Raw genomic sequence first — 111787 nt, forward strand, 5'->3', positions numbered from 1 at the left:
CTGGAAAACACCAGCACAGGCCCTCGCCGAGGAACTCGAAAAAACAACAACAACCGTTGCACTTGGAACTTGAGTTAACCAATCGTGAACGCCCGCGCCTAACCCCTTGGAATCCCTTGGCAGGACCAAAGCGCCGCGCGTGGCGCAGCCCAAGCGTTTGACCGCACCGCGCCCCCCCGCTACCATCGCATCCCATGAAACCGACCCCGAAACAGGCCCTGCGTGAGACCGGCGTGCGCGTGACCCGCCAGCGCGAGGCGCTGCTCAAGGTCCTGACCGAGGCCTCCGACCACCCCGACGCGGCCGAGCTTCACCGCCGCGCCCGCACCCTCGACGACAGCCTGTCCTTGGCCACCGTCTATCGCACCCTCTCGGTCCTGGAGCGGGAAGGGGTGGTGCTGCGGCTCGCCCTCGAAAACGGCGGCGCGCGGTATGAGGTGGCGGACACCCCCCACCACGACCACATCATCGACCTCGACACCGGAGAGATCACCGAATTCCGGTCGGAGAAGATCGAGGACCTCCAGCGCCAGATCGCCGCCGAGCTGGGCTACGAGATCGTCCACCACCGGATGGAACTCTACTGCCGCAAGCGGACCTAGACCGTCCGCACCAGCCGCAGCGCATCGTAGATCGCCGCATGGGTGTTCCGCGCCTCGACTGCGTCGCCGATCCGGTAGAGCTGGAACCCGTCCACGGCAGGCTGCGGTCGCCCGTCGATGAGCGCGTCATAGTCCACCGCCCCCCTGTTCCCCGCGGCTGGCTTCAGGTCGAAATAGAGGTCGGCGAGAGGCTGCGTCCCGCCGTTGACGACCACCTGGTCATGGACCTGCGTCCTGTTCAGCTTCATGTAATCCGACCCGATCACCGCCAGAAGCTGGTTCCCCGCCCGGCGCACGGCGTCCAGTCTGTAAGTCACCGTGAAGGTCACATCCTTGTCCTGCAAGGCCCGCATGTAGGGCACGAGGTTCATCCCCATCACTTCCGGCGAGAAGGTCCGGTCGCGCGTCATCACCTCGACCCGGCCCCCGGCCTCGGCGATCAGCTGTGCTGCCTGCAACGCGGCGTGGTCGCCCGCCTCGTCGTAGATCAGCACGTTCGTCCCCGGCTTCGCGTCGCCCGACAGGATGTCCCAGGAGGTGACGACCAGATCGTTCCCCTCGGCCAGCAGGCTCGTCGTGGGCATCCCGCCCGTGGCGATCACCACCACGTCGGGGCTTTCGGCCAGCACGTCCTCCGCCTCGGCCCAGGCGTTGAAGCGGAACTCCACCCCAAGGCGGGTGCACTGGGCCATGCGCCAGTCGATGATCCCGATCATCTCGGCCCGCCGCTTCGACTGCGCGGTCAGCCGGACCTGTCCGCCCGCCTGTCCGGCCGCCTCGAAGACCACCACCGAATGCCCGCGTTCGCCAGCCACCCGGGCGGCCTCCAGACCCGCGGGGCCGGCCCCCACGACGACGACCTTCTTCCGCACCGGAGCCTTCCCGATCTGATGCGGCTGGGTCGCCTCGCGGCCCGTCGAGGGGTTGTGGATGCACAGCGCCATCCCGCCCTGATAGATCCGGTCCAGACAATAGGTCGCGCCGACGCAGGGCCGGATGTCGTCCTCGCGCCCCTCGATGATCTTGCGCACGATATGCGGGTCGGCAATGTGCGCCCGCGTCATCCCCACCATGTCGACCTGACCGGTCGCCACCGCGTGCCGGGCCGTCGCCACGTCCGGGATGCGCGAGGCGTGCAGCACCGGCATCCCGACCTCGGCCCGGATCCGGCCCGCGAAGTCCAGATGCGGGGCGGATCGCATGCCCTGCACCGGGATCATGTCGGTCATCGCCGGGTCGGTGTGGATGCGGCTGCGGTTGACGTTCAGATAGTCCACCATCCCGCTGTCGCGGAACATCCGGCCAAGCGCCACGCCCTCCTCGATGTCGATCCCGCCCGGCTCCATCTCGTCCACACCGTAGCGAAGCCCGAGGATGATTTCGGGCCCCACCCGTGCCCGGACGGCCGCCAGCATCTCGAGCGTCAGCCGCGCGCGGTTCTCCAGGCTGCCGCCATAGGGCGGGGGCAGGATGTTCGTCAGCGGCGACATGAACTGGTCCAGCAGATGGCCGTGGCACAGGAACTCGATCCCGTCCACCCCGGCCTCCTTCATCCGTTCGGCGGCATCGGCATAGTCGCGCAGGATGCGGGCGATGTCCCAGTCCTCGGCCGGCTTTGGCGTCGCCCGGTGCGCCGGTTCGCGTTCGTGGGTCGAGGAGACGACGGGCAGCCAGTCGCCCTTGTCCCAGCGCGTGCGGCGCCCGAGATGGGAAAGCTGGATCATCACCGCAGCCCCGGCCGCGTGGCAGTCATCCACCAGCCGCCTCATCCAGGGCACGATCTCGTCCTTCCAGACCAGAAGGTTGGAAAACACCGGCGGGCTGTCGCGGCTGACGCTGGCCGAGCCCGCCGTCATCACCATCGCCACCCCGGCCTTCGCGCGTTCCAGATGATACAGCCGGTAGCGATCCTTGGGCATCCCGTCCTCGCCGTAGGCGGGCTCGTGGCTGGTGGTCATGATCCGGTTGCGCAGCTTCAGGTGCTTCAGGCGGTAGGGCTGGAGAAGGGGATCGTTCGACATGGAAAAGGCCCGCTGACAAGGATGCGGCGATGCTAGATTGCTGCCCGGCCGCGCGCAATCGGAAACCCGACACTTATGTCGAGTTTGCCGGTCTTGTCTTGGCGGTGCCCTGCGGCCTAGGGTGGGGCATGACGATGGAAAGACCGGAACGCGGCTGGCGGGGGACGCCGGACATCTGGCTGGACGCGGCCTATGACCTTCTGGTCGAGGGCGGCGTCGATGCGGTCAAGGTGATGCCGCTGGCCGAACGCCTCGGTCTGTCCCGCACCTCGTTCTACTGGCATTTCCCCGATCGTGAGGCGCTTCTGTCGGGACTGGTGGACAGGTGGCGCAGCCGCAACACCGCCAATCTGGTCGCGCGCTGCGAGGCCCCGGCAGCCACCATCACCGAGGCGCTGTTGAACCTGTTCGACTGCTGGTACGACAGCGACCTGTTCGACAGCCGGCTGGAGTTCGCGATGCGGACCTGGTCGCTGACCGATGCCGGCGTCGCGGCTGCGATGTCGGAGGCGGATGAAATCAGGGTTGCGGCGATCACCGGGCTGTTCCGGCGTTTTGGCTATGCTGCAACCGAAGCGGATACAAGGGCGCGGACGCTTTATCTGACCCAGGTCGGCTATATCGCGCTGCGATCAGAGGAAAGCCTTCAGGTCCGCATGGACCGGGTGCCGCCCTATGTGCTGACTTTCTGCGGTGTCGCCCCCAGCGCGGCCGAAATCGCGGCCTTCCGCAAGCGGCACGGAGCCGATTGACCCCGTGCCCTTGCCGGTCTACTCGGCCGCATGTGGCTTTGGCACGTTGCGCACCAGAGCCGCCTCAAGCACCGAAATCCGGTTCTGCAAGACCGCCACATCCACCTGATTGCGCGCCAGGGCATCGGCGATGGCCAGCGGATCGGGGGCCTCGCGTTCCACCTCCTTCTTGCCGATGAACCGGCCCAGGATCCAAGAGAAGAAGCGCGACAGGTCGTCCATCGCCAGATACATCGACGGGACGACCACAAGGCTCAGGACCGTCGAGACGATGATCCCGCCCATCACCGCGATCGCCATGGGCGACCGGAAGGCCCCGCCTTCGCCAACGCCCAAGGCCGAGGGCAGCATCCCCGCCGACATCGCGATTGAGGTCATCACGATGGGCTGGGCGCGCTTGTGCCCGGCCTCGATCACCGCCTCGATCCGCTTCATGCCGCGGACCCGCATCTCGATGGCGAAGTCGATGAGAAGGATGGCGTTCTTCGCCACGATCCCCATCAGCATCAGGATGCCGATCAGCACGGGCATCGACAGCGGGTTCTGCGTCACGATCAGCGCCGTCGCCACCCCGCCGACCGAGAGGAGCAACGACAGGATGATGGTCAGCGGTTGCAGAAGCGAGTGGAACAGCAGGATCAGCACGAACATCATCAGAAGGACGCCCATCACCATCGCGTTGACGAAGCTGCCCACCAGTTCCGCCTGGATCTCGGCATCCCCTGAGGGCGTGACCTTGACCGTCGCGGGCAGGCCGAGGGTCGGCAGGATCTGGTTGAATCGTTCGGTGGCCTGGTCGAGGACGTAACCCGGCGCAATGTCGGCCCCGAGCGTGGCGACGCGCAGCCGGTTCAGCCGTTTGACGACCGAGGGGCCCTCGGCGACCTCGACGGTGGCGACGGCGGACAGGGGCACGGGCCCGGCCGAGGTCATCACCTTCAACGCGGAAATCCTGGCCAGATTTTCGCGTGAGGCATCGTCCAGCCGGACCCGGATCGGCACCAGGCGGTTGTCGATCGACAGCTTGCCAAGCGCGGCCGAGACATCGCCGATGGTGGCGACGCGGACCACCGAGGCGATCTGCTGGACGGTGACACCCAGCCGCGCGGCCTCATCCGCCTTCGGCGTGATCTGGATTTCCGGGCGGGGCAGGGCGGCCTCGGTCGAGGGGCTGAGGAACATCGGTTCGTCGCGCAGCGCCTCTTCGATCTTGCGGACCGCCTCGTCCAGGTCGTTCTCGTCCGTCGACAGGATGTCGAAGGCAAAGGGCCGCGAGCCGCCGCCGGGGCCGCCGATCTTGAAGGCGCGGACGTCGGGGACGGCTTTCAGCGCCTCGAAGACCTCGGTCTCGATCTCGTGCTGCGGGCGCAGACGGCCTTCGGAGGGGATTTCGGGGATCAGGCTGCCGATGACGGGCAGGGCGCGGCCCAGGTCGATCAGCTTGCGTTCCAGCCCGTTGTCGAGGCGGTCGAGGATGATGGTGAAGGTGGCGCGGCGGATGTCGCGGTCGCCAAGCGGGGTCGATCCGCCGATCACCAGGACGGATTTCACCCCGTCGATCTTCCTGACAACGTCGCGCATGACGTCCGTGGTGGCCGCCGTGTCGTCCAAGGTCGAGCCGGGCGGCAGTTCGACCGAGACCACGATCCGGCTTTCGTCTTCCGGCGGGAACAGGCTGCCGGGGACCTGAAGCATCGCGAAGACCGAGAAGATCACCACGATCACGGCCACGACGACCGTGATGTAATAGGTCGGCAGCGCAAGCCAGGGCCAGCGTTTGGACCGGCGCACCTTGGTCGTGCTGCGCACCAGCCACAGATAGCCGCGCATGAAGCGACCATCCTTGTGACCCTCGGCATGACCCACCGCGTCCTTCGATCGCATCAGATAGGCGGCCATCATCGGCGTGATGAGCCGTGCCACGGCCAGCGAGAACAGGACGGCAATGGCGACGGTCAGCCCGAACTGGCGGAAATACTGTCCCGGAATGCCGGGCATGAAGCTGACCGGCACGAAGACCGCGACGATGGTCGCGCTGGTGGCGATGACGGCAAGGCCGATCTCGTCGGCGGCGTCGATGGCGGCGCGGTAGGGCGTCTTGCCCATGCGCATGTGCCGGGCGATGTTCTCGATCTCGACGATGGCGTCATCGACCAGGATGCCGGTGGCCAGCGTCAGCGCCAGGAAGCTGACCAGGTTCAGCGAGAAGCCCAGGAGGTCCATCAGCCAGAAGGTCGGCACCGCCGACAGCGGCAGGGCGATGGCGGCGATCAGCGTCGCGCGCCAGTTGCGCAGGAAGGCCAGCACCACGATGACGGCCAGAAGCGCGCCTTCCAGCAGGGTGTTGATCGCCGATTCGTAGTTGCCATAGGTGTAGAAGACGGAATCGTCGACCATGGTGATGGCCACGTTCGGGTTCTGGCGGCGCAGGTCCTCGACCACCTTGTTGGTGATCTCGGCCACGCTGACTTCGGACGCGCCCTTGGACCGGAAGACCAGGAAGGTGACCCCTGTCTCGCCGTCGATCCGCGAGAAGCTCTTCATCTCCTCGTAGCTGTCGATGATCCGGCCCAGGTCGGACAGCTTGACGAACCGTCCCGACGGCAGGGCGATGGTCGTCTCGGCCAGGCTTTCCACCGTGCCTCTGTCGCCGAGAGCGCGGATGACCTGCTCGCCATTGCCAAGCTGAAGTTTGCCCGCGCCAAGGTTCACGTTGGTTGCAGCAATCTGGGCACTGATGGCCTGGGCGGTGACGCCATAGCTGGCCAGCCGGACCGGATCGAGCTCGACGCGGATTTCCCGGTCCGCCCCGCCGATGCGGGTGACGCGGCCGATGCCCGGCTTGCCCTGAAGCGCGCGCGTCACCGTGTCATCGACGAACCAGCTGATCTCTTCCATCGTCATGTCGGGCGAGGTGACCGCGAAGGTCATGATCGCCTGGCCCTCGACGTCGATGCGGGTGACGATAGGGTCCTCGATCCCGCCCGGCAGGTCGCCACGGATCTGGTCCACGGCATCCTTGACATCCTGCACCGCCTTTTCCGTCGGCACTTCCATGCGGAATTCCACGACCGTCGTGGACACGCCGTCGGTCACCGTGGAGGTCACGCGCTTGGCCCCGGTCAATCCGGCGACGGCGTCCTCGATCTCCTTGGTGATCTGGCTTTCCATCTCGGAGGGCGCCGCACCCGACTGCGCGACGGTGACGGCAACCAGCGGCACGTCGATGTTCGGGAAACGGGTGATCGGCAGGCTGTTGAAGCTTTGCCAGCCCAGCACCATGAACAGGAAGAACGCCAGCAGAGGGGCGACGGGATTGCGGATCGACCAGGCGGAAAAGTTCATCACGCGCTCCCCTCAGTTCGTGGGTGCCGGTGCGACCACCGGGTTGATGCGGTCGCCCGCGCGGACAAAGGCGCCTGCCTTCAACACGACCAGATCGCCAGCCGCGAGACTGCCGATAACCTCGACCATGCCGCCGTCGCGGATGCCCGTGGTGACGGGGACCCTCTCCACCACGCCGTTCCGGACACGCATCACCGAGCTTCCCTCGGGGCCGGAACCGATCGCCGTGACCGGAACCGCCAGGGTCTCGCGCTCGGCGGCCAGGATTTCGGCCTCGACGAACATGCCGGAGCGCAAGTCGCCCGCCCGGTCAACCTGGATCCGTGCCCGCCCCAGTCGGGTCAGCGGGTCGATGGTCGGCTCGACCAGGCGGACGGTGCCCTCCAGCGTTTCGGTCATGCCGATGGCGCGCAGCCTTGCCTTCTGGCCGGGGGCCAGCCGCATCAGGTCGGCTTCCGCGACATCGGCCCGCAACTCCAGCGCGGCGTCGCGGGCGATGACGAACATCGGCTGACCTGCCGCCGTGGCAATGGCGCCGATCCTGGCGTTGCGCGCGATGACCTTGCCCGCGACCGGGGCCTTCACCTCGGTCCTCGACAGCATAAGTTCGACGTTCTTCAGCCGGGCTTCGGTCAGCGCCAGCTGCGCGCGGGCCGATTCCAGACCCTGCCTGGCCACCATCACGCGCGCATGCGCGGCGGTCTGGTTGGCGCTTACCGTGTCCAGCGTCGCCTGCGGCACCGTGCCGCTTTCCCGCAGCTTTGCGGTGCGCGCGGCCACGCGGTCGGCTTCGGCCGCCGCGGACTGCGCCTCGACCAGCTGCGCCTCGGCCTGAGCGATCGTCGCCCGGGCGGCGGCCAGCGAGGCCTCGGCCTCGGATTTCTGCAACTCCAGCGTCGTCCGGGACAGGACAGCAAGGACCTGACCTTCCGTCACCATGTCCCCCACATCGACGCGCAGGCTCTCCAGCGGCTGACCTTCGATCAGGGGCGCGACCTGCACCTCTTCGACCGCCGCAATCAGGCCCGAGGCGATGATCCGGTCGGACAGGCGCATCGAGGCAACCTCTGTGACCGAGATCGCGGGCAGGGCAGGGGTCGTCGCCCCGGCGGCTGCGGCTTCCTCGGCTGCGGCGGGAAGCGCAGGGCTTCCAAAGGCAAGAACGGCGACAAGGATCAGGGTCGGGCGCATGGGGTCAGCCTTCTGCACGGTCACTGGAGACATCAAGGAGGATTCGGTCGATCACGGCCACCACCTGCGCTGCAAGCGCGGGGCTGGCCGGACCGCATTGGGCGGTTCGGGTCGCCATTGCCTTCACCAGCATCACCAGCATCTGGCACTGACCCTCATAGCGCTTTCGGGCGTCCTCGATCGTGCGTCGGGTCACATGAGCAAAGACAGTTGTCAGCATCGAAACGATTGTCTCTTCCATCTGCCGGGCCGCTTCGCCGATCTCGGGCTTGCGGATCGCGGCAGCGGTGATTTCGGCCCAAAGCTGGCCGTCCTTCGTCGACTCTTCGGAAAAGTGTTTGAGGATACGCTCGCGCAGGCAGGCCATGGGTCTGTCCGACGTCTGGATCTGGGCGAACTCGCTCTGGATTTCGGACAGGTCATAGCCGCACATGGCCTCGACGATGGCGGCCTTGGACGGGAAATAGCGGTAGAAATTTCCAACGCTCATTCCCGCGGCACGCGCAAGGTCCTGCATCGAGGCTCCGTCAAAGCCCTTTTCGGCAAAGGCCTGCCGGATCGAGGCGAGGATCTCGTGGCTGCGCTCTTCGGCGGCGGGGGCTAGGACGGATGACATGGCGGATGGATCGGCTGGGAATGAACGTTCATTCACGCTAGGTAGCTACCGTTACGGAAACGTCAAGAAGAAATACGCGGGCGGGGCGCAATCGGATGTGTTCCGCTTCACTTTTCGGAGGATTTCGCTCAAACGGGCGGAAGAAGAGGGGGAGTGTGCATGGCCACGGGCTTTGGATTCACTGTTGCGGCGACCGACGGCGCGGCCCGGACCGGGGTCATCCGCACGCCTCGGGGCGAGATCCGGACCCCGGCCTTCATGCCGGTGGGGACGGCCGCGACCGTCAAGGCGATGCTGCCGGAAAGCGTGGCCGCCACGGGCGCCGACATCCTTCTTGGCAACACCTACCATCTGATGCTGCGCCCCACGGCCGAACGGATCGCGGCGCTGGGCGGTCTGCATCGCTTCATGAACTGGCACAGGCCGATCCTGACCGACAGTGGCGGGTTTCAGGTCATGTCCCTGGGGCCGCTGCGAAAACTGACCGAGGAAGGGGTGCGCTTCTCGTCCCATCTCGACGGGTCCAGGCACATGCTGACCCCGGAACGCAGCATGGAGATCCAGCGCCTCTTGGGGTCCGACATCGTGATGTGCTTCGACGAATGCCCGGCGTTGCCTGCGACCGAAGCCGAGGTCGCCCGGGCGATGCGTCTGTCGATGCGCTGGGCGCAGCGGTCGCGCGACGCCTTCGGCGACCGTCCCGGGCATGCGCTGTTCGGCATCATGCAGGGCGGTGTGACGCGCGAGTTGCGCGAGGAATCGGCCGAGGCGCTGAAGTCCATCGGTTTCGACGGCTATGCCGTGGGGGGGCTGGCGGTGGGCGAGGGGCAGGAGGCGATGTTCGGTGTCCTCGACTATGCGCCGGGGTTCCTGCCCGCCGACAAGCCGCGCTATCTGATGGGGGTGGGCAAGCCCGACGACATCGTGGGCGCGGTGGAACGCGGTATCGACATGATGGACTGCGTGCTGCCCTCGCGGTCGGGACGCACGGGTCAGGCCTGGACGGCCCGGGGCCAGGTGAACCTGCGCAACGCCCGCCACAAGGACGACCCGCGCCCGCTGGAGGACGGCTGCCAGTGCCCCGCCTGCCGCGGCTATTCGCGCGCCTATCTGCATCATGTGGTCAAGGCGGACGAGATCATCGGGTCGATGCTTCTGACCTGGCACAACCTGCATTATTATCAGGTCCTGATGCAGGGGTTGCGCAATGCGATCGCGGCGGGGTCTCTGGCCGCGTTCGTGGCCGGCTTTCACGCGCTGCGCGCCGAGGGGGATGTCGAGCCGCTTTGAAAAGGGCCCTTCATTCCCGCCTTGCACCTCTTCACGCAGAGGTTCATTCTGGCGAACCAAGCGGGAACTTGAAACCCTTCGCCGGGGACCACAAGTTAACGCATCTGACAGGCGGAGCGGGCAGGGTTGCCGATGGTCGGGACCCCGTAGCGCTGCCGCGAGTGAAGGTAGACACATGAGCACCCAAAGCTATCCGGTCCTGCCCCTGCGCGACATCGTGGTGTTTCCCCACATGATCGTGCCCCTGTTCGTGGGCCGCGAGAAATCGGTCCGCGCTCTGGAAGAGGTAATGCAGGACGACAAGCAGATCCTTCTGTCCTCGCAGAAGGACCCGACTGCGGACGATCCGCAGACCGATGGCATTTTCCGCGTGGGCGTGCTGGCCAATGTGCTGCAACTCCTGAAATTGCCCGACGGCACCGTGAAGGTGCTGGTCGAGGGCAAGTCGCGCGTGAAGATCACCGGATTTGTCGAGAACCCGGCCTTCTTCGAAGCCACGGCCGAGATGCTGGTCGAGACCGAGGGCGATCCTACGGCCGTCGAGGCGCTGGTCCGCGCGGTCAGCGAGGAATTCGAGCGGTATTCCAAGGTCAAGAAGAACATCCCCGAAGAGGCGGTGGCCGCCGTGTCCGACACGCGCGACCCCGCGCGGCTGGCGGATCTCGTGGCCGGCCATCTGGGCGTGGATGTCGCGCAGAAACAGGCGATCCTGGAAACGCTGGACATCGCCGAGCGGCTGGAAAAGGTCTACGGCCACATGCAGGGCGAGCTTTCCGTCCTTCAGGTGGAAAAGAAGATCAAGTCGCGGGTCAAAACCCAGATGGAGAAGACCCAGCGCGAGTACTATCTGAATGAGCAGATGAAGGCCATTCAGCGCGAACTCGGCGACGGCGAGGACGGCCAGAACGAGATCAACGAACTGGAAGAGCGGATCAAGAAGACCGCCCTGTCCAAGGAGGCCAGGGAAAAGGCCGAGGCCGAGCTGAAGAAGCTGAAGTCGATGTCGCCGATGTCGGCCGAGGCGACGGTGGTGCGCAACTATCTGGACTGGCTTCTCGGGGTTCCGTGGGGCGTCAAGTCGCGCACCAAGAAGGACCTTGCTGCCGCGCAGAAGGTGCTGGACGCCGACCACTACGGGCTGGAAAAGGTCAAGGAGCGGATCGTCGAATATCTGGCGGTGCAGGCGCGCTCGACCAAGCTGAAGGGTCCGATCCTGTGCCTTGTCGGCCCTCCGGGCGTGGGCAAGACCTCGCTGGGCCGGTCGGTCGCCAAGGCCACGGGGCGCGAGTTCATCCGCATCAGCCTTGGCGGCGTGCGGGATGAAAGCGAAATCCGCGGGCACCGGCGGACCTATATCGGGTCCATGCCGGGCAAGATCATCCAGTCGCTGAAGAAGGCCAAGACCACCAACCCGCTGATCCTCTTGGATGAGATCGACAAGATGGGCCAGGATTTCCGGGGCGACCCGGCCTCGGCCCTGCTGGAGGTGCTGGACCCCGAACAGAACAACACCTTCATCGACCACTATCTGGAGGTTGAATACGACCTGTCCAACGTGATGTTCATCACCACGGCGAACTCCTACAACATGCCGGGCCCCTTGATGGACCGGATGGAGATCATCCCCCTGGCGGGCTACACCGAGGACGAAAAGCGCGAGATCGCCAGACATCACCTCCTGCCCAAGCAGATCAAGGCCAACGGTCTGAAGAAGGGCGAATTCAGCATCTCGGACGAGGCGCTGAATCATGTCATCCGCTACTACACCCGCGAGGCGGGCGTGCGGAACCTGGAGCGCGAGATCGCCAAGCTGGCCCGCAAGGCCGTGACCGACATCCTGAAGGGCAAGACCAAGCGCGTCGAGGTCGATCCCGCGAAGGTCGAGGAATATCTGGGCGTCCAGCGCTATCGCTATGGCCTGGCCGAGAAGGAGGATCAGGTCGGCGTGGTGACGGGTCTGGCCTGGACCTCTGTCGGCGGCGATCTTTTGCAGATCGAGGCGCTGAAGCTGCCGGGCAAGGGCCGGATGAAGACGACCGGGAAACTGGGCGATGTGATGAAGGAATCGATCGACGCGGCGGCAAGCTATGTCCGCTCGATCGCGCCCCAGATCGGGGTCAAGCCGCCGAAGTTCGACACGATCGACATCCACGTCCACGTCCCCGATGGCGCGACGCCCAAGGACGGACCCTCGGCCGGTCTGGCGATGGTGACCTCCATCGTCTCGGTGCTGACCGGCATCCCGGTGCGCAAGGATATCGCCATGACCGGCGAGGTCAGCTTGCGCGGCAATGCCATGCCGATCGGGGGCCTCAAGGAGAAGCTGCTCGCCGCGCTGCGCGGGGGAATCAAGACCGTCTTCATTCCCGAGGAGAACGCCAAGGACCTGGCGGAAATCCCCGAGAACGTGAAGCAGGGCCTGAAGATCATCCCCGTCAGCCATGTCCGCGAGGTCCTGGCCCAGGCGCTGGTGCGCCAGCCGGAGCCCGTGGAATGGGACGAGGCGGCAGAAGAGGCAGCGGCGGCGGCCAAGGCGGCGGCTGCGATGCCGCCCAGTCCGACTGCCCACTGACCCGACCGGCACGGAAGGCACCGGTGAAGGCGCGCGCGCAAGGGCGCGCCTTTGCCTTTGGCCAGTCGGGAATTGGCTGGCCCTGACCGGAAGGCCGATCTATCCTCTGTGTCCGAGCGAAACCGGAAGGATGAACAGGCAAATGGCTCCGCGCATGCCCAAGGACACCGAACAGAAGGCCGCCAAGGCTGCGAAACCCGTCGCCAGACCGAAAGCGGCGCCCGCCACGGCAAAGCCGGATCTGAAAGTCGTCGCCTCGCCCGCCACACCCGACCCGGCGGTCGGCGTGTTCAAGCTAAGGGACCTGATCGACAATGTGGCCACGGCAACCGGCGGCAAGAAGCCCGAAGTCAAAAGAGCGGTCGAAGCCACGCTCGCCGCGCTGGGTGAAGCCCTCGCCACGGGCAAGGCGCTGACGGTGCCGCCCTTGGGCAAGCTGCGCGTCGTCAAGAACAAGGGTCCGGCGCTGACTCTGAAGCTGCGTCTGGCGGATGGCGCGAAGGCTGCCGGATTGGCCCTTGCAGACGACCGAGAGGATGGCTAAAAGCCCCGTGACGAACAGGTTTCGGGCGATTAGCTCAGCGGTAGAGCGCTTCGTTCACATCGAAGATGTCAGCGGTTCAAATCCGTTATCGCCCACCATTTCCTGCAAGGCGCGCCCCACCCGGCGCGCCTTTTGCTTGGCCGAGGGGCTTGTCACGCCGGACCCCGCGCGGTAGGCACCGGGGCGGGGGCGGTTAGCTCAGTTGGTAGAGCGTCTCGTTTACACCGAGAATGTCGGGGGTTCGAGTCCCTCACCGCCCACCATTTTCGCATCACTTCAACGGCATCGTGACGGAAATTCGTCGCTGCGGCGTTAGATCAGACGGCAGCTGCCTTGCCGCTGTGCTAGCCTTGCGGACGCGGCAGGGGGGTCTTGGACGGGAGAACGGCTTGGCAGATGGTGGCGCAACGTCCGGGGCGGTCACGAAACCCGATCCGGCAGACGAGATGAAGCGCATCCTTGCGCGCAAGCGGCCGCGCCGTCGCTGGGTCTGGCTCCTGTCGATCATGGTGCTGCTGGCCGGGCTTGGTGCCTGGGTCTGGTTCGCTTGGGTGAGGCCCGCGGGGACGGTCCGCTACGAGACGGTCGAAGTGACGCGCGGCGACGTCGTGGTGACGGTGACGGCGACCGGATCGGTGCAGCCGACCACGCAGGTCGACGTCTCGTCGGAACTGTCGGGCGCTTTGGCCGAAGTTGCGGTCGACTTCAACGACCGGGTCGAGGTGGGGCAGGTGCTGGCCCGCCTGGATGACACCAAGCTGAACGATGTCCTCCAGACCAGTCGCGCCCAGTTGCAGGCCGCCGAGGCCAGCCTGAAACAGGCCGAAGCCGCCGCGCGCGAGGCCGAGGCCAACTACGAGTCGCAGGCCGAACTCGACAAGCGCGGGCAAAGCACCCGGTTGAAGATGATCGCCTCCGAGGTCGCCCGCGACCGGGCCCGGGCAATGGTCGATGGCGCCATGGCCGAGGTCGCTCTGGCCAGGGCCCGCGTCTCCGAGGCCGAGAACGAGTTGAAGAAGGCCACGATCCGTTCGCCCATCTCCGGTGTCGTGCTGAACCGCGCTGCCGAACCCGGCCAGATCGTCGCCGCCTCGCTGAATGCGCCGGTCCTCTTCACTCTGGCCGAGGATCTGGACCGGATGGAACTGCGCGTTGACGTGGACGAGGCCGATATCGGGCGTGTGGCGGTGGGAAACACGGCGCAATTCACCGTCGACGCCTTCCCCGACCGCAGCTTTCCCGCCACGATCACCACGGTCCGCTACGCCCCTGAAACCACCGATGGCGTCGTCACCTACAAGGCGATCCTGTCGGTGGACAACAGCGACGGCCTGCTCCGTCCCGGCATGACCGCAACGGCAACCATCGCGGTGACGGTGCAAAAGGATGCCCTTCGCGTCCCGAACGCCGCCCTGCGCTATGCTCCGCCGCAACAGGCCGAAGAGGACGGTGGCTCCGGTGGGCAGGGCCTGCTGGGAATGATCATGCCCAGACGATCATCGCCACCGCTGACCCTGGGCACCTCGACCACCCAGTCGGTCTGGGTGCTGCGCAACGACGTCCCGACCGAAGTGCCGGTGCAGCCCCTGGACACCGACGGCCGACTGACCGCGATCACCGCCGAAGGGCTGGCCGAGGGCGACAGGGTGATCGTCGACCAGCGCACGGTGAACTGACATGGTTGCGACCCCGGGTCCGTCCAGGCCGCCGTTGATCGAGCTTTCGGACGTCAGCCGCACCTATGGGTCCGGCGAAACCGAGGTCCGCGCCCTGGATCATACCGACCTCATCATCCGACAGGGCGAGTTCGTCGCCGTCATGGGGCCATCCGGGTCGGGGAAATCCACCACGATGAACATCATCGGACTGCTCGACCGCCCGACCTCTGGCCGCTACCTGTTCAACGGGGTCGAAGTGCAGGACCTTGACCGGGACCGCCGCGCGCTGCTGCGTCGCCATTTCCTGGGCTTCGTGTTCCAGGGCTTCAACCTCTTGCCCCGGACTTCGGCGCTGGAGAACGTCGAACTGCCGCTGATCTACAAGGGGATGCCCCGCGCCGAACGGATCGAGCGCGCGCGCGCAGCCTTGCACAAGGTGGGTCTCGACGGGCGCGAAGGCCACGACGCCTCGCAACTGTCCGGCGGCCAGCAGCAGCGCGTCGCCATCGCCCGCGCCCTGGTGGGGGAACCGATGGTCATCCTTGCGGATGAGCCGACCGGCAACCTCGACAGCCACCGCAGCCACGAAATCATGCGCCTTCTGCAACAGCTGAACCGCGAGGACGGGATCACCATCGTCATGGTCACCCATGAAGACGATATCGCGGCCTATGCCCGGCGGCTGGTCAGCTTTGCCGATGGCCGTATCCGCGCCGATGCGCCGGTGCCCGAGCGGACCCCGGCATGATCTGGGAAACCGTCCGCCTGGCCCTTCTGGCGCTGCGCCGCAACAAGCTGCGTTCGGCGTTGACCATGCTGGGGATCGTGATCGGCGTGGCGGCGGTGATCGCCATGGTCACGGTGGGGCAGGGCTCGTCGCGCTCGGTCGCGGCCAGCGTCGAAAGCCTTGGCACAAATGTCCTGTCCCTTCGACCAGGAAGCCGCGGGATGGGACCAGGGCCCGTCAGCACGCAATCCGCCCGTCCGTTCTCGCTGCGCGACGCCGAGGCTCTGGGCGAACTGTCCGTCGTCAAGGCGGTCTCGCCCACGGTCTCGTCGACCCAGACTGTCGTGGCGGGCAACGGGAACCTGACCACCAGCATCACCGGCGCGACCTCCGGCTATCTTGAGGTCGGGGGGTGGACCGTCTGGCACGGGCGGGGGTTCAACTCGGCCGAGGACCGGTCGGGCGCGTCGGTCTGCATCATCGGCGCGACCGTTCACAAGACGCTCTTCGGCACCGCAGACCCCCTGGGCCAGCAGCTGCGCGTCGGCAAGGTCAGTTGCGAGGTGATCGGCCTGCTTCAGGCCAAGGGGGCCGGGACCTTCGGGCAGGATCAGGACGAACTTGTGCTGATGCCGATCCGCACGGTCCAGCGGCGGCTGCTGGGCAACGACAACGTCACCTCGATTTCGGTCGCCCTGGCCCCGGAGGTCTCCTCGCAACGCGGCGCGCGCGAGATCGAGGCCCTGATGCGGGATCGCCGCCGGATTTCCGGCAATCAGGCGAACGATTTCTCCATCACCGATCGCGCCCAGATTGCCGAGGTCCTGTCCGGCATCAACTCGGTCCTGACCGGAATGCTGTCCTCGGTGGCTGCGGTCAGCCTTCTGGTCGGCGGCATCGGGATCATGAACATCATGCTGGTGTCGGTGACCGAACGCACGCGCGAGATCGGCATCCGGCTGGCGGTCGGGGCGGAAAGCCGTCAGGTTCTCACCCAGTTCCTGGTCGAGGCCGTGGTCCTGTCGCTGGTGGGGGGCATCATCGGGGTGATCGTCGGGCTGGCACTGGCCTTCGGGGCCTCGCTGTTCATGGCGATCCCCTTCGCGCCGCAGCTGGTGATCGTCCTGCTGGCCTTCGGCTTTTCGGCGCTGATCGGGGTGATCTTCGGCTTTTTCCCGGCCCGCAAGGCCGCAAGGCTGGACCCGATCGACGCCCTTCGCCACGAATAGCCCCGGCGTTGCGCCAGCGTGCTACCGCTTCAGGATCCGCAGCGCGACCAGGGCCTCCACGACAAGGGACTTGGCACCCCTCTTGCCCGTCTGGTCCGCACCGCCCGCCGGTGACGAAGCCGCAGGCGCGGGCCTGGTCCTTTGCGGCGGCGGCGCGACCAGGCTTTCCGGCAGCGGCCCGCCTTCCTCGCCGATCCGGATCCAGTCAAGCCAGTCGCCCGCCGACTGGATACGGTCGCGCGGCATCACCCGCACCGCCTTGTCGATGGCCTCGAGGAACCCGGGCGGGTAGCCGTCAAAGCGGCCGGCCAGAGGTTCGTATGGATCAGGCTCACCCTCGGCCACCCGTGCAAGTCGGCGCTGGCTTTCCGGCGGGGACTTGCCCGAGATGACATGGTGGAAGGTCGCGCCAAGCGAGTAAAGATCGCTGGCCGGGCTTTGTTCGGCCCCGGTCAGGTAGAATTCCTGCGGCGAATAGCCTTCCTTGATGACCCGCCGACCGGTCAGCACGCGGGTCGCGCGGACCACCTGCTCGCTGGCGGCGCCGAAGTCGATCAGGATCGGGTTGCCGGTCTTGTCGACCAGGATGTTGTCGGGGCTGATGTCGCGGTGCAGGATGCCAGCCTGGTGGATGAAGTCCACCGCGCTCAGCATCTTCTTCAGCATCGCGACCACCTGATCGGGGGTGAAGGCCTGATCGGTGGAATTCAGGATGTCATGCAGGTCACGCCCGTCGATGAAGTCGATCGCCATGTAGGCGGTGTCGTTGTCCTCGAAGACCTGATGCACGCCGACGATGTTGGGGTGCACGAGGCGTGCCAGGCTTTTCGCTTCGGCCACGAAACTTTCGACGAAGCTGCGATAGTCATTGTGATGCTTGCGTGAGCGGGCGCGGACGAGGCTGGTGCTGCGCCGGCAGAGTGCGTTCGGAAAGCATTCCTTGATGACCACCGTCCGGTCGAGGTTGTCCTTGGCGAGATAGGTGATGCCGAACCCGCCGCTGTTCAGGAATCCGACGATCGTATAGTGCCCGCCCAGAAGCTGGGTCCCCGGCTTCAGGTCATCCGCGAAGGATTCGGGGTCCACCCGGCCCAACTCGCTTTCGAGCTGATTGCTGATCTGCGTCGGGCCTTGCGTCACATCTACACCTGTCTGTCAGGTCGTTCACCAGATAAACACCGTGACAAGTGAACTGCCGCGTCGCGCCATATTCGCCTGTCGTCTCTTGCACGAAGGCAAATTCGCTGCGGCCCAGCTCCGCAACGACTGCATTTCGTCAGGACATAGTAGCCGCGCTGCCTGATCTGACGCAAATATCTGCAACCCGTGGGAAAAACGGCGGATCGACGCGCGCATCCTTTCCCGCGCCGCCTTATGGAACATCAATCAGAGCGCACGCCCGTAAATATTTGATTTACATGGAGTTTTGCATCAGGGATCGCTTGCGCGCGAAGATCTTTGCATTTTGCACAGTGTGGCAATTTCAGCAGTAATCCCAGTAGGATGCGCCGTTGTCTTGCCAAAATCCGACAGGACTTTCAACCCATGCGGGCAAATCTTTCGGTTTCAACCACTGAAAATTGCAAAGCCCTGAAGGCCCTATTACCGGGTCGCTGATTCGAAATCCTTAGCCCGGCACCCAGACTCTGGCTGCTCCGTCGGGTTTCAGGATCGTGAAACTGCCCGCGGGCAAGGTCTGCCACTTGCCCTCTGCGCCCCCCGGCCAGATCACCCGCACCTCGGCCGATTGCGCGGCGCCAAGGCCGAAATGCAGCCAGCCGACCGACCCCGAGACATGTCCGCCGCCCGAGGTGATCTCGTGCCGTTCGACCCTATCGCCGCGCCGGATCTCGATCACGGCACCGATGCCATCCCGGTTGGGCCCCTCCTGGGACAGGCGAACCTGCACCCAGCCGCCCAGGTCTTCGCTCGTCTGACGCCAGACTTCGGCTTTGGTCCAGCGGTTCACGACCACAAGGTCCAGCTTGCCGTCGAGGTTCAGGTCCACGACCTGCGCCCCCCGCGCGATGCCCATGCTTGCCACGCCCGCGCGGTCGCCGGCCTCGACGAAGGTGCCGTCGGGTTGACCCAGCAGCAGATTGTTCGGGTCGTTCATGGCAAAGTCCGGCATCCTGGCCACATTGCCCTTGGCCACGAACAGGTCCTGCACGCCGTCGTTGTTCACATCGGCGAACTGCGGATGCCAGGCGGTCGAGGGCTTCACGTCGCCCCCGGTATAGGGTTTGTGCGCTGTCGCGCCGGATTTGAAGGCGATGTCGGCAAAATCGGGTTTGCCCGAGGCGGGGTCCTTCAGCACCTGCAACTTGTTGTCGGCCATCGAGGTCAGGAAGTAGTCCGGATACCCGTCCAGGTTCACATCCGCGCTGGCGATTCCCATCCCCCAGATGCGCAGCCGCTTCCAGCCGTCTTCGGCCTCGGTGTAAAGCCGCGGCGGCTGGCCCGGCTCCAGATGCCACATCTGTTCCTGCCCGCCCTTGTAATATTCGCGGTCGTTCGAGACGCGCAGGGATGGGTGTCCCGAGCGGTTCCAGTCGGTGAACAGCATCGACAGGGCGCAGAAGGACGGGGTCAGCGGGATCGGCGCGGCGAAGCGGTTCCCCTCCGGTCGATGCAGCCAGTTGTCGGTGCAGGACCCCCAGGGAAAGGCCTCTTCCTTGCGGTCGATGTAGTTGCCGATGGCCAGCGTCGGCCAGGTCTGCCCCGTTTCCCAGATCGCGGCAAAGGCGGTGGACCAGGCATCGCCGCCGTCGAAACCCCAGGCTGCGTTCGCGGGCTCGAACCGGCAGTCGCCCAGCCCGCGCAGCAGCCGGTTCTCGCCCTGGCGCAGCAGCACAAGGTCCATCACCCCGTCGCTGTCGATGTCCAAAGGATAGGCGCCCAGCACGGCGTCCAGCGTTACCGCATCGGTCTTCTCGAAGGCCAGCGCACCGCCCCTGTGGCTGCGGTTGAGATAGAGCGCCGACGGCCCAGCCCCGCCAGACAGGAAGACCTCGGGAAAGCCGTCGCCGGAACAGTCGAAGGTCGCAACCCCGCCACCGACCATGTAGTCCCAGTCGCCCTGATAGACCGTGTCCAGCCCGGCAGTTGCGGTTTCCTCGGTAAAAACCGGGACCGCAGGTTCCGCCCATGCCGGGGTCAGGACGCAGAGCAGCGGGGCGGCAAGCCGCAAGGCGGCCCTCATGCGAAGGTCTTCAGCCGCGCGGCATGGGCACCGATGCAGCGGCCCTGCACCAGCCCCTGTTCGTTGCCGAACCGGTAGTGGATGCCGCCGTAAAGCCTTGAGATCGCGGCTTCCTCGGCCGCCTCATGGAAACTTGCGAACCGGCGCACGGCCAGACCGTCATCGGCATGGGTGGCGTCCTCGAAGGCGAAGTCCTCGCCGAAAAAGGCCGTCAGCGCCACTGCGGCTGCGCCGGACTGCACCGAGTGGCCCGAGGGATATTCCGGGAAGGGTGGGGTAATCAGCAGAGTCTCCCAGTTCGGGTCGATGTAGCGCTTGATGTAGGTGACGGGACGGACGAGGTTCCAGCGGTATTTCTCGGCCCAGCAGCCGATGAAGCCGTCGGCGATGGCCACGCCCAGCACCGCCAGCGCCGCCGCCGTGCGCTCGGCGGGCATCCGGTCGCGCTCGGCGATCTGCAGGACGATGCTGACCCAGTGGCCGGGCGGGGTGGGCGACAGCATCGGGTCGTCCGACCAGAAGCGCGCGATCTCGATCTGCTCGGCGGTCAGCGATTTCGAGACCTCGTAAACCTCCATCGCCGCCGCATGGAAGGCGCTGCCCGGCTCGGTCGAGAAGTCGGGATGCGCGGGAATGGTGCAGGCTGCGGTCGAGGGCATGGCGAAGGGCCTGTTGGCCCCCCAGTTCGGCAGCAACGGCGCCTGCTGGATGCGGATGTCGCTGGTGGGCACCCAGTCCTTCGGGTTTTCGCCGAAAGTGTAGTCATAGGGAAAGCCAAGGTTTTCCACCACGGCCCCGCCGTCGGACAGCGACCAGTTCCAGACGTGATCTGCGATGGCCACCCCATGCGCGCGGCTTTTGGCGGCAAGCTCGGGCGGCAAGTCCGCGTCGATCCGTTCGGCCAGCCTGCGCACCATCGCCTGCATGGCACCCTGGCCCGAGGGCCCGGTGTTGCCGAAGTAATCGGCCATCGCCTTGCCCAGAGCCGCATCCAGCACGGCGGCAGGGTCGAGCCCCGGCGCGGGGGCGGGCAGGGCGGTCAGGCCGTTCAGCTGTCCGGCCAGCGTGACGGGTCCGGGGATCAGCCCGACATGCGATTCATGCGCGATGATGCCGACATAGGCAAAGGCGCGGGCGGCCACCGGCGGAGAATAGGTCGCGGTGTGACGGACCAGTTCCAGCACCAGCCGATACCAGTCAAGCAGAGCGGTGCGGCACAGGTCGGCCCGGTCGGCGGCAAGCGCGGGTGTAGCCAGAAAGGCCCCGGTCAGGGCCAGGAAACCACGACGGTCAAGGGGCATCTGCTGTCCTCCTCCCAGAGCCGCATTGTTATGGCAAGGCCATTGCGCGCCGACAAGCGGCTTGCGCGGCTCAGCCCCGGCCCGTCAGCCAGTTTCCCAGTGCCGCCAGTTTCGATGGGCCCGCACCCGGCCGGTCCTCGCGCCGGTCGGCGGCGTTCAGAAGCGCATACATCCCGTGCACCCCCAGCCAGCGGAAGGGTTCCGGCTCCCAGTCACGGACCTTGCGGTTGACCCAGGGCAGATGCGTCAGATCGGTGTCGCGCCCAAGGGCGAGGTCGGCCAGCGTCCGCCCCGCCAGGTTCGAGGTCGAAACCCCCACCCCCACATAGCCCCCCGCCCAGCCCAGCCCCGTGACGGGATCGAGGCCCACCGTCGCGCACCAGTCGCGCGGCACGCCCAGGACGCCGCACCAGGCATGGTCGATCCGCGCCTCCCTTGCGGCGGGGAAATGCCGGTGCAGGATCGCCGTCAGCCGCCGGATCGTCTCGGGGTCGGGCGCGCCATTGGTGTCAAGGTTCGAGCCGAAACGGTAGGGTACCCCCCGCGCGCCCACGGTGATCCGGCCCTCGCGCGTGCGCTGGCAATAGCAGTAAGCGTTGGCGAAATCCCCCACGATTTCATGGCCCTGCCAGCCGATCTTCTCCCAGACTTCCGGCGGCAGCGGCTCGGTCGCGATCTGGGCCGAATTCATCGGCAGCCATTCCCGCCTGTGCCCCGGCAGGCCCGCGGTGAAGCCTTCGGTGCAGCGCAGGATGACAGGGGCCTCGACCCTGCCGCGGTCGGTCGTCACCAGCCCCGGCTCATAGCCCGTGACGGTGGTGCCCTCGACGATCCGCACTCCGGCGCGTTCGACCGCCCGTGCCAGGCCGCGCACCAGTTTCGCGGGCTGGACCCGGGCCACGTTCGTCACCACCATCGCCCCCAGCGCCCCGGGAATGCGGATGCGGGCCTCCAGGTCGCGGGCCGACATCTCGAACACCCGATCCTCTTCGCCCCAGTGCCGGCGATGCGCGATCTCGGCCCGCATCCGTCCGACCTGTGCCGGCTTTGTCGCCACCATCAGCTCGTCCGTACGCTGGAGGTCGGCGTCGATGCCTTCAGCTTCCGCCACCCGGATCACCTCGTCCACGGTGCCGTTCATCGCCTCGACCATCGCGCGCACAGCGTGTTCCGACGAGGTCTGAAGATACCTCGCATGGTTCCAGGCGAAGCCGCCCGTCAACCAGCCGCCGTTCCGGCCACTGGCGCCGAAGCCCGCGAATTCCTTCTCGATCACCAGGACATCCAGCGCGGGCTGCGCCTGCTTCAGATACCAGGCAGTCCAGAGCCCCGTATACCCCGCCCCGATGATCGCCACATCCGCCGTCGTGTCCCCCGCGAGCGGCGCGCGACGGTAGGGCAGGCCGATATCGGCATACCAGAAAGAGACATCGCCGATCCGCATGGTTACCCCTGTTTTCGGCCAAGGGGCCACAGGCCGGGGCGCATTTCAAGGCAAATGGCCGTTGCTTTCGGCCCTCTGCCCCCCGATGCTGCCCGAAAACCACGGGAAGGCACGGATGCAGGGCTTCTTCGTCCCCGGCCCCTACGACGACGGCGACCCCGTCACCGGGCATTATTACGAGACCGCCTCCGCCGACCCCGCGCGCCCTCAGGTCTGGGGCTACACCGCCGCGCTCTCCTATCGCCCGGGCCAGACGCTGCGCCTGCACGCCATGTCCTCCGCAGGGCAGGCGCGGCTCAGCATCGCCCGGGACGGGCGGACGCCCGTCACCGTCCTTGACACCACGATCCCGACGACCTTTGCCCCCACGCCCGCCGACTGCTCGGTCAAGGGCTGCGGCTGGCCAGTCGCCTTCGAACAGGCGATCCCGGACCACTGGCCCAGCGGGGTCTATACCGTGACGCTCGCGGTCGAGGGCCATGTCTCGCAAGGCATGTTCGTGCTGAAACCCGCCCGTCCCGCGGCGAAGCTCGCCCTCCTCCTCGCCACCGGCACCTGGTGCGCCTACAACGACTGGGGCGGGTCGAACCATTATCAGGGCCTCTGCGGCCCCGGCGGGGGCGATTTCGCGGCCGAGGTCAGCCTGCATCGCCCCTGGGCCACCGGCTTCGTCCGCTGGCCCAAGGACGCGCCGCGCATCCCGCACGCCTCGCCCTTGCTCTCGCGCCCCCGCTATCCGCACATGGACCATGCCCGGGCAAACGGCCTCTCGAAGAAATACGCCTCCTCCGGCTGGGCCGCCTTTGAACGCCCCTTCGCCCTTTGGGCCGAAGAGCAGGGCATCGCACTGGATTACCTGACCCAGCACGACTTCCACGCCGACCCCGACTTGCTGAAAGGCTATGGCCGGGCCGTGATCGTCGGCCACGACGAATACTGGACCTGGGAGATGCGCGACCACCTCGACGCCTGGATCGACGCGGGCGGCCAGCTGGCCCGCTTCGGCGGCAATTTCTTCTGGCAGACGCGGCTTTCGGCCGACCTTCTGACCCAGACCTGCCACAAGTCCCGCGCCGAGGCCGAGGACCCGCTTGCCGCCACGGACCGGATCACCAGCTACTGGGACCACCCCCGCACCCGCCGCCCGGCCGTGGCCACGATGGGCCTGACCGGCAGCATGGGCGTCTATGCCGGCTGGAGCCGCTGCGCCGCCCATGGCTCGGGCGGCTTCACGATCTATCGCCCCGACCACTGGTCGCTGGCGGGCACGGGCCTTGGCTACGGCGATGTCCTTGGCGCGGCGTCGAAAATCTTCGGCTACGAGGTGGACGGGATCGACTACGAGATCCGCAAGGGCCTGCCTTACCCCGCGCACGACACCGGGCTTGAGGGCGAGTTGACCATCGTTGCCCTGTCGCCTGCCACCACGCTTGCCCATCATACCGGGCGGCACGACATGGATCACTTCATCGGCACGCTCGACGCCGAGGAGGTCGCCCGGACGATCCACGGCGCGGTCACACCCGAAACCCTGGGCCTTGCCAGCCGGGGCAACGGCTGCATGGCGGAATACCGGCGGGGCGGGGGGGCGGTGTTCAACGCCGCCAGCTGCGAATGGGTCGCGGGCCTGATCGCACGGGAGCGGCCGGTCGAGGTGGTCACGCGCAACCTCCTTCTGGGCGACTGGGGGGGCAGTTGAGCAATCCCCTTTCCGCGAAGCGCATCATCGGCTAGGCCTTGCGCCATGTTGAGCCTGTCGAACCTTGCCGTTGCCCGAGGCGGCGTGACCGTCCTGCGCGGCCTGACGCTGACCGTGGCCCCCGGCGAGGCGCTGATCTTGCGCGGGCCGAACGGATCGGGCAAGACGACGCTGCTGCGCACGCTGGCCGGCCTGCAGCCGCCCGCCGAGGGGACTTGCGACCTGCCCGCAGACAGCGTGGCCTACGCCGCTCATGCCGACGGGCTGAAATCGACGCTGACGGTCAGCGAAAACCTGAGCTTCTGGTCGCGCATCTACGGCGGCCCCGCCATCGACCCTGCGCTTCGGGCGCTGGACCTGACGCCGCTGACCCGCCGCCGGGCCGGAGAGCTTTCTGCGGGCCAGAAACGCCGTCTCGGCCTTGCGCGCCTGCTGGTCACCGGCCGCCCGGTCTGGCTGCTGGACGAACCCACCGTCAGCCTCGACGTCGCCTCGGTTGCGATGTTCGCCGATGCCGTCCGTGGCCATCTTGCGACGGGAGGGCTGGCCGTCATCGCCACCCATGTCGACCTCGGCCTGCCCGAGGCGAGGGTTCTCGACCTCGGCCCCTACCGCGCGCGGGTGATCCAGAGCACCGGCTTCGACGAGGCTTTCACATGATGCGTCGCGCCCGGGCCAGCCGTCGGAGCCTCCGGCGGGAGTATTTCGGAAAAGGGCAAATGCGGGGGATGGCATGAAGGCGCTCCTCCTGCGCGATCTGAGGCTTGCCTTCCGCTCGGGCGGTGGCTTCGGGCTTGGGCTTGCCTTCTTCTTCCTTCTTTCCGTCCTTGTCCCCCTGGGCGTCGGGCCCGAGGGCGGCACACTTTCCCGCATCGCGCCCGGCATTCTCTGGGTGGGTGCCTTGCTCGCCTGCCTTCTCTCGCTCGACCGCATCTTCGCGCTGGACCATGAGGACGGCTCGCTGGACCTTCTGGCCACCGCGCCGATCCCGCTGGAGGCCGTGGTGGCGGTGAAGGCGCTGGCCCACTGGATCGTCACGGGCCTGCCTCTGACCCTGATCGCCCCCGGCCTCGCCATCTTCCTGAACCTGCCGCCTGCGGGCTACCCCTGGCTGGTCCTGAGCCTTCTCCTCGGCACTCCGGCGCTGTCGATCATCGGGGCCTTCGGGGCCGCCCTGACCGTGGGCCTGCGCCGGGGCGGTCTGCTTCTCAGCCTTCTGGTCCTGCCGCTTTATGTGCCGACCCTGATCTTCGGGGGAGAGGTCGTGCGTCGGGGGGCCGAGCACATGGCGCTGGCGACACCGCTTGCGCTGCTGGCCGCGATCAGCCTGGGCGCGGCGGCGCTGCTTCCCTTTGCGGCCGCCAGCGCGATCCGCGTCAATTTGCGCTGATGTCTCGCGCGATGGTGTGTTGAGCGGGACCCGCGAACAGGATAGGCAACGCCCCATGTCGATCTGGGAATATGCGAACCCGAAGAAGTTCATGGCACTCTCGGCCCGGGCCTTGCCCTGGGCGGTGGGGTTGACCCTGGTGCTGCTGGTCACGGGCCTGGTCTGGGGCTTCTTCTTCACGCCGGACGATTACAAGCAGGGCTCGACCGTCAAGATCATCTACCTGCATGTCCCCTCGGCCATGATGGCGATCAATGCCTGGGTGATGATGCTTGTGACCTCGCTGATCTGGATCGTCCGCCGTCACCATGTCAGCGCCCTGGCCGCCAAGGCCGCCGCCCCCGTGGGCCTCACCTTCACCCTGATCGCACTGGTGACGGGCGCGCTCTGGGGGCAGCCGATGTGGGGCACCTGGTGGGCCTGGGACCCGCGGCTGACCTCGTTCCTGATCCTGACCCTGTTCTATTTCGGCTACATGGCGCTCTGGGCCGCGATCGAGGACCCCGACACGGCGGCCGACCTCACCTCGATCCTGTGTCTGGTGGGCTCGGTCTTCGCGCTGCTCAGCCGCTATGCGGTCCTGTTCTGGAACCAGGGGCTGCACCAGGGGGCGTCGCTCAGCCTGGACAAGAAGGAGAACGTGTCGGACGTCTTCTGGCTGCCCCTGGTGATCTGCATCGCCGGCTTCGTCCTCTTGTTCGTGACGATGGTCCTGCTGCGCACCCGGACGGAAATCCGCGCGCGGCGGTTGAAGGCGCTTCTGGCGCGGGAGAGGGTGGCATGATGCCGGATCTCGGGAAATATGCGGTCGCGGTGCTGGGGTCCTACCTGGCGACGGCGCTGCTGATCGCGGCGCTGGTGGCGCTGACCCTGTGGCAGTCGGCCCGGATGAAGCGCGCCCTTTCCGAGGTCGAGGCGCGGCAGGGGAAGTCGGATGGCTAGATGGCTGATGGTGCTGCCCCCGGTCCTGTTCGCGGGGCTGGCGGGGCTGTTCTACGCGGGGATGTACCGCGACAATCCGGGAGAGCTGCAATCCGTCTTCGTCGGCAGGCAGGCCCCGGTGCTGCCCGCGACGGCGTTGCCCGGCATTCCCGGACTGACCGGGGCCGATCTGCGGACGGGCGAGGTGACGGTGGTCAACTTCTGGGCCACCTGGTGCCCGCCGTGCCGGGCCGAGCATCCCGTCCTGAAGGAAATGGCCGCACGCGGTATCCGCGTCGCCGGGGTCAACATCATGGACGACGACGCGAAGGCGGCGGCCTACCTTGCCGAGGAGGGCAACCCCTTCATCGGCGTCGCGACCGATCCGCAGGGACGCAACCGGGTGGAATGGGGGGTCACCGCCCCGCCCGAGACCTTCATCGTGGGCGGTGACGGGACCGTCCTGTTCCGCTTTGTCGGCCCCCTGGTCGGGACCGATTACGAGACCCGGTTCAAGCCGGAGCTGGAGAAGGCACTGAAGGCGGGCGGGTGAGCGCCCACTGACTGCCCACGCCGGGCAGATTTTCCGCGCCAATGAAATCAAGGGTTTGGCTGTGGGCGTTCGGGATCGGTTAACCTGAACCGGCTGTGGGCCAACCCCGCGCGAAGGGCGCGGGAACGGCCCACCCTACGGGCGTTGCCTCAGAGGAGAGCGAGTGCTGCAACCAGCGCCAGCGCGGCGAGGAGCGCGAGATCGACAGGGGCAGGGACCGGAAGGGATCGGGCCTCCTGACGGGTGAGCGCGGATTGCGGGCGCAGCGGCGGGAAACGGTCGGACATGATGCAAGCCTTCTGGCTGGTTGGATACCCGAAGGCTGCGCTGGAAATTGAGAACAAAAAGTGAAAGCCCGGGCGTTGCCCGGGCCTTCCCTGGAAACAATCCGTTTCCGAACTCAAGCCGCGGCGAGGTTCCGCAGCACATAGTGCAGCACGCCGCCGTTCTGGACGTATTCGATCTCGATGGCGGTATCGATCCGGCATTTCAGCTGGATCGTCTTCTCGGTCCCGTCGGCATAGCGGATGGTGCAGGGGACCAGCGACAGCGGCTTCAGGTCGCCCTCGAGCCCGCCGATGCTGACCACCTCATCCCCCGTCAGGCCCAGGGTCTTGCGGGTGTCGCCGTTGGTGAACTCGAACGGGATCACCCCCATGCCGACGAGGTTCGACCGGTGGATGCGCTCGAACGATTCGGCGATCACGGCCTTGACGCCCAGAAGCGCCGTGCCCTTCGCCGCCCAGTCGCGCGACGACCCCGCGCCGTATTCGATGCCGCCGAAGATCACCAGCGGCACGCCCTGCGCCTGATAGGCCATCGAGGCGTCGTAGATCGAGGTCTGCTGCCCGTCCGGTCCCTTGGTGTAGCCGCCTTCGACGCCATCCAGCATCTCGTTCCGGATGCGGATGTTGGCGAAGGTGCCGCGCATCATCACCTCATGATTGCCGCGCCGGGCGCCGTAGCTGTTGAACTCGGAAACCGGAACACCCCGTTCGGTCAGATACTTGCCGGCGGGAGTCGAGGCCTTGAAAGACCCTGCCGGGCTGATGTGGTCGGTGGTGATCATGTCGCCCAGAAGCGCAAGGATCCGCGCGCCGGTGATGTTGCGGATGACGCCGGGCCTGGGCGACATGCCCCGGAAATAGGGCGGGTTCTGGATGTAGGTCGAGCTCGGCGGCCAGTCGTAGGTTTCCGAATCCGTGACCTGCACGGCCTGCCATTTCGCATCGCCCTTGAACACATCGGCGTATTTCTTCTGGAAGGCCTCGCGCGTGACGACCGCATGGACGATGTCGGCGATTTCCTTGTTCGTCGGCCAGATGTCCTTCAGGTAGACCGGCTGGCCGTTCGACCCGGTGCCGAGCGGTTCGGTGGTCAGGTCGATGTTCATGTCGCCCGCCAGCGCGTAGGCCACGACCAGGGGCGGCGATGCCAGGTAGTTGGCGCGGACGTCCGGGGAAATCCGGCCCTCGAAGTTGCGGTTGCCCGAGAGGACGGCTGCGGCGACCAGGTCGCCCTCGGCGATGGCCTTGGAGATTTCCGGCTGCAACGGGCCGGAGTTGCCGATGCAGGTGGTGCAGCCGTAGCCGACCAGGTTGAAGCCCACGGCGTCGAGGTCTTCCTGCAACCCGGCGGCGTTCAGGTATTCGGACACGACCTGCGATCCGGGGGCAAGCGAGGTCTTGACCCAGGGCTTGCGGTTCAGACCCAGAGCACGGGCCTTCCGCGCCACGAGCCCCGCGCCGATCATCACATAGGGGTTCGAGGTGTTGGTGCAGGAGGTGATCGAGGCGATCACGACCTTGCCCGACGACAGCTTGTAATCCTGCCCCTCCACCGCAACCTCGACGCCCATCGGGCGCTTGAAGCTTGCCTCCATCTCCTTGGCAAAGCTGGCCTTGGCCTCGGTCAGCGGCAGATAGTCCTGCGGGCGTTTGGGGCCCGAGATGGCGGGGACGATCTCGCCCATGTCGAGGTGCAGGGTCGAGGTGTAGATCGGGTCGTAATCGGGCCCGCGCCACATGCCCTGCGCCTTGGCGTAAGCCTCGACCAGCGCGATGCGCCCCTCGTCCCGGCCGGTCATGTGCAGATAGCGCAGCGTTTCGTCGTCCACGGGGAAGAAGCCGCAGGTGGCACCATATTCGGGCGCCATGTTGGCGATGGTGGCGCGGTCGGCCAGCGGCAGATGGTCCAGCCCCTCGCCGTAGAATTCGACGAACTTGTTCACCACGCCATGCTTGCGCAGCATCTGCACGACCTTCAGCACCAGGTCCGTGGCCGTGGTGCCTTCGCGCATCTGGCCGGTCAGCTTGAAGCCGACGACCTCGGGGATCAGCATGGACACGGGCTGGCCCAGCATCGCCGCCTCGGCCTCGATCCCGCCGACGCCCCAGCCGAGGACCGCGAGGCCGTTGATCATGGTGGTGTGGCTGTCGGTGCCGACCAGCGTGTCGGGGTAGGCCACGGTCTCGCCGTTCTGGTCGGTGTCGGTCCAGACGGTCTGGGCAAGGTATTCCAGGTTGACCTGATGGCAGATGCCGGTGCCGGGCGGCACGACGCGGAAGTTGTTGAAGGCCTTCTGCCCCCATTTCAGGAAGACATACCGCTCCATGTTCCGCTCATACTCGCGGTCCACGTTCATCTGGAAGGCGCGGGGGTGGCCGAATTCGTCGATCATCACCGAGTGGTCGATGACAAGATCGACAGGGACCAGAGGGTTGATCTTCGCGGCCGAGCCCTTCAGGCCCTTGATCCCGTCGCGCATCGCGGCAAGGTCCACCACGGCCGGAACGCCGGTGAAATCCTGCATCAAGACGCGGGCGGGGCGATAGGCGATCTCGATCGGGTTCTGGCCGCCGTTCGCGCCCCAGGTGGAAAAGGCGCGGATGTCATCGACGGTGACGGTCTTGCCGTCCTCGAAGCGCAGCATGTTCTCCAGCACCACCTTCAGCGAGGCCGGAAGGCGCGAGAATTCGCCCAGACCCGCGGCCTCGGCCGCCGGGATCGAGTAGTAGTGGACCGTCTGGCCCCCTGCGGTCAGGGTCTTGCGGGTCTTCGAAAGGTCATGTCCAACGGTGACGGTCATCTCTGGCTCCCTGGGAAGGCGGTTGCTGATACTCAGTATACCATTGTATGCCGAATATCCAGCCCTGCGGTGTGGCTTTCCTACAGCAAATGTCAGGTCTCTCGCAAAACCTTGATTGGCTCGTGTCTGCGGGCCTCCCTATAACGCAGGGGGGACAAGGATCAGGATAGCCATCATGCGACATTTCGTCAGTGCTGCTTGCGGGCTCTGGCTTGCGGCCGCGGCGCCCTTGCAGGCCGAGCCGGTGGTCGTGGTCGAGTTGTACACCTCGCAAGGCTGTTCCTCCTGTCCGCCGGCAGACGAATTCGTGGCGATGCTGGCGTCGAACCCGCAGATCCTGCCCTTGGCGCTGCATGTCGACTATTGGGACTACATCGGCTGGGAGGACAAGTTCGCCCATGCCAAGTTCACCGACCGCCAGCGGGCCTATGCCCGCGCGATCGGGTCGCGGACGATCTACACGCCGCAGCTGATCATCGGCGGGGCGGACCGCATCGAGGGCTTCGCCCCGGAAGAGACCGCCGACCGGCTGCGTGCGCATCTTGCGGCGGGAACGCCGGTGCAACTGACGGTGACGCGCAAGGGCGACCGGGTGGTGATCCGGGCCGAGGCCGATCCTCCGCTGACCGAACCCGTCCGGGTGCAGCTGGTGCGCTACAAGCCGCGAGAGACGGTGACGATCGAGCGCGGCGAGAATGCCGGCAAGACGATCACCTACACCAACATCGTCACCTCGTGGGAAATGCTCGAGGACTGGTCCGGCCGGGAACCGCTGGAGGTTTCGGCCCCCTTCGCCGGGGATGAGCCGGGCGCGGTGATCGTGCAGGAGGACGGCCCGTCCGAAATCCTGGCGGCGGCCCGGGTGGACTGAGCGCGCGCCTGCGATCCCTGTTGCCGGGGATGTCGGGCAGGCTGGTCCCCGGACGGGCCGGGGGACGAGGTCCGGCAGGCCGAAGCGGCATCAGTGCGAGGCGGTCTTCCCGGCCTTGTTTCCCCCTTTCCAGCGCCGGTGAATCCAGAACCACTGGTCGATGTTCTGGCGCACCAGCGCTTCGAGGCTGTCATTCAGCGCCTGGGTCATCGCCTGGGGCGTGCCGTGCGGGATCGGCGGTTCGACGATGATACGGAAGGACAGCCCGTCCGGCTGGCGCACGGCATAGGTCGGCACCAGCAGAGCGTCGTATCTCAGCGCCAGTTCCGCCGCCGAAAGCGCGGTCAGCGCCGGATGGCCGAAGAAGTCCAGCGCCTCGCCATGCACCATGTGCTGGTCAACCAGCATCCCCAGCATCCCGCCCGAGCGCAGATGCCGCACCATGTCGGCCAGCCCGGCCCGGCCCCGCGGGAAGACCGGCGTGCCGATCCGCGAGATCGCCCGGACGTAGTGTTCGTTGAAATGCCGGTTCGTCATCGGCATGTACAGCGCGCCGACCCGATAGCCGCGCGAGATCAGCGCGGCGCGGCTGGCGTCGTAGTTGCCGAAATGGCCCGTGACCAGGATCACCGGCCGGCCGACCTTGTGGGCCTCTTCCAGCGCCGCCACGCCCTGGCCGGTCAACGGATGACTGGCGGCGCGGGCGATGAACTCGGGCCCGGAATAGATCTCGATCACGGTGCGGCCCACATTGTCGGGCACGGCGCGCGCGATCCGCTCCACCTCGGCCGGGGGCAGGTCGGGCAGGACGAGGGCGAGGTTGTCCCGGATGCGTTGCCGGTAGCCTGCCAAGGGGGCGATGATGCGGGACAGGACCCAGCCGCACAGCGGCACCCGCCAGCGATAGGGCAGGCGCAGAAGCAACCAGATCAGCCCACGCAGCGCGCGGTCCTGCAGCCAGTGGCGAAGGTGGAAATCGGGCGCTTTGGCCATGGATCAGGTGCCGTGTGTGCTGCTTTGCGAGGCAAGGCGGGTTTCGCGGTGCCAGACATAGAGACCCGCCGCCACGATCACAAGCGCACCGATCACCGTCCAGCGGTCCGGCCACTGGTCGTACAGCACCGCGCCCCAGACGGTGGCGAAGACGATCCCGAGATAGGCGAAGGGCGCGACGATCCCCGCCTCGGTGATCGAGAAGCTGCGGATGATGCAAAGCTGCGCGCCGGTGCCAAGGCAGGCGATCAGCCCGAATTTCCACAGATCCTCGCCGGCCACCGGCTCCCAGACGAAGGGCAGGGCGGTCCCGGCGACGACGGTGCCGAACAGCGCGGCATAGACCATCGAGGCCCAGACGCTTTCCTGCGCGCCGATCTTTCGGGTCAGGAGCGCCGATGCCGCGTAGGAGACCGCGCAGAGAAGCGGCAGGATCGCGGCCCAGCTGAAGACCCCCGCGCCCGGCCGGATCACGATCAGCGCGCCGGCAAGTGCCACGACAACCCCGGCGATGCGGCGCGGGCCCAGCCTTTCGCCCAGAAACAGCGCGGCGCCCAGGGTGATGAGGACCGGATTGGTGTCGGCGACAGCCGTCGCCTCGGCCAGGCCGATATGGCCAAGCGAGAGAAAGAAGAAGGTCGTCGCCCCGAACTGCGCCGCCGACCGCCAGAAATGCAGCACCGGAAAGCGCGTCCGCAGCACCGGGCCGAGGTGGTGGCGCAGGAGCAGAAGAACCAGCAGCAGCTGCCCGGCAAAGCGGACCCAGATCACCTGCGGGGCCGGATAGCGGTCGATCAGGCCCTTGGCGGTGGCATCCATGGCGGTGAAGAGGAAGATCGCGAGGATCATCAAGGCCACGCCACGCGTGACGTGGGACAGGTTTGCGGCGGACATGGCCCGGGTCTAGAGCCTTGCCCCGTCGCCTGCAAGCGGGTGGATCCCTGCGACGATCCCTCGGGACTGTTCCCCTGCCGGAAACAGGAAGCCGGGTTTCTTGCCTTTCCCTGCGTGAAACTTGCGGTATTCTGATCGGATTGATGACCTTATTGGAGAGATAAGATGAAGATTGCAATTGCTGCGGCGCTTGTCCTGGCGGCGGGTGCGGCCCAGGCGGGCGGGCCGGTCGTGGTGGCCGAAGATCCGGTGGTGGCGGCTCCGGCTGCGGCCGGGACCCCGGATTTCGACTGGACCGGGTTCTATGTCGGTGTCAGTGCGACAAGCGGCACGCTGAACGACGGGACGTCGGATTTCGGCAGTTCGGGCTTCGGCCTGCAGGCGGGCTATCTGCGCGATCTGGGCGGGTTCGTCCTCGGGGGCGAACTGGCTGTTGCCAAGGGCGATTACGGCGATGACGCCCCGGCGGCCGACTGGGATGCCGCCCGGCTGAAGCTGATCGGTGGCTATGGCGCGGGGCGGGTGCTGCCCTATGCCTTCGTCGGGATGACGCGCTATGACGTGAACCAGACACCCGCCTATTCGGATACGCTGATGAACTACGGCCTCGGCGCGCGGGTCGCGCTGGGCGCGGCAGGAAAGGTCGTGGTCGGGCTGGAATATCTGGTCGAGAAGAAGGACGGCTTCGACGAGGCCTTCGATTTCGACAACCGCGAAGTCGCGCTGCGCATCGATTACCGGTTCTGACTCTTGCGCGTGCAAGGCCCGCGAACCGGGCCTTGCCGCCGGGGGTCAGTCCTCCTCCCGCTGGATCAGGGTGATCTCTCCGCTCGCCTCCAGCGTGCGGATCGCCGCGATGATCGCGGTCATCGCCTCTTCGCCGTCCTTTTCCTTGACCTTTCCGCGGGCGCCCATTTCCTCGCGCAGGCCCTGGGCGAGGCGCTGCGAGATGTTGGCAAGGATGAACTCCGCCGCCTCTTCCAGCCCCGGCTTGCCCATCGCGGCGGCCAGCGCGGTGACCAGTTTCGGCTGTTCCACCAGGCGGGTGATCTTCGGCGCGTCGCGCGGGTTGAGGCGTGTGGGGATATGGGCGAAGGTGAAGATCGCCTTCCTGACCTCGGCGGCAAAGGCGGCATCTTCTGCCTCCAGCCCTTCAAGCACATCGTCGCGGGTCAGCGAGGGCGAGACGTTCAGGATTGCGCCAACCCGTTCGACCGGACCCTGGTCAAAGGCCCTGGGCGGCTGGTTGTCCAGTTCGGCCAGAAGCGCCGCTCCGATCCGGCGGACGGTTTCGGGATCGACGTTGCCGGTCAGCGACACCGCATAGGCCACGCGTCGCGCGCGTTCGCCCGGCAGCTTGCCCAGAAGCTCGGCCGCGCGGCCCACGGGCAATTTCGACAGCATCACGGCGCCGACCTCGACCGCCTCGTTCAGGAGGATGGGCATCAGCCGGTCGGGGGGCAGGGCCATGATCCGCTCCCACGGGTCGATCTTGGACGAGGCCGACGCCATCCGCCGCAGGCGGGAGGCGGCCGATTGCGAGATATGCCCGTCCATCATGGACAGCGCGCCCTCGATCCCGCCGGGGAAGGCGAGGCCGACCGATTCCAGTTCGGCGAGAAATTCGCCCACCACCTCGTCCAGCGTGGCGCGGTCGATCAGCCGCATCTGACCCATCTGTTCGGCCAGCGCGGCCTGCATGTGTTCGGGCAGTGACGCCAGGGGCAGCGAGCTGCCTTCGGTCAGAAGATAGCGCACGATCACCGCCGCCTTCTGTCGCGGGGTCAGAACCCGCCGGGGAAGCGGCGGGACCGTGGAGATCCGGCGTTCGGGGGTGATCCGGGCAAGGGGCACCATGTCCTGGGGCATCGGGTCCTCATCGATTCCTGTGACGGGAACCCTCGCAGCCCCGGGTTAACGGAGCCTTGACCGCATCCCTCAGCTGGTCGGTTTCTCGACGCAGGTGCCCTTGGCGCTGTCCCAGACCATCCCGGGGGTGCAGCTGGCGGCTGTCTGGTCGATGTGCTCGCCACGGCAATTCGCGGCGGCGAGGCCTGGCAGGATGGAAAGGGCGAGCACGGCGAGCAAGCTTGCTGATTTCATCGGATCCTCCTTGGGGTTGGGTCGGGGTCAGAAGGTGTAGGTCACTCCGGTCGTGATGGCGGTGGCGAGCGACTGTTCGGCCCAGCTTCCCGCACCGCCATGCGCGCGGATCTGGTCAAGCTGCGCCCTGGCCAGCGCCATCTCGTCCATCTGGACCAGAAGCTGGCCGTAATAGCTGCGCGCAAGGTTGTTGGCCGGGTCCAGCGCAATGGCGCGTTCGTAGGCGGCGATCCCGGCCTCGATCTGGCCGGTCTGGCGCAGAAGGAAGCCGCGGTAGGTCATCACCCGGCTGGTCTCGCCCTCGGTCATCGCGGCAAGCACGAGCTTGGCGTCTTCATAGCGCCCGGCATAGGCCAGCTCGCGCACCGCGCCAAAGCGCTGGTCGTCGTTCAGGCTGCTATCATCGGCCTTCACGCAAGCCCTGGTCTTTTCGTCCCAGACCGTGCCCTTTTCGCATTGGGTGGTGGTTTCGGTCGGCACGGGCGGCGCGCTGTCATCGCTGCCCGCCGCAAAGGCCGCGCAGGGCGTAAGAAGGAAGGCGGCAGCAAGGATCATGCGCATCGTTGCACCTTTCGGAAATTTTCTGAAAAGGTAGCACGATCGGCGCGCAATCAAGACCGCAAATTAGGGCCCGGTTTCAAGAGGCCGATCACGCTTTCGTCAAGAGCCGAAAACCCGGGCAAAGATCGTGTCCACATGCCTGGTATGGTAGCCAAGGTCGAACTTCTCCTCGATCTCGGCAGGCGACAGCACTGCCGTCACCTCGGGGTCGGCCAGAAGCTCGGTCTTGAAATCCGCGCCCTTTTCCCAGACCTTCATCGCGTTTCGTTGCACCAGGCGATAGGCGTCCTCGCGGCTGACGCCCGCCTGGGTCAGCGCCAGAAGCACGCGCTGAGACATCACCAGTCCCTTGAACCTGTTCAGGTTCTTCAGCATGTTTTCCGGGTAGACCACCAGCTTTTCGATGACGCCCGCCAGACGATGCAGGGCGAAATCCAGCGTGATCGTCGTGTCCGGGCCGATCATCCGCTCGACCGAACTGTGCGAGATGTCCCGCTCATGCCACAGCGCCACGTTCTCCAGCGCCGGGACCACCGCCATCCGCACCAGACGCGCAAGGCCGGTGAGGTTCTCGGTCAGCACGGGATTGCGTTTGTGCGGCATGGCGCTGGACCCTTTCTGGCCGGGCGAGAAGAACTCCTCGGCCTCCAGCACCTCGGTCCGCTGCATGTGACGGATCTCGATGGCGACGTTCTCGATGGAGGAGGCGATCACCCCAAGCGTGGCGAAGAACATCGCATGCCGGTCGCGCGGGATCACCTGCGTGCTGATCGGCTCGGGCGTCAGGCCCAGCATCCTGCAGACATGCTCTTCCACGCGCGGGTCGATGTTGGCGAAGGTTCCCACGGCGCCGGAGATTGCGCCGGTCGCAACCTCTTTCCGTGCGTTTTCAAGCCGTTCGCGGTTGCGCTTCATCTCGGCATAGAAGCGGGCGAAGGTCAGGCCCATTGTCGTGGGTTCCGCGTGGATACCGTGGCTGCGCCCGATGCGGATGGTATCCTTGTGCTCGTAGGCGCGGGTTTTCAGCGCGGCTAGCACCCGGTCAAGTCCCTTGAGCAGCAGGTCCGCCGCCCGCACCAGCTGGATGTTCAGCGTGGTGTCCAGCACGTCCGACGAGGTCATGCCCTGATGGACGAAGCGCGCGTCCTCGGCCCCGATATGTTCGGCCAGATGCGTGAGGAAGGCGATCACGTCGTGCTTGGTCACCGCCTCGATCTCGTCGATCCGGGCCACGTCGAAGGTCACATCCTTCGCGCGCCAGACGGCTTCGGCATTGGCCTTGGGGATCACGCCAAGGGCGGCCTGGGCGTCGCAGGCGTGGGCTTCGATCTCGAACCAGATCCTGAAGCGGGTTTCCGGGGACCAGATCGCCACCATCTCGGGGCGGGAATAGCGCGGGATCATCGCAGGGCCTATAGGGCAGGGAAAACTCGCGTCCCCTTACGCCGCGTGAGGGCATGGTGCAAGGCACGAACGGCCGCATCGGACCGTCCGGCGTCCGACGGACAAAGACCGAACTGTTGCCAAGGCCAAAACGCAATTATGCCGTAGTGGTTGGTCAGATAGGGGCGTGACCCGAGGCGGCCCCGCGCTGCATCGGGCGTGACATGGAATGAAGGACGACGATGTACGAAGACAGCAGGATCGGCCAGGGCGTGATCGGGGCAGCCCTGTTGCTGGCGGTGCTTTTGCTGGCCGGGGGCTATCTTGGCTGGTTGCACCCCTTGGGGGATTCGCTTGCAGTGGGGCGCGGGATTGCCGCCGTGGCGATTCTGGTTCTGGCCGTCGCCGCCACCTTTGCCGGGCTGCGGATGGCAGCCTTCGTCTCGATGCTGCTGGCGATGCTGACGGGCGGGCAGGTGCTTCTGGCCTATTCCTGGCCGGGCCTGCCGGGGCCCTATTCGGTCTATCAGAAGAACATGCTGTACCGGAATGCCGAGCTGCCCGCGCTTGAGGCCGACATCCGCGCCATGGCGCCGCAGATCGTGACCTTGCAGGAAGTGTCGGAGCCGAACCTCGCGCTGCTTGCGGCGCTGAAGGATGCCTATCCGCACCAGCACGTCTGCCCCGGCAGCCGCGTCGGCGGGACGGCGATCCTGACGCGGCTGACCCCGGTCGAGGGCACCGCCTTCTGCGCGCCCGGACTGGCCGTGATGCAGGTCGTGGCCGGGAACGAGGCGCAGGACCGGATCTGGCTGGCCTCGGTTCATCTGCACTGGCCCTGGCCCTATGGCCAGGCCGACCATGTCGAGCTTCTGCTGCCCGTCCTGGACCGGATCGAGGGGCCGGCGATCATGGCGGGCGATTTCAACATGGTGCGCTGGGCGAACTCGGTCTCGCGGATGGCCGACATCCTCACGCTGCGCCCGGCGGGGCCGACCTTCGGCACCTATGTCGGGCTGTCGGACCTGTTCCGCCTGCCCATCGACCACGTCTTCGCCACTCGCGGCGGCAGGGTCATCCCGCGCGGAGCGTTCGGGTCGGACCATCTGGGCCTCTTCGCCGAAGTCGGGATCTGAGACCTGCCCGGCCTTCACGCGGGCTTGACCGGCGCGGTCGATGGGAGGGGCCTGGGCTGTGTCGTCGACGGGGGGACCGGAATTGCTCGGTCTGGCGGCCCTCGGACCCGGCCGCCTGCTATGGGGGCGAGGTGCGGGGGATGGAGGTGCGGTTCCCCTCGCAAAGCGGGGACCTGAGCGTGGGCCGATCTGCGGACCTGTAACCTGCCCGCGCGTGGTCAGGTTGCCGATGTCAATGATTTCAATGGTTTGTCTGTGGTTGTCAGGGATTTGTCAAGACTTGCCTTCGCCCCAGGAACCGCCTTTCGGTGACTTCGTCCCTCCTCGCCGGCGTCCTCGCCGACAAGACTCCGAAGCTGTGACGCGGTCGGGTTTCGTCACCCCATCAACCTGTCGTCGAACGGATAGCGCGTCAGCGTCTCGCAGCCCGTTTCGGTGATCAGCACCTGATCCTCCAGCTTGATCGAGAAATCGCCGCCCTCGGGCGAGACCAGCGCCTCTACGCAGAGCACCATCCCCGGCTCCAGCGCCGCATCGAAGGCACCGGGCATCCAGCCGTCGGGATAGTGGACATAGGGCCATTCGTCACAAAGCCCGACACCGTGCATCTTGCAGGAATACTTCTGCGCCCAGTATTCCGGGGCAAGCTGGTGCCCTTCCATCACCAGCTCCTCGATGGTGACGCCGGGCTTCAGGCGTGCCTTGTGGTCGGCGATGTGGTCGAGCGCGTGGTGAAAGGCCGACACCATCGCGTTCGAGGGCCGCGCGTCGCCCACCCACCAGGTCCGGCTGATGTCGATGCAGAAGCCGTAAGCGCCGATCAGGTCGGTATCGAAGGCCACGATCTCGTTCGGCTGCACGATCCGCGGCCCGCATTCCTGAAACCACGGGTTCGTCCGGGGCCCGGAGGCCAGCAGCCGCGTCTCGATCCACTCTCCCCCGCGGCGGATGTTGGCGGCGTGAAGCTCGGCCCAGATCGCATCCTCCGAGACGGTGCCCGAGGGCACATTGGCCCGCGTGAAGGCCTCCATCTCGGCGATCCCGGCCTCGCAGGCATGGTGGGCGCAGCGCATCGCCAGGATCTCGTCCGGCGTCTTGACCGCGCGCACCCGTTCCGTCACCTCCTCGCCTTCCTCCACCACGAACCCGATCGCCTCCAGCGCGCGCAGGCCGTGGACCATGATCTTGTCCACCGCCAGCCGCCGGTTGGTCCCCGCATGGTCCCGCATCACCTCGTCCACCTGGCGCGCGAAGCCCTGCGCCGCCTGCTGCCCCCGGTCGCCGGTGGAATTGTAGAAGAACGTCGCCCCCGACCGCAGTTCCTTCACCAGGGGGTTGAACGTCACGAGGAAGGGCGAGTTCTTGTATTCCCACATCACCATGTGGCCATCGGCGCACAGAAGGCAGGCCCGGAACGGGTTGTGGGTGTTCCACAGCTGCATGTTCGTGGTGTCGGTCGCATAGCGGATGTTCAGGGGATCGAACATCAGCAACCCGCCATAGTCGCGCGCCACCAGCCCCGCCACCAGCCGCTTCCAGCGGTCCTCGCGCATCCGCGCCAGGTTCGGCAGGTCCAACCCCGCCGCCGCCCATTCCGCGAAGGCCAGTTGCGTCGGCCCGATTTCGACCCGGTCGTTGTCGTTCGGCGTCCCGTCGCCCAGAGCCGCCCCTCGCGTCGGGTCGATCTTCCGGCGGTCCCGGTGATAGTCCATGAGGCGCCTTTCCTTTCCCCCAGACTGCCCGGGCGACGATCCGCCGCTTCTCCATCCGCGACGCGCGGGGTCGCAAATGTGTTGGTTGCACCCCCGCGCGGCCCATGGTCAAAGACCGCCATGGCCAAGCCGACGCGAGACATTCTACAGACCGGGCCCATCCTGCAGGACCGCCTGCCGCATCTGCCCTGGCTTGACCCGCGCACGCGGCGCCTGCCGGGTATCCTGCCGGTCGAGGGGCAGGACTGGCTGCGCCAGGATGAGGCCTACGGCCCGCAGATGGCGCTGCGCGACCGGCTGATCGCGGCGCGGGCATCGGCGGTTCACGCCCTGCTGCCCGAGGCCCGCCCGGCCGCCGACGAGCTTTACGCCACAACGCTTGACTGGCTGCGCGCGGCCCCCGGTTTCACCCTGACCGACAGCTCCGCCACCCGCCCCGACGGTATCACCGTGCCGCTTGACCCCGCCCAGCCGCTTCTTACCCTTGGCCGGCTGGTGCAGGAGGACCTCTGCCTGATGCAGCAGGACGGGGCCGAGTATCGGCTGACCGGCGCCATCCTGTGTTTTCCGGCCTCCTGGAGCCTGAGCCAGAAGCTGGGCCGCCCGCTGACGGGCATCCATGATCCGGTCCCGGTCTATGACGCCGATCTGGCGAAACGCGTGGCCCGCCTGTTCGATGCGATCCGGCCGGACCAGCCCTTGTGGCGGATGAACTACCTGACCTACGACGACTTCACCCTGCACCAGCCCAGGGTCGAAGGCGAAAGACGCCCGCAGCCGTCGGACCATGTGTTCATCCGCTGCGAACGCCAGTGCCTCTTGCGGCTGCCGGTGACGCGGGCCGTGGTCTTCACCATCCATAACTACGTCGTGGACGCGGCCACGGTCAGCGCCGAGGAGCTGGCCGCGCTGCGCGAGGCCGTCCATTGACCCTTTCCGAACGGAGACTGACATGCCCGGACTGATCCGCAGGACCCTTCTGATCGGCGGCGCGGCCGCAGCCGCCGGGGGCGTGGCGCTCTGGCGCTGGCGGGCGCCGGGGGCGACCGACATTGCCTATGGTGCCGATCCGCGCCAGACCATGGACCTGACCTCTCCTCGCGGCACCGCGCCCGCGCCGGTCGTGGTGATGATCCACGGCGGCGCCTTCCGCATGGGCGACAAGTCCGACCTTGCGATCTGGCCCTAGATCCTGGACGCGGGCATCGCCGTGGTCCGGGTGAACTACCGCCTGTCGGACAGCGCGAAATGGCCTGCGCAGGGCGATGACTGCCTGTCGGCGATCGTCCACCTGCAACGCGAGGGGGCGGCGCTGGGCATCGACCCGTCGCGGATCGTGCTTCTTGGCCAGTCGGCGGGGGCCTTCCTTGCGGTGTCGACTGCGCTGAGTCTGGTCGAGGTCGGGCTGCCGCCGCGCGGGGTGGTCAGCCTTTTCGGGCCGATGGATTTCTCGACGATGGATCAGGACATGGCCACGCTGGGCCGGACGCCGCAGATGGGTCCGACCGATGCGGCGGCCAGCGCGGAAAGCCAGCTGCTGGGGTTCCCCGTGGGCGAAAACCGCGCGGCGGCCCGGGCGATGAGCCCGCTGGCGCGGCTGTCGCTGCTGAAAGAGCCGCTGCCGCCGATCCTGATCCGCCATGGCGATGCCGACCCGCTGATTGCCGATCTTCAGGCCAGACGGCTGCGCGAAGCCTGGATCGCCGCCGACCCCAGGGCGCAGGTCGACTACAAGCTGGTCCCAGGCGCGGGCCATGGGGGCGAAGCCTTCGAGACGGGGCCGGTCAAGGCCGAGGTGCTGGCCTTCCTTCAGAAGGTGCTTGCCTGAGCCTGTCCGGCGGCATGGGGCGAAGCACCCCCGAGGCCCGAGCCGGTTGCCGCTTGCGCCAGAGGCGAGACAATGAGTCGTCGCGCGTCAGCGCCAGGTCCGAACCCCGCTCGGGCCCGGCTGCCGCGGCTCACTCCTCGCGCCCGATGTCCTTCAGATCGCGCCCGTTGACCCAAAGCCAAAGCGCGCGGCCGAGGCCGTAGGGCAGGGCGATCCCGATGCTGGCCCAGCCGAGCAGATAGCCCGTGACCTGGATCACGGCGGTGGCGACCGGGCCGGGCGGGGCAGGAGGGATCGCCGGGGGGGCGGGGAGGCCGTCCGTGCCGGTCCTGGTCGTGGCCTTGCGCGCGCCCGCGATCTCGTCCCGGATCGCGGCCAGCGGGTCGGTGCCCGGCGGATGCGGCTCGGCCAGGACCACGGGCGGCACGTCCGGCGCAGAACCCGGATCAGCCGCGGCCGAAGCGGCAGGAGGGGCTGCGGAGGGCAGGTTCGGGGTTGGAGCGGCGGCCTCGGCCCAGAGATGCGGCTCGATCTCGGCCACCAGCGCATTGCCGCGCGTGACGTCTCGGTCGGCGGTGGCGCTGGCATGGGCCAGGGTCGCGGCGAGGTGCCTGATCCAGCCCGCCACCCGCAGATGCGAGGGGACAAGGCGCTCGGCCCGGCCCAGCTTTTCCGCCGGGAGACGTCCCGCGCCGTTCTTCACGTTGATCGCGACCCGGCGGGCGCGTCGGGCGGCCCAGCCATGCAGCGGCGCCACGCCGTCCCGCACCAGGGTCAGGCTCGCCCGCCCCAGCGCGCGAAGGTCGAACGGCGGGCGCTGTCCGCCCGAGGCCCAGATTTCTGGCCGCCCCTTACCCGGTTGCTTTCTCAACGGATCCATTGCCATGCCCACTCCTGGCGTCCAGCCCCGCCATCTTCAACCGCAGGTTATCCTCCCCTGGTGTGGTTTCCAAGACGTGAATGCCCGCAGCCAACCCATTGATTTCCTTGGGTCGCCCACAAGAGCCGCGCGCGGCGCCCAATGAAAAGGGCGCCCCGGCGGGCGCCCTTTCCTGTCCCTCGCCGGGTGGGCAGTCTGCCCACCCCCCTTTTCAGCAGGAGTAGTACAACTGGTATTCGACCGGGTGAGGCGTGTGCTCGTAGGCATAGACCTCTTCCCACTTCAGCGCCATGTAGGCCTCCAGCTGGTCGCGGGTGAACACATCGCCCGCCAGCAGGAAGTCCATGTCCTTCTCCAGCTCTTCCAGGGCTTCCCGGAGCGAGCCGCAGACGGTCGGGATTTCCGCCAGTTCCTCGGGCGGCAGATCGTAGAGGTCCTTGTCCGAAGCCGGACCCGGATCGATCTTGTTCTTGATGCCGTCAAGGCCGGCCATCAGCAGCGCCGCGAAGGCGAGATAGGGGTTCGCCGACGGATCGGGGAAGCGGGCTTCGACACGCTTGGCCTTGGGCGACTCGGTCCACGGGATCCGCACGCAGCCCGACCGGTTGCGGGCCGAATAGGCGCGCAGCACCGGCGCCTCGAAGCCCGGGATCAGGCGCTTGTAGCTGTTGGTGCCGGGGTTCGTCAGCGCGTTCAGCGCCTTGGCGTGCTTCAGGATACCACCGATGAACCACAGCGCCTCCTGGGAAAGGTCGGCATATTTGTCGCCCGCGAACAAGGGCTTGCCGCCCTTCCAGATCGACATGTTGACGTGCATCCCCGAGCCGTTGTCGCCCTTCATCGGCTTCGGCATGAAGGTCACGGTCTTGCCGTAGGCGTGGGCGACGTTGTGGATGACATACTTGTATTTCTGGATGTTGTCGGCCTGCTCGACCAGCCCGCCGAAGATCATCCCCAGCTCATGCTGGCAGGTCGCGACCTCGTGGTGGTGCTTGTCCACCTTCATGCCCATCCGCTTCATGGTCGAGAGCATCTCGCCGCGGATGTCCTGCGCCTCGTCGATCGGGTTCACCGGGAAGTAGCCGCCCTTGTGGCCCGCGCGGTGGCCGTAGTTGCCGCCCTCGGTCACGGTGTCGGTGTTCCAGGCGGCGGCTTCCGCATCGATCTCGTAGGCCACCTTGCGGGGGGTCACCGAATAGCGCACGTCGTCGAAGATGAAGAACTCGGCCTCGGGCCCGAAATAGGCTGTGTCACCGATGCCGGAGGACTTGAGGTAGGCCTCGGCCTTCAGCGCGGTCTGGCGCGGGCAGCGGCTGTAAGCCTCGCCGGTGTCGGGCTCGACCACGTTGCAATGCACCGCCATGGTCTTTTCGGCATAGAACGGGTCGATATAGACCGACGCCGGATCGGGGATCAGCTTCATGTCGGACTGGTCGATCGACTTCCAGCCCGCGATCGACGAGCCGTCGAACATGAAGCCTTCCTCGAAGAAATCCTCGTCCACCAGGTCGGCCACCAGCGTCACGTGCTGGAGCTTGCCCTTCGGGTCGGTGAAACGGATGTCGACGTATTCGACTTCCTCGTCCTTCATCAGTTTCAGAGCCTTGGCAACGGCGCTCATCTGACTGCCTTTCGGTTTGGGGTTAGGGTTTCAGGCCGTGAGGCCCGGTTCAGACAGCATCGTCGCCGGTTTCGCCGGTGCGGATGCGGATGGCTTGTTCCACGGGGGTGACGAAGATCTTGCCGTCGCCGATCTTGTCGGTGCGCGCGGCCGCGATGATCGCCTGGACGGCGGTATCCACCATGTCGTCGGTCAGGACGACCTCGATCTTCACCTTGGGCAGGAAGTCGACGACATATTCGGCGCCGCGGTAAAGCTCGGTGTGTCCCTTCTGGCGGCCGAAGCCCTTGACCTCGGTCACCGAAAGACCCTGGATGCCCGCCTCCTGAAGCGCCTCTTTCACCTCGTCCAGCTTGAACGGCTTGATGATCGCTTCGACTTTCTTCATGGGCTGGCCTCCCCCGGTTCGTCCTCGCCCGTCTGACCACTTCCCCTTTCGGGGGGCAATGTGACAGGGTTTTGTTCGGGGCTTCGCCGGAGGGATTCCTTGGGTGCTGCCTAATTATTGTGCAACGCGCCTGGGCGGTGGGCAGTTTGAAAACTGTGGTGAGCAAGACATGACCGAACTTCTGACCGCAGCCCAGATGCGGGCCATCGAACAGGCGGCGATTGCCAGTGGCGAGGTCACTGGCCTGGAACTGATGGAGCGCGCCGGGAAGGGTGTGGTCGAGGCGATCTTCGAGGAATGGCCGGAGCTGAAGGCCACCTCGCACCGGGCGGTGGTGTTGTGCGGGCCGGGGAACAACGGCGGCGACGGGTTCGTCGTGGCGCGGTTGCTGAAGGACTGGGGCTGGGAGGTGGAGGTCTTCCTTCACGGCGACCCGGAACGCCTGCCGCCGGATGCGCGGGTGAACTATGAGCGGTGGCTGGGGTTGGGGGAGGTGGGAGACCTAACCCGCGTTCCCGACGGCTTTTTTCGCAATCGGGCGATCGTCGTGGATGCGCTCTTCGGAATCGGCCTTGCGCGCGAGGTGCAAGAGGACCTTGTGCGGCCACTGCGCGATGCCTGGCTTGACGAGGACGAGCCTGATGGTCCACGGTTGGTCGCCATCGATATCCCGTCGGGTGTGTCAAGCGACACGGGCGGACTTCTGGCGGACATCCCTCCGATGCATCTTACCGTCACGTTCCACTGTCCCAAGTTGGGCCACTTTCTGGGCCTGGGGCCACGCATCTGCGGCAAGTTGCGTGTCGTCGATCTGGGGATCTCCGAGATCTTGCAGCGTCGCGACGTCATGGAAACAGGCTTCCTGCGGCGTGTCAGGCTGAATGCGCCCCGGCCGGAATTTCGAAAGCGACCGGAAGAGCACAAATACGCCCACGGCCACGCCCTCATCCTCTCCGGTCCCTCCGGTCGCGGCGGGGCGGCGCGGCTGGCGGCGCGGGGGGCCTTGCGGATCGGGGCGGGGGTGGTGACGGTGGGGTGTCCTCCCGATGCCATCCCGGAGAACGCCGCGCGGCTGGATGCGGTGATGCTGCGGGGGGTGGCGGATGGGCTGGCGCTGGAGGAGGCGCTGGCGGACCGGCGGATCAACGCGCTGTGTGTGGGGCCGGGGTTGGGGCTGGATGCGCGGGGGCGGGAGCTGGTGGAGGTGGCGTTGGGGATGCCCGTCCCGGGCTTGACCCGGGACCTCACGCCGGGCGGCGGTGAGGGGGGAAAGGGAGGCCCCGGGTCAGGCCCGGGGCGGGGTCTCGTGCTCGACGCCGACGCCCTCACGATTCTTTCGCAGACTCCCGATCTCTTCTCGGCCCTGCATGGGGATTGCGTCCTGACCCCCCATGCCGGCGAATTCGCCCGTCTTTTCCCCGACATCGCCGAGAAGCTGGCGGCCCCCGCCACCAGAGGCCCCGCCTATTCCAAGGTCGATGCCACGCGCGAGGCCGCAATGCGTGCAGGCTGCGTGGTCCTTTACAAAGGCCCGGACACGGTGATCGCCGACCCCACGGGCCGCTGCGCCATCAACTCTGCCCACTACGACCGCGCGGCGCCGTGGCTCGCGACAGCCGGGTCAGGCGACGTGCTTGCGGGGTTCATCACCGGGCTTCTGGCGCGCGGGTTCAGCCCCTTCGACGCAGCTGCGACCTCCGCCTGGCTGCATGTGGAATGCGCCCTCAGCTTCGGCCCCGGGCTGATCGCCGAGGACCTGCCCGAGGAGCTGCCGAAGGTGTTCCGGGCGCTCGGCCTGTAGGGTGGGCGATTCGCCCACCGCCCGATCACACCGCCCGGTCGATCTTGGTGGAGAGGTGGATCAGGCTTTCCGACGCCCGCACCCCGGTCATGGCACCAATCTGGTCCAGCACCGAATCGAGCACCTGCGTGTTGGGGCAGGCCACCTGCACCAGAAAGTCGAACCGGCCCGAGGTGGTGAACACCCGCTCGATCTCGGCAATCGACTTCAGTCGGGCCAGAACCGCCGCCTGCGACCGGGGTTCGATGGTCAAGAGAACCGAGGCGCGGAGGCGGCCTTCGCGCGCTGCTTCGCCCAGTTTCAACGTGTAGCCGGCGATCACGCCCGAGGTCTCCAGCCGCTCCAGCCGGGCCTGGATCGTGGACCGGGCGACCTTCAGCCGGCGCGACAATGTGGCCACCGAAACCCGCGCGTCGGCGGAGAGCAGCCCGATGATGTTGCGATCCAGTTCGTCCATGCAATCTGCCATCCTTTTCGTCATTATAACGACGAAACTGCGCAGTTATATAGTTTTGTTCGGTGAAGTTGTAACCCATATGCGGCATCCTCGATTGCAGGAAAAGGGCGGCTCATACGCACCTGGCCTGGTTCACTTGAAACCACGCTGGTGCCCGATCCCAAAGCTGCAACGGGGAAGGGCGAAGCGTCTTGTTGGCAAAGGGAAATACGCCGATGGGACTCTCCAAGACGATCTGGTCCAACCCCACTGATTACCTGAAGAAAGAGCAGCCGGAGAACCCGGTCCTGTTCTTCGCGCCCTCGGCCGCGCAGGCCGCCGCGCGCCGCTTCATCGACGGCTTTCCGGGCATGGTGACCTATGCCGTCAAGTCGAACCCCGGCGAGGCGATGATCGAGAACCTGGCCGCCGCCGGCGTGCGCGGCTTTGACTGCGCCTCGCCCTTCGAGATCGACCTGATCCGCCGCCTGGCCCCCGATGCCGCGATCCACTACAACAACCCCGTGCGCGCGCGACACGAGATTGCCTATGCGGTCGAACGCGGCGTGAAGTCCTACAGCGTCGATTCGAAGTCCGAACTGGCGAAGCTGGTCGAGATGGTCCCGGTCGAGGGCACCGAGATCTCGGTCCGCTTCAAGCTGCCGGTCGCGGGGGCCGCCTACAACTTCGGCGCCAAGTTCGGCGCGACGGTGGAGCTGGCGGTGGAGCTTCTGCGCGAGGTGGCGGCGAAGGGCTACATCCCCTCGATCACCTTCCATCCGGGCACGCAATGCACCGACCCGCACGCCTGGGAGGCCTATATCCGCGAGGCCGCGAACATCGCATCGGCGGCGGGGGTGAAGATCGCGCGGCTGAACGTCGGCGGCGGCTTTCCGAGCCACCGGCTGCAAGCCGTCGTGCCGGAGCTGGAGGACACGTTCCGGCTGATCGACCGTGTGGCGACCGAAGCCTTCGGGGCCGACCGCCCGGCCCTTGTCTGCGAACCGGGCCGCGCGCTGTGTGGCGACGCCTTTGCGCTGGCTGCCCGCGTCAAGGCGCTGCGCGACGGGACGCATGTGTTCCTGAACGACGGGGTCTATGGCTCGTTGACCGAACTGCCGATGATCGGTGTGATCGACCGGATCGAGGTGCTGGCCGCCGATGGTCACAAGCGCACGGGCGAGGCGCTGCCGCGCATCGTCTTCGGGCCGACCTGCGATTCGGTGGACCGGCTGCCGGGGGAAATTCCGCTGCCCAACGACCTCGCCGAGGGCGATTTCGTGATCTGGCAGGGGATGGGGTCCTATTCCACCGTCACCAACACCCGCTTCAACGGGTTTGGCGATTTGCAGATGGCAACGGTCCTGAGCCTGAAGCTATGACTGTTTGACAACCCTGTGAAATCGGAACGCCCGGCTGGACATGGTCCGCCGGGCGTTTAGCATTGCGGGCAAGGGAACCTTAACCTGTGCCGACCGATGATGGTCGCGCCGCAGCTTCAGGAGAGACCCGCCACGCGCCTACTGGACCGCCTTCGCAGCTTTTTCCGCCGCACGGTCGCGCCCGAGGTGGAACCGGCCCCCGCGCCCGAACCGGGGCGGGTGCGGGGGATGGTCGATCATGTCGTGATCCTCGACGGCACGCTGTCCAGCCTCGAACCCGGAATGGAGGGCAACGCCGGGCTTCTGTTCCTTTTGCTGAAGGAGATGGGCCACCATGCCAACCGGCGGCTTTACTACGAGCCGGGGATGCAATGGGAAGGCTGGCTGCGCGGGCTGGCGATCATCGAGGGTCGGGGGATCTCCCCGCAGATCCGGCGCGCCTATGGCTGGCTGGCGAGCGGCTATCGCGAGGGGGACCGGATCTTCCTGTTCGGCTATTCGCGCGGGGCCTTCGCCGTGCGGTCCCTGGCGGGGGTGATCGACCGGGTGGGGCTCTTGCGGCGCGAACACGCGACCGAACGTGCGGTGCGGCTGGCCTGGCGGCATTACGAACGCGGGGCGGACAGTCCTGCCGCGCAGGCCTTTGCCCGCCGCTACTGCCACGCTTCGGTGCCGATCGAGATGGTGGGCGTCTGGGATACGGTGAAGGCCCTGGGAATGCGGCTGCCCTTCTTCTGGATGTTCGCCGTCGACCGTCACGGGTTTCACAACCATCAGCTTGGCGCCTCGATCCGGCACGGCTATCACGCGCTGGCGCTGGACGAGACGCGCGCAGCCTTTGCGCCCGTGCTGTGGGACTGTCCGCCGGACTGGGAGGGCAATGTCGAACAGGTCTGGTTCCGGGGCGCGCATGGCGACATCGGCGGCCAGATCGGCGATTTCGCGGCCGCGCGCCCGCTTGCGAACATTCCGCTGGTCTGGATGCTGGACCGGGCCGAAGCGTTGGGGCTGGCCTTGCCGGAAGGCTGGAGGGAACGCTTTCCCTGCGATCCCGAGGCGCCGATGGTCGGCACCTGGCGCAGCTGGGGCAAGGCGTTTCTGTTGCGCCGCAAGCGGGTGGTCGGGCGGGACCGTTCCGAACGGCTGCATCCCACCGCACTGCGGGCGGCCGGGCGGCGCTGGCCCAGCGAACAGCCCGCCGAATAGGGCTTCTGGCCCGCGCGGCCAGCCCGTATTCTGGGGCCACGACATCGCTGACCGAGGGATCCGACATGCGCCATGTGACCGTTGCCGCCACCCAGTTCGCCTGTTCCTGGGACCTGCCCGCCAATGCCGACCGCGCCGAGGCTCTGGTGCGGCAGGCGGCGGGGCAGGGCGCGCAGGTGGTGCTGATCCAGGAGCTGTTCGCGGCCCCCTATTTCTGCATCGAGGAACATCCGCAGTATTTCGATCTGGCCCGGCCCATTGACGGCCACCCGCTGGTTGCGCGCTTTGCGGCGCTGGCGAAGGAGCTGGGCGTGGTGATCCCGGTCAGCGTCTTCGAACGCGCTGGCCAGGCCTTCTTCAACTCGGTGGCGATGGTCGATGCGGATGGCCGGGTGCTGGGGGTCTACCGGAAAAGCCATATCCCGCAGGGGCCGGGCTATGAGGAGAAATACTATTTCTCGCCCGGCGACACCGGCTTTCGCGTCTGGGATACGGCCTTCGGGCGGATCGGCGTCGGCATCTGCTGGGACCAGTGGTTCCCCGAAGCGGCGCGGTCCATGGCGCTGATGGGGGCGGAACTGCTGCTTTATCCGACCGCTATCGGGTCGGAACCGCCGGCCCCCGGCTATGACAGCCAGCCGCATTGGGAGATGGTCCAGCGCGGCCATGCGGCGGCGAACTTCCTGCCGCTGGTCGCCTCGAACCGGATCGGGACGGAGGTGGCGCCGGACGGGCGCGAGGTGACGTTCTACGGCTCATCCTTCATTGCCGACCACACCGGGCAGCTGGCGGCAAAGGCCGACCGCGCGACCGAAGGCGTCCTGGTCCACCGGTTCGACCTTGACGCCATCGCGGCCCTGCGCGCGAGCTGGGGCCTGTTCCGCGACCGGCGGCCCGAGCTTTACACTGCGGTCGGCACGCTTGACGGGCGTGCCTGACCCCGGCGCCTTGCTCGCTTGCGCGTCGTTCCTCGCGGGACTTCGGCGCAAGCGAGGGGACGCTTATGCGGCCTTCAGTTCGTCGGCCATCTCGTGGTTGCGGTCGCGGTGGCCGGCCTCGTCGGCGCGGACGGCGATCACCACGTCGCGAAGGCGGGCCTTCGGCCCGAGGTTCCAGTAGTCGATGGCGATCTGCGGGGCGGGGACGTTCTCCACCAGCCCGGCGTCGATCTGCGCCAGATACTGGGTGTAGCTGACCACCGCCTCTTCCTCGAGATAGCCCACGATCCGGTGCGCGATGCGGGGGGCGAAGAGGTAAAGCCAGAAATAGGCGTTATAGAAGATCGCCTGGCCCAGCATGATGATCGCCCGTTCCAGCCGCGAGGGCTGGGCGATGTGGATGAAGGTCATCAGGTGCATCCGTTCGTTCTCGGCCTCGTCGAGCAGTTCCCTGATCCAGCCCTGGTCGTCGCGGATGTGGCGCAGCGCCTTCAGGTGTTGCAGAAGCCCGCCCACCATGCCCGGCACGGCGGCGACGGTTTCCAGCACCACGGCGCGGTGGCCGTAGCGTTTGGAAAAGAAGGCATCGGCAAAGAGGCGCATGAACTTGACGGTGCGAAACGCGATGCGGTCGCCAAGCGTCACCGGCGCGTGGTGCGCGGTCAGGTCGGGATAGGTGTCTTTCATGGTCATACTCCACAGTCGAAAGCACAGCGGAGATATGGGGGTTTTCCGACAGAAATCATCCGGCTTGCCCTGCGGCCTCTGGGCGCAGCAGAAAGGCCGCCCGGGGGGGCGGCCTTTGCAAGGGACTTGTCGGTCAGGTAGTGTTGCGCCTTCAGCGGTGGCGCAGATCGACGTAATCGCGCTTTTGCGGGCCGATATACAGTTGCCGCGGGCGACCGATCTTCTGGTTCTTGTCGGCGATCATCTCTTTCCACTGGCTGATCCAGCCCACGGTGCGCGAGATCGCGAAGATCGGGGTGAACATCGAGGTCGGGAAGCCCATCGCCTCGAGGATGATGCCCGAGTAGAAGTCGACATTCGGGTAGAGCTTCTTCGAGACGAAATAGTCGTCCTCCAGCGCGATCCGCTCCAGCTCCTTGGCGACCTGGAGGAGCGGATTGTTCTCGATCCCCAGCAGACCCAGCACCTCGTCGGCCGATTCCTTCATCACCTTGGCGCGCGGGTCGAAGTTCTTGTAGACGCGGTGGCCGAAGCCCATCAGGCGGAAGCCCGAGGACTTGTCCTTGGCCTTGGCGATGTATTCCGGGATGCGGTCGACAGTGCCGATTTCCTTCAGCATCTCAAGGCAAGCCTGGTTCGCCCCACCATGCGCGGGCCCCCAGAGGCAGGCGATCCCGGCCGCGATGCAGGCAAACGGGTTCGCGCCCGAAGACCCCGCCAGCCGCACCGTCGAGGTCGAGGCGTTCTGCTCATGATCCGCATGCAGCATCATGATGCGGTCCATCGCCTTTTCCAGGATCGGGTTGACGACATACTCCTCGGCCGGGACGGCAAAGCACATCTGCAGGAAGTTGCCCGCATAGCTGAGCGCGTTCTTCGGGTAGACGAAAGGCTGGCCCACCGAATACTTGTAGGCCATCGCCGCGATGGTCGGCAGCTTGGCGATCATGCGGATCGCGGCCACCTCGCGCTGCCAGGGGTCGTTGATGTCGGTCGAGTCGTGGTAGAAGGCCGCCATCGCGCCCACCACGCCCACCATCGTCGCCATCGGATGCGCGTCGCGGCGGAAGCCACGGAAGAAGTAGTGCATCTGTTCGTGCACCATCGTGTGCTTGGTCACGCGCTGGGTGAAGTCTGCAAGCTGCGCTGCGGTCGGCAGTTCGCCGTAGAGCAGCAGATAGCAGACCTCGAGATGCGTCGATTTTTCCGCCAGCTGTTCGATCGGATAGCCGCGATAGAGAAGCTCGCCCACATCGCCGTCGATGTAGGTGATGGCGCTTTCGCAGGCGGCGGTCGAGGTGAAACCCGGATCGAAGGTGAAGACGTCCGCTTCGGCATAAAGCTTGCGGATGTCCAGCACATCGGGGCCGAGGGTGGGTTTGAGGACCGGAAGGTCGTAGGTCTTTCCGTCCAGTTCAAGTTTTGCGACTTTGTCCGACATGTCTCTCCCCGGTGATGGCGGGCCGACCCTGGCAGGGGAGACCCTCGGCTATCCTGCACCCCGGCTGGGGTGGCTGCAAGGCAGGGGCGCCAAGTCAGAGGCTTGCGTCCGACAGCCTTGCGACGGTTTCCTCGCGACCGATGACCAGCATCATGTCGTAAACCGATGGTGTAACAGTTCGACCCGCAAGCGCGGCCCGCAGAGGCGCTGCGAGCTTGCCGAAACCGATGCCGTTTTCTGCGGCAATCCCGGTCAGGATCGGCTCCAGCGCCTCCTTTGTCCAGCTAGCATTTTGCAGGCGCGGCGTCAACGATTTCAGTATACCACGGGATACCGTATCCAGCGCCTCTGCCGCCTTTGGCTCTGGGACGATGGGGCGAGAGACCATCAGGAACGTAGCCTTATCAAGCAGTTCCTGGAATGTCTTCGCAGATGACTTCAGGAACGGCAGTGCCCGTTTCATCAGCGCCTCCTGCGTTTCGGTCAGCGGAGGACGGCCCGCGGCGGCGAGGTAGCCCTGCAATTCATGCAGCAGTGCGGCATCGTCGGCCATCGCCATGTGGTGGCCGCAGGTGTTCTCCAGCTTCTTGAAGTCGAGCCGGGCCGGGGCGCGGCCGATCCCGGACAGGTCGAACATCTTCATCGCCTCTTCCGAGGTGAAGATCTCGGCATCGCCATGCGCCCAGCCAAGCCGCGTCAGGTAATTGCGCATCCCCGCCGCCGGGTAGCCCATGGCCTGATATTCCTCGACCCCCGTGGCGCCGTGGCGTTTCGACAGTTTCTTGCCGTCCGGCCCGTGGATCAGCGGGATATGCGCCCAAGTAGGCACCTGCCAGCCCATCGCGTCATAGACCATCTGCTGGCGTGCCGCGTTGTTCAGGTGATCGTCGCCCCGGATCACATGGGTCACGCCCATGTCGTGATCGTCCACCACCACGGCCAGCATGTAGACGGGCGTCCCGTCACTGCGCAGGACGATCATGTCGTCCAGCGTCTCGTTCCTGATGACCACGCGGCCCTGGACCTTGTCGTCGATCACCGTCTCGCCGGTGCGCGGGGCCTTCATGCGGATCACGTAGGGCGCGTCGGGGTGGGTGGAGGGGTCCGCGTCGCGCCAGGGCGACTGGAAGACGGGATAGCGCCCGGCGGCCTCTTCCGCCGCGCGGAAGGCCGCGATTTCCTCCTGCGTCGAAAAGCACTTGTAGGCCGTTCCTCGCGCAAGCATCTCATGCGCGACCTCGGCGTGGCGGTCGCGGCGGGCGAACTGGCTGACCACCTCGCCATCCCAGTCGAGGCCGAGCCAGGTCAAGCCCCGCAGGATCGCCGCCGTCGCCTCCGGGGTCGATCGTTCGCGGTCGGTATCCTCGATCCGCAGCAGGAACTTGCCCCCGCGACCCCGTGCGTAAAGCCAGTTGAACAGCGCGGTCCGCCCGCCGCCGATGTGCAGATAGCCGGTGGGCGAAGGCGCAAAGCGGGTGACGACCGGGCTGGACATGACGGCATTAACCTTTCGGAAACCATGCGGGGAGTAGGGTTGCGCCGGGTTTAGGCAATCGCGGGGTGGGAAACAAGGTGGCGCCGGTCGAGCGGATCACGCGAGGGCTGCTCTGGCCGCTGGAGGCGCTGCAATCGGCGCGGGGGATGCTGTTTCCCTGGATCGCCGTGCTGATCGGCTGCGGCATCGGCGTCTGGTTCTGGGTGCCCGAAGAGCCGGGGACGGAAAGCTATGTCCTGGCGTCGCTGGCACTTGCGGGGGGCGTGACGCTTGCGCTGGCGTCCGACCTTGCGCGACCGCTTGGCCTGGGCGTGGCGGCACTTGCCGCAGGCTGGATCGCGGCCGGTGTGCGGGCACATGCGCTGGACGCGCCGATGCTGACCTTCCGCTACTATGGCCCGGTCGAGGGAAGGATCGTCGAGATCGGCCGTTCGCAGTCCGACGCGCTGCGCCTGACGCTGGACCGGGTCGTGCTGCGCGAGGTCGCCCCCGACAAGACCCCCGCCCGCGTCCGCGTCTCGTTGCAGAAGGACGGCGGCTGGCTGACCCCGATGCCGGGGCAGGTGGTGATCCTGACCGCGAACCTTGCCGCGCCCGAGGGCCCGGTCGAGCCCGGAGCCTTCGATTTCCGCCGCATGGCCTATTTCGACCAGCTGGGCGCCGTGGGCTATACCCGCACGCCGGTCCTGCTGCTGGAAGAGCCCGCAGGCGGCGCGCTGCCCGTCGACCGGCTGCGCCGCTGGCTCACGCAGGGGATGCTGGCGCGGATGGACGGCCAGGCCGGAGCCTTCGCCGCCGGCGCGATGACCGGAGACCGCTCGGCGATCACCGAGGACACGGTCCGGGCGCTGCGCGACAGCTCGCTTGCCCACCTGCTGGCCATCTCCGGGATGAACATGGCCTTCCTGACCGGATTCGTCTTTGCGCTGATCCGCTATGGGCTGGCGCTGGTGCCCTTTGTCGCGCTGCGGGTGAACACCAGGAAGGTTGCGGCCTGGGTCAGCCTGGGGGTGGCGCTGTTCTATCTGCTTCTGTCGGGGGCGAACGTGGCGACCGAACGGGCCTTCATCATGATCTCGGTGTTTCTGGGCGCGATCCTGCTGGACCGCCGGGCGCTGACCCTGCGGTCGGTGGCGGTGGCCGGGATGATCCTGTTGCTGGCGAAACCCGAAAGCCTGCTGGAGCCCGGCTTCCAGATGTCCTTTGCCGCCACCATCGCGCTGATCGTGGGCTTCGCCGCGCTGGACGGCAGCATCTATCGCCAGCGGCTGCCACGCTGGCTGATGCCGGTCTTCACGCTGGTCCTGTCCTCGCTGATCGGCGGGTTGTCCACCGCGCCCTATGCGGCGGCGCATTTCAACCGCTTCACCGACTATGGCCTTCTGGCCAATCTCCTGACCGTGCCGGTGATGGGGGCGGTGGTGATGCCTGCTGGCGCAATGGCCGCGTTGCTGGCGCCCGTGGGGCTGGAGGGCCTGCCGCTTTGGGTCATGGAGCAGGGCGCGCGCTGGATTCTCTTCGTGGCGCACTGGGTTGCCGGGCTGGAGGGCTCGGTCACCGCCATCCCCGCGCCGGGGCCCTGGGTGCTGCCGCTGTTCACCCTGGGGGCGCTCTGGCTGATCCTGTGGCGGGGGCGGGTGCAACTGGTCGGCGCCCTGCCGGTTCTGGCGGCCGTCGTGCTTTGGGCGATGGCGGACCGTCCGGCGCTGCTGATTTCGGGCGATGGGAGGCTCGTCGGCATTGCGGGGCCAGAGGGGCGGGCGCTGTCGGCGGCCAGGGGCGGGGGCTTCGCCGCCGAGAACTGGTTGCAGAACGACGGCGACCTTGCCGCACAGGAGGTCGCGGCGAGGCGCCCGGGGTTCGAGGGGCCGAAGGGCGAACGGTGGTTCGACCTAGCGGGTCTTCGGGCGGTGTCCCTGTCGGGCAAGGGGGCCGAGGCGAAGCTGGCCCAGGTCTGCCGCTCGGCCGACCTGGTGATCCTTGCGGCAAAGGCCGAGGCGGTGCCACCCGGTTGCCGGCTGATCGACCAGCAGACCCTGGCCCAGACCGGCCCCCTTGCGGTGTGGCAGAGCGCTGCGACCCTGCGGTTCGAAACGACAAAGGGGGCGCACCGTCTTTGGTCGCCCCCGTCGCGGGAGGTGGACCTGCCGGACCTGTCGGTCAGGCAGGTCGCCCTGGCCGGTCAGTAGTCAGTAGCTGCGGATCAGCCCGACAAGGCGGCCCTGCACCTTGACAAGGTGGTCGGGGAACACCCGCGTCTCGTAGGCGGAGTTGGCGGCCTCGAGCGCGATCATGTTGCCGCGGCGGCGATAGCGCTTCAGCGTGGCCTCATGGTCCTCGACCAGAGCCACGACGATATCGCCGTTCTCGGCCGTGGACTGTTCGCGGATCACCACGATGTCGCCATCGTTGATCCCGGCCTCGATCATGGAATCGCCTTTGACTTCAAGGGCATAGTGCTGCCCCTTGCCCGACAGCATCGACCCCGGCACCGCAACGTGGTGCGAGACTTCGGAGATCGCCTCGATCGGCACACCGGCGGCGATGCGGCCCATCACCGGCAGTTCCATCGCATGAACCGCAGAGATCGGCATCGCGCCGCGCGGCGGATCGACCCTGTCGCCGTCGATCACTTTGGGCGAGAAGCCCGGCTTTTCCATCGCCTCGGGCAGCTTCACGATTTCCAGCGCCCGGGCGCGGTGGGCGAGGCGGCGGATGAAGCCGCGTTCCTCCAGCGCCGTGATCAGCCGGTGGATCCCGGACTTCGACCGCAGGTCCAGCGCATCCTTCATCTCGTCGAAGGAGGGGGGCACCCCGTCGCGGTCCATCCGCGTCTTGATGAAGTCGAGAAGTTCCAACTGCTTGCGTGTCAGCACGGGGTCCACTCCCACATCATGCGTTTACACAATGTTCTGCCCGTGTTCCCGGTTTGTGTCAAGACATATCCACAGGCGACTAGAGCGGCAGGTAGGGCACCGTGTCTCCGGCGCGACAGGGCGGGGCATCGACCGGCCGGATCAGAAGCGCATCGGCCTGGCCCAGGATCGACAAGAGGGCCGAGTCCTGCCGGTCGAAGGGCGCGATCCCGGGCAGCCCGTCGCCGGGGGCAAGTCGCGCCCGCATGTAATGCGCGCGGGGGCCGTTGGCGGGAAGGTCCACGGTCAGCCGGGCCTTACGGGGCTGCGGCGCGGGCGAGGGGTCGCCCAGCATCGCGCGCACCATGGGCAGAAGGAACAGATGCCCGCAGACGATGGCCGAGACCGGATTGCCCGGCAGGCCCAGCATCGGGACCCCGTTCAGCCGCCCCGCCATCAGCGGCTTGCCGGGGCGCAGCGCCAGCTTCCAGAAGCTGTGCTCCAGCCCCGCCACCTTGCCCACAAGGTCATGGTCGCCCACCGACGCCCCGCCGATGGTGACGATCAGGTCTGCCCCCTCGGCCAGAGACAGCACGGTCAGAAGCTCTGCCTCGTTGTCCCGCGCGATGGGCAGAAGCCGCGCCTCGCCGCCCTCGGCCTCGACCAGCGCCTTCAGGGCAAAGCCGTTCGAGGCGATGATCTGGTCCGGCGCCGGATTTTCGCCGGGCATCACCAGCTCGTCCCCCGTCGCGATGAGCGCCACCACCGGCTTGCGCCGGGCCTGCACCGCGGGCACGTTCATCGCCGCCAGAAGGGCAAGATCGTTCGGGCGCAGTCTTCGGGGGGAAAGGCTGTCGCCTGCGCGGAAGTCCTGACCCTGGGGGCGGATATGCGTGGCGCTGTCCAGCCCCTCCTTCAGGAGGATCCGGTCGCCCTCACGGATGACATCCTCCTGGATGACGACCCGGCTTGCACCCCGGGGCAGCGGGGCGCCGGTGAAGATGCGGACGGCCTGCCCCGGGCCGACCGTCCCGTGGAAGGCATGGCCCGCACCGGCCTCGCCGATCACAAGGAACGTGTCGTCGGACCCCGGATTGCCCGGCACCGCATAGCCGTCCATCGCCGAGGCTGCGAAGGGCGGCTGGTCGCGGGTGGCGACGGCGGGGACACACATCCAGCGGCCTGCGGCTTCCGCGAGGGGCACGGTCTCGGGCGGCAGAGGTGCCACCAGGGCCAAGCAGCGGGCCAGCGCCTCTTCAACCGAAATCATCATTCCGCCTCGTAACGGCCTGATTTTCCGCCGTCTTTCAGGATCAGCCGGATCCCTTCGATCACCATCGACTTCTCGACCGCCTTGACCATGTCATAGACGGTCAACGCCGCCACCGAGACCGCCGTCAGCGCCTCCATCTCCACCCCGGTCTGGCCCGAGGTCTTGACGGTGGCCTCGATCCTGACGCCGGGCAGGGCGGGGTCGGCGGTCAGCTCCAGCGCGACCCTGGTGATCGGCAGGGGATGGCACAGCGGGATGAGGTCCGCGGTCTTCTTCGCCGCCATGATCCCGGCAAGCCGCGCCACCGACAACACGTCGCCCTTCTTCGCCCGGCCTTCTGTAATCAGCGCCAGCGTTTCGGCCGTCATCCGCACCGCGCCTGCGGCCACCGCGACGCGGTCGGTCACCGGCTTGCCCGAGACATCGACCATATGGGCCTGGCCCCGGTCATCGAAATGGGAAAGTCCGGTCATAGCCCACCCTGTGCCGTCAGTGGTTTCGAAAGGATCTCCCGGGTGGCGGCGGCCACGTCCGCCTGCCGCATCAGGCTTTCGCCGATCAGGAAGCAGCGGGCGCCGTATTGCGCGAGGTCGGCCAGATCGTCGGCCGTGTAAAGCCCGCTTTCGGCGACGATCATCCGATCCTCGGGCACCCGGCGGGCCAGCCGCCGCGTGGTGTCGAGCGTCACCTCGAAGGTGTGCAGGTTGCGGTTGTTGATGCCGATCAGCGGCGATTTCAGCAGCGCCGCGCGGTCCAGTTCGGCCTGGTCGTGGACCTCGATCAGCACATCCATGCCCCAGTCCAGCGCCGCCGCTTCCAGTTCGGCGGCCTGGCCATCCTCCAGCGAGGCCATGATGAGCAGGATGCAATCGGCGTTCAGCGCGCGGGACTGGACGACCTGCCAGGGGTCATACAGGAAATCCTTGCGCAGGCAGGGCAGGGCGACCGCGTCGTGGGCGGCGACCAGGTATTCGTCGGCGCCCTGAAAGCTCGGGGCATCGGTCAGGACGGACAGGCAGGTCGCACCGCCGGCCTCATAGGCGCGGGCCAGGGCGGGAGGGTCGAAATCCGCCCGGATCAGGCCCTTGGAGGGGCTGGCCTTCTTGATCTCGGCAATGAGGCCATAGCCGGTGAGGGCGGCATCCCGCAGCGCCCGGGCAAAGCCGCGTGGGCTGGCGGCGCCGCGGGCGGCGGCTTCCAGCGCGGACAGGGGGGTGGCGGCCTTGGCCTTGGCCACTTCCTCCAGCTTGTAGGCCTTGATGCGGTCGAGGATGGTGGACATGGGCAGCCTCTCAGGCGTTTGTCAGGCGGAGGAGCGCCTCGACCTTGGCCTTCGCGGCCCCGGAATCGATGGACTCCCGTGCCAACGCGACGCCTTCGGTCAGGGTTCCCGCGCGGTCAGCCACCACCAGCGCGGCGGCGGCGTTGAGAAGAACCGCATCCCGGTAGGCGCCGGGCGCGCCGTCGAGAAGGGCGCGGAAGGCCTGGGCGTTTTCCGCAGGCGTGCCGCCAAGGATCGCCTCGAACGGATGGGGGTGCAGCCCGGCGTCCTCGGGGTGGACGGTGAAATCGCGCACCGCGCCGTTTTCGACGGCAGAGACGCTGGTCGCCCCGCAGATGGTGATCTCGTCGGTGCCGTCCGAGCCGTGGACGAGCCAGGCCTTCTCCGAGCCGAGGGCGAGAAGCGTCTCGGCCATCGGGCGGATCAGGGCGTCGGAGAAGGCGCCGGTCAGCTGGCGCTTCACCCCGGCGGGGTTGGTGAGGGGGCCGAGGATGTTGAAGATCGTGCGGGTGCCAAGTTCTGCCCGGACCGGCATGACGTGGCGGATCGCGGGGTGGTGCATGGGCGCCATCATGAAGCCGATGCCGGCCTCGGCAAGGCATTTCTCGACCACGTCGGGGCCGACCATCACGTTCAGGCCCAGTTCGGTCAGCGCATCCGCCGCGCCCGACTTGGAAGAGAGATTGCGGTTGCCGTGCTTGGCGACCGTGACGCCCGCGCCTGCGACGACGAAGGCGGTGGCGGTGGAGATGTTCAGCGTCCCCTTGCCGTCGCCCCCGGTGCCGACGATGTCCATGGCACCCGGCGGGGCCTTCACGGCGTTGCATTTCGACCGCATCACGCTGGCGGCGGCGGCGTATTCGTCCACCGTCTCGCCCCGGGTCCGCAGCGCCATCAGGAAGCCGCCCATCTGCGCGGGGGTGCCCTCGCCTTCGAAGAGCGCGTTGAAGGCGGCCTCGGCTTCGGGCCGCGTCAGGGGGCGGGTGGCGGCGATGCCGATCAGCGGCTTGAGGGTGTCGGTCATGCCGGGACCCTGGCTTTGGCCGCGTCGAGAAAGTTCCGCAGCAGCTGGTGGCCGTGTTCGGAGGCGATGCTCTCGGGGTGGAACTGGACGCCCTCGATCAGGTGCTGGCGGTGGCGCAGGCCCATGATCGTGCCGTCCTCCAGCCAGGCGGTGATTTCGAGGTCCGCCGGAAGCGTGGCGCGGTCGACGACAAGGCTGTGGTAGCGGGTGGCCTGGAAGGGCGATGGCAGGCCACGGAACACGCCTTCGCCGGAATGGTGGATGGTGCCCATCTTGCCGTGGACGATCTCGTGGCAGCGGACGACCTGGCCGCCGAAGGCCTCGCCGATCGTCTGGTGGCCGAGGCAGACGCCGAGGAGGGGGATGTCGGCCGTTGCGGCGGCTTTCGTGAGCGGCAGGCAGATCCCGGCGGCGGCGGGGTCGCAGGGGCCGGGGGAGAGGACGATGACCTCGGGCGCCATGGCGATCACGTCCTGGACCTGCAGGGCGTCGTTCCGTTTCACGACCACCTCGGCCCCCAGCTCGCCCAGGTAGTGGACGAGGTTCCAGGTGAAGCTGTCGTAGTTGTCGATCAGGAGGAGCATCGGTCGGGTCCCGCAGGGCTATGGGCTGGTTATCGCCGATGCGGGGGGCCGTGTAAACCGGGGTCGGGTCCGGGGTGCGCCGCGCGTGGCGCGGTTTTCGAGGCTTTGGAAATCAAGGGGTTGGGCGCGGGCGTTTACCGGCGATTTACCTTTACGGGCGGCTCATCGCTTCCTTCGGTCGCTCTTCGCTGCTGCGCGTCTGCTCATCGCTCCCGTCGGTCGCTCTTCGCGGGGGAACCGACGAACGACCAAGGGGAGGGAGGAGGCGTCAGTCGTGGCGCACCGCGTCATCGTCGCCGAGGTAGTGGCCGGTTTCGACCGCGATCAGGGTGACGGGCAGGCGGCCCGGGTTCTCGATCCGGTGCGGCTGGCCGAGGGGGATCAGGACCGCCTCGCCCTCGCCCACAAGACGGGACCGGATGCCCGTGGTCACTTCGGCGGTGCCTTCGACCACAACCCAGTGTTCCGAGCGGTGGAGATGCGATTGCAGCGCGGTCGCCTGACCGGGCTGCAAGGTCAGCGCGCGGACGCGGAAGCGGCGGCCTTCGGCGAGGACGGGGCCCTTGGGGAGCGGATCAGCGGGCGCAAAGGCCACCCGAGCCTCGGCAAAACCTGCGTGATCGGTTCCGTCCATCGTGCTGCCCCCGTCTGATGCCCCCCGAGACTCCTCGGGAAATGGTTAGCGTGGGGTTAACGACGCGCGGCCATTTCTGGGCATTTCGGGGGTTTTGCGCGGGCGGCCCGGCCGAGGCCCCCCACCCCCATCCCCTCCCCACAGAGGGGGAGGGGAGGCGCTTGTGGTGCTGGCGGTCTTCCGTGCGCAGCCGGGGTGCGTGGGGAGGCGTCGCTGCCTCCGGCGGGGATATTTGGGGACAGATGAAAGGGCTTGGCTGGCGCGGGAGGTCAGGTCCAGTCGAGCACGACCTTGCCGGAAAGGCCGGAGCGCATGGCGGCAAAGCCTTGTTCGAACTCGGCCACCTTGAAGCGGTGAGTGATGACGCGGCGGATGTCGAGGCCGTTTTCCAGCATGGCGATCATCTTGTACCAGGTCTCGAAGATCTCGCGCCCGTAGACGCCCTTGATGGTGATGGCCTTGAAGACGATGCGCGACCAGTCCACCGGCGATTTGCCCGGCGGGATGCCCAGCATGGCGATGCGGCCGCCCATCACCATGTGTTCGACCATCTGGTCGAGGGCGGCCTGGCTGCCCGACATCTCCATCCCCACGTCGAAGCCCTGCGTCATGTGGAGGCCCGCATAGACCGATTTCAGGTCGGTGGTGGCGACGTTGACCGGGACCACGTCGGCAACCCGGGCCGCGAGGTCGAGCCGCGCCTGGTTGATGTCGGTGATGACGACATGCCGCGCGCCGACATGGCGGGCGACGGCGGCGGCCATGATGCCGATGGGGCCCGCACCGGTGACGAGGACGTCTTCTCCGATCAGGTCGAAGCTCAGGGCGGTGTGGACGGCGTTGCCGAGGGGGTCGAGGATCGCGCCGATCTCGTCGTCGATGGCGTCGGGCAGGGGGACGACGTTGAAGGCGGGGAGCCGCAGATACTGGGCGAAGGCGCCGGGCTCGTTCACGCCGATGCCGCGGGTTTCGGGGTCGAGGTGGAAGCGGCCCGACCGGCTTTGGCGCGAGGTCTTGCCGATCAGGTGGCCCTCGCCCGAGCAGCGCTGGCCGATGTCCAGCCCTTCGACGTTGCGGCCCTTGTCCACGATGACGCCCGCGAATTCGTGGCCGGTGACAAGGGGGACGGGGACGGTGCGCTGCGCCCAGTCGTCCCAGTTCCAGATGTGGATGTCGGTGCCGCAGATTCCGGTCTTGTGGATCCTGATGAGCACATCGTCGGGGCCGATCTCGGGGATCGGACGGGTTTCCATCCAGAGGCCGGGCTCGGGTTTTGATTTGGCGAGGACGGTCATTTCGTTCGGAACGCGGGTCATTGCAGGACTCCGGTGGCTTTTCCGGCGGCGGTGAAGGCGTCCAGCGCGAAGTCGAGGTCGGCGCGCGTGAGGGCGGCGTTCATCTGGGTGCGGATGCGGGCCTGGCCTTTGGGGACGACGGGGAAGAAGAAGGGGGCGACATGGACGCCGCGGGTGGCAAGGTCGGCGGCCATGGCCTGCGCGAGTTTCGCCTCGCCGAGCATGACCGGGATGATCGGGTGGTCGCCGGGCAGGAGCGTGAAGCCTGCCTTGGTGAGGCCCGCGCGCCAGTATCGGGCGTTCTCGGCGAGGCGGGCGCGGAGGTCGTCGGCCTGTTCCACGATGTCGAGGGCGGCCAGGGCCGCGCCGACGACGGCCGGGGGCAGGGCGTTGGAGAAGAGGTAGGGCCGGGCGCGTTGGCGCAGGAGGTCGATGACGGGTTGCGGGCCGGCGATGTAGCCGCCGAGGGCTCCGCCAAGGGCCTTGCCGAGGGTGCCGGTGAGGATATCGACCCGGACGCCGGCGCGGGCCGGAGTGCCTGCGCCTTTGGGGCCGGTGAAGCCGGTGGCGTGGCAGTCGTCCACCATGACCATCGCGCCGTATCGGTCGGCGAGGGCGCGGATCTCGGGGAGGTTGGCGTAAGTGCCGTCCATCGAGAAGACGCCGTCGGTGGCGATGAGGAGGAAGCGGGCGTTGTCGGCCCTGGCGGCCTTCAGCTGGGCCTCGAGGTCGGCCATGTCGTTGTTGGCGTAGCGGTAGCGTTTCGCCTTGCACAGGCGGATGCCGTCGATGATCGAGGCATGGTTGAGGGCGTCGGAGATCACCGCGTCTTCGGGGCCGAGGAGGGGCTCGAACAGCCCGCCGTTGGCGTCGAAGCAGGCGGCGAAGAGGATCGTGTCGTCCTGGCCGAGGTAACGGGCGAGGCGGGTTTCAAGCTGCCGGTGCAGGTCCTGCGTGCCGCAGATGAAGCGGACCGAGGCCATGCCGAAGCCGTGGTCGTCCATCGCCTGTCTGGCGGCGGCGATCAGGCGGGGATCGGAGGCCAGACCGAGGTAGTTGTTGGCGCAGAGGTTCAGCATGTCGCGCCCGGCCATCCGCACATGCGCGCCTTGGGCGCCCTCGATCAGCCGTTCGCGTTTCATCAGCCCGTCGGCCTCGATCCGGGCGAGGGTGGCGGTGATGTGGTCGAGGAAGCTCGAATCCGTCATGGCAGAACCCTTTCCGGTTTGGCGGAAAATGACAGAGTTCAGGGGTCGTGTCAACTTGACGGAGTTCTGTCCGTCATAGTGGAGGTCAGCTGTCCTGGACGATCAGGATGGCGCGGGCCGGGCCTTGGGCGGCGATCTCGTGCGGGCGGTCGGCGGGGTAGCGGGCGACGTCCCCGGGGGCGAGCTGGTCGGTGGCATCGCCGGAGGTGACGGTGAGGCGGCCCTCGAGAAGGGTGAGATGCTCGCGGCAGCCGGGGGAATGGGGGTCGGAGGTGAGACGGGCACCGTCGCGGAAGGCGAGTTCGTAGACCTCGTGGTGGCCGACGGATTCCGGGGCGGAGAGGATGCGGATCGTGACCCCGCCGCGCTGGATGACGGGGGCCTGGGACGCGCGGGTGACTTCGATGCCGGGGGCGGGGCGGCCTTCCAGGAGGCCGGCGAAGTCGAGTTGCAGGGCCTGGGTCAGGGCCCAGAGGGTGGCGACGGTGGGCGAGGATTCGCCGCGCTCGATCTGGCTGACCATGGAGCGGGAGACGCCGGACAGTTTCGCGGCGGCGTCGAGCGAGAGGCCGCGCGCCTTGCGTGCGGCGCGCAGGGATGCGGCGAGGCGGTCGTGGATGTCGGAGCGGTCGGCCATGGCGACATGGTGGCGGGGAAGGGGCGGGGCGTCAATCTGCCGGTGCGGCCGGAAGCCGCCCCTGGCGCTCGCGCCGCAGGCGCACCCCGGCGCAGCGGTCATGTTCCGCAGAAGGTGACGTAACGGCCAAAGCCGGAGGGGGCGGGGAGCATGTAGGGCTCGGCCTCGGTGAAGGGGCTCTGGATCGCGGCGAGGAGGGCGTGGAAGGGGGCCATGTCGCCATCGGTCGCCGCGGCGAGGGCCTCTTCGACCTTGTGATTGCGCGGGATCACGGCGGGGTTCGCCGCGGCAAGGCGCCGGGCCGCGCCGTCGCCCGCGCGGGCGCGCCAGCGGGGGAGCCAGGCCTCCATCCTGGAGAAGTCGTCGAAAAGCGGGCGCAGCGCGGCCTCATCGGCCAGGCGGCGGAAGGTGAGCGTCCAGTCGGCCCCCTCCATCGCGGTCAGAAGGTCCTCGGCAAGGGCTGCGTCGCCTGGGTCCTCATCCACAAGGCCAAGTTTGCGGCGCATCACCGCCAGCCATTCGGCGCGGTAGCGGGGGGCGATGCCGGACAGGCGGTCGTTGGCGATCTCGACGGCCCTTTCCGGCGAGGCATCGAGGAGCGGCAGCAGGGCTTCGGCCAGCCGCGCGAGATTCCAGCCCAGGATCAGCGGCTGGTTGGCATAGGCATAGCGGCCCTGATGGTCGATCGAGGAAAAGACCGTGCCGGGCGCATAGCCTTCCATGAAGGCGCAGGGGCCGTAGTCGATGGTCTCGCCCGAGATCGCCATGTTGTCGGTGTTCATCACGCCATGGATGAAGCCAAGGCCCATCCATTCCGCAATCAGCCGCGCCTGCCGGGCGATGACGGCGTCGAGGAGGGCGAGGTAGGGCGTGCCGGACTGGGCAAGGTCCGGGTAGTGGCGGGCGATGGCATGGTCGGCGAGCGCCTTGATCTTGTCCTGTTCGCCGCGCGCGGCGAAGAACTGGAAGGTGCCGACGCGCAGGTGGCTGGCCGCGACCCGGGCGAGGACGGCGCCGGGGAGCCTTGTTTCGCGCCAGATCTCTTCGCCGGTCGCCACCACGGCCAGGGACCGGGTGGTGGGGACGCCCATGGCGGCCATGAATTCCGAGATCAGATATTCCCGCAGCATCGGGCCCACGGCGGCCTTCCCGTCGCCGCCGCGCGAAAAGGGTGTGCGGCCGGAGCCTTTCAGCTGGATGTCGAAGCGGCCGTGCGGCGTGACCACCTCTCCCAGCAAATGCGCGCGACCGTCGCCAAGCTGCGGAGAAAAGCCGCCGAACTGGTGGCCGGCATAGGCCTGGGCGATGGGATCGGCACCGGGGGGAAGGGCGGCGCCGGAAAACCAGTCGCGGGCCTCATCCTCGGTCAGGTCGAGGCCGAGATCGCGCGCGAGCCGGCGGTTGAGGACCAGAAGCCGGGGCGCCGGGGCCGGATCGGGCTGCACGCGCAGGTAGGTGCCCGGCAGGTCGCGGGCGTAGCTGTGGTCGAAGGCGATGGTCATGACGGGCCCCTTTCGGACGGGATATGCGCCCTGCAGGGCTGTCGGACAAGGCCGCTGTCGCAAGGGCCGGGCCGTGGCGCGGGGGGCCGGCCTGCGCCTCCGGCGGGAGTATTTGGAAAAAGGGCAAATCAGGGGTGGGGTCAGGGGCGCAGGTCGGCGGGAGGGCAGGGCTGCGGGGGGCGGTGAAGGGTAGGCAATTCCCTCTCTTGCTGCGCGGGGGATGCCGGTCGAAGGTGGCGCCGGACTGGATGCGCAGGAGGCGGACATGTGGGGCAAGGCAATGGGATTCGGGCTGGTGGCGGTCTGGGGTGCCGCCGCCATGGCCGAGACGGTCCGCGTGGCGGGCCATGCGATCGAGGTCGTCGAGGACGGGACGGGCGGCGCGGCGCTGTTCGTTGATGGCGAGGTTCTGCACGAGAACGGGGTGATCTACCTGGACGAGGCCGTGCAAGAGATCGCCGGTGTCCCGGTGGTGACCGGGGTCGCCGGATCGGGCGGCAATGCCTGTGGGGCGGCGCCCTTCGTGCTGGCGCTTGCGGAAGGGGCGGCTCCGGCGCTTTACGGGCCGCTGGACGGCTGCCGCGAGTTCGCCTTGCAGGTTCAGCCAGAGGCGCTTGTGTTTTCGACCGAGCCGCTGCCGTCCGAGCCGGGCGAGGTCTGGGTCTGGACCCCGGCAACCGGCCTGACCGAGGCGTCACCGGAGGAGTTCGCGGCCGGGGCCGGATGGGAGGCCGTGCCGGGCCTTGCGGGGGCGCATCCCGTCGATGCGATGAAGCTGGCGCCGGTCCTGTCCGCGCTGCAAGCGGGGCTGGGCGAGAGCTATGCGGGTTTTGCCGAGCGGATCTCGGATCTCGGGTCCGGCGATCTGACGGCAGAGGGGTATCTGGGCCGGGCCTGCCTGAAGCTGACCTGCGAGGCGGACTGGGCCTTCCTGTATCTTCATCCGGCGACCGAAGGCGTCTTTGTCGGCTGGCATGTGATGGGCGAGATCGAACCGCATGTCTGGCCTGCCGACACCAACATCTGGCCGCCCGAGGCGATGGAGGCGTTGCGCAGTGCGGTGGACGAGGGATGAGCGCGCGCGGCCTGGGTATGGTGCTGATCCTTGCGGCGGGTGTGGCGGGTGCCGAGGTTCGGGACGAGGCGTTCGTCGCGGGCGATCAGCGGGTCTGGATCGACGTCCTCGACGGCGGGGAGATCCTGTGGGTCGGTCCGAACCGGGATGAGCGGACGCAGGTCCTGTCGGGCCCCGACATCGAGGTGGTGGCGGCGTTGACCGACGCCGCGGCGGTCGAGACGCTGGGCGCGCGCGTCCTGGTCGCGGTGCAGCCGGGAAGCCACAGCTGCGAGACTCTGGGCGATCCCCGGGCCTATTCCGTGGTGACGCTGGGCGAACGGCTTGCCACGGACGGACCGCTGACCACCTGTGCGGAGCTGATGGTCGCAACCTTGCCCGGGGCCATCGTGTTGGAAGCAGAGCCGAGGGGCGCGGGCGAGGCCTGGTTCTGGGTGCCGGGGAAAGGGTTCCGGGCCACGGCACCCTGACAGGGATCAGCCGCGCGGTTTCGGGGCCAGCGCGTAGTCGCCGGGATAGGCCAGAGCGCCGTGATGGGTGATTCGCGCGGTTTCGTGGCACCAGATCTCGCCGCCGCAGCCGTCGATCCAGCGGCGGCAGAAGGAGGTGTCCTCGCCATGCATCACGGTGCCGCCGCGCCCGCGCAGGTGGCTGAAGAAGTCGTGGAAATCCGCGCCCGGATAGCCCGGGCCGTTGAAGCCGGGCACCGGCAGGGCGACCCCGGCTGCGACCATCCGTTCGGGCACCGCGCGGCGGATCAGCATGAAGCCGGTGCCTGCGCCGGGCACCTTGCGGAAGCCGTTGCGGACTTCGTGGGGCCAGGGCTGGCCGGCCTCGAACGTGTCGGGGATGTTGTAGCGCAGGGATCCGGCGAGAAGGTCGGCGGTCGGGGCGCGCTGGTCCTCGGGCTTGGCGGCCTCGCGTTCGATCGCGGCGCGGAAGGCCTGCCAGCGCATCTGGCGCTGGGGATAGGGGGCGACGGTGAAATCGGCGTCGAAGGCCAGAAGGTCGAAGAACAGCTGCGGCGGATAGCTCATGTCGCTGTCGAGCAGGAGCGCATGGGTGAACTTCCGGTCGGCAAGGAAGCAGGACATCAGGTAGTTGCGCGAGATCACCAGATCGGACCATTCGTAGGTCTTCAGCGCGAAGGCGATGCCGCGACGGGCCAGGGCCTGGGTGAGGCCGAGAAGGCTGTGCACGGCGGGGGTGTGGATCTGGCCGCCGGTGGGCATCAGGATCATCAGGGTGGTCATGCGGGCCCTCGCTGCGGGATGTGCAAGGGTTCGCGGGGGCTGCGCGCTTGTCAAGCGGGCGGGCGTGGCGCGGTGGCGCCTAGCGCAGCGGCTGCCAGCCGTCGCTGCAGGAGAGGTGGCGGAACCTTTGCGTACAGGAGACGGTGGCGCCGTCGGGCAGGGCGAAGACGAGGCTGAGGCCGAACATCACGCCACGCCCGCCGATGCCGCGTGCCTCGCCTTGTGCGGGGGCGCGGCCGCTGGGTTGGACGGGGATCGCGCGGCCGTCGCGCATCAGGGCGGAGATCGGCCTGGCGGTGAGGTCGCTGACGGCCATGCCGGCCCCGACATTGGTCAGGATGAACCACAGGATCGCCAGAGCGATCAGCACGATCGGGAGCCATCTGCGCATCGCGGTTCCCCCAAGGGGGAGGGGCGCCCCGCAGGGCGCCCTTCCGGGTCAGTTGCGGGCTCAGTTCCGGGCCTTGTCCACCAGCTTGCCCTTGCCGATCCAGGGCATCATGGCGCGCAGCTTCTCGCCGACCTTCTCGATCTGGTGTTCGTCGTTCAGGCGGCGGGTCGCCTTGAAGAAGGGCTGGCCGACGGCGTTTTCCTGCATGAAATCGCGGACGAACTTGCCGGTCTGGATGTCGTGCAGGACCTCCTTCATGCGCCGCTTGGTTTCCTCGCGCGGCAGGATGCGCGGACCCGAGACGTATTCGCCGTATTCGGCGGTGTTCGAGATCGAGTAGTTCATGTTGGCGATGCCGCCTTCGTAGATCAGGTCCACGATCAGCTTCACCTCGTGCAGGCACTCGAAATAGGCCATTTCGGGCTCATACCCGGCCTCGACCAGGGTCTCGAAGCCCATGCGGATCAGCTCCACCAGACCGCCGCAGAGCACGGCCTGCTCGCCGAAGAGGTCGGTCTCGCATTCCTGGCGGAAGTTGGTCTCGATGATGCCGGACCGCCCGCCGCCGATGGCCGAGCAGTAGGAGAGGCCGATTTCCATGGCCTTGCCGGTCGCATCCTGATGCACGGCGACGAGGCAGGGGACACCGCCGCCCTTGAGATATTCGCCGCGCACGGTGTGGCCGGGGCCCTTCGGCGCCATCATGATGACATCGACGCCCTTCTTCGGCTCGATCAGGCCGAAATGCACGTTCAGGCCGTGGGCGAAGGCGATGGCCGCACCCTCTCGCAGGTTGTCGTGGACGTATTGCTTGTAGGTCGCGGCCTGAAGCTCGTCGGGCATGGTGAACATGATGAGGTCGCACCAGGCGGCGGCTTCGGCGATCCCCATGACCTTCAGCCCCTCACCTTCGGCCTTCTTCGCGCTGGGCGAGCCTTCGCGCAGCGCGACGACGACGTTCTTGGCGCCGGAATCGCGCAGGTTCAGCGCATGGGCATGGCCCTGGGAGCCGTAGCCGAGAATGGCCACCTTCCTGTCCTTGATCAGGTTCACATCGCAGTCGCGGTCGTAGTAAACGCGCATCGGGCGTCCTCCATTGGTTGATGGCGGCACAATAGGCGTTTCCGGCGCGCATCCCGTGCATTCTTTGACGATGCTGGCGGATTGTGCGAAGGATCATTCATCGAATGATGAATCTTTGAGAAATCCATGCAGCTTGATGACACCGACCGCCGCATCCTGCGCCACTGGCTGGCGGAGCCGGGGCTGGAGCGCCCCGTGCTGGCCGAGCGCGCCGGGGTGACGCCCGCGACGCTGTGGCGCAGGCTTGACCGGCTGCGCGCGGGCGGTGTGATCCGGTCCGAGGGCGCGCGGATCGACTGGCGCGCGCTGGGCTATGCGGTGGAGGTGAGCCTCCGCTTCACGCTGGACAAGACCAACCCACGCGCCTTCGACGAGTTCATCGCGGCGGCGCGCGAGGTGCCCGAGGTGATCGGGATCGAGACCTTCCTGGGCCGGGTCGATGTGCGGCTGAACGTGATCGCGCGGGACATGGGCCACTGGACCGGCATCTACCGCGACCGCATCCTGACCCTGCCGCATATCGCCGAGGTGGAGGCGCTGATGCTGGTCTCGACCATCAAGGAGACGGGGGGGTTGCCCCTATGACTTTCAGCGTGATCGACCTTGACGACACCGACCGGGCGATCCTGCGGGAGCTGGTGGCGGATGGGACCCTGTCGGCGGGAGAGCTGGGGCGGCGGCTGGGGCTGAGCCAGCCCGCGGCCTGGCGGCGGGTGCGGCGGCTGGAAGAGGCGGGGGTGCTGAAGGGTCGCGCGGTCGAGGTGGACCGCGAGAAGCTGGGCTTCGGCGTGACGGTGTTCCTGGGGGTGAAGCTGGCCACCAAGGGGCGGGTGAGCCTGGAGGACTTCGAGCGTGCGGTGCAGGCGATCCCCGAGGTGCAGGTGGTGCAGCATGTGCTGGGCCTGTTCGACTACCGGCTGCGGGTCGTGGCGCGCGACATCGCGGATTTCGAGCGCGTCTTGCGCCGCCGGATCATGACGCTGCCGGGGGTCGGGAACGTCGAGGCCAACGTGCTTTTGACCGAGGAACGTCGCCCCGGACCCCTGGGCGTGGCGGAAACAGCTGCGAATCCGTGATCCGGCGCGGCTAGGGTCGGGACAAACCGGGAGACCCAGATGAAGATCGCCAGGCTGGAAACCTTCGACACGCCGTTCGTCTGCTTCGTGAAGGTCACGGCGGATACCGGCGATGTGGGCTGGGGGCAGACCTCGACCTATCAGGCCGACATCACGGCGGAAATCTTCCACCGGCAGGTGGCGCCCCATGCCCTGGGAACCGAGGTCTCCGATCTGGAGGACACCCTGCGCCGCGTCTATGAGCGCGAGCACAAGTTTCCCGGCAGCTACCTGCGGCGCGCGCAGGCGGGGCTGGACACGGCGGTCTGGGATTTGCGAGGCCGCGTGGCCGGAAAGCCGGTGGTCAGCCTGCTGGGCGGAACGCCGGGGCCTGTGCGGGCCTATGCCAGTTCGATGAAGCGCGACATCACGCCCGAGGACGAGGCGGCGCGGTTCCTCAAGCTGCGGGACGCCTTCGGCTTTGACGCATTCAAGTGGCGCGTCGGGGCCGAATGCGGGCGCGACCGGGACGAATGGCCGGGGCGGACGGAAGCGGTTATCCCCATTGTTTCCAAGGCTCTCGGCGGTGATGTCGAGAAACTGGTCGATGGCAATTCCTGCTATTCCCCGGCGAAGGCCATCGAGGTTGGCCGGATGCTGGAGGACCACGGCATCGGGCACTTCGAGGAGCCCTGTCCCTATTGGGAGGTGGACCAGACCGCCGAGGTTCGCGCGGCTTTGAACATCGACGTGGCGGGGGGCGAGCAGGATTGCGAGCTGACCGCCTGGCAGCTGGCGATCGAACACAGGGCAGTGGACATCCTGCAACCGGACATCCTGTATCTGGGCGGCATCTGCCGGACGCTGGAGGTCTGCCGGATGGGCCAGGCGGCGGGTCTGCCGATCACGCCCCATGCGGCGAACCTCGGGCTGGTGACGATGTGCACGATGCACCTTCTGCGCGTGATCCCGAACCCGGGGAAATACCTGGAGTTTTCCATCGAGGGCCCGGATTACTACCCGTGGCAGGAGGGCCTGTTCCGGAACGACCCCTACCGGATCGAGGACGGCCATGCCACAGTGACGGATGCGCCCGGCTGGGGCGTCGAGATCAACCCCGACTGGCTGGCCCGCGCCCGCCATCGCGTTTCGGAGAGGAGCTGAGATGCCCGGACTGCACGCCCATATCGACCCGGAAGGGCTGGAGGAATTCTCGGTCGTCTTCACCGACCGCAGCCTCAACCACATGTCGGCGCGGTTCCAGCAGGTGATGCGCGACGTGTCGGGGATGCTGAAGGAGGTCTACAGGGGCTCGGCGGTGGCTCTGGTCCCCGGCGGCGGGTCCTATGCGATGGAGGCCGTCGCGCGGCAGTTCGGGAAGGGCCGGGTGCTGATCGTCCGCAATGGCTGGTTCAGCTATCGCTGGACGCAGATCTTCGAGGCGGGCGGGTTTGCGGCCGAGACGACCGTGGTGATGGCCCGCCAGACCGGGAACAGCGCGACGGCGCCCTACGCCCCGCCGCCGATCGATGAGGTGGTGGCGAAGATCCGCGAAGTGCGGCCCGAGGCGGTGTTTGCCCCGCATGTCGAGACGAGCGCGGGGATCATCCTGCCCGATGACTATATCGCGCAGATGGCGGCGGCGGCGCATGAGGTGGGGGCGCTGATGGTGCTGGACTGTATCGCCAGCGGCTGCATCTGGGTCGATGTGGCCGCGACCGGGGTCGATGTGCTGATCTCGGCGCCGCAGAAGGGCTGGTCGGCCTCGCCCTCGGCGGGGGTGGTGGTGCTGTCGCCCGCTGGCGAGGCACGGCTGGCGGAGACCGTGTCGAACTCCTTCGCGCTCGACCTGAGGAAATGGCGCGCGATCATGGAGGCCTACGAGAAGGGCGGCCACGCCTATCATGCGACGATGCCGACCGATGCGATCGTCGGCTTCCGCGATGCGATGGTCGAGACGAAGGAGATGGGCTTCGATACGGCCAAGGCCGCGCAATGGGCGCTGGGGCGCGCGGTGCGGGGGATGCTGGCCGAGAAGGGCGTGCCGTCGGTTGCGGCAGAAGGCTTCCAGGCTCCGGGGGTGGTGGTCAGCTATACAAGCGACCCGGAGATCCAGAACGGCGCGAAGTTCCGCGCCGAAGGATTGCAGATCGCGGCGGGGGTGCCCTTGCAGGTGGGCGAGGGGCCGGAGTTCAGGACCTTCCGCCTGGGGCTGTTCGGGCTGGACAAGCTGAAGGATGTCGATGCGACAGTGGCGCGGTTGAAGCGCGCGGTCGACGCGGTCCTGTAGAATCCACAGGCCGGAAGGGAGCTTCCGGCCTGTGCGTTCTGGCAGACACGCTTGCGATCACTGCGCGTTCGACAGGATCGCCTTCACGCCACCGGATATGTCCGACGGGGTGCGGGTGTTTTCGGAGGCGGCAAAGAAGCTGACGATCTGCGCGTATTGCGAGTTGGTCAGGTTCGACAGGTCGGCCGAAGGCAGCACCGAGAGAATCTCGGACTGGATCGCCGAGGACAGCTGGACCGGAGCCTGTTGGGCGAATGCACCCGTAGCGGCAGCAGCGACAAGCGCAGTGGCAAGAACGATGCGTTTCCTTTTGATTTTCTTCCGATTTGTTTCTTCCGCCGTCATCGTCTGGCGGTGAGAGGAAGATGCAATCGAAGGGCGGAAAAGGAAAATCACGCCTGATTCACCGCGCCTCTCCTGGAAGTGAAAGCGCGTGGGTCTTGCACGGAAAGTTCTGCGAAATCCTTCGGAAAAACGGCAAGAGGCGCGGCTCGGACATCACATCTTTCAGCGGTTTCACGGCTTTGGGTGGAGCTGCGTCAGGTCTGTGCAAAAATGCACGAAACTTCAGGCCAGCTTTGGTGCAGGCGCTGCTTTCGACAGTCCAAGCCCGGTGCGCATCAGGACCTGCCGCACCGGGCGGACGGAATAGAGCGCCTCCAGCGCCTTGGCCCGCAGGTCGCGGAGCAACGGCGATTCAGCCATCGAGGCGCGGTTCAGCAGGTCGATGCCGGTGACGCGGGCCTGCACCTCCAGATGGCGGGCGCGGTGGAAGGCGTCGGTGACGGAGGGCACGCCGGGGTCTGCCCGGTGCGTCCGGGCCAGGTCGAGAAGGGCTGCAAGGTCGGCCAGCGACATGTTCAGCCCCTGCGCGCCGATGGGCGGGACGACATGGGCTGCCTCGGCCATCAGGACGGTCCGTGGGCCGGACAGACGCTCGGCGATCTGGCTGATGATCGGCCAGACGCTGCGCCGCGTCACCAGGGTCAGCGGACCGAGGATGCCGGAGGAGCGGGCGGTCATCTCGGCCTCGAACGCGGGAACGGGCAGGGCCGCCAGACGCGCGATCTCGGGGCCGGTTTCCATCCAGACGACCGCCGATGCGGGGCGACCGTCGCGGTCGGGCAGGGGCACGAGGGTGAAGGGGCCGCCCTTGCGGTGCACCTCGGTCGAGACATTGTTGTGCGGGATGTCGTGGGTAACCCCGAAGGCCAGCGCCTTCTGCCCGTAGCGTGTGGTTCTGACGGCGATGCCGACAGCCTCGCGCACGGGAGAGGAGCGGCCGTCCGCCGCGATCGCCAGCCTGGCCGACAGCCGGGTGCCGTCGGTCAGGGTGACCAGCGCCTCGCCGTCGCGGACCAGCATCCGGGCAAAGCCGGTGCCGGGGCGGAAACTGACCTCGGGCAGGTCCTTCAGCCGGGCAACCATCTCGCGGCGCAGGAGCCAGTTGGGCAGGTTCCAGCCGAAGGGCGCGTCGGAGATGTCGGCGGCGTCGAAGTCCTTGACGAGGCGCGGGTCCGGCGTCTCGCCGCCCGCGTCGATGATCCGCATCACCTGAAGGGCGGCGGCATGGGGGGCCAGACGGTCCCAGAGGCCGGCGGCTTGCAGGACCGGGATCGAAGGTTGCAGGAAGGCGGTGGTGCGCAGGTCGGCGCCGTCGTCGTCGGCCATGGTGACCGGAGGCGCCGGATCGACGCAGATCACGCGGAACCCGGCAGAGCCGAAGGCGCAGGCCGCGGTCAGCCCCGCCACGCCGCCGCCGGAAATCAGGATGTCAGTCGCTTCGCGCATCTTGAGCCTCCGATGTCAGCATAGGCCGGGGCGCGGCGGGGGACCAGAGGACAGGGTGCCTCAGGGCCGGGCGAGGATGACGAGAAGGACGAACATCACCGGCACCAGGGCAAGGGCGGTCAGCACGAGAGCAGCGAGGCCCCAGGTCTTGATGGCAAGGACCAGTCCGGTCACCAGGATGGCAATCAGGTAATAGATCGTGTCGACCTCGCGCTCGACCTCGCGGATCACGCGTCCGATGATCGGAATCGCGCGGACAAGGCGGCCGAAGGCGTTCGGGGCGGACAGGGTGGTAGCGGTCATGGCATCCTCGTTTGCGGTTGCCGGACATGTAGCGCCGGATCAGGCAAGCGCGATGCGGCGCAGTGTCACCCCGTCAGCCGGGCGAGGAAGGCGGCGAGGTCGTCGGTGTGGTGGTGGATGTGGCCGGCCGGCTCGGGCTGAGGCGCGACGTGGACGGTCCGCATCCCCAGCGCATGGGGCACGGCAAGGTTGCGCGCGTCGTCCTCGAACATCGCGGCGCGGGTCGGATCGAGGCCGTCCTTGCCGAACACGGTCGCAAAGGCCTGCGGTGCGGGCTTGGGGTGGAACTCGGCATGCTCGACCCCGTAGATGCCGTCGAAAAGGCCGCCAAGTCCGCGGGCGGCAAGGACTTTCTCGGCATAGGGCGCACAGGCGTTGGTATAGACGATCTTGCGGCCGGGCAGGCGCATGATGCTGGCCGCGAGGCCGGGATCGGGCGACAGGACCGAGAAGTCGATGTCGTGGACCTCGGTCAGGTAGGGGCCGGGATCTACGCCGTGTTCGACCATAAGGCCCGCAAGCGTCGTGCCGTAGGTCGCCCAGTAATGGGCGCGCAGGTGGTCGGCGCGGGCGCGGTCGACCTGAAGTGCCTGCATGACCCAGTCGGTCATCCTGACCTCGATCTGGTCGAAGAGCCGCATGTGGGGCGGATAGAGCGTGTTGTCGAGGTCGAAGACCCAGGTGGTGACGTGGGTGAAGTCCTGTTTCGGCATGGGCAAGGGTGTAGTGCGGGGGCGCGGCCTTGGGAAGGCTTGATCGCAGGGGGATGGGCGGCTTATGGTCCGGGCGGCGCAGGGGGGACGGAACCGGTGCAGAAAGACGCCTACACGCTGTTGCTGGAAGCGATCGAGGCCGGGGTCTACAAGCCCGGCGACCGGCTGGTGGAAAGCGAGCTGGCCGAGCGGCTGGGCGTCAGCCGCACGCCCGTGCGCGAGGCCTTGCAGCGTCTGGAGACGCAGGCGATGCTGACGCGCGACGGGCGCAGCCTGATCGTGGCCAGCCTCGACCACAACCAGCTGGCCGAGCTTTACACCGTGCGGACCGAGCTGGAGGGGCTGGCGGCGCGGCTTGCGGCCCGGCACGCGACGCCCGAGGAAGTGCGGGTGCTGAAAAGCATGGTGGCCGAGGATCGGGCGCTGCTGGGCGGCGATCCCAAGGCGCTGAGCCGGGCGAACAAGCGGTTTCACAAGCAGATCCACCTGGCCAGCCACAACCGGTTCCTGGTGCAGCAGCTGGACCTTGTGCATCGCAGCATGGCCCTGATGGCCAACACCTCCTTTGCGGCCGAGGGGCGGGACGAGGCGGCGCTGGTCGAACATGCGCAGATCGTCGCGGCTATCGAGGCCGGGGATGGCGAGGCGGCCTATCAGGCGCTGAAGTCGCATATCAGCCAGGCCTTCGAAACGCGCCTTCGGGTGGAGGCTGGCGAGCTTCGGACGCGGTAGGGGCGTCGTCCCGTCGCGCCTTCAGTCCTTCGCCTCGACGGCGGGGTCGAAGAGGCCGTGGGTTGTCTTGTCCCAGTAGAAGGGTCGTGTCGCCAGCTCCAGCAGGCCCTTGTAGGCCGCCAGCGAGGCGAGCGGGTAATAGACCTTGAGCGTGAGGACCCAGAGCAGGCTGAGCCCATGCGCCGTTCGGCCAAGGCCTAGTGCGCCGATCAGGATGTTGGTCGCCTCGGACACGAAGAAGGCCCCGAACATGACCCAGACCGCAGCGACCGGCAGGGCCGCGTAGAGCGGGTGGTCAAGGCCGAAGGGCAACAGGAGGAAGGACCACAGGAGAGGCGCAAGCAGGAACTGGGCGATGGTGCCCAGGAACAGGACCTGAAAGCCGAGAAAGCCCTTCGGCCCGAGTTGCCGCCAGAGCTGCACCGGCTGACGCATGTGCACGACCCAGGTCATCATGTAGCCCTTGATCCAGCGTGACCGCTGCTTGACCCAGGGCATCGGGCGGCAGTTGGCCTCTTCCAGAGTGACGGTGTCGATCAGTTCCGTCCGGTAGCCGTGGCGGGCCAGACGGATGCCCAGGTCGGCATCCTCGGTCACGTTGTGCGCGTCCCAGGCGCCGAGACGGTCCAGCACCTCGCGCCGGAAGAACAGCGTGGTGCCGCCCAGGGGCACGACCAGACCCAGACGGGCAAGGCCGGGCAGGATCAGCCGGAACCAGCCGGCATATTCGATGGTGAAGCAGCGCGACAGCCAGTTGGTGCGCGGGTTGTAGTAATCCAGCACGCCTTGCAGGCAGGCGACTTCGGGGCCGGAGCGTTGAAAGCGTTCCACGACGCGGTTCAGCTGGTCGGGGTCGGGCGCATCCTCGGCATCATAGACCCCCACGATCGCGCCGCGGGCATGGTCAAAGGCGTGGTTCAGCGCGCGGGGCTTGGTCTTGACCTTGCCCTCGGGCACGACGACGACGCGCATCCAGGGCGGCAGTTCGGCCCTGGCAAGGGCGTCGAGGGTGACGTGATCCTCGGCCTCGACCGCGAGGATGACATCCAGCAACTCGGCCGGGTAGTCGAGCCGGGCAAGGCGGCGGACAAGCCGGGGGGCGATGTCGGCCTCGTTGTAAAGCGCCACGATGATCGAGACGACCGGGGGGATCGCGTCGCTGGCCGGGGTGGGGCCGGGCGGGGGCGCGCGCAGGGCGGCAACCGTGGCGGCGATCTTCAGAGCAGTCAGGCAGACAAGCGAAAGGATGGCGAAGGCCAGCGTCGCAAGGCCGGTGGCGAGAGGCGCAAGCGCAAGCGCCGCCAGCGCAAGGCCGAGGACCGCCATGGCGCGGGGCGACTGGTGCAGGCGCGGCCAGTTGCGGCAGCTTTCGGCCTGGGCCACCCGGTTTTCCGCAGCACGGGCCAGCTGGTCGCCCCGGCAGGCATGGATCGCGGCCAGGATCGCCCGCGGCGAGGCGATGCCGACGGCCACGGGACCCAGACGCTGTTCCAGCATCGGGCGGATGTGGTGAAATTCCGCCGGGCGCGAGGTGGCCACGACAGTCACCGCGCCGACGGTCTGCCAGGGGACGATGCCGTGACGCAGGCAGTCCTGGCTGCCCACCGCGTCGATCAGGCGGGGATCGGGATGGGCGCGGTCGAGGTCCAAGACGCGGATGCCGTAGTTCCGGGCATCGACGCCCAGCAGATCGCGTTCGACGACAAGGCCGCGGCTGCGCAGGACATCGGGGAGGCGGCCCGCCTCACGCCCCTGATGCGACAGGGCGGTCAGCATTTCCTCGGGTGCGACGACGCCTGCGCGCAGGAGCGATGCGCCCACCGCAAAGCGGCGCGGCACCTTGGGCGGCGGGACAGTCAGCTGGTCTGCGATCTTTGCGGCGGCACCCATACCGGCCCCCTGATTGTGCAGGCACCAGAGTGGCGGAGCAGGGTTAACAGGCGGTTAACCGATTAGGGATTCGTTCAGGATTGGCGGCGCGCCTGCATCGCTTCGGCAAAGCGTTCGAAGAGGTAGAAGCTGTCCTGCGGTCCGGGAGAGGCTTCGGGGTGATACTGGACCGAGTAGATCGGCTTGCCGTCCACCGCGATGCCGCAGTTGGTGCCGTCGAAGAGGGAGACGTGAGTCTCTTTCACCCCTTTCGGCAGGGTGTCGGCGTCGACGGTGAAGCCGTGGTTCATCGAGGTGATCTCGACCTTGCCGGTGGTCAGGTCCTTGACCGGGTGGTTGGCGCCGTGGTGGCCATGGTTCATCTTGCGGGTCCTGGCGCCAAGGGCGAGGGCCAGCATCTGATGGCCAAGGCAGATGCCGAACAGCGGCAGGTCCTTTTGCAGCACGCCCTGGATCATCGGCACGGCATATTCGCCCGTCGCCGCCGGGTCGCCGGGACCGTTCGACAGGAAAACGCCTTCGGGGTTGTGGGCCAGAACCTCTTCTGCGGTGGCGGTGGCGGGCAGCACGGTGACCTCGCAGCCCACGGACGCCAGGCAGCGCAGGATGTTGCGCTTGGCGCCGTAGTCGATGGCGACGACGCGCAGGCCGGGGCCTATGCGGCGGGTGTAGCCCTGGGGCCAGGCCCACCGCTTTTCGTCCCAGCGGTAGCTTTGCGCGCAGGTCACCTCCTTTGCGAGGTCGAGGCCGACAAGGCCCTTCCAGGCGCGGGCTTTGGCGACCAGTCGCTCGATGTCGAACCTGCCTTCGGGGTCATGCGCCAGTGTGACATGCGGCGCGCCCTGCTGGCGGATCGCCCGGGTGAGCCGCCGGGTGTCGATCCCGCCGATGCCGATGCGGCCGACCTTGGTGAGCCAGTCGGTCAGATCGCCCGTGGCACGCCAGTTCGAGGGTTCGGTCGGGTCCCATTTCACCACCATTCCGGCGGCGGCGGGGGTGGCGGTCTCGTCGTCCTCGGGTGTGACGCCGGTGTTGCCGATGTGCGGGAAGGTGAAGGTCACGACCTGGCCGGCGTAGGAGGGGTCGGTCATGATCTCCTGATAGCCGGTCATCGCGGTGTTGAACACGAGTTCCGCGACGGTTTCGCCCACCGCGCCGAAGCCGTGGCCGTAGAACAGGGTGCCGTCGGCAAGGGCGAGGCAGGCGGTAGGCTTCTGCGGCGCAGGCATGGCGACTCTTCCCTTTTGGCAAATTGCGCGGAAACTAAGGGGCGGGGGCGGCAGGGTCAAGGGCGGATGCGAAAAGGTTTTTCCATTCGGATCAATGGCTTGCGGAAATCAGGCGCGGTTGCGGTCGGGATCGGTTCGGGGTAGACTCGGCCTTTGGGGAAACTATCGGAAAGTCTGACCATGCTTTTGCGCGACCGTCTGCAGACGGCCCTCAAGGAGGCCATGAAGGCCAAGGAGGCCGACCGGCTTTCGACGCTGCGTCTGATAAACGCCGCGATCAAGGACCGCGAGATCGCCATTCGCGGCGAAGCGGATGCGGGCGAGGTCGGCGAGGCCGAGATCCTGCAGATCATGGGCAAGATGGTGAAGCAGCGCCAGGAATCGGCACGGGCCTATGAAGAGGGCGGGCGGCTGGAGCTGGCCGAAAAGGAACTGGCCGAAATCGCCGTGATCCAGGAGTTCCTGCCGCGTCAGATGGATGAGGGCGAAATCGCGGCGGCGGTCGAGGCGGCGGTGGCCGAGACGGGGGCGGCCTCGATCCGCGACGTGGGCAAGGTGATGGCGGCGCTGAAGGCGAAATACACCGGCCAGATGGATTTCGGCGCGGTCGGTGCGCTGGTCAAGGCGCGGCTGGGGTAGGGTTCCTCCCCAGCCGGGGGATGATCCGGCTTACTCCGGGTATTTGCGGGCGGCCTTGGCAACGCCAAGCTTGCCGCCCGACTTCTTGCTTTGCGCGCTTGCGGTCCATTCGTAGGTGTGCGCGCCGCTGGGGGGGCAGGGGCTCTTGTATTTGAATGCGCCCGGCTCGATGACAGTCTGGCCGCTGTAGGCCACGACACCGCCGCCGTGATTGAAATCTGGCACATTCTTGTCGACCAGCTTGAACCGGATGAACTTCGTGCCCTCCGGCACATCCTTCAGCATGAACCGGGGATTGGCGACGGTGTTCGGGTTACCGGAGGTGCAGGATTTCAGTCCGTCCCAGGTGAAAGATATCTCGAATGCAAAGGTGGGCGTGGCCAGTGCAAGCGCGACGACAGCTGCAAGCGAGAATTTCGGCATGATCGTCTTCTCCTCGGTGATGCAATACCGATCCGGTTGCGCTGTGGCGTAGATATGTCCGGTTTGGGACGGTTCCAAGGCTTGTCGCGAAGGATCAGGTCAGTTGGGCGATCCGGTCCTGCAGCTCGTGGTGCAGCGCGATCCGTTCCTCTTCCGACAGGAAGGCGCCCAGTTCCACCTCGCGCCCCTCGCCCTTCAGCGTCAGGTAGTACGGCACCGGGCCGCCGGTCTTGTGCAGCGTGATGCGCAGCCAGTAGGGATTGGCCTCCCAGTCCTGACGGCGGCCCTTCGGCCCGTGGCGGACCAGCGAGATGCGGTCGCGGGACAGGCGCAGGTCCTCGACGATGTCGCGGTCGCGTCCGTTCTTGCGCAGGGCGAACCAGATCCCCCAGATCGTGCCAAGAAGGAAGGGCAAAAGCGCCCAGAGCACCGGGCTGCCGAAGACGCCAAGCAGCGGAAAGGAGATCAGCGCGGCGGTTGCGCCGATGAACCAGACAAAGCCGCGCTGGGTCAGCGACCGATGCGGCCAGAGGTGCAGGCGCTGGTCCGCGCCGTCAGGAGGAAGCCATTCGTAGGGCATTGCGGAGGATCACCATACGGACGAAGGACGCCTAGTTCGCGGCGCTGGCAAGGAACTGGTCGAAGGCGGTCTTGTAGGCGGCGGGGTCCTCGGCAAACGAGCCGAGGTGGTCGGCCCTGGTCCAGAGCGTGACAGTCGGAGCGCTGCGGGCGGCGGCCAGGGTTTGCGAGGGGCCGATCGGCACGATGCGGTCGGCGGCACCATGCGCGATGAACAGGGGGCCGGGGAAGGCGGCATAGGCATCGACGACTTCGGCGCGGTCAAGATCAAGGCCGGTCTGAAACGGCAGGATCCGTGCCGCAGCCCAGGCCAGGGCCGCGGACAGGGGCTTGCCCGACTGCCGGCCAAGGTGATCGACCACCGCCTTGAAGCTGATCGCGGGACTGTCGAGCGCCACGGCCTTGACCCGCCCGGCCAGCGGGCTTTGCGCCAGGAACTGCCCCAGGATCGCGCCGCCCATCGATTCCGAGACCACGAGGACGCCGGGGCTGCTGTCCTCGGGCACCATGTAGGCGACAGCGGCCTCGAGGTCGGGCCATTCCGACAGGCCGAAACCGTAGCGCCCGCTGGGATCGGCCGGGCCGCCGGGATCGTTGCGGTAGGTGATGAGCAGGACGCTCCACCCCGCCTGGTGCAGCAGGGACAGGTGGCGATAGCCGTCCTCGCGCGCGCCGGCGATGCCGTGGACATAGATCGCGCGCCCGACTTCGGCCCCGACGGCGGGGACGAGCCAGGCCTCGCTGGCCCCAAGCGGGGTTTCGATCCTGACGGTTTCGAAGGGCAGGGACAGGGCCGCCATCGGATCGCCCCGATAGCCGAGCGCCAAGGGGTCGCTGGGTGGCTCGGCGGTGGCGAGGACGGCGGCGATCGGTCCCGTGCGCAGGATGCCGGCGAGCGTGTAGGACAGGAAGTAGCCGCCGATGCCGACATATCCGACCAGCGCAAGCGCGAGGATCAGGACGATGAAGACGACGATGCGCATCGGGGATATTCCTTGTGGAAATGACGAAGGCCCCGGGGGAGGTTCCGCCCGGGGCCTTCAGTTCAGCTCAGGCGCCTAGTGCGCGTGGCTCTTGTCCCAGTCGGACGGCTTGGGCAGCTGCTCGAACGTATGCTCGGGCGGCGGCGAGGGCAGGGTCCATTCCAGGGTGTCGGCGTATTCGTTCCAGTAGTTGTTCTCGGTCACGCGACGGCCCCAGAGGAGCGTGTAGAACACGATGCCGATGAAGAACACGAAGGAGGCGAACGAGATGAAGGCACCGACCGAGGAGAACCAGTTCCAGTAGGCGAAAGCCTCCGGATAGTCGATGTAGCGGCGCGGCATGCCCTGGCGGCCCAGGAAGTGCTGCGGGAAGAAGGTCAGGTTCGAGCCGATGAACATCATGAAGAAGTGCAGCTTGCCCGCCCATTCCGGATACTGGCGGCCCGACATCTTGCCGATCCAGTAGTAGATTCCGGCGAAGATCCCGAAAACGGCACCCAGGCTCATCACATAGTGGAAGTGGGCGACCACGTAGTAGGTGTCGTGGTAGGCGCGGTCCACCGGGGCCTGGGACAGGACGATGCCCGTGACGCCGCCGACGGTAAAGAGGAACAGGAAGCCGAAGGCCCAGAGCATCGGGGTCTTGAACTCGACCGAGCCGCCCCAGATCGTCGCGATCCACGAGAAGATCTTCACCCCCGTCGGCACCGCGATGACCATCGTCGCCAGCATGAAGTAGCTTTGCTGCGTCAGGCTCATCCCGGCGGTGTACATGTGGTGCGCCCAGACGACGAAGCCCAGGACGCCGATCGCCACCATCGCATAGACCATCGGCAGGTAGCCGAAGATCGGTTTGCGCGCAAAGGTCGAGATCACATGGCTGATGATGCCGAAGGCGGGGATGATGATGATGTAGACCTCGGGGTGGCCGAAGAACCACAGGATGTGCTGGTAGAGGACCGGGTCACCGCCGCCCGAGGGCGCGAAGAAGGTGGTGCCGAAGTTCCGGTCGGTCAGCAGCATGGTGATGGCACCGGCCAGCACCGGCAGGGCCAGCAGGATCAGCCAGGCGGTCACGAAGATCGACCAGGCGAAGAGCGGCACCTTGTGCAGGGTCATGCCCGGCGCGCGCATGTTCAGGAAGGTGGTGATGATGTTGATCGCGCCCAGGATCGACGAGGCACCCGAGAGGTGGACGGCGAAGATCGCCAGGTCCATCGCATAGCCGCCTTCGGCGGTGGTGGTCAGCGGCGGGTACATGACCCAGCCCACGCCCGAACCCGTCCCGAGATCACCCCCTCCGCCCGGCGCCAGCATCGAGGCCACGCCCAGCGAGGTGCCTGCGACATAGAGCCAGTAGGACAGGTTGTTCATCCGCGGGAAGGCCATGTCCGGCGCGCCGATCATCAGCGGCATGAAATAGTTGCCGAAGCCGCCGAACAGTGCCGGAATGACGACGAAGAACATCATCAGGACGCCGTGATAGGTGATCATCACGTTCCACAGATGCCCGTTCGGGGTGCAGGTCGCCGAGGCATCGGCGATGAAGCGCGCGCCCTCCTGGCACATGTACTGCACGCCCGGCTGCATCAGCTCCATCCGCATGTAGACGGTGAAGATGACCGAGATCAGGCCGACGAGACCGCCTGTGAACAGATACAGGATCCCGATGTCCTTGTGGTTGGTCGACATGAACCAGCGGGTGAAGAACCCGGGTCTGTGGTGTTCGTGGCCATGGATGGCTGCGTCTGCCATTGGCGTCCTCCGCTTTGGTCGTTCCGTGATTCCGTTTGCTGCCCGTTAATCGGACCGCCCGGTTTCCCTTGTCTTCATGTCTTTAGCGGTGCCGACGGTAGGTCGCAATGCACGACTTTGCCGCAGTCGCAAGATTCTGGGCCCGAATGGGAAAAGGCGCGGCTCCGATCCGGAACCGCGCCCCAGGGTGACGTCGTCAGGCGAGATTACTGCGCGACCGATGCGAGGTAGGCGGCCACGTCCTCGCCACCGGAAGCCAGTTTGAAGGACATCTTCGACTTCGCGGCATTGTCGCCAAGCGCCTCTTTCAGATAGGCGGCCGGATCGGCCACATAGGCCGCAAGGCTGGCTTCGTCCCAGACGGCGCCCTTGGCCCCCAGGGCGGCGATGGATTCGCCGTATTTGAAGTCCGGGTCCGAGGCGACGGCGCGGCCGATGACGCCATAGAGGTTGGGACCGGTGCGGCCGCCCTTCTGGATCTCGGTCCCGTCGGGGGCGATCACGGAATGGCAGGCCTTGCACTTCTTGAACGTTTCCTCGCCGGCAGCCGGGTCGCCCGCGAAGGCCGGCACGGCCAGAGCGGAGGCGGCAACGGCAAGAAGGATGAACGTCTTCATGATGTCCTCGTGTTTGTCCGGGCGCGAAGCTGCACCCCCGAGACGGGAACATGAGGGCGTGCGGCCTTGATATGCAATAGCATCTTGGTGCTATGTGACAACTTGGCAGGCGCGGGCGCGGTTGAAACTCCGCTCGAAGCTTGCCATTAGCGCTGCGTCCAGATCGGCCATCGTCACCGGCAGGCCAAGGTCCACCAGGCTGGTGACCCCGTGGTCGCGGATGCCGCAGGGGATGATTCCGGCGAAATGCGACAGGTCGGGTTCCACGTTGATCGAGATGCCGTGAAAGCTGACCCAGCGGCGCAGCTTGATCCCGATGGCGGCGATCTTGTCCTCGGTCGGGCGGCCATCTGGGCCGGGGCGGTCGGGACGCTGGACCCAGACGCCGACGCGGCCCTCGCGGATCTCGCCCGTGACGTTGAACTCGGCCAGGGTGTCGATCACCCAGCGTTCGAGGTCGCGGACAAAGCAGCGCACGTCGCCGCCCCGCGCCTTGACGTCGAGCATCGTGTAGATCACCCGCTGTCCCGGCCCGTGATAGGTGTATTGCCCGCCGCGCCCGACCGGGTAGACCGGAAAGCGGTCGGGATCGACCAGATCGGCGGGCTTCGCCGAGGTGCCCGCGGTGTAAAGAGGCGGATGCTCCAGCAGCCAGATCGCCTCGCCCGCGCGCCCTTCGGTCATCGCGGCGACATGGGCCTCCATCGCCGCGAGGGTCTCGGGGTAGGGGGCCAGGCCCGGGATATGCGTCCAGTCAACCATCCCATGCGTGATAATCCTGTCTGCCCCGATGATCCATAGCCGCCGACGCGATCCGGCGACCGATCGGATTGCGGACAGGTCCCGAAAGAAAAAGCCCCTTTTCATCCCGCGCGACTGCCGCTAGATAGCGGGCGTCCATACCGGGCCCACATGCGGATGTGGCGGAATTGGTAGACGCGCAGCGTTGAGGTCGCTGTTCCTTAACCGGAGTGAAAGTTCGAGTCTTTTCATCCGCACCAGGGTTCGTTGGACAATACCAAGGGCGTGGGGGAAACCCCGCGCCCTTTGCCTTTGCCGCGCGACCCTGCCGCAGGATTGCCTCCTTTTCTTGCGCCGATTGCAGGCAGATCGGCTGCGGAACCGTGCAATACTGTGCGTTCTTCCCGTAACGGCGCAAACTGGCCCGGACAGGTCGCCAAAGTGCCTTCTGGCGTCGAAAAAGTGCGTTGCATTGGGGGGCCGGTTTCGGTTTAGTCGAATCAAGCCAGAGGGCGGTAAGCCCCGGAACCATCAGGGAGACACGGGTGACGCAAGAGCCCCGCACCGACGCCTTCGTCGCGTTCGAGCATGTTCAGAAAAGCTATGACGGGGTCACGCTTGTCGTGAAGGACCTGAACCTGTCGATCGGCAAGGGCGAGTTCCTGACGATGCTTGGCCCGTCGGGCTCGGGCAAGACGACCTGCCTGATGATGCTGGCGGGGTTCGAGACCGCCACGCATGGCGAGATCAAGCTGGACGGGGTGAACATCAACCAGGTGCCGCCGCACAAGCGCGGGATCGGCATGGTGTTCCAGAATTACGCGCTTTTCCCGCACATGACCGTGGGGGAGAACCTGGCCTTTCCGCTGGAAGTGCGCGGCATGGGCAAGGACGAGCGTGAGGCGAAGATCAAGCGCGCCCTGGACATGGTTCAGATGGGGGCCTATGCGAACCGCCGTCCGGCGCAGCTTTCGGGTGGCCAGCAGCAGCGGATCGCTCTGGCCCGCGCGCTGGTGTTCGATCCCAAGCTCGTCCTGATGGACGAACCCCTTGGCGCACTGGACAAGCAGCTGCGCGAACACATGCAGTTCGAGATCAAGCATCTGCATGAATCGCTTGGGATCACCGTGGTCTATGTGACCCACGACCAGGGCGAGGCGCTGACCATGTCGGATCGCGTGGCCGTGTTCAACGATGGCAGGATCCAGCAGCTTGCGCCCCCTGCGGACCTGTACGAACGCCCCGAAAACAGCTTCGTCGCCCAGTTCATCGGCGAGAACAACAAGCTTCTGGGCACGATCGAGGAATTGACCGGCGACCGGGCGCTGGTCCGGCTTGCGACCGGCGAGCTGATCGACGCCACCGCCGTCAACGCAAGGGAAAAGGGCGGCAAGACGCTGGTCTCGATCCGGCCCGAGCGGGTGGAGTTCAAGCCCGAGATGATGCCGCCCGGCGCCCACACGATCGACGCCGAAGTGGTCGAGATCATCTACATGGGCGACATCCTGCGCGCGGTTCTGAAAGTCGCGGGCTCGGACGGGTTCGTGATGAAGATGCGCAACACGCTGGGCCAGACGAAGCTGACGCCCGGCCAGAAGATCAAGGTGGGCTGGCATCCCCAGGATGCCCGCGCGCTGGATCCTTGATACCGAAGCGGCCGCGATGACCGGCCAGTGCAACCAACCAAGACAGGGAGACTGCCAATGAAGAAGACCCTTATCCTTACCACCGCTCTGGTCAGCTTTGGCTTTGCCGCCAATGCCGACGTGACGGTCATGTCCTGGGGCGGTGCCTATGGCGCGGCCCAGACCGAAGCCCATGTGAAGCCCTGGTCGGCCAAGACCGGCAATCCCGCGATCATGGTCGACAGCGACAACCCGGCCCCGGCGATCAAGGCGATGGTCGAAGCCGGCAACGTGACCGTCGATGTCGCCTCGGTCGAATATGCCGACGCGATCCGTCTGTGCGACGAAGGCATCCTGGAGCCGATCGACGCCGCCAGCCTGCCGCCCGCCCCGGATGGCACCCCGGCGACCGAGGATTTCCTGCCCGGTGCGATCACCGAATGCGGCGTCTCGACCGACATCTGGTCGAACGTCTTTGCCTATGACGCGAGCAAGTTCACCGGCGACAACGTGCCGAAGACGGCAGCCGACTTCTTCGACCTGGAGAAATTCCCCGGCAAGCGCGGCCTGAAGAAGGGCGCCAAGGCCGTTCTGGAATTCGCGCTTCTGGGCGATGGTGTTCCGGCCGCCGAGGTCTATGACGTGCTGAACACCCCCGAAGGCGTGGATCGTGCCTTTGCCAAGCTGGACACGATCAAGGATCAGGTCGTCTGGTGGGAAGCCGGGGCCCAGCCGCCGCAGCTTCTGGCCGATGGCGAGGTCGTGATGACCACCGCCTACAACGGCCGGATCTTCAACGCCGCGATGACCGAGGGCAAGCCCTTCGTCATCGTCTGGGACGGCCAGATCTACGAAAACGAGATGTACGTCGTGCCGAAGGGCGCGCCGAACAAGGATCTGGCGATGGACTTCATCCGCTATGCCACCTCGACCGAAGGCCTGCGCGCCCAGGCGCAGCAGATCTCCTACGGGCCGGCCCGCAAGTCGTCCTTCGCGGAACCCATCGTCTTCAAGGACGGCAAGACGGTGATGGCGCCCCACCTGCCGACCGCGCCGGAGAACCTGGGCAACGCGCTGGAAACCTCGTCCGACTTCTGGGTCGATCATGACGCGGAGCTGAACGAGCGCTTCCAGTCCTGGCTGGCGCAGTAAACCGATCTCCGGGCGCGGGGGCCCCCCCCCTCGCGCCCGGTCCTTCCGAAGACGAGGCAGGCATGGCCGAGGCACCGACCGCACTTCTGACCACCGCCGATGGCCGCCCGCTGAAGGCCGCGCTGGCGACCGCGCAGGCCCGGGCCAGACGCCGGGCGTTCCTTCTGGTGCTGCCGCTTCTGGCCTTTGTCCTGCTGACCTTCCTCATCCCCATCGTCTACATGCTGAAGCGGTCCTTCGAACATGACGGTTTCGCATCGTCCGCCCCGGCATTGGTGGCCTGGTTCAAGTCCAATCCCGATTTCGACCCGATGAACCCGCCGGAAGAGGCTTACGCCGCCCTGGTCCAGGACCTGGCGCGGATGCAGGTGGAAAAGACCACCGGCATCGCGGGGACCCGGATCAACTATTCCGTGCCCGGCTCGATCAGCCTGTTCAAGAAAGGCGCGCGCGAGGCTGCAAGCCTGACCCCGCCCTTCAAGGAAAGCCTTCCGGCCCTTGACAAGGAATGGGCAAGGCCCGCGCTCTGGCGGGGCATGGCCTCGGCAAGCCACGTCTATACCGCCGAGTTCTACAAGGTCGCTCTGGACCTCAAGCTGACCGACAAGGGCTGGGAGCGGGGGCAGGACAACGAACGGATCTACCTTTACCTCTTTGCCAAGACCTTCCTGATCTCGGCCATCATCACGCTGCTGTGCCTGCTGCTGGCCTTCCCGGTCGCGCATCTTCTTGCGACGCTGCCGATGGCGAAATCGTCGCTTCTGATGATCCTGGTGCTCTTGCCGTTCTGGACCTCGCTTCTGGTGCGGACGACCTCGTGGATCGCGCTTCTGCAGGAGCAGGGCGTGGTCAACAACATGCTTGTTGCCCTGGGACTTCTGGACGACAGCGGCCGTCTTGCGATGATGTACAACATGACCGGCACCATCGTGGCGATGACCCATGTTCTGCTGCCCTTCATGATCCTGCCGCTTTATTCGGTCATGCGGGTGATCCCGCCCAGCTATGCCCGGGCCGCGCGATCCCTGGGGGCCACCAGCTGGACCACGTTCCGCCGGGTCTATCTGCCGCAGACCCTGCCGGGGATCGCGGCGGGCTCGCTTCTGGTCTTCATCCTGGCCGTGGGTTACTACATCACCCCCGCGCTGGTCGGGGGCGCGGACGGGCAGCTGATCTCGAACCTGATCGCCTTCCACATGTCCAAGTCGAACTGGTCGCTGGCCGCAGCCATTGCCGGGATGCTTCTGGCGTCGATCCTGCTGCTTTACTGGCTTTACGACCGGCTGATCGGCATCGACCGGCTGAAATTCGGCTGAGGAGACCATCATGGCGCTACCCACCTATGCCTCGCCGCTGGAGCGGATCTGGTACTACACCTATCTGGTGATCTGCTGCCTGGTATTCCTGTTCCTGATCGCGCCGATCCTGATCGTCATCCCGTTGTCCTTCAACGCCGAGCCCTATTTCACCTTCACCCAGAAGATGCTGTCCTTCGATCCCGAAGGATACAGCCTGCGCTGGTACGACACGCTGCTGACGCTCGGCCACCCTGCGCCGGAGACGCCGCGCGACGGCACCTGGTGGGCCGCCGTCTGGGAACGCGCGACCTGGGTGCAGGCGGCGAAGAATTCCTTCTGGGTCGGGCTCTGGGCGACGATCCTGGCGACGACGTTGGGCACGGTCGCGGCTTTGGGTCTGTCGCGGCCGGAAATGCCCTATCGGCGGCTTGTCATGGCGCTGCTGATCTCGCCCATGATCGTGCCGATCATCATCATCGCGGTGGGGATGAGCTTCTTCTTCGCCAAGGCCTGCGTGGCGCCCGACTCTGCGATGGGGTTTCTGTTCGGCTGGGCGCTGTCGGAAAAGGGGTGCCTTGCCAACTCGCATCTGGGGGTCATCATGGCCCATGCCGTGCTGGGCATCCCCTTCGTCATCATCACCGTAACTGCGACGCTGACCGGCTTTGACCAGTCGCTGATCCGCGCGGCGCAATCGCTGGGGGCGAACCCGCGCACGACCTTCTTCAAGGTCATCATGCCGCTGATCCTGCCGGGCGTGATCTCTGGTGCGCTGTTTGCCTTTGTCACCTCGTTCGACGAGGTGGTGGCGGTCCTGTTCATCGCGGGTCCTGACCAGCAGACGATCCCGCGGCAGATGTTCAACGGCATCCGCGAGGCGATCTCTCCCGCCATCCTTGCCGTGGCGACGATCCTGGTGGTGATCTCGGTGCTGCTGCTGACCACGGTCGAACTGTTGCGGCGCCGGTCGGACAGGCTGCGGGGCGTGACGGGGCGCTGAGGGACGGCTCCTCGTTCGCCTTCGGCTTCTCGTCGCTGGCGCTCAACGAGGAGGGGCGAAGCCAACGAGGAGCGGTCAGGGCAGAAGGTGCAGCCAGCCCCAGGTCGTCAGGATCGACAGGGCCGTCGCCACCAGCACGGCCGAGGCGTTGACCCGTTTCCCGACCCCATACATATGGGCGAACATGTAGGCGTTGACCCCCGGCGCCATCGCGGCCGTGACAACCGCCGACCGCAGCGCTGCCGTCCCCAGGTCGAAGACCCGCGTCCCGAGGACCCAGGTGATCGCCGGATGCAGGACCAGCGAGGCGGCTGTGACCATCAGCACCGGGCCGATGTCGCCCTCGATCCGGTAGCGGACAAGGACTCCGCCCAGCCCGAAAAGCGCCACCGGGATCGCCGCCCGCGCCACCATGTCGACGCCGGACCAGAAGAAGCCCGGCAGGGGGTTCCCGGCGAGGTTGACGGCAAAGCCGAGAAGGATGCCGATCACCAGCGACTGCGACAGGATCGCCCGGCCGATCTGGCGCACTAGCCTCGGGCCAGACAATCCGCGCCCTCGGGAACGGGCCCATTCCATCAGCGCGATGCCGAAGCCGTAAAGCATCGGCGCGTGCAGCGAGATGATCGCGTAGTTTCCTTCGAGCGCCGCCGCCCCGTAGGCGCGCTCGGTGATGGCGAGGCCGAGAAGGAGCGAGTTCGAGAAGAGCCCGGCAAAACCGATGGCCACGGCATCGGGCATCGGGCGGCGGAAGATCAGCATGGTGCCGAAGAAACAGGCGAAAAAGCCGGCGAAGGCTCCGGCGTAGAAGCTGGTCATCAGGCCGAGGTCGTAGGCGACCGACAGGTCGAGATGCGCGATCGACCGGAACAGAAGGCAGGGCACGGCAAAGTTCTGCGCGAACCGCATCAGGCCATCGACGGCGGGTTCGGCGAGTAGCTGCGCCCTGACGGCGGCATAGCCGAAGCCGATGACCAGAAAGACAGGCAGGATGACGTCGAGAAGCGCGCTCACGGCTGGTTGTCGTAGACGACCGTCATCCCGTCGAATGCAGGCGTGATATGGGGCGGAAGCTCGGCCTTCAGGGTCTCGTAGTCGAGGTCGATGTGCATGTTGGTGATGACGGCGCGGGCGGGCCTGGCGCGGGCGATCCAGCCGAGTGTCATATCCAGATGCGCATGGGTCGGGTGCGGCTTTCGCCGCAGCGCGTCCACGATCCAGCAGTCGAGGCCGTCCAGCACCGGCCAGCTTTCCGCCGGGATGTCCACGGCGTCGGGCAGATAGGCAAGCGGGCCGATGCGGAAGCCGAGCGCGTCCATGCTGCCATGATCGGCGCGGAAGGGGGTCAGCGTGACCGGGCCGCCCGCACCCGGCACAGTGACGGGACCGTCGATGGTATGCAGGTCGAGGATCGGCGGATAGGGCGAGCCTTCGGGCTGGACGAAGGCATAGCCGAAGCGCGAGAGGAGCGCCTCTTGCGTGGGGGCGTCGGCCCAGACCGGCAGGCGCTGGCGCTGGTTGAAGACGACCTGCCGCAGGTCGTCGATCCCGTGCATGTGGTCGGCGTGGCTGTGGGTGTAGACCACACCGTCCAGCGCGCCGACGCCCGCGTCCAGAAGTTGCTCGCGCATGTCGGGAGAGGTGTCGATCAGCACGCGGGTCACCCCTTCGGCCGTTTCGCGGGTGACAAGCATCGAACAGCGGCGGCGGCGGTTCTTCGGATTTGTCGGGTCGCAGTCCCCCCAGATGCCGCCAAGGCGGGGCACGCCACCCGAGGAGCCGCAGCCGAGGATGGTGAAGGTCAGCTTCGCCATCATGCGGCCTGTGCGCTGCGGGCGGCGCGGGGGAAGAGGCGGTCGAAGTTCGCGGTGGTGATCGCGGCGAAGTCTTCCAGGCTCAACCCGAAGACCGGGGCCATTGCCCGCGCGGTATGGGCGACATAGGCGGGTTCGTTCCGCTTGCCGCGATGGGGCGGGGGGGCAAGGTAAGGACTGTCGGTCTCCAGGATCAGCCGGTCAAGCGGGGTCCTTGCAAAGATGTCGCGCAGGTCCTGCGATTTCGGGAAGGCGGCGATGCCGGAGATCGAAAGGGTGAAGCCCATCTCAAGCGCGGCTTCGGCGAGGCGGGGGCCGGAGGAAAAGCAGTGCATCACGCAAGCATACGGTTTTCGGGCCATGCCTTCGGCCAGGATCGCCTCCATGTCCTCATCCGCGTCGCGGGCATGGATGATGAGGGGCAGGCCGGTTTCCTGCGCGGCCTCGATATGGATGCGCAGGCTGATCTGCTGGATCGCCTTGGACTCGGCGGTGTAGTGGTAGTCGAGCCCGGTTTCGCCGATGCCGACAAATTTCGGGTGACGGGCGAGGGCGACGAGGTCCTCGACCGAGGCCAGGGGGTCTTCGGCCGCGCTCATCGGGTGGGTGCCGGCGGCATAGAAGACCTCGGCATGGGCTTCGGCCAGGGCGCGGACCCTGGGTTCGTGGTGCAGCCGGGTGCAGATGGTGACCATCCGGTTCACCCCGGCGGCGCGGGCGCGGGCAATGATCGCGTCGGTTTCAAGGATCAGGTCGGGGAAGTCCAGATGACAGTGGCTGTCGACCAGATCAAGGGCAGTGGGGGGCATCGGCTTACCTCAAGGCGAGGCTCCCCGCCGTCTCGTCGACCTTCAGGAGCATATCCATCAGAAGCGCGGCGGGGTCAAGGTTGACGGCCTTGCCGCGCCGGGCGCGGGCGGCAAGCGATTGCGCAAGGTCGGCCCAGCCGCGCGCGGCGCGCGGGTCGGGGGACAGGCGTTGCAGAAGCCGGGCCTCGCCCGGCGCGGCCTCGGGCGGAAGCTGGCCGGTCACGCCATGCCGGGCAAGCCGGGCCAGCGCAAGGTCGATGAGGGTGACGAGAAGGTCGAAGGTTTCCGCCGCGCCCCGGGCACCGGCGAGGTCCGACAGGGCCAGGGCCTGCGGGCGGTCGAGCCGGGGCAGGGTGGAGAAAAGCCGCACGAGAGCGGCATAAAGCTTCAATCCGTCGAGATTGGTCAGCCGGAATGCCTCGCCCACCGAGCCGCCGGACAGTTCGGCCAGGGCGCTGCGATCCTCGGGCGCGATCTCGCCCCCGGCCTGGGTGAGCGCATCGGCCAGATCCTGCGGCGCAAGCGGTGTCAACCGCAGTTCGCGGCAGCGCGACCGGATGGTGGGCAGAAGCCGCGCGGGCTGGTGCGCGATCAGGAAGAAGGTCACGTTCGGCGGCGGTTCTTCCAGCAGTTTCAGCAGCGCATTGGCCGAGGCGGTGTTCATCTCGTCCAGGCAGTCGACGATGGCCGTGCGATGGCCGCCGTCTGCTGCGGACAAGCTGAAAAAACTTTTCATCCTTCGCACGTCTTCGACCGAAATGACCTGCGACAGTGCGGTTTCCTTTTCGTTCGGGCCGCGGCGCAAGAGGTAATGGCGCGGCTCGGACCCTTGCAGAAGGCGGCGGGCAACCGGGTGGCTGTCGGGGATGTCCAGCGTTTCGGCGGGAGGAGCTGCGAACATGCCGCCGTCATCGGGTGGGGTGGCCAGGAGGAATCGCGCCATGCGCCAGGCAAGCGTCGCCTTGCCCACACCCTTTGGCCCGGTCAGCATCCAGGCGTGGTGCAGGCGACCGGATTGGTGAGCGCGCAGAAGCTCGGCCTCGGCGGCGGCATGGCCGAAGAGAATCCGCGTTTCGCGCGGATGCGGGGCGCCTTCAAGGCGGTCGGGTTCGGGAAGCTGGTCTTTCGGCTCGGCCATGGTGGGCAATTTGCACGGGCCGGGGGCCGGGGGAAAGGGGGGAACGTCGGCGGCCCGTCGGCAAATCATGGTCGCTGCGTGGCACGCGCAAGACCTGCGAGGTCGACGAACAGACCCGATCACAGGCGAAAGGCTTGCGCCCGGGAAAGGGAAGGGGAGCCTGCGGCGGTTCGCGGTTGTTCGGGATCAGGCGCTTATAACGGTCACAGACGCCCTGCACCATGCCGCGACGATCTCGGCGTCGGCCGGCAGGGGGGATACTTCTGCCCCGGCAAAGGCAAGGAAGGCGGCAAGGTTCAACCCGTTCACCCCGATCAGGACGGGCAGGCCACGGTCAAGCGCCTCGGCGATGACGGGGACAAGTCCGCGACCTTCGGCTTCGCGTTTGCCGAACTTGTTCACGATCAGGACCTCGGCCCCGTCGAGGCGTTGCTGGACGGCATGGACGGTCTGCTCCAGCGCGCCGCTGTCCAGCGTGCAGCCGCGCGCAAGGTCGCCCCGGTCTTCGCTTATGCGGACCACGGGGCCATCGGGCAGGATGCGCAGGTCCATGTCGCATTTGCGCCGACCCTCGCGTTCGTGGTTCGACTGCACGGTTCCGGCAAGACGAACCCCTTCGGCTTCCAGAAGGGCGGCGACCTCGGCGATCAGGGCATCGGTGCGACCGCGCCCCTGCAAGGTGACATAGGCAAGTTTCATGGGCGCATCCTGGCAGAAGGACGCCGCCCGAGGCTTCCCCCGGGCGGCTTCAGGGTCAGATCAGAGCTCGACTTCCCACGACTTGTAGGACACCGCCGCCGAGGCCGGGGTCGCATCCGAGATCTTGCGGATGTTCGCCCAGGTGGCCTTGTAGTTCGGCAGGATCAGCTCGTTCACGCCGGCGTTCACGATATTGCCCTGCGCGCCGTTCGGGGCACCGAAGACCATGAAGGTCTCGTTGCGACGGGCGGTCGGCTCGGGGTAGGCAAGCGCCTGGGTCGCGCCCACATCGTTGTAGACCTCGACCATGTCGCCCGCCTTGATGCCAAGCTCGGCCATGTCGTCGGGGTTGATCTGGATGAAGGGCACCGGGAAGCGATCCATCACGAAGTCGTTGCCCTGATCCAGGAACCAGTTCTGCCAGTTCATGTTGGCGCGGCCGTTGTTGATGAAGAAGCGGTGGTTGGCCTGCTGCTGGGCCTTGCCCGGAGCCTGCCAGCCGCGCCATTCGCCCAGGCAGAACAGCGCCTTCTTGTCCTCGCGCCCGTGCCGGGTGAAGTTGCCGTCCTCATACAGGCGGTTGGTGCCGATCAGCTTGCCGTCGGCAAAGCCCACCACCGGCTCCAGCACCCCATCGTTGCCCATGGCGCGCAGGCGGTCATAGGTGACTTCGGGGTTGCCCTGATGGTAGCCGTCCATGAAGGCGTCTTCCTCGGTCTTCCAGTCATAGCCCTTGAACTGGTCGGCATACTCGTTGCGCCCGTCCTCGCGCAGCACACGTTCCAGGTTCTGGGCGATGCCGGCGGCGATCAGGCAGTCGGGGCGCGCCGAGCCCGGCGGGTCCATGTATTTCTCGGTCAGCCGCAGGCGCCGTTCGCCGTTCATCGAGGTCAGGTTCATCTCGCCCGATTCGACCGCCGGCAGGATCACATGCGCGGCCTGGCCGATCTGGCTGTGGATGATGTCCACATCCACCACGAAGAGACCGCCCGCATTGATCGCGCCGACGATGGCATCGACCAGCTCTTCGCGCGGGCGCCCGGCGGCGGCGTCCATGGCATCCTTCACCATCTGGCTGCGCCGGTTGTAGACGCGCTTGAACTGGCTGGCGTTCAGCGTGGTCTTGTAGTGGTCGTTGGCCCAGATGTGGTGCACCTTGCCGCGACCGGCGATCAGCAGGTCGTCGATATAGGGCGCGGGGCGGCCGACATGGGCGTCGGAGGGGCGGTAGTAGCCTTCCTGGTGGCCGCCCAGACGGCAACAGCCGCCGCCCTCGCGCCCGACGTTGCCGGTGGCCAGCGCGATGTTCAGCAAGCTGCCGATGGCACGATAGTTGTCGTTGCCCCAGATGATGCCCTTTTCATAGCCGGTGACGCATTTCCGGCGGCTGCCGTCCTCCTTGGGCTTGGCGATCCACTCGGCGGCCTGGATGATCTGCGCCTCGGTCAGGCCGGTGGCGGCGGCGCCGTCGGCCAGGCTCATCCTGCAGGCCACACGCGCGGCCTCGAACGAACCGAGCGACGCGGGATGCGCGCTGTCGGCAGGAACCGCCACGTCGCCCTGGAAGGTCGATTTGGCGATGAAGTCGGCATCGACCCAGCCCTGATCGGCGATGTAGGTGAACAGGGTGTTGTGCAGCGCCACGTCCGACCCGGGCGTGATCGCCAGATGCAGGACGTTCTCGGCGCCCGCCACCTGCTCACAGGCATCCACCGTCACCGTGCGGCGCGGGTCCGAGATGACGACCTTGGCCCCGGCCTGCATCCCCTTGACCATGTGGTTGAGGAACAGGTTGGTCTGGCACTCCATCGGGTTGGTGCCGACCAGGAAGATCGTGTCGGTGACTTCATAGTCGGCGTAATTGTAGTTCAGCTCGTCCACGCCCATGTCGCGGCTGGAGTGGACCTCCGAGTTGTAGGCCGGGCGGTTGTGGATGCGGCAGTGCCTGACCTTCATCGAGCCGAAGTAGAGCTTGCCGGTGCCCCAGGTGTTCTCATACCCGCCTGCGCTGCCGCCGTGGTCGAACATCGACACGAAGAGATCGTCCTCGTTGTCCTTGTCGATCACGCGCGCGGTGACGCGGGCCACCAGGTCCAAGGCATCATCCCAGGATGTCGGCTGCCAGGTGCCATAGCGCCAGACCATCGGATCGGTCAGGCGCTGCTGCTGGGTGCCGTTCACGTCGGACCGCCGGTTCTCGGCCATCCGCGCGCCGCGGATCGAGCCGAGCCCTGAGTTCACCACGCAGTTCACATCGGGCTTGATGACCAGATGCACATCCTTGCCGTTCTGCTTGACGACGTTGTACATCGAGGGCGCATACCAGGCCTCGGTCTCGGCCCCCTGCTGTTGCGACAGGTCCGCGCCGATCCAGTTGCTGTCGGTCGAGCCTTGCGTCTTCAGCGGCCAGGTATAGGCCTTGTAGCCGCAGCCGACGATGCAGTAGTGGCAGGTGACGTTGTGTTCCTTGGCGCCTGCGGGAATGATCGGCAGGCGGTCGATGTTGCGTTTGTAAGCCATGTGATCGCCCCCCTTACGCCAGCACGTTGGACAGACGGCCGTAGATCAGCTCGTCCGCGCCTTCGGCATAGATGTCGCCCTTGTCGTCCACCCGCAGGGCGAACTGCGGCAGGTTCTGCGTGGCATGGCCCCAGACCTGCTGGCCACCCTTTTCACAGTCGAACCGGCTGAAGTGCCCGGGGCAGTTCAGCGTCTTGTCCGAGGCCGCATAGCTCATGATGTAGCCCTTGTGCGGGCAGAGCACCGAATAGGCGACGATGTCGCCGTCCGGGCCGACGCCGCCCTCGACCGGGGTGCCCAGCTTCAGCAGGATGCCGGGGCTGTCAGCATCGGGGTAGCCGATGTCCATCGGCTCGTTCACCTTGAGGTCTGCCAGATTGGCAAGGCGGTTCGACGGATAGTCCACCATCGCCCGCGCCTTCGCCTGTGCCTGCCCCGCAGGCATCACCGTTGCTGCCGCAGCCCCCGCCGCGCCAAGGATACCCCCGCGCAGGAACTGACGGCGGCCGACATCGACCAACCGGTTGCATTTCATGTGAGCTTCCCTCCCTGGTTGCCTCTGCCCAAGAATAGCGGAGCGGAAGGGGGCGGCGCGACGGCCCAGAGACTTGCGCCGCGCTGCGGCAAGTTGTTCAAAATGTGCACAAATTTCGGGCGTTCGGATTTCCGAACATCGCCGCGCGGCCTAAAGCCCCAGCTTCTGCATCTTCTCCCACAAGGTGGTGCGCGACACGCGCAGCAGTCTTGCCGCCTCGCCCACCTGCCCGCCGGTCCGGTCCAGCGCCGCCACGATCTGCGCCCGTTCGGCCGCGTCGCGCACCTCGGCCAATGAGCGCATAGCGGCGTTCGCCGCGCGTTCGGGAAAGAGGTCGGAGGTCAGGACAAGCTCTCCCTCCGCCGCCTCGACCGCGCGCATCAGGCGGGCGCGCAGCTCGCGTCCGTTGCCCGGCCAGTCATGCGCGCGGATCGCCGCTTCCGCCGTCGCCGCGAGGCCGGTCAGCGGCGCCGCGCGACGGGCGTTGAAGCCGGGAAACAGCCGCGCCGCCAGCCAGACGGCATCGTCGGGGCGATCGGCAAGCGGGGGCACGACGATTTCGTGCGAGAGCAGAAGCGCCATGAGATCGGCCCGCAGCGCGGAGTCCTCGGCAGTCGGGACGCCCATGGTGGCGACCAGCCGGAAGCGCGGCGCGGAAAGCGCGGCCATGAGGGCGTCCTGCGCGGCAGACTCCAGCTGTCCGATGGCGATGACGACCAGCGTGCCCTCGCCGACCTGGCGCAGGGCGGATTGCAGGTCTTCGAACCCGACCCTGTCGCGCAGGGCGTTGCAGACGACCAGCGGCGCGGCCTTGCGGTCCGACAGGTCATGCAGCCGTCGCGCCAGCCGCAGCTTGCCCAGCCCGGAGGCCCCGCGGATCAGCAGCGCGTCATCGCGGGCCGCCGCTTCGGCCACCTGACGATCCACGGCGCGCGCGGCGGCGGTGATCCCGGTTTCGGGCGGCATCTCCTCGTCGGCGCGGGGCCGCATCACCGTGGCGAGCCGTTTCAGGAAGGCCCCGATCTCGAAGGGCTTGGTGATGTAATCGGCCGCCCCCGACCGGATCAGCCGCACCGCCTGCTCGATCCCGCCCTGTCCGGTGATGAACAGGAAAGGCGGCGGATGGCCGGTGCGGGTGAGGGTGTCGTAAAGCTCTTCGCCCGTCCCGTCGGGCAGGCGGATGTCGCAGATCACCGCGTCGATCGGCTTGCGCGTGGTGCGGATGGCTGGCAGCGCGCGGGCGATGCCCTTGTGCCACTGGACATCGGCCCCTTCCAGCGTCAGGCGCTGGAGCAGCGAAGCCCCCATGATCTCGTCATCCTCGACCAGAACGATGCGGCGCCCTTCAAGCATCCTTGCCCCCATGCACCGGCAGATCGACCCGGATCACGGTCTGGCCATCGATCCGGTCATGCTGCACCCTTCCACCTAGGCCCGCGACGATGTCATGCACCAGCCGAAGGCCCACGCCGCCGCCCGGGGGCAGGGGGCCGGAGGCCATGAGCCGCGCCAGATCGGCCTCGGTCATCGCCGCGCCGGTGTTGCTGACCGTGATGGACAGCCCGTCCCCACCGTTGGTCACGCGCAGACCCACGCGGCCATTGACGCCCGCCGCGGCGCCCGCGTTGAGAAGCAGGTTGAGCGCGACCTGGCGCACCGGGGCTGCGGGTTGCCCCGCCAGCGAGGCCGCGCCTGCGTGGACCTGCCAGTCCAGCACCTGCGACCGGCTGTGCGCCTCGGGCTCGAACAGAAGGCGCAGGTCCTCGAAATCCTCGGGGCGCAAGGGCTGGCCGGCGCGGTCAAGCCGGTTCTGGTCCAGGATCGCGCGGGTCACGTCGCGCAGGTGGCCCAGGCCGCGCCGCATCAGTTCGGCCGACTGGCGCACCACTTCGGGCCGGTCGGCATAGGTGTGGATGGTGTCGGCCGCGTTCAGCAGGCCACCCAGCGGGTTGTTCACCTCATGCGCAAGCGACGAGGACAGCCGCCCGAGGCTGACAAAGCGTTCGCGGTCGGCCAGGCGGCGTTCGGCCTCGGCGCGTTCCTCGACGGCAGTCGTCATCTGGTTGTAGGTCTGGATCAGCCGTGCCAGCCCCGGATCGCCCTGCGGGATTTCGGCGGCAGGGATCGGTCGGGGTGCGCCTCCCGAGGCATCCATCGCCTGCACCAGCGCCCCCACAGGCCGCAGGATGCGCGCCACGGCAAGCCAGCCGCCGAAGGCCAGCAGCGCCGTCGCCAGGGCATTGCCGACCAGAAGCCACAGCGTGACATTGCGCCGTTCGGCCAGAAGGTCGGTGACGTCCAGTTCGGTGACGATGCTGCCGATCGTACGACCCTGGTACTGGAGCGGGGCCGTCACCCGCAGGGTGGGATCGCCGGTCATCCGCACTGCCTGAGGGGCGACAGCACCCTGTTCGAACTCTGTTGCATCCTTGCCGACGGGCGCGCGGCGCGGATCGGTCGCCGCCAGCACCAGACCCCTCTCGTCCGCGACAACCGTCAGAAGCAGTCGCTGCCCCGCGTTGCCTGCCCGGGCCCGGTCAAGGATGTCGTAGACCTCCCAGACGTCCTGTCGCAGGACCGAGGGTCCCAGCGCGACCGACAGACCTTCGACATGCAGGCGTGCCGCTTCGGACAATCGGGCATCCTGCACGCGGCCAAGGGCGGACAGAACGCCCTGGCTGGCCACAAGGCCCAGAAGGATCATCAGCGCCGCCGAGATCAGCGGCACGCGCAACGTGACGGGCAGGACGCGAAAGCGACGCAGGAGCTTCATCCACCCCCCAGGTCCGCCATGCGCGCGGCGATCCCGTCGAAGAGCAAAGGCTCGCCCGCGGTGATACCGTCGAGATAAAGCAGTCGCAGAACCGCCTGACCCTGATCGGTCCGGTCAAAGCCTTGAAGGGCTGCGGCACAGGCCTGGATGCCGGCCTCGTTCCTTCGGGTGCGGCGCGCGACGAAGGGCGGAAAGCCCAGCTTTTCGGATCGGGTGATGATCCTGGTGCGCGCGGTCAGGCCGGGTTCGACGCTGTTCAGGACCTCCCACACATAGCCGTCGACGCTACCCGACCGGGTCAGCCCGCCCGCCACGGCGCGGACGACGTTGCGGTGGCCATAGGTGAAGATCGCCCGGGAAAAGAAGCGGTCCGGCGCCTCGCCCATGCGGGCAAGGTCCGAGGCGGTGACGAGGTAGCCCGAGTTGCTGTCGGGGTCGGAAAAGGCATGTGCTCCGCCGCGCAGATCGGCAAGACTGGTGGCGGGATCATCGGCAGCAGCGATCAGGTAGGACTGGTAAAGCGGCGCGCCGCGCCAGACCGGCACACCCAGCAGCGACAGCTCTGCCCGATGCTGCACGAAAGGATAGCCACAGGTCCAGGCGGCATCGACCGACCCGTCGAGCAGCGCGCCGGTGATCTCCTGATAGGTGCGCCGCTGGACAAGCTCGATCTCCCGACCCATCGCCGACGCCAGCGCGGCGCGCAGCGCCGAGATCACGGCGGCATCGTTGTCCAGAAACACCGGGGTCAGCGCAAAGCGGAACGGTTCGGCCGCTTGCGCCCGCACCGTCGGCGCCGCACAGGTAGCCGCCGCCATCAGGATCGCGCCCCGCCGTGTCAGCATCCCTTCCTCCCTCGGGCCGCAAGGCAGTGCCCCAGAACGGCACCCCGGCCCCGCGGTGAAGACTGGCTCTTGCCGCGCAGTCCGTCAAATCGTAATTCAACGATGATCGACCGGAACCCGACCCCCGCCATGAGGCCAGCATGTCCGAAGACGAGACGGTAGTCACCCTGGCCAAGGCCCTGGCCCACCCCGCGCGCATCCGCATCCTGCGCCTGTTGCAGGCCACGCCGGGCTGCATCGGCGGGACCATTGTCGATGCAGTGGGTCTCGCGCAGTCCACGGTGTCCGAACATCTGCGCATCCTGAAGGCGGCCGGGGTGATTTCCGGCGAGATCGACGGCCCGCGCGTGTGCTACGCATTGAACCCCAGGGCACTGTCCGTGCTGGCCGATTTTGTGGCGTCCCTGAAGGCCGCTGACCGTGATGCCTGCTGCATCCCCGAACCGAAAGCCGCGACATGAGCCTTTTCGAACGTTATCTGACCCTGTGGGTCGCGCTGTGCATTCTGGCGGGACTGTCGCTTGGCGCGGTGTTGCCCGGCGTCTTTGCCGCCTTGGCAAGCCTGGAGTATGCCTCGGTCAACCTGATCGTCGCGGTGCTGATCTGGGCCATGGTCTATCCGATGATGGTGGCGGTCGATCTGGGCTCGCTGAAGGCGGTCGGGCAGCGGCCAAAGGGGCTGGTCATCACGCTGGTGGTCAACTGGCTGGTCAAGCCCTTCACCATGGCGGCGCTGGGGGTGCTGTTCTTCCAGCATCTCTTCGCGGGGCTGATCGACGGTGCCAAGGCCCCGGAATACATCGCCGGGCTGATCCTTCTGGGCGCGGCCCCCTGCACGGCCATGGTCTTCGTCTGGTCGCAGATGACGAGGGGCGATCCGAACTATACGCTGGTGCAGGTCAGCCTGAACGACCTGGTCATGGTGGTGGCTTTCGCGCCCATCGTGGCCTTCCTTCTGGGCGTCACCGATATCGCCGTGCCCTGGGAGACGCTGATCCTGTCCACGGTCCTGTATGTCGTGATCCCGCTGGCGACGGGGGCGCTGACCCGCTCGGCGCTGATCCGGCAAGGCGGGGAGGGCGCGGTTGCCGCCTTCACCGCCCGGATCAAGCCTGCCTCGATCCTGGGGCTTCTGCTGACCGTGGTGCTTCTGTTCGGCTTCCAGGGGCCGGTCATCCTGGCGCAGCCCGTCCTGATCGCGCTGCTTGCGGTGCCGATCATCATCCAGTCCTACGGCATCTTCGCCCTGGGCTATGGCTGGGCCTATCTCTGGCGCCTGCCGCACCGGATTGCCGCCCCCTGCGCGCTGATCGGCACGTCGAACTTCTTCGAGCTCGCGGTCGCCGTGGCCATCGGGCTGTTCGGTCTCAACTCCGGCGCGGCCCTGGTGACGGTGGTGGGGGTCCTGGTCGAAGTCCCGGTGATGCTGTCGCTGGTGGCCTTTGCCAACCGCACGCGGGGCAGCTTTCCGCAATGACCTTCCGTCGGCCCGGCCCTGACGGCGGCCCGCCCGGGCGCTTGCGGGCGAAAGGTCAGGCGGAGAGGTCGGGCACGCCAAGCTCGAAGTGCTCGCCGGGGTAGAACTTCGCCAGCCGGATGTCGGCGGATCGGGCGTGGCCCTCCATGCCTTCCAGCCGGGAAATCCGGGCCGTGGCCTCGGCCAGGGGGCGGACAGCGGGACGTGTGGCGCGCTGCCAGGTGACGGTCTTCATGAACTTGTGCACCGAAAGGCCCCCGGTATAGCGGGCAGCCCCCGAGGTCGGCAGGACGTGGTTCGGACCCGAGGTCTTGTCGCCGAAGGCCACGGTGGTCTCTTCGCCCAGAAACAGCGAGCCATAGGCGCGCAGGCGGTCCAGCCACCAGTCAAGGTCGCGGGCCTGCACATGCAGGTGTTCGGGGGCCTGAGCGTCGGCGACCCGTGCCATGTCCTCGCGGCTGTCGCAGAGGATGATCTCGGCCATGTTGTCCCAGGCGGCGCGGGCGCTTTCGCGGTTGACCTCGGGCAGCGAGGCGATGAGGTCCGGGACGATCTGCATCACGCGTCGGGCGAGAGGTTCGTCGTCGGTGACCAGCCAGACGGGCGAGTTGTAGCCGTGTTCGGCCTGCCCGACGAGGTCATAGGCCACGATCTCGGCATCGGCGGAGGCATCGGCGACGACCATGCTGTCGGTCGGGCCCGCGAACATGTCGATTCCGACCTGGCCGAACAGCATCCGCTTGGCTTCGGCCACATACTGATTGCCTGGGCCGACGAGGATGTCGGCCTTGGGCAGCCCGAAGTGCCCATGCGCCATGGCGGCCACGCCCTGCACGCCGCCCAGGTTCAGGATCACGTCGGCGCCGCACAGGTCCATCGCGTAAAGGATCGCAGGCGGAATGCCGATGCCGGGGCGGGGTGGAGAGCAGGCGGCGATATGGGGGACGCCGGCGACCTTGGCGGTGGTGATGGTCATGATCGCGCTGGCGGCATGGCTGTAGCGCCCGCCGGGAACGTAGCAGCCGGCGGCCGAGATCGGGATCTGCTTCTGCCCCGCCATCAGGCCGGGAATGATCTCGACCGCACAATCGGACAGCGTTGCGCGCTGCGCCTCGGCAAAGCGGCGGATGTTGGCGTGGGCGAAACGGATGTCGTCCTTCAGTCTCTCGGGCACTTGCGCGGCAGCTGCGTCCAGAGCTTCGCGGCTGACGATGATGTCTCCCTCCCATTTGTCGAAGGTGCGGGAATAGTCGCGCACCGCGGTCTCGCCCTCGACGGTGATGCGGGCCAGCATGACCTGCACGAGGTCGCGGACGTCGTGGCTGTCGGTCTCGGGCGTGGTCGAGGCTTGTTTCAGGTAGATCATCATGGGGTCTTTCGGGTCACATCCGGCCCTTCCAGGGCACGAGGCGGCGTTCAAGGAAGCGCATCAGAAGGTCGAAGGCGAAGGCGATGATCGCGATCACGAAGATCCCCATGATGACGACCGAGGTTTGCAGGAACTGGCTGGCCGACAGGACCATGTAGCCAAGCCCCTTGGTGGCGGCGACCATTTCCGCCGCAACAAGGGTTGTCCAGCCAAAGCCGATGCCGACCCGCATCGCGGTCAGGATTTCCGGCATGGCCGAAGGCAGGATCACATGGCGCATCACCTGCCAGCGCGTCGCGCCGAAGGAATAGGCGGCGTGGATCTGCTCGATGGCGGCGGACTTCACGCCGGACCGGGCGCCCAGGACGATGGGGGCGAACATCGACAGGAAGATCAGAAGGACCTTCGAGGTCTCGTCGATGCCGAACCAGATGATCATCAGCGGCAGATAGGCGAGGGGGGGGATCGGGCGGTAGAATTCGATCGGCGGGTCGAAGATGCCGCGCATCACCGGGCTCATCCCCATCGCAAGGCCAAGGGGCAGGCCGATCAGGCAGGCGAGAATGAAGGCACTGAACACCCGGAAGGTGGAGATCGATACATGCTCCAGAAAGGGGGTGTTGGTGAAGCCCTGGTTCCAGATCTGCACGAACTTGGCCAGCACCGACTGGGGCGAGGGCACGAAAAGCGGTTTCACCAGCCCCAGCGCTGTGACGAGCCACCAGACGAAAAGCATGACGAGGACGGAGGCGACCGAGAGCCAGAAGGTGTTGCCCTGGCCGGGGACGCCGTAAATCTCGCCCGGTTTGGTGGCGCGCGCGCGGGAGAGGCGGGCCCGGATCCCTGCGCCATTCGCGGCGGCTTTCGCCGGGGCTTTCGGGGGCGGCGACAGGGTCATTCCAGGGCCTCCTCATCGGCGAAGATGATGTTCAGGACGGTCTCGCGCAGCGCGATGAACTCGGGCGAGGCCTTGACCTTCCGCGCGGGGGTGCCGGACTGGAACTGGCGCGAGAAGGGCAGGTCGAAGCGATGGGTGATCCGGCCCGGTCGCGGCGACATCACGATCAGCTTGGTGCCCATGAACAGCGCCTCTTCGACGCTGTGGGTGATGAAGAAGACGGATTTGCCCGTCTCGCCCCAGATCTTCAGGATCAGCTCCTGCGCCTTTTCCCGGGTCAGCGCGTCCAGCGCACCGAGCGGTTCGTCCATCAGCAGCACTTTCGGGTCGCAGGTCAGCGCGCGGGCGATGCCGACGCGCTGCTGCATCCCGCCCGACAGTTTGTAGACCGGAGAGTTCTGGAAGCCGTCGAGGCCAAGAAGGCCGATGTAATCGTTGGCGGTGCGGGTGCGGGCCTCCTTGCCAACCCCTTGCAGCATAAGCCCGAAGGCGACGTTGTCGAGGACGTTCAACCAGGGCAGCAGCGCGTGTTTCTGGAAGACCACGGCGCGGTCGGCCCCGGGGCCGGAGACGGCGCGGCCCTCCAGCGTCAGGCTTCCGGTCGTGGGTGACAGGAACCCCGCGATCAGGTTCAGAAGCGTGGATTTGCCGCAGCCCGACGCGCCAAGCGCCACGACGAACTCACCTTCGGCGATGGTCAGGTCGATCTCGCTGAGCGCGGCCACCGGGGGGCGCCCGTCGGCGGCCGGGTAAATCACCGAGACATGGTCGATGTTCAGGCTCACAAGGCGCGGTCCTTCAACGATGGGCTCCGCCCGGACCCTGGGGCCCGGGCGGAGAGGATCGGGTCTACTGCGCCGCGGCGGCGGCGTAGGTCGGGTTCACGAAGGCCGAATAGTCGTCAAGCGCGGCCTCGATCCGGCCCGCCTTGACCAGGAAGTCCGCCGTGGTCTTGATCTTGGGCGCGGCTCCTCCGAGCCAGGCCTCGCCGATCTGCTCGGCCATCGGCAGGAAAGTGAAGCCTTCGAGGATGCCGGGAACCTGGGCCGGGTCGGCACCCGTCGCGGCGGCAAGCGCCTTCACCTCGGCGCTGTCGGCGGTCCAGGCGGCGGGGTTTGCCAGATACATGCCGTTGACCTTGTCCACGGCCTTCAGGAAGGCCACGATCTTGTCGGGGTTCGCCTCGGCGAAGGATTTGCTGACCACCCAGCCGTCATAGGTCGGAAAGCCCCATTCGGCGGTCTGGTCCGCACCCACGACCAGCGTGCCGGTCTTCAGGATCTCGGACTGTACCGGCTGCCAGATCCAGGCCGCGTCGATGGTGCCCTGACCCCAGGCCGCCGCGATATCGTCGGGCTTCATCCCGACGATATTGACGTCCGTCTCGGCCAGTCCCTCGTGCTGAAGCGCACCCATCAGCGAGTAGTGCGCAGTCGATCCGATCGGGACGCCCACGGTCTTGCCCTTGAGGTCGGCGACCGAGGCGATGCCCGAGCCTTCGCGGGCGATCAGCGATTCCGCCTTTCCGATCACATCCGAATAGGCGATCAGCTCGATCTCCAGGCCGGCGCTCGTGCCGATTGCGATCGGAGAGGAGCCGAGTTCCGACAGCACCACGTCGCCCGAGGCCATGGCCGCGATCACGTCGGTCCCGGCGTCGAACTTGCGCCACTCGATCTCCCAGCCAGTGGCCTGGGCCAGCTCGTCCGAGGTGGACAAAAGCTGCATCGGCGTCGGGTTGCCGAAATGGCCGATGATGACCTTTTCGGCCAGCGCCTGGCCGGCAAGAAGGGCCGTGGCAGCGGCGCCAAGAAGGAAATGCTTCAGTTTCAGGCTCATGGTCGTCTCCTCTGTTGGTCGTTGTCGGTTCTTATCTGTCCCCGTGCGTCCCGTCGGCGGCGAAGTCCCGGATCGCCGCAACCAGCACGTCCAGCGTGTCGAACGCCGTCACCCCGTCCGCCATGGCATCCGCCAGAAGCGAGAACTCGGTACAGGCGATCATCTGCACCTTGGCACCCCGCTGCAAGAGCGCATCCGAGGCCGAGCGCAGCGCAGAGGCGGCTTCGGGCCCCGGACCTGCTGCCTTGATCCGGCGAATGGCCAAAAGAAGGGCATCTTCGCAGGCAGGGTAGAGCGGCTGCACGCCAGACCGCGCGAGCGGCGCGTCGAACAGGCCGATCCTCCGCACGGCGGGCGAGGCGAGGATGCCGACGCGACCGCCAGGCCCCGCAAGCCGGGCCGCATGACGGGTCGAGAGGTCGACCATGTCGATGAACGGCACCGTCACGGCAGCGCGGATGTCGGCTGCGTAGTGGTGGGCGGTGTTGCAGGGCATGGCCAGCGCCTCGGCCCCCGCCGCGACCAGGCGGCGCGCCATGTCGGTCAGGACCGGGGCAGGGTCCTCGCCCGTCCCTTCGATCAGGCGGCGGATGCGCGAGGGGACCTGGGGGTTCTGGTCGACGATCAGAGGAAGATGGTCGGCATCGTCACTGGCGGGTGTGGCGTCCAGCACCTTCTGCATCAGCAGGATGGTTGCCTGTGGTCCCATGCCGCCCAGGATGCCGACACGCCGCATCAGACCTCCAGCGCCTTCCGGTCCTCGGCAAAGACCGCGTCATAGCCGAACAGGCCCGCCGCACCGCCGGTATGCAGGAAGACCACGCGCTGGCCCTTGCTGAATTGGCCCTTGCGGATCAGGTCGATCAGCCCCGCCGCGCCCTTGCCGGAATAGACGGGATCAAGCAGGATGCCTTCCAGCTGCGCGAACATGGCGATGGCTTCCAGCGTGTCGGCGCGCGGGATGCCGTATCCCTGGCCCACATAATCGCAGTTCGCCACCACATCCGCGCGGGCGACGACGCCGGGGCAGCCGAGCTTTTCGGAGGTCTTCTGGGCAAGGGCGAAGACGTTCGCCTCCTGTTTTTCCTTCGGCGCGCGGACGCCGATGCCGAGCAGCGGAATCCCGGCGTTCAGCGCCTTGAGCCCGGTGACAAGTCCGGCTTGCGTCCCCGCGCTGCCGGTGGCGGTGACGATCTGGTCGATCACGAGGCCCCGGTCGTTGGCCTGGCCCACGAGTTCGAAGGCGCAGTTGACGTAGCCAAGCGCGCCCGTGGGGTTCGACCCGCCGCCCGGGATGATGTAGGGCCTCCGCCCCTCGGCCCGCAGACGGTCGGCCAGCAGCTCCATCTCGGCGGCCATGTCCACGCCCCCGGCGCGGCGCGAGGTGGTGGCACCGTGAAGATGGTCGAGCAGCACGTTGCCGTTGCCGTTGTAGTTGGGATCGTTCGACCCGGTCCGGTCCTCCAGCAGGATATGGCAGGCCAGCCCCAGCCTGGCCGCAAAGGCCGCGGTCTGGCGGGCGTGGTTCGACTGGGTCGCCCCTTGGGTGATGACGGTATCCGCGCCCTGGATTTCGGCCTCGGCCATGAGGAATTCCAGCTTGCGGGTCTTGTTTCCGCCGGTCGACAGCCCGGTGCAGTCATCGCGCTTGATCCAGATTTCAGGCCCGCCAAGTTCTTTCGTCAGCCGGTCCAGCCGTTCCAGCGGGGTCGGCAGGTGCGCCAGGAAAATGCGGGGAAACCGGGCGAGATGCATGGGGCGCGTCCTTCATAACTTGCAGATGCCATGATTCAGTCAGGACCTGCGCAATTGCAAATGCGAAATTGACGCGATATCTTGCAGATATTGCAAGTTGGAGGCGCCGATGCGGCTTGAGTGGCTGGAAGACATTCAGGCCATTGCACAGACCGGGTCGTTCAGCGGGGCGGCAGAACGGCGGAATCTGACCCAATCGGCCTTCTCGCGCAGGATCCGGCAGATCGAGGACTATGTGGGCGTCGAACTGTTCGACCGAAGCCGCAAGCCGGTGCAGCTGCGCCCGATGACCGAGGCTCAATCTGCCCAGATCGAACAGATCGTGGCAGCCCTGCGCCAGCTGGTGGTCGACCTGCGCCGGGGTGATCGGGTGGCCTCGAACCGCATCGTCATTGCCAGTCAGCACTCGCTGACGACCTCGCTTGCGCCCCGGATCATCCAGGGGATCCGGTCCGGCGGGCAGGAGGTCTTTGTCCGGCTGCGCTCGGCCAACCTCGACGACTGCTTCGGCCTTCTCCTGTCGCGGTCGGCGGATCTGGCCGTCGTCTACGGCCTTCCGGGAGAGGCGGCGTTTCCGGGCGAGTATCTGGAGACGATCGACCTCTGGTCCGACCGGCTGATCCCGGTGCTGCGGCCGGACCGGGCCCAGGCTATTCAGGCCGGCCTAGGCGAGTTGGCCTATGTCGCCTATCCGCCCGAGGTCTTCTTCGGCGGGATCATGACCCAGCGCATCCTGCCTGCGCTTGATCCCGGCTGGATTGCCGTGCCTCGGGCCGAGACCGCGCTGACGCTGGCCGCGCTCGAGATGGCGGCAGAGGGTGTTGCCCTGGCCTGGGTTCCGGCGACCCTGGCCCGGCTCGGCATCGCGCAAGGGCGGATCGCCGATCTGTCCGATGTCCTGCCAGGCTCGCCCTTGTCCGTGCGGGCCGTCCGTTTGAAGGGCGCCCGCGCTCCGGCCGAGGAGGTGACGTGGCACCACATCCTGTCGCTGCGCGAGAGCGGCCCGCCGAACCTTGCCGGATGACAGCAGGCGACGGGCAACCTGCCTCTGCGACAAGCGAGGCCACAGCCGCCGTGGCCGGATCGGGATCATTCATGATCGACCGAACGATTTGCTGCATGGCGCCACCCGCTGCGACAGAAGCGCAGGGACCTTTATCTCTGCCGTCGCCCTGACCGCGACGGTGATGTTTTCCTGGGGCAGGTGGCGGAAGCGGTGGGATTCGAACCCACGGTGGGGTTCCCCCCACGCTGGTTTTCAAGACCAGAGCCTTAAACCACTCGGCCACACTTCCATGCACCCCGCGCGGGACCGCCGGATGCCGGGGTGGGCATAACCGGCGCGGCTCGATTCTGAAAGGCCGTCGGTCTCGCCGAAAGATGGCGAATTCCGCTGATCGTGAGGGGGGCCTTGTGCCTGTGCCCTTCCCACCGCTTGCGCAAGGCAGTATGCTGACCACAAAAGACAGGCGTGACCTGTGGGACAAGGGGCGAAAAGGCCCCGGCGGGATGGCCGGCACCACGGGAAGGAAATGGGTGAAGCGCGGCGCTACAGACCGCGCGGTTCTGAGGGCGGAACATGGCAAGAGCGGGACTTCGGGTCACGATTTTCGGTCTGGCGGCGGCAGGTCTGCTGATGGGCTGCGTCGACGGTGGCGGCAATGCGACGGCCAGCGATGGGCCCGGCTTGGCAGCGGCCCCGTCCAGGAAGACGGGCGGCAGCCGCGATGTCGAGGCGCCCGAGGTCTTCCAGGCCACCGACAGTGCGCTGTGGGACGGGCGCCCCTCGCTGGGCGGCATCTGGGTCGCGGCGCCCGACGCCCGGAACCCCGAGCGGGTGCTGATCTTCAACCCGGCGACCGGCAAGTCCGTCACCGGCGCGCTGTTCAGGCGTGAACGCGAAAACCCCGGCCCGCGGTTGCAGCTGTCTTCGGATGCGGCCGAAGCGCTGGGAATCCTCGCCGGTCAGCCGACCGAGATCCGCGTCACCGCCCTGCGCAAGGTCGAGGAGAAGGCAGAGCCCGAAGTCACCCCCCCCGAAGTCATAGCGGCCGGGGCGGCCGGGGCGGTTGCGGCGGGTGCCGAGGGCAAGCCCGCGGCCGATCCGGCGAAGTCGGGGACGGGTGAAGCTGCGGCGATCGCCTCTGCGGCGCTTGCGGCCGTTGACGGCAAGAAGCCCGCAGCGGGTTCGACCGCCGCTCCCGGTGCTGCGGCCGATCCGGCTGCGGGGGCCGCTGCGGTCGCCGCCGATGGTGCCGCAACCGCGGAAGGCGAAAAGCCCATGCGCAAGACTTGGAAGGAACGCCGGGCCGAAGCCAGGGCCGCGCGCGAGGCGAAGAAGCGGGCAGCAGCCGAGGCCAAGGCCGCAGCCGCAGCCGCTGCGGCTGGGGCCGATGCTTCGCTGACGGCTGGCGCTGAGGCCGCCACACCGGCTGCGCCCACTGCCACAAGCGGCGCCGTGGCGCCGATCGCTTCCGCCCCGCTGGATGCGCGCGACCCGAATG

Annotated in this window: 107 protein-coding genes and 4 tRNA genes (1 of these 111 cut by a window edge); 44 read left to right on the forward strand and 67 right to left on the reverse strand. The window is 67.1% G+C overall.

What is annotated here, in order from left to right; all coding sequences use genetic code 11:
- The first annotated feature begins 194 nt into the window (after positions 1–194).
- Positions 195–602, forward strand: a complete 408-nt coding sequence (locus tag D5084_RS15285; protein ID WP_128516376.1) for a Fur family transcriptional regulator — start codon at positions 195–197, stop codon at positions 600–602.
- Here the strand turns inward: D5084_RS15285 and D5084_RS18895 are convergent.
- Positions 599–2623 (reverse strand): NADH:flavin oxidoreductase, encoded by a 2025-nt coding sequence (locus D5084_RS18895; RefSeq protein ID WP_128516377.1) that lies wholly within the window; start codon positions 2621–2623, stop codon positions 599–601. The genes D5084_RS15285 and D5084_RS18895 overlap by 4 nt on opposite strands.
- A 128-nt stretch (positions 2624–2751) precedes the next feature.
- Between D5084_RS18895 and D5084_RS15295 the strand changes: the two genes are divergently transcribed.
- A complete protein-coding gene (locus tag D5084_RS15295) occupies positions 2752–3375 on the forward strand; it encodes a TetR/AcrR family transcriptional regulator (RefSeq protein ID WP_128516378.1) in 624 nt (207 codons plus the stop codon).
- Positions 3376–3393: 18 nt separating this feature from the next.
- Here D5084_RS15295 and D5084_RS15300 read toward each other — a convergent pair whose 3' ends face one another.
- The 3 genes from D5084_RS15300 to D5084_RS15310 are packed head-to-tail and all read right to left on the reverse strand — an operon-like array spanning position 3394 to position 8527.
- Positions 3394–6720, reverse strand: coding sequence for an efflux RND transporter permease subunit (locus tag D5084_RS15300; protein ID WP_128516379.1), 3327 nt, complete (start codon positions 6718–6720; stop codon positions 3394–3396).
- Positions 6721–6732: 12 nt separating this feature from the next.
- Positions 6733–7911: an efflux RND transporter periplasmic adaptor subunit gene (locus tag D5084_RS15305; RefSeq protein WP_128516380.1), complete on the reverse strand. Its 1179-nt coding sequence runs from the start codon at positions 7909–7911 to the stop codon at positions 6733–6735.
- Positions 7912–7915: 4 nt separating this feature from the next.
- Entirely contained in the window at positions 7916–8527 is a 612-nt protein-coding gene (locus tag D5084_RS15310; RefSeq protein WP_128516381.1) for a TetR/AcrR family transcriptional regulator, read from the reverse strand.
- 159 nt (positions 8528–8686) lie between these two features.
- On the opposite strand from D5084_RS15310, the gene tgt reads away from it, so the two are divergent.
- The 8 genes from tgt to D5084_RS15350 all read left to right on the forward strand — a co-directional run bounded on the left by tgt (position 8687) and on the right by D5084_RS15350 (position 16547).
- Positions 8687–9817 (forward strand): tRNA guanosine(34) transglycosylase Tgt, encoded by a 1131-nt coding sequence (gene tgt / locus D5084_RS15315; protein WP_128516382.1) that lies wholly within the window; start codon positions 8687–8689, stop codon positions 9815–9817.
- A 175-nt stretch (positions 9818–9992) separates the two neighbouring features.
- Positions 9993–12389, forward strand: a complete 2397-nt coding sequence (gene lon, locus D5084_RS15320) for an endopeptidase La (protein WP_128516383.1) — start codon at positions 9993–9995, stop codon at positions 12387–12389.
- A gap of 154 nt (positions 12390–12543) precedes the next feature.
- A complete protein-coding gene (locus D5084_RS15325) occupies positions 12544–12933 on the forward strand; it encodes an HU family DNA-binding protein (RefSeq protein WP_128516384.1) in 390 nt (129 codons plus the stop codon).
- Between the two features lie 23 nt (positions 12934–12956).
- Positions 12957–13031 (forward strand) — tRNA-Val (locus tag D5084_RS15330).
- 89 nt (positions 13032–13120) lie between these two features.
- Positions 13121–13196, forward strand: a tRNA-Val gene (locus tag D5084_RS15335).
- Positions 13197–13379: 183 nt separating this feature from the next.
- Positions 13380–14609 carry an efflux RND transporter periplasmic adaptor subunit gene (locus tag D5084_RS15340; protein WP_128516385.1) on the forward strand — a complete coding sequence of 410 codons (1230 nt, stop codon included), beginning with the start codon at positions 13380–13382 and terminating at the stop codon, positions 14607–14609.
- Between the two features lies 1 nt (position 14610).
- Positions 14611–15339 carry an ABC transporter ATP-binding protein gene (locus tag D5084_RS15345; protein WP_128516386.1) on the forward strand — a complete coding sequence of 243 codons (729 nt, stop codon included), beginning with the start codon at positions 14611–14613 and terminating at the stop codon, positions 15337–15339.
- Positions 15336–16547 carry an ABC transporter permease gene (locus D5084_RS15350; protein WP_128516387.1) on the forward strand — a complete coding sequence of 404 codons (1212 nt, stop codon included), beginning with the start codon at positions 15336–15338 and terminating at the stop codon, positions 16545–16547. The genes D5084_RS15345 and D5084_RS15350 overlap by 4 nt, the downstream gene beginning before the upstream one ends.
- A 21-nt stretch (positions 16548–16568) precedes the next feature.
- Here D5084_RS15350 and D5084_RS15355 read toward each other — a convergent pair whose 3' ends face one another.
- The 4 genes from D5084_RS15355 to D5084_RS15370 form a co-directional block, all read right to left on the reverse strand.
- A complete protein-coding gene (locus D5084_RS15355) occupies positions 16569–17687 on the reverse strand; it encodes a serine/threonine protein kinase (protein WP_238382676.1) in 1119 nt (372 codons plus the stop codon).
- Between the two features lie 487 nt (positions 17688–18174).
- A complete protein-coding gene (locus D5084_RS15360; protein ID WP_128516388.1) occupies positions 18175–19749 on the reverse strand; it encodes a CRTAC1 family protein in 1575 nt (524 codons plus the stop codon).
- The gene (locus tag D5084_RS15365; RefSeq protein ID WP_128516389.1) at positions 19746–21050 is read right to left on the reverse strand and encodes a vanadium-dependent haloperoxidase; all 1305 of its coding nucleotides are present in this window, start codon (positions 21048–21050) and stop codon (positions 19746–19748) included. Before D5084_RS15365 ends, D5084_RS15360 begins: the two co-directional genes overlap by 4 nt.
- A 70-nt stretch (positions 21051–21120) precedes the next feature.
- Entirely contained in the window at positions 21121–22494 is a 1374-nt protein-coding gene (locus D5084_RS15370) for an NAD(P)/FAD-dependent oxidoreductase (protein WP_128516390.1), read from the reverse strand.
- A gap of 85 nt (positions 22495–22579) precedes the next feature.
- On the opposite strand from D5084_RS15370, the gene D5084_RS15375 reads away from it, so the two are divergent.
- From D5084_RS15375 to D5084_RS15400, 6 genes are all read left to right on the forward strand, one after another.
- The gene (locus tag D5084_RS15375; protein WP_128516391.1) at positions 22580–24193 is read left to right on the forward strand and encodes a N,N-dimethylformamidase beta subunit family domain-containing protein; all 1614 of its coding nucleotides are present in this window, start codon (positions 22580–22582) and stop codon (positions 24191–24193) included.
- A 45-nt stretch (positions 24194–24238) separates the two neighbouring features.
- A complete protein-coding gene (gene ccmA / locus D5084_RS15380; RefSeq protein WP_128516392.1) occupies positions 24239–24853 on the forward strand; it encodes a heme ABC exporter ATP-binding protein CcmA in 615 nt (204 codons plus the stop codon).
- 73 nt (positions 24854–24926) lie between these two features.
- Positions 24927–25583, forward strand: coding sequence for a heme exporter protein CcmB (gene ccmB, locus D5084_RS15385; RefSeq protein ID WP_128516393.1), 657 nt, complete (start codon positions 24927–24929; stop codon positions 25581–25583).
- Positions 25584–25638: 55 nt separating this feature from the next.
- Positions 25639–26367 carry a heme ABC transporter permease gene (locus D5084_RS15390; protein ID WP_128516394.1) on the forward strand — a complete coding sequence of 243 codons (729 nt, stop codon included), beginning with the start codon at positions 25639–25641 and terminating at the stop codon, positions 26365–26367.
- Positions 26364–26525 (forward strand): heme exporter protein CcmD, encoded by a 162-nt coding sequence (ccmD, locus tag D5084_RS15395; RefSeq protein ID WP_128516395.1) that lies wholly within the window; start codon positions 26364–26366, stop codon positions 26523–26525. The genes D5084_RS15390 and ccmD overlap by 4 nt, the downstream gene beginning before the upstream one ends.
- On the forward strand, positions 26518–27057 hold the full coding sequence (locus tag D5084_RS15400; protein ID WP_238382677.1) for a DsbE family thiol:disulfide interchange protein: 540 nt from the start codon (positions 26518–26520) through the stop codon (positions 27055–27057). The genes ccmD and D5084_RS15400 overlap by 8 nt, the downstream gene beginning before the upstream one ends.
- Positions 27058–27206: 149 nt before the next feature.
- Here D5084_RS15400 and D5084_RS18400 read toward each other — a convergent pair whose 3' ends face one another.
- Positions 27207–27344 (reverse strand): hypothetical protein, encoded by a 138-nt coding sequence (locus tag D5084_RS18400; protein WP_155523140.1) that lies wholly within the window; start codon positions 27342–27344, stop codon positions 27207–27209.
- 113 nt (positions 27345–27457) lie between these two features.
- On the reverse strand, positions 27458–30145 hold the full coding sequence (gene acnA / locus D5084_RS15405) for an aconitate hydratase AcnA (RefSeq protein WP_128516396.1): 2688 nt from the start codon (positions 30143–30145) through the stop codon (positions 27458–27460).
- Positions 30146–30320: 175 nt separating this feature from the next.
- Here acnA and D5084_RS15410 point away from each other — a divergent pair, with 175 nt between their 5' ends.
- Entirely contained in the window at positions 30321–31016 is a 696-nt protein-coding gene (locus tag D5084_RS15410) for a DUF1223 domain-containing protein (RefSeq protein WP_128516397.1), read from the forward strand.
- Positions 31017–31106: 90 nt separating this feature from the next.
- On the opposite strand, the gene D5084_RS15415 is transcribed toward D5084_RS15410, so the two are convergent.
- Complete coding sequence (locus D5084_RS15415) at positions 31107–32009, reverse strand: lysophospholipid acyltransferase family protein (RefSeq protein ID WP_128516398.1); 903 nt, start codon at positions 32007–32009, stop codon at positions 31107–31109.
- A 3-nt stretch (positions 32010–32012) separates the two neighbouring features.
- Positions 32013–32903 (reverse strand): DMT family transporter, encoded by an 891-nt coding sequence (locus D5084_RS15420; protein WP_128516399.1) that lies wholly within the window; start codon positions 32901–32903, stop codon positions 32013–32015.
- 165 nt (positions 32904–33068) lie between these two features.
- On the opposite strand from D5084_RS15420, the gene D5084_RS15425 reads away from it, so the two are divergent.
- Positions 33069–33650: an outer membrane beta-barrel protein gene (locus D5084_RS15425; protein ID WP_128516400.1), complete on the forward strand. Its 582-nt coding sequence runs from the start codon at positions 33069–33071 to the stop codon at positions 33648–33650.
- A 45-nt stretch (positions 33651–33695) separates the two neighbouring features.
- Here D5084_RS15425 and D5084_RS15430 read toward each other — a convergent pair whose 3' ends face one another.
- The 4 genes from D5084_RS15430 to purB form a co-directional block, all read right to left on the reverse strand.
- Positions 33696–34772, reverse strand: coding sequence for a flagellar motor switch protein FliG (locus D5084_RS15430; protein WP_128516401.1), 1077 nt, complete (start codon positions 34770–34772; stop codon positions 33696–33698).
- A gap of 69 nt (positions 34773–34841) precedes the next feature.
- The gene (locus tag D5084_RS18565) at positions 34842–35006 is read right to left on the reverse strand and encodes a hypothetical protein (protein ID WP_187644694.1); all 165 of its coding nucleotides are present in this window, start codon (positions 35004–35006) and stop codon (positions 34842–34844) included.
- A 27-nt stretch (positions 35007–35033) separates the two neighbouring features.
- On the reverse strand, positions 35034–35561 hold the full coding sequence (locus D5084_RS15435) for a tetratricopeptide repeat protein (protein ID WP_354001230.1): 528 nt from the start codon (positions 35559–35561) through the stop codon (positions 35034–35036).
- Positions 35562–35666: 105 nt separating this feature from the next.
- Positions 35667–36971 (reverse strand): adenylosuccinate lyase, encoded by a 1305-nt coding sequence (purB, locus tag D5084_RS15440; protein WP_128516403.1) that lies wholly within the window; start codon positions 36969–36971, stop codon positions 35667–35669.
- Positions 36972–37192: 221 nt separating this feature from the next.
- Between purB and D5084_RS15445 the strand changes: the two genes are divergently transcribed.
- Positions 37193–38086: an endonuclease/exonuclease/phosphatase family protein gene (locus D5084_RS15445; RefSeq protein WP_128516404.1), complete on the forward strand. Its 894-nt coding sequence runs from the start codon at positions 37193–37195 to the stop codon at positions 38084–38086.
- A 377-nt stretch (positions 38087–38463) separates the two neighbouring features.
- On the opposite strand, the gene dddP is transcribed toward D5084_RS15445, so the two are convergent.
- Entirely contained in the window at positions 38464–39798 is a 1335-nt protein-coding gene (gene dddP, locus D5084_RS15450) for a dimethylsulfonioproprionate lyase DddP (RefSeq protein ID WP_128516405.1), read from the reverse strand.
- A 120-nt stretch (positions 39799–39918) separates the two neighbouring features.
- Here dddP and D5084_RS15455 point away from each other — a divergent pair, with 120 nt between their 5' ends.
- The 3 genes from D5084_RS15455 to D5084_RS15465 are packed head-to-tail and all read left to right on the forward strand — an operon-like array spanning position 39919 to position 41626.
- Positions 39919–40728 carry a heme-dependent oxidative N-demethylase family protein gene (locus D5084_RS15455; RefSeq protein ID WP_128516406.1) on the forward strand — a complete coding sequence of 270 codons (810 nt, stop codon included), beginning with the start codon at positions 39919–39921 and terminating at the stop codon, positions 40726–40728.
- Between the two features lie 22 nt (positions 40729–40750).
- Entirely contained in the window at positions 40751–40987 is a 237-nt protein-coding gene (locus tag D5084_RS15460) for a hypothetical protein (protein ID WP_128516407.1), read from the forward strand.
- Positions 40988–41002: 15 nt separating this feature from the next.
- Positions 41003–41626 (forward strand): alpha/beta fold hydrolase, encoded by a 624-nt coding sequence (locus D5084_RS15465; RefSeq protein ID WP_354001231.1) that lies wholly within the window; start codon positions 41003–41005, stop codon positions 41624–41626.
- Positions 41627–41756: 130 nt separating this feature from the next.
- On the opposite strand, the gene D5084_RS15470 is transcribed toward D5084_RS15465, so the two are convergent.
- The 3 genes from D5084_RS15470 to D5084_RS15480 form a co-directional block, all read right to left on the reverse strand.
- Positions 41757–42512: a hypothetical protein gene (locus D5084_RS15470; RefSeq protein ID WP_128516409.1), complete on the reverse strand. Its 756-nt coding sequence runs from the start codon at positions 42510–42512 to the stop codon at positions 41757–41759.
- A gap of 205 nt (positions 42513–42717) precedes the next feature.
- Entirely contained in the window at positions 42718–44127 is a 1410-nt protein-coding gene (gene glnA, locus D5084_RS15475; RefSeq protein WP_128516410.1) for a type I glutamate--ammonia ligase, read from the reverse strand.
- 49 nt (positions 44128–44176) lie between these two features.
- The gene (locus D5084_RS15480; RefSeq protein WP_103255696.1) at positions 44177–44515 is read right to left on the reverse strand and encodes a P-II family nitrogen regulator; all 339 of its coding nucleotides are present in this window, start codon (positions 44513–44515) and stop codon (positions 44177–44179) included.
- Between the two features lie 169 nt (positions 44516–44684).
- Between D5084_RS15480 and D5084_RS15485 the strand changes: the two genes are divergently transcribed.
- Positions 44685–46316 (forward strand): NAD(P)H-hydrate epimerase, encoded by a 1632-nt coding sequence (locus D5084_RS15485; protein ID WP_128516411.1) that lies wholly within the window; start codon positions 44685–44687, stop codon positions 46314–46316.
- A 25-nt stretch (positions 46317–46341) separates the two neighbouring features.
- Here D5084_RS15485 and D5084_RS15490 read toward each other — a convergent pair whose 3' ends face one another.
- Positions 46342–46773: an Lrp/AsnC family transcriptional regulator gene (locus tag D5084_RS15490; protein WP_128516412.1), complete on the reverse strand. Its 432-nt coding sequence runs from the start codon at positions 46771–46773 to the stop codon at positions 46342–46344.
- A 215-nt stretch (positions 46774–46988) separates the two neighbouring features.
- Between D5084_RS15490 and D5084_RS15495 the strand changes: the two genes are divergently transcribed.
- From D5084_RS15495 to aguB, 3 genes are all read left to right on the forward strand, one after another.
- Positions 46989–48134 (forward strand): type III PLP-dependent enzyme, encoded by a 1146-nt coding sequence (locus D5084_RS15495; RefSeq protein WP_128516413.1) that lies wholly within the window; start codon positions 46989–46991, stop codon positions 48132–48134.
- Between the two features lie 96 nt (positions 48135–48230).
- Positions 48231–49340, forward strand: coding sequence for a T6SS phospholipase effector Tle1-like catalytic domain-containing protein (locus D5084_RS15500; RefSeq protein ID WP_435532681.1), 1110 nt, complete (start codon positions 48231–48233; stop codon positions 49338–49340).
- Positions 49341–49405: 65 nt separating this feature from the next.
- Positions 49406–50278 carry an N-carbamoylputrescine amidase gene (gene aguB, locus D5084_RS15505; protein ID WP_128516414.1) on the forward strand — a complete coding sequence of 291 codons (873 nt, stop codon included), beginning with the start codon at positions 49406–49408 and terminating at the stop codon, positions 50276–50278.
- A 63-nt stretch (positions 50279–50341) separates the two neighbouring features.
- Here the strand turns inward: aguB and D5084_RS15510 are convergent, their stop codons facing one another.
- From D5084_RS15510 to gltX, 3 genes are all read right to left on the reverse strand, one after another.
- Positions 50342–50965, reverse strand: coding sequence for an alternative oxidase (locus D5084_RS15510; protein WP_128516415.1), 624 nt, complete (start codon positions 50963–50965; stop codon positions 50342–50344).
- A 151-nt stretch (positions 50966–51116) separates the two neighbouring features.
- Positions 51117–52406 (reverse strand): citrate synthase, encoded by a 1290-nt coding sequence (locus D5084_RS15515; RefSeq protein ID WP_128516416.1) that lies wholly within the window; start codon positions 52404–52406, stop codon positions 51117–51119.
- A gap of 94 nt (positions 52407–52500) precedes the next feature.
- Complete coding sequence (gltX, locus tag D5084_RS15520) at positions 52501–53901, reverse strand: glutamate--tRNA ligase (protein WP_128516417.1); 1401 nt, start codon at positions 53899–53901, stop codon at positions 52501–52503.
- A gap of 77 nt (positions 53902–53978) precedes the next feature.
- Between gltX and D5084_RS15525 the strand changes: the two genes are divergently transcribed.
- Positions 53979–56090 carry a ComEC/Rec2 family competence protein gene (locus D5084_RS15525; RefSeq protein WP_238382678.1) on the forward strand — a complete coding sequence of 704 codons (2112 nt, stop codon included), beginning with the start codon at positions 53979–53981 and terminating at the stop codon, positions 56088–56090.
- Here the strand turns inward: D5084_RS15525 and lexA are convergent, their stop codons facing one another.
- The 11 genes from lexA to D5084_RS15580 form a co-directional block, all read right to left on the reverse strand.
- A complete protein-coding gene (lexA, locus tag D5084_RS15530) occupies positions 56091–56777 on the reverse strand; it encodes a transcriptional repressor LexA (protein ID WP_128516418.1) in 687 nt (228 codons plus the stop codon). It abuts the gene before it with no gap.
- A gap of 79 nt (positions 56778–56856) precedes the next feature.
- Positions 56857–58026, reverse strand: coding sequence for a molybdopterin molybdotransferase MoeA (locus tag D5084_RS15535; RefSeq protein WP_128516557.1), 1170 nt, complete (start codon positions 58024–58026; stop codon positions 56857–56859).
- Positions 58026–58502 carry a cyclic pyranopterin monophosphate synthase MoaC gene (gene moaC / locus D5084_RS15540; protein ID WP_128516419.1) on the reverse strand — a complete coding sequence of 159 codons (477 nt, stop codon included), beginning with the start codon at positions 58500–58502 and terminating at the stop codon, positions 58026–58028. Before moaC ends, D5084_RS15535 begins: the two co-directional genes overlap by 1 nt.
- Entirely contained in the window at positions 58499–59311 is an 813-nt protein-coding gene (gene trpC, locus D5084_RS15545; protein ID WP_128516420.1) for an indole-3-glycerol phosphate synthase TrpC, read from the reverse strand. The genes moaC and trpC overlap by 4 nt, the downstream gene beginning before the upstream one ends.
- 10 nt (positions 59312–59321) lie before the next feature.
- A complete protein-coding gene (trpD, locus tag D5084_RS15550) occupies positions 59322–60335 on the reverse strand; it encodes an anthranilate phosphoribosyltransferase (protein ID WP_128516421.1) in 1014 nt (337 codons plus the stop codon).
- Positions 60332–60919, reverse strand: coding sequence for an anthranilate synthase component II (locus D5084_RS15555; protein ID WP_128516422.1), 588 nt, complete (start codon positions 60917–60919; stop codon positions 60332–60334). The genes trpD and D5084_RS15555 overlap by 4 nt, the downstream gene beginning before the upstream one ends.
- 268 nt (positions 60920–61187) lie before the next feature.
- Positions 61188–61553, reverse strand: coding sequence for a phosphomannose isomerase type II C-terminal cupin domain (locus tag D5084_RS15560; RefSeq protein ID WP_128516423.1), 366 nt, complete (start codon positions 61551–61553; stop codon positions 61188–61190).
- A 269-nt stretch (positions 61554–61822) separates the two neighbouring features.
- A complete protein-coding gene (gene tdh, locus D5084_RS15565; RefSeq protein WP_128516558.1) occupies positions 61823–62848 on the reverse strand; it encodes an L-threonine 3-dehydrogenase in 1026 nt (341 codons plus the stop codon).
- Between the two features lie 17 nt (positions 62849–62865).
- Positions 62866–64056 (reverse strand): glycine C-acetyltransferase, encoded by a 1191-nt coding sequence (locus D5084_RS15570; RefSeq protein ID WP_128516424.1) that lies wholly within the window; start codon positions 64054–64056, stop codon positions 62866–62868.
- Between the two features lie 85 nt (positions 64057–64141).
- Complete coding sequence (locus D5084_RS15575) at positions 64142–64693, reverse strand: helix-turn-helix domain-containing protein (RefSeq protein WP_128516425.1); 552 nt, start codon at positions 64691–64693, stop codon at positions 64142–64144.
- Between the two features lie 98 nt (positions 64694–64791).
- Positions 64792–66195 carry a protein adenylyltransferase SelO gene (locus D5084_RS15580; RefSeq protein ID WP_128516426.1) on the reverse strand — a complete coding sequence of 468 codons (1404 nt, stop codon included), beginning with the start codon at positions 66193–66195 and terminating at the stop codon, positions 64792–64794.
- A 265-nt stretch (positions 66196–66460) separates the two neighbouring features.
- On the opposite strand from D5084_RS15580, the gene D5084_RS15585 reads away from it, so the two are divergent.
- The gene (locus D5084_RS15585; RefSeq protein WP_128516427.1) at positions 66461–67270 is read left to right on the forward strand and encodes an Ivy family c-type lysozyme inhibitor; all 810 of its coding nucleotides are present in this window, start codon (positions 66461–66463) and stop codon (positions 67268–67270) included.
- Positions 67267–67740, forward strand: a complete 474-nt coding sequence (locus D5084_RS15590) for a hypothetical protein (RefSeq protein ID WP_128516428.1) — start codon at positions 67267–67269, stop codon at positions 67738–67740. Before D5084_RS15585 ends, D5084_RS15590 begins: the two co-directional genes overlap by 4 nt.
- A gap of 6 nt (positions 67741–67746) precedes the next feature.
- On the opposite strand, the gene D5084_RS15595 is transcribed toward D5084_RS15590, so the two are convergent.
- The 3 genes from D5084_RS15595 to ilvC all read right to left on the reverse strand — a co-directional run bounded on the left by D5084_RS15595 (position 67747) and on the right by ilvC (position 69997).
- Positions 67747–68523 carry a hypothetical protein gene (locus D5084_RS15595; protein WP_128516429.1) on the reverse strand — a complete coding sequence of 259 codons (777 nt, stop codon included), beginning with the start codon at positions 68521–68523 and terminating at the stop codon, positions 67747–67749.
- Between the two features lie 79 nt (positions 68524–68602).
- A complete protein-coding gene (locus tag D5084_RS15600) occupies positions 68603–68914 on the reverse strand; it encodes a hypothetical protein (protein WP_128516430.1) in 312 nt (103 codons plus the stop codon).
- 60 nt (positions 68915–68974) lie between these two features.
- A complete protein-coding gene (gene ilvC, locus D5084_RS15605) occupies positions 68975–69997 on the reverse strand; it encodes a ketol-acid reductoisomerase (RefSeq protein ID WP_128516431.1) in 1023 nt (340 codons plus the stop codon).
- A gap of 126 nt (positions 69998–70123) precedes the next feature.
- Here ilvC and D5084_RS15610 point away from each other — a divergent pair, with 126 nt between their 5' ends.
- Genes D5084_RS15610 through D5084_RS15625 form a run of 4 tightly spaced genes read left to right on the forward strand, consistent with a single transcriptional unit; the run spans position 70124 to position 73342 of the window.
- Complete coding sequence (locus tag D5084_RS15610; protein WP_128516432.1) at positions 70124–70582, forward strand: Lrp/AsnC family transcriptional regulator; 459 nt, start codon at positions 70124–70126, stop codon at positions 70580–70582.
- An 8-nt stretch (positions 70583–70590) separates the two neighbouring features.
- Positions 70591–71073 (forward strand): Lrp/AsnC family transcriptional regulator, encoded by a 483-nt coding sequence (locus D5084_RS15615; RefSeq protein ID WP_128516559.1) that lies wholly within the window; start codon positions 70591–70593, stop codon positions 71071–71073.
- A 39-nt stretch (positions 71074–71112) separates the two neighbouring features.
- Complete coding sequence (locus tag D5084_RS15620; protein WP_128516433.1) at positions 71113–72216, forward strand: mandelate racemase/muconate lactonizing enzyme family protein; 1104 nt, start codon at positions 71113–71115, stop codon at positions 72214–72216.
- 1 nt (position 72217) lies between these two features.
- The gene (locus D5084_RS15625) at positions 72218–73342 is read left to right on the forward strand and encodes an aminotransferase class V-fold PLP-dependent enzyme (RefSeq protein WP_128516434.1); all 1125 of its coding nucleotides are present in this window, start codon (positions 72218–72220) and stop codon (positions 73340–73342) included.
- 57 nt (positions 73343–73399) lie between these two features.
- Here D5084_RS15625 and D5084_RS15630 read toward each other — a convergent pair whose 3' ends face one another.
- The 4 genes from D5084_RS15630 to D5084_RS15645 form a co-directional block, all read right to left on the reverse strand.
- Positions 73400–73738: a hypothetical protein gene (locus D5084_RS15630; protein ID WP_128516435.1), complete on the reverse strand. Its 339-nt coding sequence runs from the start codon at positions 73736–73738 to the stop codon at positions 73400–73402.
- 171 nt (positions 73739–73909) lie between these two features.
- The gene (locus D5084_RS15635; protein ID WP_128516436.1) at positions 73910–75133 is read right to left on the reverse strand and encodes a UbiH/UbiF family hydroxylase; all 1224 of its coding nucleotides are present in this window, start codon (positions 75131–75133) and stop codon (positions 73910–73912) included.
- A gap of 60 nt (positions 75134–75193) precedes the next feature.
- Positions 75194–75436, reverse strand: a complete 243-nt coding sequence (locus D5084_RS15640) for a hypothetical protein (protein WP_128516437.1) — start codon at positions 75434–75436, stop codon at positions 75194–75196.
- 65 nt (positions 75437–75501) lie between these two features.
- Positions 75502–76149, reverse strand: a complete 648-nt coding sequence (locus D5084_RS15645) for a pyrimidine 5'-nucleotidase (protein WP_128516438.1) — start codon at positions 76147–76149, stop codon at positions 75502–75504.
- 96 nt (positions 76150–76245) lie between these two features.
- On the opposite strand from D5084_RS15645, the gene D5084_RS15650 reads away from it, so the two are divergent.
- Positions 76246–76881, forward strand: a complete 636-nt coding sequence (locus tag D5084_RS15650) for a GntR family transcriptional regulator (protein ID WP_128516439.1) — start codon at positions 76246–76248, stop codon at positions 76879–76881.
- A 21-nt stretch (positions 76882–76902) separates the two neighbouring features.
- Here D5084_RS15650 and D5084_RS15655 read toward each other — a convergent pair whose 3' ends face one another.
- Both D5084_RS15655 and carA read right to left on the reverse strand, forming a co-directional pair.
- Positions 76903–78771: a glycosyltransferase gene (locus D5084_RS15655; RefSeq protein ID WP_128516440.1), complete on the reverse strand. Its 1869-nt coding sequence runs from the start codon at positions 78769–78771 to the stop codon at positions 76903–76905.
- A gap of 74 nt (positions 78772–78845) precedes the next feature.
- Entirely contained in the window at positions 78846–80000 is a 1155-nt protein-coding gene (gene carA, locus D5084_RS15660) for a glutamine-hydrolyzing carbamoyl-phosphate synthase small subunit (protein WP_128516441.1), read from the reverse strand.
- 180 nt (positions 80001–80180) lie between these two features.
- Here carA and D5084_RS15665 point away from each other — a divergent pair, with 180 nt between their 5' ends.
- Positions 80181–80639, forward strand: a complete 459-nt coding sequence (locus D5084_RS15665) for a GatB/YqeY domain-containing protein (RefSeq protein ID WP_128516442.1) — start codon at positions 80181–80183, stop codon at positions 80637–80639.
- 30 nt (positions 80640–80669) lie between these two features.
- Here the strand turns inward: D5084_RS15665 and D5084_RS15670 are convergent, their stop codons facing one another.
- The 6 genes from D5084_RS15670 to lipB form a co-directional block, all read right to left on the reverse strand.
- A complete protein-coding gene (locus tag D5084_RS15670) occupies positions 80670–81062 on the reverse strand; it encodes a phospholipid-binding protein (RefSeq protein WP_128516443.1) in 393 nt (130 codons plus the stop codon).
- 94 nt (positions 81063–81156) lie between these two features.
- A complete protein-coding gene (locus D5084_RS15675; RefSeq protein WP_128516444.1) occupies positions 81157–81642 on the reverse strand; it encodes a DUF2244 domain-containing protein in 486 nt (161 codons plus the stop codon).
- A gap of 31 nt (positions 81643–81673) precedes the next feature.
- Complete coding sequence (locus D5084_RS15680; protein WP_128516445.1) at positions 81674–82624, reverse strand: alpha/beta hydrolase; 951 nt, start codon at positions 82622–82624, stop codon at positions 81674–81676.
- Positions 82625–82699: 75 nt separating this feature from the next.
- Complete coding sequence (ctaD, locus tag D5084_RS15685; RefSeq protein WP_128516446.1) at positions 82700–84379, reverse strand: cytochrome c oxidase subunit I; 1680 nt, start codon at positions 84377–84379, stop codon at positions 82700–82702.
- A 206-nt stretch (positions 84380–84585) separates the two neighbouring features.
- On the reverse strand, positions 84586–84996 hold the full coding sequence (locus tag D5084_RS15690) for a c-type cytochrome (RefSeq protein WP_128516447.1): 411 nt from the start codon (positions 84994–84996) through the stop codon (positions 84586–84588).
- A gap of 90 nt (positions 84997–85086) precedes the next feature.
- A complete protein-coding gene (lipB, locus tag D5084_RS15695) occupies positions 85087–85758 on the reverse strand; it encodes a lipoyl(octanoyl) transferase LipB (protein ID WP_128516448.1) in 672 nt (223 codons plus the stop codon).
- 152 nt (positions 85759–85910) lie between these two features.
- Between lipB and D5084_RS15700 the strand changes: the two genes are divergently transcribed.
- The 5 genes from D5084_RS15700 to D5084_RS15720 all read left to right on the forward strand — a co-directional run bounded on the left by D5084_RS15700 (position 85911) and on the right by D5084_RS15720 (position 90812).
- Positions 85911–85997 (forward strand) — tRNA-Leu (locus tag D5084_RS15700).
- Positions 85998–86282: 285 nt separating this feature from the next.
- Positions 86283–87383, forward strand: a complete 1101-nt coding sequence (locus D5084_RS15705) for an ABC transporter ATP-binding protein (protein WP_128516449.1) — start codon at positions 86283–86285, stop codon at positions 87381–87383.
- Between the two features lie 57 nt (positions 87384–87440).
- Positions 87441–88514, forward strand: coding sequence for an ABC transporter substrate-binding protein (locus tag D5084_RS15710; protein ID WP_128516450.1), 1074 nt, complete (start codon positions 87441–87443; stop codon positions 88512–88514).
- 62 nt (positions 88515–88576) lie between these two features.
- Complete coding sequence (locus tag D5084_RS15715; protein ID WP_128516451.1) at positions 88577–89830, forward strand: ABC transporter permease; 1254 nt, start codon at positions 88577–88579, stop codon at positions 89828–89830.
- 10 nt (positions 89831–89840) lie between these two features.
- A complete protein-coding gene (locus D5084_RS15720; RefSeq protein ID WP_128516452.1) occupies positions 89841–90812 on the forward strand; it encodes an ABC transporter permease in 972 nt (323 codons plus the stop codon).
- Positions 90813–90887: 75 nt separating this feature from the next.
- On the opposite strand, the gene D5084_RS15725 is transcribed toward D5084_RS15720, so the two are convergent.
- From D5084_RS15725 to D5084_RS15770, 10 genes are all read right to left on the reverse strand, one after another.
- Entirely contained in the window at positions 90888–91826 is a 939-nt protein-coding gene (locus tag D5084_RS15725) for an AEC family transporter (RefSeq protein WP_128516453.1), read from the reverse strand.
- Positions 91823–92626 carry an MBL fold metallo-hydrolase gene (locus D5084_RS15730; RefSeq protein WP_128516454.1) on the reverse strand — a complete coding sequence of 268 codons (804 nt, stop codon included), beginning with the start codon at positions 92624–92626 and terminating at the stop codon, positions 91823–91825. Before D5084_RS15730 ends, D5084_RS15725 begins: the two co-directional genes overlap by 4 nt.
- Positions 92626–93435 carry a TatD family hydrolase gene (locus D5084_RS15735; protein ID WP_128516455.1) on the reverse strand — a complete coding sequence of 270 codons (810 nt, stop codon included), beginning with the start codon at positions 93433–93435 and terminating at the stop codon, positions 92626–92628. The genes D5084_RS15730 and D5084_RS15735 overlap by 1 nt, the downstream gene beginning before the upstream one ends.
- Before the next feature lie 4 nt (positions 93436–93439).
- Entirely contained in the window at positions 93440–94573 is a 1134-nt protein-coding gene (locus D5084_RS15740) for a DNA polymerase III subunit delta' (RefSeq protein ID WP_128516456.1), read from the reverse strand.
- A gap of 186 nt (positions 94574–94759) precedes the next feature.
- Positions 94760–95272, reverse strand: a complete 513-nt coding sequence (locus tag D5084_RS15745) for a DUF2478 domain-containing protein (protein WP_128516457.1) — start codon at positions 95270–95272, stop codon at positions 94760–94762.
- A 60-nt stretch (positions 95273–95332) separates the two neighbouring features.
- On the reverse strand, positions 95333–97792 hold the full coding sequence (locus tag D5084_RS15750) for an arsenate reductase (azurin) large subunit (RefSeq protein WP_128516458.1): 2460 nt from the start codon (positions 97790–97792) through the stop codon (positions 95333–95335).
- A gap of 13 nt (positions 97793–97805) precedes the next feature.
- Positions 97806–98327, reverse strand: a complete 522-nt coding sequence (locus D5084_RS15755) for an arsenate reductase (azurin) small subunit (RefSeq protein WP_128516459.1) — start codon at positions 98325–98327, stop codon at positions 97806–97808.
- A 150-nt stretch (positions 98328–98477) separates the two neighbouring features.
- The gene (locus D5084_RS15760) at positions 98478–99680 is read right to left on the reverse strand and encodes a sigma-54-dependent transcriptional regulator (RefSeq protein ID WP_128516460.1); all 1203 of its coding nucleotides are present in this window, start codon (positions 99678–99680) and stop codon (positions 98478–98480) included.
- Positions 99673–101100, reverse strand: coding sequence for a sensor histidine kinase (locus D5084_RS15765; protein WP_128516461.1), 1428 nt, complete (start codon positions 101098–101100; stop codon positions 99673–99675). The genes D5084_RS15760 and D5084_RS15765 overlap by 8 nt, the downstream gene beginning before the upstream one ends.
- Positions 101097–101945 (reverse strand): PhnD/SsuA/transferrin family substrate-binding protein, encoded by an 849-nt coding sequence (locus D5084_RS15770; RefSeq protein ID WP_155523141.1) that lies wholly within the window; start codon positions 101943–101945, stop codon positions 101097–101099. The genes D5084_RS15765 and D5084_RS15770 overlap by 4 nt, the downstream gene beginning before the upstream one ends.
- 140 nt (positions 101946–102085) lie before the next feature.
- Here D5084_RS15770 and D5084_RS15775 point away from each other — a divergent pair, with 140 nt between their 5' ends.
- Both D5084_RS15775 and arsB read left to right on the forward strand, forming a co-directional pair.
- On the forward strand, positions 102086–102406 hold the full coding sequence (locus tag D5084_RS15775; protein ID WP_128516462.1) for an ArsR/SmtB family transcription factor: 321 nt from the start codon (positions 102086–102088) through the stop codon (positions 102404–102406).
- A complete protein-coding gene (gene arsB / locus D5084_RS15780) occupies positions 102403–103422 on the forward strand; it encodes an ACR3 family arsenite efflux transporter (protein WP_128516463.1) in 1020 nt (339 codons plus the stop codon). The genes D5084_RS15775 and arsB overlap by 4 nt, the downstream gene beginning before the upstream one ends.
- 55 nt (positions 103423–103477) lie before the next feature.
- Here the strand turns inward: arsB and hisD are convergent, their stop codons facing one another.
- The 6 genes from hisD to cuyA all read right to left on the reverse strand — a co-directional run bounded on the left by hisD (position 103478) and on the right by cuyA (position 109283).
- Positions 103478–104791, reverse strand: coding sequence for a histidinol dehydrogenase (gene hisD, locus D5084_RS15785; RefSeq protein WP_128516464.1), 1314 nt, complete (start codon positions 104789–104791; stop codon positions 103478–103480).
- Positions 104792–104804: 13 nt separating this feature from the next.
- Positions 104805–105689 carry an ABC transporter permease subunit gene (locus tag D5084_RS15790; protein ID WP_128516465.1) on the reverse strand — a complete coding sequence of 295 codons (885 nt, stop codon included), beginning with the start codon at positions 105687–105689 and terminating at the stop codon, positions 104805–104807.
- Positions 105686–106474, reverse strand: a complete 789-nt coding sequence (locus tag D5084_RS15795) for a taurine ABC transporter ATP-binding protein (protein WP_128516466.1) — start codon at positions 106472–106474, stop codon at positions 105686–105688. The genes D5084_RS15790 and D5084_RS15795 overlap by 4 nt, the downstream gene beginning before the upstream one ends.
- Before the next feature lie 64 nt (positions 106475–106538).
- Positions 106539–107528, reverse strand: coding sequence for a taurine ABC transporter substrate-binding protein (locus D5084_RS15800; RefSeq protein ID WP_128516467.1), 990 nt, complete (start codon positions 107526–107528; stop codon positions 106539–106541).
- Between the two features lie 31 nt (positions 107529–107559).
- The gene (cuyB, locus tag D5084_RS15805; protein ID WP_202910074.1) at positions 107560–108264 is read right to left on the reverse strand and encodes a cysteate racemase; all 705 of its coding nucleotides are present in this window, start codon (positions 108262–108264) and stop codon (positions 107560–107562) included.
- Positions 108264–109283, reverse strand: coding sequence for a D-cysteate sulfo-lyase (gene cuyA / locus D5084_RS15810; RefSeq protein ID WP_128516469.1), 1020 nt, complete (start codon positions 109281–109283; stop codon positions 108264–108266). The genes cuyB and cuyA overlap by 1 nt, the downstream gene beginning before the upstream one ends.
- 109 nt (positions 109284–109392) lie before the next feature.
- Here cuyA and D5084_RS15815 point away from each other — a divergent pair, with 109 nt between their 5' ends.
- Entirely contained in the window at positions 109393–110307 is a 915-nt protein-coding gene (locus tag D5084_RS15815) for a LysR family transcriptional regulator (RefSeq protein ID WP_202910075.1), read from the forward strand.
- Between the two features lie 181 nt (positions 110308–110488).
- On the opposite strand, the gene D5084_RS15820 is transcribed toward D5084_RS15815, so the two are convergent.
- Positions 110489–110578 (reverse strand) — tRNA-Ser (locus D5084_RS15820).
- Positions 110579–110862: 284 nt separating this feature from the next.
- On the opposite strand from D5084_RS15820, the gene D5084_RS19000 reads away from it, so the two are divergent.
- Positions 110863–111787: the 5' portion of an SPOR domain-containing protein gene (locus D5084_RS19000; RefSeq protein WP_128516471.1), read on the forward strand. 320 nt of this gene lie beyond the right edge of the window; 925 of the gene's 1245 nt are visible here — the first part of the coding sequence; it begins with the start codon at positions 110863–110865; its stop codon lies beyond the right edge, outside the window.

The organism is Tabrizicola thermarum (assembly GCF_003574395.1).
Lineage (GTDB): Bacteria > Pseudomonadota > Alphaproteobacteria > Rhodobacterales > Rhodobacteraceae > Tabrizicola > Tabrizicola thermarum.

Coding starts and splice junctions, on each gene's coding strand:
- D5084_RS15285 (WP_128516376.1), top strand. CDS start 195: ATGAAACCGACCCCGAAACAGGCCCTGCGTGAGACCGGCGTGCGCGTG.
- D5084_RS18895 (WP_128516377.1), bottom strand. CDS start 2,623: ATGTCGAACGATCCCCTTCTCCAGCCCTACCGCCTGAAGCACCTGAAG.
- D5084_RS15295 (WP_128516378.1), top strand. CDS start 2,752: ATGACGATGGAAAGACCGGAACGCGGCTGGCGGGGGACGCCGGACATC.
- D5084_RS15300 (WP_128516379.1), bottom strand. CDS start 6,720: ATGAACTTTTCCGCCTGGTCGATCCGCAATCCCGTCGCCCCTCTGCTG.
- D5084_RS15305 (WP_128516380.1), bottom strand. CDS start 7,911: ATGCGCCCGACCCTGATCCTTGTCGCCGTTCTTGCCTTTGGAAGCCCT.
- D5084_RS15310 (WP_128516381.1), bottom strand. CDS start 8,527: ATGTCATCCGTCCTAGCCCCCGCCGCCGAAGAGCGCAGCCACGAGATC.
- tgt (WP_128516382.1), top strand. CDS start 8,687: ATGGCCACGGGCTTTGGATTCACTGTTGCGGCGACCGACGGCGCGGCC.
- lon (WP_128516383.1), top strand. CDS start 9,993: ATGAGCACCCAAAGCTATCCGGTCCTGCCCCTGCGCGACATCGTGGTG.
- D5084_RS15325 (WP_128516384.1), top strand. CDS start 12,544: ATGCCCAAGGACACCGAACAGAAGGCCGCCAAGGCTGCGAAACCCGTC.
- D5084_RS15340 (WP_128516385.1), top strand. CDS start 13,380: ATGAAGCGCATCCTTGCGCGCAAGCGGCCGCGCCGTCGCTGGGTCTGG.
- D5084_RS15345 (WP_128516386.1), top strand. CDS start 14,611: ATGGTTGCGACCCCGGGTCCGTCCAGGCCGCCGTTGATCGAGCTTTCG.
- D5084_RS15350 (WP_128516387.1), top strand. CDS start 15,336: ATGATCTGGGAAACCGTCCGCCTGGCCCTTCTGGCGCTGCGCCGCAAC.
- D5084_RS15360 (WP_128516388.1), bottom strand. CDS start 19,749: ATGAGGGCCGCCTTGCGGCTTGCCGCCCCGCTGCTCTGCGTCCTGACC.
- D5084_RS15365 (WP_128516389.1), bottom strand. CDS start 21,050: ATGCCCCTTGACCGTCGTGGTTTCCTGGCCCTGACCGGGGCCTTTCTG.
- D5084_RS15370 (WP_128516390.1), bottom strand. CDS start 22,494: ATGCGGATCGGCGATGTCTCTTTCTGGTATGCCGATATCGGCCTGCCC.
- D5084_RS15375 (WP_128516391.1), top strand. CDS start 22,580: ATGCTGCCCGAAAACCACGGGAAGGCACGGATGCAGGGCTTCTTCGTC.
- ccmA (WP_128516392.1), top strand. CDS start 24,239: ATGTTGAGCCTGTCGAACCTTGCCGTTGCCCGAGGCGGCGTGACCGTC.
- ccmB (WP_128516393.1), top strand. CDS start 24,927: ATGAAGGCGCTCCTCCTGCGCGATCTGAGGCTTGCCTTCCGCTCGGGC.
- D5084_RS15390 (WP_128516394.1), top strand. CDS start 25,639: ATGTCGATCTGGGAATATGCGAACCCGAAGAAGTTCATGGCACTCTCG.
- ccmD (WP_128516395.1), top strand. CDS start 26,364: ATGATGCCGGATCTCGGGAAATATGCGGTCGCGGTGCTGGGGTCCTAC.
- D5084_RS15400 (WP_238382677.1), top strand. CDS start 26,518: ATGGCTAGATGGCTGATGGTGCTGCCCCCGGTCCTGTTCGCGGGGCTG.
- D5084_RS18400 (WP_155523140.1), bottom strand. CDS start 27,344: ATGTCCGACCGTTTCCCGCCGCTGCGCCCGCAATCCGCGCTCACCCGT.
- acnA (WP_128516396.1), bottom strand. CDS start 30,145: ATGACCGTCACCGTTGGACATGACCTTTCGAAGACCCGCAAGACCCTG.
- D5084_RS15410 (WP_128516397.1), top strand. CDS start 30,321: ATGCGACATTTCGTCAGTGCTGCTTGCGGGCTCTGGCTTGCGGCCGCG.
- D5084_RS15415 (WP_128516398.1), bottom strand. CDS start 32,009: ATGGCCAAAGCGCCCGATTTCCACCTTCGCCACTGGCTGCAGGACCGC.
- D5084_RS15420 (WP_128516399.1), bottom strand. CDS start 32,903: ATGTCCGCCGCAAACCTGTCCCACGTCACGCGTGGCGTGGCCTTGATG.
- D5084_RS15425 (WP_128516400.1), top strand. CDS start 33,069: ATGAAGATTGCAATTGCTGCGGCGCTTGTCCTGGCGGCGGGTGCGGCC.
- D5084_RS15430 (WP_128516401.1), bottom strand. CDS start 34,772: ATGCCCCAGGACATGGTGCCCCTTGCCCGGATCACCCCCGAACGCCGG.
- D5084_RS18565 (WP_187644694.1), bottom strand. CDS start 35,006: ATGAAATCAGCAAGCTTGCTCGCCGTGCTCGCCCTTTCCATCCTGCCA.
- D5084_RS15435 (WP_354001230.1), bottom strand. CDS start 35,561: ATGATCCTTGCTGCCGCCTTCCTTCTTACGCCCTGCGCGGCCTTTGCG.
- purB (WP_128516403.1), bottom strand. CDS start 36,971: ATGATCCCGCGCTATTCCCGCCCCGAGATGGTGGCGATCTGGTCCCCG.
- D5084_RS15445 (WP_128516404.1), top strand. CDS start 37,193: ATGTACGAAGACAGCAGGATCGGCCAGGGCGTGATCGGGGCAGCCCTG.
- dddP (WP_128516405.1), bottom strand. CDS start 39,798: ATGGACTATCACCGGGACCGCCGGAAGATCGACCCGACGCGAGGGGCG.
- D5084_RS15455 (WP_128516406.1), top strand. CDS start 39,919: ATGGCCAAGCCGACGCGAGACATTCTACAGACCGGGCCCATCCTGCAG.
- D5084_RS15460 (WP_128516407.1), top strand. CDS start 40,751: ATGCCCGGACTGATCCGCAGGACCCTTCTGATCGGCGGCGCGGCCGCA.
- D5084_RS15470 (WP_128516409.1), bottom strand. CDS start 42,512: ATGGCAATGGATCCGTTGAGAAAGCAACCGGGTAAGGGGCGGCCAGAA.
- glnA (WP_128516410.1), bottom strand. CDS start 44,127: ATGAGCGCCGTTGCCAAGGCTCTGAAACTGATGAAGGACGAGGAAGTC.
- D5084_RS15480 (WP_103255696.1), bottom strand. CDS start 44,515: ATGAAGAAAGTCGAAGCGATCATCAAGCCGTTCAAGCTGGACGAGGTG.
- D5084_RS15485 (WP_128516411.1), top strand. CDS start 44,685: ATGACCGAACTTCTGACCGCAGCCCAGATGCGGGCCATCGAACAGGCG.
- D5084_RS15490 (WP_128516412.1), bottom strand. CDS start 46,773: ATGGACGAACTGGATCGCAACATCATCGGGCTGCTCTCCGCCGACGCG.
- D5084_RS15495 (WP_128516413.1), top strand. CDS start 46,989: ATGGGACTCTCCAAGACGATCTGGTCCAACCCCACTGATTACCTGAAG.
- D5084_RS15500 (WP_435532681.1), top strand. CDS start 48,231: ATGATGGTCGCGCCGCAGCTTCAGGAGAGACCCGCCACGCGCCTACTG.
- aguB (WP_128516414.1), top strand. CDS start 49,406: ATGCGCCATGTGACCGTTGCCGCCACCCAGTTCGCCTGTTCCTGGGAC.
- D5084_RS15510 (WP_128516415.1), bottom strand. CDS start 50,965: ATGAAAGACACCTATCCCGACCTGACCGCGCACCACGCGCCGGTGACG.
- D5084_RS15515 (WP_128516416.1), bottom strand. CDS start 52,406: ATGTCGGACAAAGTCGCAAAACTTGAACTGGACGGAAAGACCTACGAC.
- gltX (WP_128516417.1), bottom strand. CDS start 53,901: ATGTCCAGCCCGGTCGTCACCCGCTTTGCGCCTTCGCCCACCGGCTAT.
- D5084_RS15535 (WP_128516557.1), bottom strand. CDS start 58,026: ATGATTTCGGTTGAAGAGGCGCTGGCCCGCTGCTTGGCCCTGGTGGCA.
- moaC (WP_128516419.1), bottom strand. CDS start 58,502: ATGACCGGACTTTCCCATTTCGATGACCGGGGCCAGGCCCATATGGTC.
- trpC (WP_128516420.1), bottom strand. CDS start 59,311: ATGTCCACCATCCTCGACCGCATCAAGGCCTACAAGCTGGAGGAAGTG.
- trpD (WP_128516421.1), bottom strand. CDS start 60,335: ATGACCGACACCCTCAAGCCGCTGATCGGCATCGCCGCCACCCGCCCC.
- D5084_RS15555 (WP_128516422.1), bottom strand. CDS start 60,919: ATGCTCCTCCTGATCGACAACTACGACAGCTTCACCTGGAACCTCGTC.
- D5084_RS15560 (WP_128516423.1), bottom strand. CDS start 61,553: ATGGACGGAACCGATCACGCAGGTTTTGCCGAGGCTCGGGTGGCCTTT.
- tdh (WP_128516558.1), bottom strand. CDS start 62,848: ATGACCGTCCTCGCCAAATCAAAACCCGAGCCCGGCCTCTGGATGGAA.
- D5084_RS15570 (WP_128516424.1), bottom strand. CDS start 64,056: ATGACGGATTCGAGCTTCCTCGACCACATCACCGCCACCCTCGCCCGG.
- D5084_RS15575 (WP_128516425.1), bottom strand. CDS start 64,693: ATGGCCGACCGCTCCGACATCCACGACCGCCTCGCCGCATCCCTGCGC.
- D5084_RS15580 (WP_128516426.1), bottom strand. CDS start 66,195: ATGACCATCGCCTTCGACCACAGCTACGCCCGCGACCTGCCGGGCACC.
- D5084_RS15585 (WP_128516427.1), top strand. CDS start 66,461: ATGTGGGGCAAGGCAATGGGATTCGGGCTGGTGGCGGTCTGGGGTGCC.
- D5084_RS15590 (WP_128516428.1), top strand. CDS start 67,267: ATGAGCGCGCGCGGCCTGGGTATGGTGCTGATCCTTGCGGCGGGTGTG.
- D5084_RS15595 (WP_128516429.1), bottom strand. CDS start 68,523: ATGACCACCCTGATGATCCTGATGCCCACCGGCGGCCAGATCCACACC.
- D5084_RS15600 (WP_128516430.1), bottom strand. CDS start 68,914: ATGCGCAGATGGCTCCCGATCGTGCTGATCGCTCTGGCGATCCTGTGG.
- ilvC (WP_128516431.1), bottom strand. CDS start 69,997: ATGCGCGTTTACTACGACCGCGACTGCGATGTGAACCTGATCAAGGAC.
- D5084_RS15610 (WP_128516432.1), top strand. CDS start 70,124: ATGCAGCTTGATGACACCGACCGCCGCATCCTGCGCCACTGGCTGGCG.
- D5084_RS15620 (WP_128516433.1), top strand. CDS start 71,113: ATGAAGATCGCCAGGCTGGAAACCTTCGACACGCCGTTCGTCTGCTTC.
- D5084_RS15625 (WP_128516434.1), top strand. CDS start 72,218: ATGCCCGGACTGCACGCCCATATCGACCCGGAAGGGCTGGAGGAATTC.
- D5084_RS15635 (WP_128516436.1), bottom strand. CDS start 75,133: ATGCGCGAAGCGACTGACATCCTGATTTCCGGCGGCGGCGTGGCGGGG.
- D5084_RS15640 (WP_128516437.1), bottom strand. CDS start 75,436: ATGACCGCTACCACCCTGTCCGCCCCGAACGCCTTCGGCCGCCTTGTC.
- D5084_RS15645 (WP_128516438.1), bottom strand. CDS start 76,149: ATGCCGAAACAGGACTTCACCCACGTCACCACCTGGGTCTTCGACCTC.
- D5084_RS15655 (WP_128516440.1), bottom strand. CDS start 78,771: ATGGGTGCCGCCGCAAAGATCGCAGACCAGCTGACTGTCCCGCCGCCC.
- carA (WP_128516441.1), bottom strand. CDS start 80,000: ATGCCTGCGCCGCAGAAGCCTACCGCCTGCCTCGCCCTTGCCGACGGC.
- D5084_RS15665 (WP_128516442.1), top strand. CDS start 80,181: ATGCTTTTGCGCGACCGTCTGCAGACGGCCCTCAAGGAGGCCATGAAG.
- D5084_RS15670 (WP_128516443.1), bottom strand. CDS start 81,062: ATGCCGAAATTCTCGCTTGCAGCTGTCGTCGCGCTTGCACTGGCCACG.
- D5084_RS15675 (WP_128516444.1), bottom strand. CDS start 81,642: ATGCCCTACGAATGGCTTCCTCCTGACGGCGCGGACCAGCGCCTGCAC.
- D5084_RS15680 (WP_128516445.1), bottom strand. CDS start 82,624: ATGCGCATCGTCGTCTTCATCGTCCTGATCCTCGCGCTTGCGCTGGTC.
- ctaD (WP_128516446.1), bottom strand. CDS start 84,379: ATGGCAGACGCAGCCATCCATGGCCACGAACACCACAGACCCGGGTTC.
- D5084_RS15690 (WP_128516447.1), bottom strand. CDS start 84,996: ATGAAGACGTTCATCCTTCTTGCCGTTGCCGCCTCCGCTCTGGCCGTG.
- lipB (WP_128516448.1), bottom strand. CDS start 85,758: ATGGTTGACTGGACGCATATCCCGGGCCTGGCCCCCTACCCCGAGACC.
- D5084_RS15710 (WP_128516450.1), top strand. CDS start 87,441: ATGAAGAAGACCCTTATCCTTACCACCGCTCTGGTCAGCTTTGGCTTT.
- D5084_RS15715 (WP_128516451.1), top strand. CDS start 88,577: ATGGCCGAGGCACCGACCGCACTTCTGACCACCGCCGATGGCCGCCCG.
- D5084_RS15720 (WP_128516452.1), top strand. CDS start 89,841: ATGGCGCTACCCACCTATGCCTCGCCGCTGGAGCGGATCTGGTACTAC.
- D5084_RS15730 (WP_128516454.1), bottom strand. CDS start 92,626: ATGGCGAAGCTGACCTTCACCATCCTCGGCTGCGGCTCCTCGGGTGGC.
- D5084_RS15735 (WP_128516455.1), bottom strand. CDS start 93,435: ATGCCCCCCACTGCCCTTGATCTGGTCGACAGCCACTGTCATCTGGAC.
- D5084_RS15740 (WP_128516456.1), bottom strand. CDS start 94,573: ATGGCCGAGCCGAAAGACCAGCTTCCCGAACCCGACCGCCTTGAAGGC.
- D5084_RS15745 (WP_128516457.1), bottom strand. CDS start 95,272: ATGAAACTTGCCTATGTCACCTTGCAGGGGCGCGGTCGCACCGATGCC.
- D5084_RS15750 (WP_128516458.1), bottom strand. CDS start 97,792: ATGGCTTACAAACGCAACATCGACCGCCTGCCGATCATTCCCGCAGGC.
- D5084_RS15755 (WP_128516459.1), bottom strand. CDS start 98,327: ATGAAATGCAACCGGTTGGTCGATGTCGGCCGCCGTCAGTTCCTGCGC.
- D5084_RS15760 (WP_128516460.1), bottom strand. CDS start 99,680: ATGCTTGAAGGGCGCCGCATCGTTCTGGTCGAGGATGACGAGATCATG.
- D5084_RS15765 (WP_128516461.1), bottom strand. CDS start 101,100: ATGAAGCTCCTGCGTCGCTTTCGCGTCCTGCCCGTCACGTTGCGCGTG.
- D5084_RS15770 (WP_155523141.1), bottom strand. CDS start 101,945: ATGCTGACACGGCGGGGCGCGATCCTGATGGCGGCGGCTACCTGTGCG.
- D5084_RS15775 (WP_128516462.1), top strand. CDS start 102,086: ATGTCCGAAGACGAGACGGTAGTCACCCTGGCCAAGGCCCTGGCCCAC.
- arsB (WP_128516463.1), top strand. CDS start 102,403: ATGAGCCTTTTCGAACGTTATCTGACCCTGTGGGTCGCGCTGTGCATT.
- hisD (WP_128516464.1), bottom strand. CDS start 104,791: ATGATGATCTACCTGAAACAAGCCTCGACCACGCCCGAGACCGACAGC.
- D5084_RS15790 (WP_128516465.1), bottom strand. CDS start 105,689: ATGACCCTGTCGCCGCCCCCGAAAGCCCCGGCGAAAGCCGCCGCGAAT.
- D5084_RS15800 (WP_128516467.1), bottom strand. CDS start 107,528: ATGAGCCTGAAACTGAAGCATTTCCTTCTTGGCGCCGCTGCCACGGCC.
- cuyB (WP_202910074.1), bottom strand. CDS start 108,264: ATGCGGCGTGTCGGCATCCTGGGCGGCATGGGACCACAGGCAACCATC.
- cuyA (WP_128516469.1), bottom strand. CDS start 109,283: ATGCATCTCGCCCGGTTTCCCCGCATTTTCCTGGCGCACCTGCCGACC.
- D5084_RS15815 (WP_202910075.1), top strand. CDS start 109,393: ATGCGGCTTGAGTGGCTGGAAGACATTCAGGCCATTGCACAGACCGGG.